Raw genomic sequence first — 115,343 nt, forward strand, 5'->3', positions numbered from 1 at the left:
CCGATCTCGACGTTGTGATCGTCGATGATGCGGTGCGCGGTGTCCTTAGCCTCGATGGACGCATTGTCCCCATCGAGTGCTCCCCAGACAACCCAGGAGCCCAGTACCACGGCAAACGCGGCGGCGGCGATCACGAGGATGCGGCGATCCCGCTTCGTGGTGCGCCGAGTGCGACCGTATCTTTCGTCCAGAGCGTCGGTCGACGTCTTGGTTGCGCCGCCAGTGGAAAGACTCATCAACTCACACCCGTTCAAAGCATTAGTACACTTGATTCTAGGCTAATTGCTTCGCTCCCCGCACACGCGCGCTCGGATCGAGGCCCGCGGCCGTTCAGCGGAGGAGACAACAGTAACCGTGGCACCCAGACTTCTAGCCGTACACGCCCATCCCGATGATGAGTCCAGCAAGGGCTCGGCCACCCTCGCCGCCTACCGCCACCGCGGATACGGCGTGATGGTGGTCTCCTGCACCGGAGGCGAACGCGGAGACATCCAGAACGAAAACCTCACCCGGCTCGCCCTCGCGCAGCGCGACCTCCCGGGTCTACGCCGCCGGGAGATGGCCGAGGCCGCCGCGATCCTCGACATCGAGCACCGCTGGCTGGGCTACTACGACTCGGGCATGGCCAACGAGGACGGCACCGTGCCGCCCGGCAGCTTCGCTTCGATTCCGCTGGAGATTTCCGCGGCACCGCTCGTGAAGATCATCCGCGAGTACCGCCCGCACGTGATCACCACCTATGACGAAAACGGCGGTTATCCGCACCCGGACCACATCCGCACGCACCAGATCGCGATGTACGCGTTCGAGGCCGCGGCCGACCCCACCAGGTACCCCGAGGCAGGCCCCGCCTGGCAGATCTCCAAGGTCTACTACGACCAGATCTTCAACCCCGCCCGCGTGCGCGCGAACCTCGCGGAGCTGAAGGCCGGATCGCCGGACCCCGAGGAACTCGCGGCCCTCGAGGAGCGCATGTCCTGGATCAGTGAGCGACCCGACCGCGCCACCACCCACGTCGAGGTGGGCGACTTCTTCGAACGCCGCGATGCCGCACTGCGCGCCCACGCCTGCCAGGTGCCGCCCGACTCGGGCTTTTTCTTCTGGGATAATGATCTACAGCGGCGTGCATGGCCCTACGAGGACTTTGAACTCGCACGGAGCACTGTGCCCACCACCATCCCCGAAAGCGACCTGTTCGCCGGAATTGAGGATCTCTCTTGAGCCTGACATCACTCATCGTGCTGAGCGTAACCTCGCCCACGCCGAATCCGAGCCCCACCCGCATCGTCACCCCGGATGCCAACCTCGTGACCCCCGGCCCCGGCGGTTTCCTCGCGATGATCGCGATCGTGCTCGTGGTGTTCTTCCTCATCTGGGACATGGTGCGCCGCGTGCGCCGGGTCAACTACCGTGCCGAAATCGTTGAACGTCTGGAGGCCGAGAAGGCCGAGCTGGATGCCGCCGAGGAGGCCAAGCGTTCGGGTGCGGTACGCACCCTGCCGGATACCGACACCGACACCGATCCGGCCGATCCGGAACGCCCCACAAAATAGCGGTTAACCGAACAAAAGCCCGGCCCGCGGTTCCTCAGAACCACGGGCCGGGCTTTTGTGTGTGCGATTTACATCGGGGGCATGAGCACCGAGTCCACCAGGTAGACGGTGGCGTTGGCGGTCTTGACGCCACCGCAGATGACGGAGGCTCCGCCAACCTTGATGTCGTTGCCCGAACCGGTGACGGTCAGGTCCTGGCCCTCAACGGTCTTGTGGGTGCCGTCGATCTGGTCGGGCAGGATCTGGCCGGGAACCACGTGGTAGGTCAGGATCTTGGTGAGCAGGGCGTCATCGGTCTTCAGGGTGTCGATGGTTCCGGCATCGATCTTCGCGAAGGCGTCATCCACCGGGGCAAAGACCGTGAACTCGGAGCCGTTCAGGGTGTCCACCAGGTTGACCTTGGGGTTGAGCTTGCCCGAAACGGCGGCTACGAGGGTCTTCAGCAGCGGGTTGTTCGAGGCGGCGACGGCCACCGGATCCTGAGCCATACCCACGATCGAACCGGCACCGGAGGGCACGGCCTCGGCGTAGGCGGCGCAGCCGGGGCCCACGAGGTTCTTGGTGAGGGCGGCATCCGGAGTGGCCGACGGGGTAGCGGAGGGCTTCTCACTCGACGCCGAGTTTGAAGCCGACGGGCTGGCCGACGGCGCGGACGATGCGGAACAGCCGGTGAGGGCAAAGATGGAAAGCGCGGCCAGGGTGGTGGCGGTGAACAGCGCGTTGCGAGTCTTCATGATCTTCTCCTGATGGTTGTTGATGCTGAGGATGGTGCGTGTGAGTCTGTGTGGTGCGAGGGTCTCCGTCGCTGTTGCGGCGGGGATGTCAGGGATTCGGAGCCCGTCCGGAAACGGATGGGAAAAAAGTTGAAAAACTTTTTGAGCCGTGTAATTTCGGCTCTTTTCGGGGGTTTGGTCCCCGCCTGATCGCTCGCTGACACCGCTCCAATCCGTTTGGGGCCCCGCACCGAACCATTCCCAGACGCTGCCCCATCCCCGGGGCACAGAAGGGGTGGGTGACATGCTCACATTGGCTTTGATCGGGGTCGTCGGTGGCCTCATCACCGGTATCTCACCGTGCATACTTCCCGTACTCCCGGTTATCTTCTTTTCCGGCGGAGCGGAGAGCGCCCGGGGCGGCACCGCGGCCGCCTCTGCCGCTTCCTCCGCATCTTCCACACCCGGTGGCACCGCGACGTCGACGCCAGCCGTCCGGGTGGCTTCGCGCTGGCGGCCGTATCAGGTGGTCGCCGGGCTCGTGGTGAGCTTCAGCATCTTCACGCTGCTGGGTTCGCTCATCCTGAGCCTCCTCGGGCTCCCGCAGGACGTTCTGCGCTGGGCTGCCCTCATTGTCCTCGTCCTGATCGGTCTCGGGCTCATCTTTGAGCCGCTTCAGCACCTGCTTGAGCGCCCCTTTGCCCGCTTCCCGCAGCGCGCGGTCAAGCCGACCCGGCGCGGGTTCGGTCTCGGCCTCGCCCTCGGCGCCGTGTATGTGCCGTGCGCCGGTCCCATCCTGGCCGCGATCACCGTGGCGGGCTCCACCGGCAAGATCGGCTGGGAGACGGTGGTGCTCACCGTTTCCTTTGCGCTCGGAACCTCGATTCCGCTGCTGTTCTTCGCCCTCGCCGGTCGCCGCGTCGCCGAGCGCGTCAAGGCATTCCGTACCCGTCAGAAGGGCATCCGCATCACCGGCGGCATCCTGATGATCGCCCTCGCCATCGGACTCGTCTTCAACGTGCCCCAGGCCCTCCAGCGCCTCATCCCCGACTACACCGCGGGCCTGCAGGACGGCTTCAACAATTCCGAGCAGGTCAAGGCTCTCGATCTCGGCGGCCTCGTGACCGACGAAAACAAGGAGCTCTCCAACTGCTCCAACGGCTCGGCCGAACTGCAGAATTGTGGCCCAGCGCCCGCCCTGCGCGGCATCTCCCAGTGGTTTAACACCAAGGATGGTGCCCCCATCGCACTGAGCGATCTGAAGGGCAAGGTTGTCCTGGTCGACTTCTGGGCCTACTCGTGCATCAACTGCCTGCGCTCGGTCCCGCACGTCTCCGCCTGGGCCAAGGCCTATCAGGATGCCGGACTCACCGTGATCGGCGTGCACTCGCCCGAGTATGCCTTCGAAAAGGTGCCGGAGAACGTCGCCGCCGCGATCAAGGAGCAGGGCGTGACCTACCCGGTGGCCCTCGACAACCAGCTGTCCACCTGGACCGCCTACCGCAACCGTTACTGGCCCGCCCACTACCTGATCGATGCCTCGGGAACCGTGCGCCAGATCCAGTTTGGCGAGGGCGGCTACGCCACGACCGAGAAGCTCATCCGTCAGCTCCTGACCGATGCCCAGCCGGGCGTGAAGCTGCCGGGTACCACCGAGACCACGGATGACACCCCGCAGGCCGGATCCACGACCCCGGAAACCTACCTGAGCCCCACCAAGATGGTGAACTTCGGTGGTACCGAGCCCTACACGCTGGGGGATGCGACGTTTACATTCCCGCAGAAGCTCGCCAAGGACACCTTCGCCCTGGACGGCGACTGGAACCTCACCAGCCAGGGCATCACGTCCTCATCGGGGAGTATCAAACTCGCCTACACCGCGCGTGAGATCCGCATGGTACTCGGTGGCAGCGGCTCGGTCACGGTGACCGATTCCAGCGGAACGCGCACCGTGGACGTCTCGGGCCCTCCCGGATCGTACCGGATCTTCGAGTCCGCGAAATCGAGCACCGGAGAGCTCACCGTGCACGTGAATGGGGGAGTGGATGCGTACTCGTTTACGTTCGGATAGCCCGCAATCGCCGCCCACCCGTACCCTCGGGTGGGGGAATGTGACGCCGATTCGGCCGCGTGGTGACACGGAAGTGACGGAAGTTTGCCAAACTAGCGTCATGTCCGATGAATTTCACGCCGACGACCACGGGTCGCCACGGCTTTCCACAGCGCCGCTCGCGTCGCCGGAATCCACAGATCTGGCCGCGGCCGCTCGCGGGTTCCTCCTGCGGGTGCAGAGTGGAGATCGGGACGCATTCGCGGCCCTCTACGATCTCTTCGTCGGCCGCGTCCTGGGGCTCGTACGGCACGTGCTCGTCGATCACGCGCAGTCGGAGGAGGTGACCCAGGAGGTATTTCTCGAAGTGTGGCAGCGAGCCTCAACGTTCGACCCCGAACGCGGCAGCGTCAGTGGCTGGCTGATGACGCTGGCCCACCGGCGAGCGGTCGATCGAGTCCGTTCGGCGCAGGCCGGCCGCAACCGAGACGAACGCATCGGCATCCGAGACTTCCCGGAGCCCGTTGACGAGGTCTCCGAGACCGTCGAGATCCGGGTCGAATACGCCCGGGTTGAGGTGGCACTTCGCGAACTCACGGTCCCCCAGCGGGAGGCGGTGACGCTCGCCTACTACGAGGGCTTCACCCAGACCCAGATCGCCGAGAGGCTGAAGATACCCCTCGGCACGGTAAAAACACGAATACGCGATGGCATGATCAAACTACGACAGATTTTAGGCGAGGAGGTGACCCCATGAACTACACGGAACTGACACCGGAGGAGCGCGAAAGCCTCGCGGCCGGTTATGCCCTGAACGCCCTGGATACCGACGAGATCCGTACCGCCGAAGAACTGCTGACCCGTGATCCCTCGTTCGTGGCTCTGGTTCGCTCGTTTGGCGCGGTTACCACCGCGCTCGCCGAAGCACCCGCTCCCGTGGTGCCCTCGGCGGGGCTGCGCGCGGGGCTGCTGGATGCGATTGCGCAGACACCGCAGGAGGCCGTAGCACCGGCACCGGCACCGGCACCGGCACCGGCACCTGCGCCGGCTTCGGCACCGGCCGCAGCGCCTCCCGCAGGCCCGGCACTCAGCGAGCCCGCGGTGCACTCCACCCGAGCGGTTTCCTCCACGGGAGCCACCCGGGCCCGTGGGCGTCGATTCCGCATCACCTGGGCGCTGGCGGGTCTTGTCGCGGCCGCCGCACTGGTGTTCGGCGGAGTCTCCCTGGGGCGTGGGGTATTTGCACCCACCACCGGGCCTGAGGCGGGCGCACAGGCGCTCAACTCACTGCTCGCGGCCGGAGACCTCCAGCGAGCCTCCACGCCCGTCTCCGGGGGTGGCAACGCCACCGTGGTCTGGTCTCCCGAGCACGGCCGGGCAGCCATCGCCACGAGTGACCTGCCCACGCTCGCCTCGGATCGCGTCCTGGAGCTCTGGCTGATCGATGGCTCCGGGGCACGCGCCGCGGGCACGTTCACTCCCGGAGCCAGTGGTACCACCTGGACGCTGCTCGAGGGCGACCTCAAACCGGGCGACTCCGTCGGAATGACGGTCGAACCCCGTGGCGGCTCCCAGCAGCCCACAACCGACCCCATCCTGGTGGTGGCCACCGCCTAATACAGGGTCGACCCCGAGCCGGGTGCGCACACGATTGTGTGAGTACCCGGCTCGGGAGTCTCCGTGTCGGAAATACCGGCCCGACGGGGCTACCGTAGAGGGGTGACACGTGCCCAACCCTCCAGCCCCTCCGCACCCCGTCCGTCCGCACCCCGTCCGTCCGCACCCCGACCGTCCGCAAAGTTCGTCGGACGTGGCCCGCGCAGGGCACGGCCCTGGGTGATGCTCGGCGTCGGGGTCTACGCACAGGCCGCCGGCACCGTCGTGGCCGCGGCACCGGCCTTCTTCATCCCCTTCCTGCACACCCAGCACGGCCTCAGCCTCGCCGAGGCTGGCGCGCTCGCCGCGGCACCCAACATCGGGCTCGTCCTGACGCTCGTGCTGTGGGGCTGGTTCGCCGACCGCACCGGGGAACGCGGAGTGCTCGTTGCCGGGCTCCTCCTCACCTCCGCGGCGGTTGCCGGAGCCCTCCTCGTCGTGAGCGCGGGGTCTGCGGGCACCGCGGGTTCCGCGGGCATCGGAAACATCTGGGCGCTCGGGCTGCTCCTCGGCTTCGCCGGGGCCGGCACCGGCTCCGTCAACGTTGCCAGCGGCCGGGTCGTGGTCGGCTGGTTCCCCGCCCACCGCAGGGGCCTCGCCATGGGCATTCGGCAAACCTGCCAGCCGCTCGGAATCGCCGCCGCCGCACTCGCCATCCCCGCCCTCGTCGCCGGAGGATCGCTCGCGCCCGCGCTCATCCTGTGCATCGTCCTGACCCTCGTCGCGGCCCTCGCCTGTGCGATCCTCATCATCGATCCGCCGCGCACGCCCCTGCCCGTCGGGCATAAACCCGCCGATAGCAACCCCTACGTTCGCTCACGCACGCTGGTGCGCATCCACGCGGTCTCGGCACTCCTCGTCATTCCCCAAACCGCGCTCAGCACATTCGGCCTGGTCTGGCTGATTGTCGATCAGGGATGGAGCGCCCTCGCCGCCGGAGCCCTGGTTGCCGCCGCTCAGTTCCTCGGCGCGCTCGGCCGCATCCTCGTCGGGATCATCTCCGACCGCGTGGGAAGTCGCCTCCGCCCGCTGCGCTGGGTCGCGCTCCTCGGTGTGCCCACCCTGCTCCTGACCGCGGCCAGCGGTGCCGTGCACTGGCCCTGGGCGGTAGCCCTCAGCTACATCCTCGCCAGCTGCATTGCCGTGGCTGACAACGGTCTTGCCTTCACCTCGGTGGCCGAAATCGCCGGAGGCCGCTGGGCCGGGCGCGCACTCGGCATCCAAAACACCGGGCAGTTCGCGGCCACCGCCATCGTCGGTCCCGCCGTGGGCGCGCTCATCACCGTGATTGGATACAGCGGAGCGTTTGCACTCCTCGCCCTCGCCCCGATCATCGCGCTACCGATTCTGCCGCGGCCCGAAGCCGAACCACGGCATGAAAAGCCCGCTGATGCGCCGATCGGCACCACCGGCGGCGAGGCTAGCCGAGCGGATTGAGCGCGAGCAGCAGGATGCCGGCCCAGTGGCACAGGAACGCGAGCACCGTGCACACGTGGAAGATCTCGTGGAAACCGAAGTGTCCGGGCACGGGGTTGGGGCGCTTGAGCGCGTAGACAACGGCACCACCGGAGTACAGCAGGCCGCCCACAACCACGAGAATCATGGTGGCCATGTTCACCGCGACGATATCTCCGATGTACATGACCGCTACCCAGCCGAGCGCCAGGTAGAGCAGCACATAGAGCCAGCGCGGGGCCCCGATCCAGAACACCCGGAAGGCAATACCGAGTATCGCACCCGCCCATACCGACACCAGCAGGATCACTCCCTGAGGATTCGGCAGCGCAAGCAGCGCGATTGGGGTGTACGTTCCGGCAATTAACAGGAAAATGTTTGCGTGGTCGATTCGCTTGAAAATCAGCTTCGTCCGCGGCTTCCAATTGATGCGGTGATACAGCGCCGAATTACCAAACAGCAGCATCGAGGTGAGCGTGAAAACGGCCGATGCCCACTTCGCTTCCGCCCCGTGCGCGAGCGTGATCAGCACGATGCCAGCCGCGATAGTTACCGGAAAAGTGCCCGCGTGGATCCATCCTCGCCAGGAGGGCTTGACCTCCTCCGGCACGGCCGCGGCGGCCTCGATCAGGGGCAGGCCGTGGTGTTCGGAGTCGGCAGTTTCTGCCGCGTCCGAGACACCATCCTCCGCCGAAGTGGAGTGCCGGGTGGGATCGAGTTCGGCTGCCATAACTCCAGACTACGCCAGCCAATATGCGCGCGGGCGTAAATGTGGACTAGCGTAGGTCTGTGACGAACAGCGAACCTCGACCCGGCCGCGGCATCCTCTACGCGCTCTACCAGAAGATGCTGCGTCGCAACCTCACGCCCGAGGCTATGCCGCATCACGTCGCCATGATCATCGACGGAAACCGTCGCTGGGCAAAGCAGCTCGGCCTCGAGACCGCCGCCCACGGACACCGTGCCGGTGCCGCGAAGATGCAGGAGTTTCTCGAGTGGTGCGATGACCTCGGGATTCGCACGGTCACCCTCTACCTGCTCTCGAGCGACAACCTGACGCAGCGCTCCTCGGAGGAGTTGACCGCGCTGGTCGAAATCATCGCCGATCTCGCCGGAGACCTCGCCGGATATCGCGACTGGCGCGTCCAGCACGTCGGTTCCAGCGAAAACCTTCCGGAATCCCTGAGCACCGCACTGGTTGACGCGGCCGAAAAGACCCGTGAGCGAAGCGGACTGCACATTAATCTCGCGGTCGGCTATGGTGGCCGGACCGAAATCGTCGACGCGATGCGCACAATCGTCCGTGAGTTTGAGGGCACCAACGGTGGCACCATCAGCGGCCTGGCCGAGATGCTTACCCCGGATCTTATCGGCGCACACCTCTACACCGGAGGTCAGCCCGACCCTGACCTGGTGATCCGCACCTCCGGTGAACAGCGCCTCAGCGACTTCATGCTCTGGCAGAGCGCACACAGCGAGTTCTACTTCGTGGAGGCGCTAGGGCCGGATCTGCGCGAGGTCGACTTCCTGCGTGCCCTCCGCGATTTCTCTCGACGTCAGCGCCGCTACGGCGGCTAGAGTCGGGCGTATTGACCCACGCTGACCGAATAGCCCACGCTCGGTCTCGGGGAACGCTCGGTTTCTGGGAACGCTCACCTGCCCATGGCGTAGTCCGCGCACGCTTTCGGCGTATCTCACGGACTCTGTGGGCTCAACCCGCGCACGCTTTGACGGCCACCCGCGCACGCTCTGAGCGCAACCCGCGATCGAGGGGTGTTCTTCGCTAATGCCCGCGTAGTAGTCTCCGTGCACGGGCGTATTCCGACCCGAACCGGACCGGAGGGGACACAGTGTCGAGTGTTGTTGTCGTAGTGAGTGGTTTTGCCCAGCGTGAGTACCCGGCGACGCGAGCCGAGGTGAGCGCCCGAGTCGAGGTTGAGGGAGCGGACCGCCGCGAGGTCGTCGAACGCGCCTCACTCCTGCACGCGGAGCTCTCCGCGCGGGCTCAGGAACTCTCGGATCGGGGAGCCACCACGCGCTGGCACGCAGACTCGGTATCGGTGGGAACATCGCCGTTCTGGGGCCCCGATGGCGTACGCGGAGCCGATGTGCAGCGCGCGAGCGCCGGGCTTTTCCTGCGCTTTTCAGACTTTGCCGCCCTGACCGAATGGGTGACCGTGCTCGCCTCCGAGCCCCTCGTTCGACTGGGTGGAGTGAACTGGGACATCGCGGAAGCGGACCGCGGGGAGCGGGTGGCCGAGGTGCGTGCTGAGGCCGTTCGCGATGCCGTCTCGCGCGCCGAGGTATACGCGCACGCGGCGGGTGCCGGTACGCCGGCGCTCGAGGCCATCTTCGAGAGCGGTCTGCGTCCCTCCGGCGGAGGAAACGGCGGCGGAGGCACCGTATTTGCGAAGGGTCGATCCTTCGCCGCGGCTTCCGCCGATATGGCCCAGCAGGACAACGGCTTTGACCTGACGCCGAGACCATACGTGGTCTCGGCCGAAATCACCGCGGACTTCCGGTCAAACTAATCCACAGCTGAGCGCCGCGGCGACGTTTTCCACCGATCTCGTCGCCGCGGTGTGCGGGTGCGTCCCACTCCCTAGCGTGGGATCATGCTCCCCGCATCCACACTCCCCGGTTTATCCAGCCCCTCACCACTTTCAGGCTGCCTGAGCGTCATTTCCCCGGCACTCTGGCCGGTAGTCGCCTGGCTCGCGCTCTGCACGCCGCTGCTGATCCGCACCGACCTTCGCGAACGCCGCCTACCCAATGCGCTGGTCCTCCCGGCAGCCCTGCTGCTCGGTCTGGGCATGGTCGGCTGGGTGCTCTTGGGCCCCACGGCCCTCCCGCTCCTTCTCCCCGCGATCGAGTCCGTCGTGGGCACGGAGTTGTGCGCGGTGGAACCGAGCGTCCCGCGGGTGCTCGTGGTACTCACCCTTGCCCTGTGCGCGCTCGCGCTCACCACAGCGGGGATGTGGGGCGGGGGAGATGGGAAGCTGTCCGCCGTGCTCCTCGCCCTCCTGATGCTCGGGCCAGACCCCTCGGCCGCGCTCCTCGTCTTTGGGCTGTTGCTCGCCTGTGGGACGCTCGCCGCTGCAGGGATGCGCAGTGCACCGGCGGTGCTGAGATCGCCACGGTACCCTCACGAGCGTCGGCGTGCTCGCGGGCCACCACGCTCTGGTGCGCCAACGAGGGCCGCGCGGTCGAACGGAGTGGCATCCGTCGGCGCGCTGGGCGCATTGTCGAGCCCGCCTTTGGGCGTGCCGTCGAGCTTGGCATTGGGGCCACCTCTGCTCGTGGCATTTTGGGGCACGCTGGCAATCTTGCCGGTGCTGCCAACGCTTCTTACAACACAGATTGTCGCGGCGGGAACGCCGTGAGGAATTCAAAACCGCGGTCGGGGCAAACGCCGTGCGCTCGCCCCGACCGCGGTCGAGAGTGGGGTGGCTAGCCCGCGTGAGTCATCGAGAGGAGGTCCAGAGCCGAGTCCAGCTGCGCCTCGGTTACCTCGCCGCGCTCAACGAATCCGAGGTCAACCACGGCCTCACGCACGGTGATGCCCGCGGCCACCGCGTGCTTCGCGATCTTTGCGGCGGCCTCGTATCCGATGATCTTGTTCAGCGGCGTCACGATCGACGGCGACATACCCGCGAGAGCGGCCGCACGCTCAACATTGGCCTCCAGACCGTCAACGGTCTTATCCGCCAGCACGGTGGCGGCATTGGCCAGCAGACGAATCGACTCCAGAAGGGCGGTACCCATGATCGGAATCTGAACGTTGAGCTCGAAGCTCCCCGAGGCACCGCTGATCGCGATCGCCGCATCGTTTCCGATAACGCGCGAGCACACCATGAGCACGGCCTCCGGGATCACCGGGTTCACCTTCCCCGGCATGATCGAGGAACCCGGCTGCAGATCGGGAATGTGGAGCTCGCCAAGGCCGGTGTTCGGGCCAGAGCCCATCCAGCGCAGGTCGTTGCAAATCTTCGTGAGGCTCACGGCGATGGTGCGCAGCGCACCCGAGGCATCAACCAGACCATCACGGTTAGCCTGAGCCTCGAAGTGATCGGCAGCCTCGGTGATCGGCAGACCTGTCTCGGCTGCGAGCAGTCGAATAACCTCCTGCGGGAAGCCCAGCGGGGTATTGATCCCGGTGCCCACCGCGGTGCCACCCAGGGGCACCTCGGCCACGCGCGGCAGCGCCGACGTGACCCGCTCGATACCCAGACGGATCTGGCGGGCGTAGCCACCAAACTCCTGTCCCAGGGTTACCGGAGTGGCGTCCATCAGGTGGGTGCGGCCCGGCTTGACCGCGTCCTTCCACAGCACGGCCTTCTTCTCCAGCGAAACCGCCAGGTGCTCAAGGGCCGGAACGAGAGACGAAATCAGCGCACCGGTCACGGCCACGTGCACCGAGGTCGGGAACACATCGTTCGAAGACTGCGAGCAGTTCACGTGATCGTTGGGGTGCACGGTCGAGCCCAGAGCACGGGTCGCGAGGGTCGCGAGCACCTCGTTCATGTTCATGTTCGAGGAGGTACCCGAACCGGTCTGGTACACATCAATCGGGAACTGATCCGCGAACTCACCGGCAATAATCTGATCCGCGGCACCGCTGATCGCCTCGGCGATCGACGAGTCAAGAACACCCAGCGTGGCGTTAGCCAGCGCCGCAGACTTCTTGATCCGGGCCAGAGCTACCACCTGAGCGGCCTCCAGACGAGAACCGGAAATCGGGAAGTTCTCAACCGCGCGCTGCGTCTGCGCCCCATACAGGGCGGAAATCGGCACTCGAACCTCACCCATGGTGTCGTGTTCGATGCGGTAATCGGCGGATGCGTTTTCAGACACGGTGTTCTGCTCTCCTCGAAGTGTGAACGCTACTCTGCGTTCGGGGTTGCGGTGCTCGTGGCACCCGTGGGATCAAGGTTACCCAAAGTCACGTCAGGAATCGCCGTGCCCTCCGTCAAACGGTAGTTCGCACCGACAACAGCCAGTGAACCATCAGCCACCGCGCGGTTAATCATCTCCGAACGCGTCAGCAGCTCAGCCACGGTGCCGCGCAGGTGGTTCTTACCCACCTCGGCTGGGTCCGCATCCGAAATCGCGGTGCCCGAAACCCCGGCCACCTTCACAACCGACGGCACGATCTGACGGATCAGGCCGGCAATGTTCGGCGGCAGCTGCTCGGCATCCGGTGCACAGGAGGAAATCGCGGCCTGAACGGCACCACAGGCGTCGTGACCGAGGACCACGATCAGCGGCACCTTGAGTACGCCCACCGCATACTCGAGTGAACCCAGCACCGAATCCGAAATAACCTGGCCGGCGTTACGCACGACAAACAGGTCGCCCAGACCCTTATCAAAGATAATCTCGGCGGACAGACGCGAATCCGAACATCCGAACAGCGCGGCATCCGGCGTCTGCAGCTCGGCCAGCTGATGGCGGCGCTCGACATCCTGACGGGGGTGCAGCGGCTCTCCCGAAACAAAACGAGCGTTACCGGCGACCATTTCGGCCCAGGCCTGGCCCGGAGTCATGGTGGACATTAGCGGTTTGCCTCCTTCTCGATGGCGGCACTCAGCGCGGTAGCGAGGGTCACAAACTCCTCGTCAGGCGCGGTACCAAACAGAACAAAAAATGAACTACCGGCCTGCGTGGACAGCCCGTAGTGAACGTTGCCGATCTTGTCGTCTCGCGAATCGCGGTTGTCATAGACCGTCCAGGTCACGCCGTCGATCGTGCGCGACTCCGAGGGAACCGTGCTCTTCATCATGAGTGAAACCCAGGACTCATTGGCGTCGAGACCCTGCGCGAAACCGATGAACTTTTCGCTGGGGGTCAGGAACCCGATCTCCCAGGAGCGCACGGAAGACTTCTGCCGCATCTCGGCATAGTTCGCTTTCCACGACTTCGGCAGCGTCGGGTTTGCGAGATTCGCATCGACCGCCTCCTGCGCCTGAGTCGCGACCGCGGTGTAGTCCACCGAACGATCGGTGGGCTGATCGCTGCGGGGCACGATGATGATCATCACCGCAACCAGCGCAACGGTCGCCAGGAGCGAATACACCAGGTTATTGACCGTCTTGCGCATGCGATAGTTGCGCGACTGAGTGGCCTTACGGGCGGCGGTTTCCTCGGGCGTCTCGGGGCGCCCGAGCTCGGCGACAACGCGGGGTTCGTTGGTCTTCGCCACGGTTAGAAGATCTCCTCTTCGGCGGCCGAACCCGCATCACTCGACGATGCGGCGGGCGTGACCGCGGCCGCTCGGGCCGCATCGAGGCGGGCCTTGGCACCGATCAGCCATTCCTCGCAGCGCGCCGCGAGGGCCTCGCCGCGCTCCCACAGTTCGAGCGAGTGCTCGAGGGTTGCCGCTCCCTGCTCAAGTTCGGATACCACCCGAACGAGCTCGTCGCGGGCTTCTTCATAGCTCAGTGAGTCGATTGTGGGGTTCGAAGACATAGGGTCATCCTATCGCGTCTTGTATGCCCGATTTGCGCCGCGAGAGCCGCGCAATCACCCGTGAAAACGGCGACAGGCGGGCTCTACCGTTCGGTGTCGCCAGCGGTCGCGTGCAGCACGCCCTCGGCCAGGGTGATGCGCAGATCCGTGCCGGGAGCAGCCTGGGCGGTCTCGCGCAGTGCGGCCCCGTCCGGGGTCTGCACGATCGCGTACCCGCGGCGTAGTGTCTGCTGCGGGGAGAGCGTACGCAGCCGGGCGGTGAGCTCCGCCAAACCGGATCCGGCTCGCTCAATCTGGCGATCAATCATCTCGGCCCCGCGGGCGACATAACGAGTGACCTCTTCACTGCGTGAGGTGATGATCCACGCGCCGTCGGCGAGCGCCGGACGCGATCGAATCTGCTCGATTCGAGAAATCTCGGTGTTGATCTGGTGGGCGAGGCGGCCGGTGAGCCGGGCGCGAGCATCCGCAACGCCGGCGAGCTCCTCTCCCACATCCGGAACCACGCGCTTCGCAGCATCGGTGGGGGTGGAGGCGCGCAGATCCGCGACATCGTCGAGCAGCGGGCGGTCGGCCTCGTGGCCGATCGCCGACACGATCGGGGTGGTGGCGGCGGCCGCGGCACGCACCACACGCTCGTCGCTGAATCCCAGCAGATTCTGGAAGTCACCGCCGCCGCGCGCCACGATGATGACGTCCACCTCGGGGTCGGCATCCAGCGCCTCGATGGCCGCCACGACCTCACCAACCGTGCGATCGCCCTGAACCGCGGCGTGACGCACCCGGAACTGCACCGCGGGCCAACGCAGTTGAGCGTTTCGGAGGACGTCCTTTTCGGCGTCCGAATCCTTACCCGTCACCAGGCCGATGACACCCGGCAGGAAGGGCAGCTTCTTTTTGCGCTCGGGGGCGAACAGGCCCTCGGCCGCGAGTGTCGCGCGGAGCCGTTCCAGCCGTTCCAGAAGGTCGCCGAGGCCCACGTGACGCATCTGCATCACCTGCATCGTCAGGCTGCCGCCCTTGACCCAGAAGTTCGCCTTGATCAGCGCAACAACTCGATCACCCTGCTTCAGGTTTTCGGGCAGCTTGGCCCGAACAGAGGACCAAATGGTGAAGGAAATGGTGGCGTCGGCGTTGAGATCCTTGAGCTTGCCGTAGACGTTGCCGCCCGACTGCCCCCACTGGGTAATCTCGCCCTCAACCCAGACGGTTCCGAGCCTGTCGATGTAGTCGCGGATCTTGTTCCCCAAGAGCGCAATCGGCCACGGATCCTCTGCGGTAGCGGGCTGTGCGGGCATAGAAACGGCCATCCGGCAATCCTCTCACTCGGAGTCCAGCGACTCGGCTTACAATTGGTGACGTGAGTAACACGACGATTAGCCTGCCGATGCCGAGGATCCCCGGTGCTTCAAGCCGACTCCAGGATAACCCGGTCGCCGGACCCAAACGTGTGCTGCTGGCCGCCCCGCGCGGCTACTGCGCCGGTGTTGACCGCGCCGTCATTGCGGTTGAGAAGGCGCTGAACCTTTATGGCGCACCCGTTTACGTGCGCAAACAGATCGTGCACAACGTGCACGTGGTCTCCGAACTCGAGGCGCAGGGCGCGATCTTTGTCGAGGAAGTAGACGAGGTCCCCGAGGGCTCGCACATCGTGTTTTCCGCGCACGGCGTTTCGCCGGCCGTGGTGAATGCGGCCGCCGATCGCGGCCTCCAGGCCATCGACGCCACCTGCCCGCTGGTCACCAAGGTGCACCGCGAGGCCGTGCGCTTCGCTCGCGCGGATCAGGAGATCCTGCTGATCGGCCACGAGGGCCACGAAGAGGTTGAGGGCACCGCGGGTCACGCTCCCGAGCGCACCACCATCGTGAACGGCCCCGAGGACGTCGACAAGATCACCGTCAAGGATCCCGATAACGTGGTGTGGCTCTCGCAGACCACCCTCAGCGTGGACGAGACCATGGAGACCGTGCGCCTGCTGCGCGAGCGCTTCCCGAACCTCAAGAACCCGCCGTCGGATGACATCTGCTATGCCACCCAGAACCGTCAGGTCGCGATCAAGAAGGTCGCCGTTGGTGCAGACCTCGTGATCGTCGTGGGTTCGGCCAACTCGTCGAACTCGGTCCGTCTCGTCGAGGTGGCTCTGGAGTACGGCGCGAAGGCCGCCTACCGGGTCGACTACTCGAGCGAGATCAAGCAGGAGTGGCTTGACGGCGTCCAGACCGTCGGTGTCACCAGCGGTGCCTCGGTGCCGGAGGTCCTGGTTGATGAGGTTCTGCGCGACCTGGCCGGTGCCGGTTACGGCGACGTCCAGGAGGTCAAGACCGCCGAGGAAGACCTCATGTTCTCCCTGCCCAAGGAGCTCCGCAAGGACCTCGAGGGCAACCGCGACGAGCGCGCCCTGGGTGGCCGTCGCTCGTCCTAGATTCACTTCCACGCTTTTCGAGAGGTAACGATGACCCCCCAACCCCGCTTTGGTGAATTCGCGACTCCCGAGGAGCAGCGATCCCAGATGGACGGAACCGGAGCGGCCGAGGACTCCTCGGAGACCACCCCGGCCGTAGCGCCCGCGCAGCCCGCTCGTCCGCAGTTTGGCGAGCGGGTTGAGGGTGCACAGCTGGCCGCAGCCACGCCCGCGGATGGCGATTCGGAGAAGGAGCCGGCAGCGCCGGTGCCGACCCCGGTGCCTGCGCCTGCGCCGGCTCCCCAATATGGTGAGCGGCGTCCGGCCTCGCAGCTTCCGCCGCCCGAGTACGGTGAGCGCGTGGAGGAAGCTCCGCTGCCCGCCCCCGAGTATGGCGAGCGTTCCACGGATGCCCCGGTCTTCGCGCCGGTGTCCACTCAGAATGCCGCCTCGAAGCCGTCGACTCAGAACGGCGTCCCGCGCTACTCGGCGGGTTCGTTTAGCCACGTTAACGTGGGTGGGCGACCAGGGGCCCCGGCCGGTACCGAACAGCCGGGCCCGTCTGCGGTGCGTGCTCAGGCTCCCCGTCCCGGTGGAAAGCGTCCGGCAACCTCCGCGCGCGGATTTGACGGGCTGGACACCCCGCCGCCCGCGGACCGGTTTATCTCGTTTCTGCTTCTGGCATTCGGAGCCTTCTCGGTTTTGACCAGCGTGCCCGCACTCCTGAACCTTCGGGAGGCGTTTGCCGAGTATTACAAGCAGCTGGGCATTTCGAGTGATGGCCTGGGGCAGGCCATCACGGTGTCGGGCTGGATCATGCTCGCGGCCATGGTGATTATCTGGGCGCTCTCGGCCTGGTGGACCCTGCGCCGCATCCGGGCCGGACGCTCCTCCTGGTGGATTCCCGTTCTGGCGGCCGTCGTGGCGCTGCTCGTGATGACCATGATTATTGCGCCCACCATGGCGAATGATCCGGCCTTCCAAGACTACGTCAAGACGCTGCAGCCGTAGCGTTTACGCGGCAACACAAAACCCCGGCGGTGCAGATGCACCGCCGGGGTTTTGTTTGTCCCGTCTTGCGGACGAGTGGTGAGGCTGAACTAGATGGTCAGCGACTTTCCGTGCGAACCGAGCTGACGGGTCGACTCGATGACGCGTGCGGCCATGGCGGTTTCGGCGATCTTGCCCCAGGCGCGGGGGTCGTAAACCTTCTTGTTGCCGACCTCGCCGTCTACCTTGAGGAAGCTGTCGTAGTTGCGCAGTACGTTGTCGGCGATGGCACGGCTGAAGGCGTACTGGGTGTCGGTGTCGATGTTCATCTTGATGACACCGTTGGCGACGGCCTCGCTGATTTCGGCGTCGGTCGAGCCGGAGCCACCGTGGAAGACGAGGTCGAGCGGCTTGGCGGCGGTACCGTACTTGGCGGCGAGACCCTCCTGGATTTCCTTCAGGAGTGCCGGCTGCAGCTGCACGTTACCGGGCTTGTAGACGCCGTGGACGTTACCGAAGGTGAGCGCTGCCATGTAGCGGCCTTGCTCGCCGAGGCCGAGGGCCTCGACGGTCTGGATGGCGTCTTCGAGGGTGGTGTAGAGGTGCTCGTTGATGTCGTGGCTGACGCCGTCTTCCTCGCCACCGACAACACCGATCTCGACCTCGAGGATGGCGTTGATGTTCTTGGTCTTCTTGATGATCTCCTTGGCGATCTCCAGGTTTTCACCCAGGGGTACGGCCGAGCCATCCCACATGTGGGACTGGAAGATCGGGTTGCGACCGGCCTTGACCTCTTCTTCGGAGGCGGCGATCAGCGGGTACACGAAGTCGTCGAGGGCGTTCTTCGGGCAGTGGTCGGTGTGCAGGGCCACGGTGATCGGGTAGTTATCGGCGATCGCGTGCACGAACTTGGCGAATGCCAGGGCGCCCGATGCGCGGTTCTTCACGGTGTGACCGGCGAAGTAGTCGGCGCCACCGGTGGTGACCTGGATGATGCCGTCGGAGCCAGCCTCGGTCAGCCCCTGGAGCACGGCGTGAATGGTCTGCGAGGACGACACGTTGAACGCCGGGAACGCGAAGGCGTTTTCCTTGGCGGTGTCGAGCATCCGTGCGTACTGCTCGGGGGTTGCGATAGGCATTACTTCTCCTTAAGCGATGTCTGTATGGAACACCTTGAGTCTATCGAGACGCGCGGCTGCGCGCCCGAAAAATATGTACGTATGGAGTGCCATATGCCGGATGATGCCCGGCCGCGGGCGGGTGCTCGGGGTGGTGCACATCCGTGCGGATCGGTTGTGCACGGCAGAATCGGGCACAATTGATGACATGAGTGAGTCGTCGACCGGGCCGCGCCCGGGGTCAGCCTTTTTCCGTCCCGCGGGTTCTGCCGCCGCCCGTCCGGCGGCCGCGCGACGTCCGGCGGCCCCCGTGGGCTGGCCGGGTGCCGAGGCCCTGCGCGGGTTGCGGCTGGCCACGGTTGCCGCTGCCACCGCGGCGGCCGATCACGTGGGGTCGGGGGATCCGCTGGCCGTGGATGGCGCGGCGGTAAGCGCGTTGCGGAGTGAGCTGGACACCCTGAATCTTTCGGGCGTTGTGATTGCGGGCGAGGGGGAGAAGGATGAGGCCCCGATGCTCGCGGCCGGTGAGACCTTTGGGCTGGGCGGTACCGCGGTGGAGATTGCCGTGGATCCGGTGGATGGCACGCGTTTGGCGGCGGCGGGGGAGCCTGGCGCGATGGTGGTCCTGGGTGTGGCTGAGCCGGGATCGTTTGCCGATATTGGGCCGGCGTACTACCTGCAGAAGATCGTGGCGGGTCCGCGTGCCCCGAGGGTTTCCGTTGATGCGCCATTTGGGGAGACGCTTGCGGCCATTGCCGCTCACCGCGGGGTTTTGGTTTCCGAATTGCACGTGGCGATTCAGGATCGTCCGCGTAACGCGGAGCTGATGCGCATCGCAAGTGAGGTGGGCGCGCACTGTGATTTCTTTGAGCACGGCGAGGTGGAGCGGTCGCTTCGGGTGCTGCAGCCGGATGCCGAGCTCGATGTGGTGGCCGGTATTGGTGGTGCACCCGAGGGGCTCGTGGTGGCGGCCGCGGTGCGGGCGCTGGGCGGTTCGATGGAGGCACGGTTTGCCCCGCAGTCGCGGTCGGAGCGTTCGCGGATTGAGGCGCACGGGCTGAGTGTGGATGCCCTGCTGGGTATGGATGAGCTGTGTGGGGGCCGTGCGGCCATTCTGGTGAGCGCCGTTACCGAGTGCCTGATTGTGCCGGGTTCGCCGCTGCAGGCGGTGCAGGGCAAGGGTCAGGATGCGCGAATCTGGTCATGGTCGGCAACCGAAACCTCGGCATAAACATCGCTTTTTGTTAAGATCTCAACTTCTTAAGCGTGGTTTTGGGCCACACGCCGGTACTCGTCTTTGCGCGCGGGGTTAGTGTGGATTGGTTCGCTAGGTTCACGTTTTGAGGAGCGTTTTTCATGAGTCAGCCCAATACCGAGTCGCTTTATCTGCAGCCGGGTCGAAATCTTGCACTTGAGCTCGTTCGGGCGACGGAGGCGGCGGCGATTCGTGCCGAGCCGTACATTGGTCGTGGTGACAAGCTGGCGGCCGATGGTGCGGCGGTGGATGCGATGCGTGCGTTCCTGGGTACCGTCAATTTTGATGGCACGGTGGTGATTGGCGAGGGCGAGAAGGATGAGGCCCCGATGCTGTTCAATGGCGAGCGGGTGGGCAATGGCCAGGGGCCGGCCGTGGATATCGCGGTTGATCCGATCGATGGGACGAGTCTGACTGCCGCGGGTCGGCAGAACGCGCTGTCGGTTATTGCGGTTGCTGATCGTGGGTCGATGTTGGATGCCTCGACGGTGTTCTACATGGACAAGATCGTGACCGGGCCGGAGGGTATCGGGGTTGTGGATATTCGTCAGTCGGTGGGGGAGAACATTCGTGCCCTGGCGGCGGCGAAGAAGGTTCCGGTTTCAGATATTACGGTGGCGGTGCTGGATCGTCCGCGTCACGAGGGTCTGATTGAGGAGATTCGCGCGGCGGGTGCGGGTACGCGTCTGATGCTTGACGGCGATGTGGCGGGCGGTATTAACGCGGCTCGGTATGGGACGCGCATTGACATGTGCCTGGGTACGGGTGGTAGCCCGGAGGGTATTGTGACGGCGTGTGCGATCAAGGCTCTGGGCGGTCATATTCAGGGTCGTCTGCACCCGCGTGATGAGGCCGAGCGTGCGCGCGGTCTGGCCGCGGGGTTGAAGATGGATTACGTGTATGGCGCGGATGAGCTGGTGCGCAGCGATAACACGTTCTTTGTGGCGACGGGTGTGACCGATGGTGGTCTGGTGGCGGGTGTGCAGCACCGCGGCCCGATCATTCGTACCGAGAGCATTGTGTTGCGTTCGAAGTCGGGCACGATTCGTCGGATCGTGGCGGATCACCTCGTGGAGAAGTGGCGCTAGCCTCTCTCGTAGCTCAGTTGCGCCGGGTGTCTCCTTCGGGAGACACCCGGTTTTTCGTGTACCGGGTACGGGGTTGGCGCGGGCCTAATCGTGTGTGTGGTCGGCTTCGTTGCTTGCAGTGTGGTCGAGGCTGGCGGCGCGGTCGAGGCCGGCAACCAGGTCGACGTCGGTGATTTCGCGGAGGGGTTCTTCGACGGGGGTGAGGCCCGCGATGACGCGGTCTTTGTCGATGCGGCCGAGTTTGCGGGCACTGGGTAGGACCTGGTGTTCGAGTGAGCCGATGACGACGTTGTAGTCCTTGACGGAGCGTTCGATGGAGCGACCGAGTTTTTGGAGCCGGGTGGCGGTGCCCGCGAGGCGGGAGTGGAGTTCGCGGCTGAGGTCGAAGAGTTCGGTGGCTTCCTTGGTGAGGACGTCCTGTTGCCAGCTGAATGCGACGGTTTTGAGGACGGACCAGAGCGTGACGGGGGAGGCGAGGGCGACGCGCTTGGAAAATGCGAAGTCGAGGAGGGTGCGGTCTGCTTCGAGGGCGGAGGAGACGAGGGATTCGCTGGGGATGAAGGCGATCACGAGTTCGGGGGAGGCGGGTAGGCCCTCCCAGTAGGTCTTGTTGCCGAGGGCGACGACGTGTTCGCGTACGGCCTTGACGTGGTCGCGGAGGAGGCTTTCTCGCCGGGCGGCTTCGGCTCCGGTGGCGGTAGCGGGGATCGCGCTGGCTTCGAGGTAGGCGTTGAAGGGAACCTTGGCGTCTACGGCGATGTTCTTGCCGCCGGGGAGGTGCACCACCATGTCGGGCCGTCCGGCGCCGGCATCGGTGGTTACGGAGGACTGCACGCTAAAGTCGACGCGTTCGATCAGGCCGGCGGCTTCGACCACGTTGCGCAGCTGGGTTTCTCCCCAGACGCCGCGCACGTTGTTTGATCGCAGCGCTCCGGCGAGGGTGTCGGTGGTGCGCCGGAGCCGTTCCTCGGCTTCGGTTGCGGCGCGCAGCTGAGCACTCAGCTCGCCGTGCTGGAGGCTGCGCTGGTTTTCGATGGCGCTTACGGCCGTCTGCATGGTGCGCAGGGTCTCGGCGACCGGGGCGAGGGCCTCCAGAACCCGGGCGTCCTGTGATTCTCGAGAGCGCAGCTGCGCGGCCTCCTCGGCGCGGCGGCGCTCCTGATCGGCAGCCTGGCGGCGCTGAGCTTCGAGCTGATCGCGGAGCTCGCCCGTGGTGGCCTCGAGCGCGGCAAGCTCGGCGCGCAGCGCACCTCGGATCTCGGACTCATTGGCGCTCTGTGCCAGGAGATCGGCCGAGTGCCGGGCGTTCAGAATGTCTACCTCGGTGCGGGCAGCACTCGCCCGCTGATCGGCACTGCGCAGTGCCGACGCCGCTCTGCGCTGGGCAACGAGCCCGCCGAGGACCGCGCCGAGGAGCAGCCCGAGCGCGAGACCGAGGAGGAGGGGGAGTAGTGAGTCCATGTCCTCAGTGTGCCCGAGGCCACCGACACCTGGGGTGAGGCGACCAGACGGGTGGAAAACTCAATTGCCGGGGTGGGCTGTGCAATGTTACGGCTCCGTGGTGGTGCCGGTCTCGGAACGAATCGCGATGAGGTCGCCGCGATACGCCTGGCGCGCGGCATCCACCACCCGCCCCTCGGCGGAGCGTGTGATGCGGTGACGCTCGAGAATCGGGCCGTCGAGCGCAGCGCCCAACAGAATGCTCTCCTCGAGGGTGGAGGCGCGCGCCGTGAGCTGCTCGGCCACCGTGGAGGTGCGCCGGATGATCGAACGCAGCAGGGTATGGAGGTCTCCGCTATCGAGTGCGTCCGCCGCGAGGGTGCCCCGTGCGGCGGGGAGGAAGTTTTCAAGGATCGCGAGTGGCGAGCGATTCGCACTCAGCAGTCGGCGGACATAGAGGACAGGTTCGCCGACCGGGATTTCCAGCTGTTCGGCGATGTCACCGATCGCGGGTTCGATGGTGCTCTCGAGCACGGAGGTGGTGGGGCGGTGGCCTTCCTGAGCGAGTGTCTTCACGGTGTCGATGCGGTCGAGTCGGGTGTGGATTCGGATGTGAGCCACCCGGGTGCCGATGCCGCGTCGCCGCGAGATGAGGCCGTCTGCGACGAGCTCCTGTATGGCGCGTCGCACGGTGGGGCGCGAGATTCCGAGGCGCCCGGCGAGCGTGATCTCGTTTTCGAGGCGGCTTCCGGGTGGCAGTCTGCCGAGGGAGATAGCCGAGCGGAGCTGGATGGACAGTTGCCGGTAGAGCGGGGCCTTGTCGTTGCGATCGATTGTGAGGGTGAGTGGCGTAATGGGGTGGCCGGTTGTTCGCATCGGTGCTCCTCGAGATGCCGTGTGTAGATCGAGTGTTTGTGCGGACGCTAGCAACGCACCGTGGGAGTTTCTGGGGTGCCCGGAACCAACGCTCCGGCGCTCGGCTGGCTGTGAGACACCGGGCCGGGTACGATAGACCTTTGTGGCCCTCACTATCGGAATTGTCGGACTGCCCAACGTTGGCAAGTCAACCCTGTTTAACGCCCTGACCAAGAACCAGGTGCTCGCGGCGAACTACCCGTTCGCGACGATCGAGCCCAACATCGGGGTGGTGAACCTTCCTGACGCGCGCCTGACGAAGCTCGCCGAGATCTTCGGCAGCGAGCGCATCCTGCCCGCCGCCGTGTCCTTCGTAGACATCGCGGGCATCGTGCGTGGCGCGAGTGAGGGTGAGGGTCTGGGTAACCAGTTCCTCGCAAACATTCGTGAGGCTGATGCTATTGCTCAGGTTGTGCGTGGCTTCGCCGATTCGGACGTCATTCACGTTGACGGCAAGGTCAACCCCGCGGGTGACATGGAGACCATCAACACCGAGCTGATCCTCGCGGACCTGCAGACGGTAGAGAAGGCGATTCCGCGTCTGGAGAAGGAGGTCAAGGGCAAGCGCATTGACCCGGCCGCCCTGGACACCGCCAACGAGGTGCTTGCCGCGCTGAACGCCGGCACCCCGCTGTCCGCCACCAAGATCGACCTGGAGCCCGTTCGCGAGCTCGGTCTGCTCACCGGCAAGCCCTTCATCTACGTGTTCAACGTGGATGAGGAGGTGCTGCAGAGCGACGAGAAGCGTGCCGAGCTGGCCGCCCTCGTTGCCCCCGCCCAGGCCATCTTCCTCGATGCCAAGCTGGAGTCCGAGCTGATCGACCTGGACGACGCCGACGCCGCTGAGCTGCTGTCCTCCACGGGCCAGACCGAGTCTGGTCTCGACCAGCTCGCCCGCATCGGTTTCGACACCCTGGGCCTGCAGACCTACCTGACCGCCGGCCCCAAGGAGTCGCGCGCCTGGACGATCCCCAAGGGTGCCAAGGCTCCGCAGGCCGCCGGCGTGATCCACACCGACTTCGAGCGCGGCTTCATCAAGGCCGAGATCATCTCGTTTGCCGACCTGGTGGAGACCGGTTCGGTCGCCGAGGCCCGCTCCAAGGGCAAAGCCCGCATGGAGGGCAAGGAATACACGATGCAGGACGGCGACGTGGTGGAGTTCCGCTTCAACGTCTAACGCGCCCCGCTCACACGGTCCGCTTCCTTCGGGAGGCGGGCCGGTTGTGCAACGTAGCCTCGTAAATCTCCGGTCTAGCAGGATTCTGACAGGGATACGCATCAGTCGGAGCGCCCGGGAAGCACGAGTACTCGATCGCGAACTTGCATTAGGTTGACGATTCTTTTCCCTCCCGGTGGGACTTCGTCGGGCGCGTGGGCGGTGTGAAGTTTTTCAGGGTCTTCGTTGAGTTCAATTTATTGACGAGCCGCACACTATCTATTTAACGCGCCGCGTTATGCTGTTGAGGAATCATCACGCCGTTCGCGGATCGAGACACGGAGCGGCTTTTTGCGCGCATTCCGACGAGACGTCTAGATTCGCGAGTGCAACGTGCGGCCCTCATGAAGCCCCTCATTCTTGATGCAGCTGTTTCTCTGGAGGACCTACGTTCTCCGCCGAGGAACCGGCTAGAAGCATTGAAGGGTAATCGCGCCGGACAGCACAGCATCCGAGTCAATGGGCAGTGGCGCATCTGTTTCGTCTGGACCGACGGCGGAGCTTCCCACGTCGAAATCGTTGACTATCACTAGGAGGATGTCATGACGCTCAAATTGATACCGGTGCACCCCGGAGAAATTCTGCTCGACGAGTTCATTGTGCCGCTCGGGATCACTCAGAATCGACTCGTGGTGGCCGTTGGTGTGCCGGCCCGGCGGATCAACGAGATTGTGCACGGCAAACGGCGGATTACGGCCGACACCGCACTGCGGCTTGGGCGCTATCTGGGAAACAGTGCGCAGTTTTGGATAAACCTGCAGACCCACTACGACCTTGAACTCGAACGGGACGCGCTCGCCGAAACCCTGGAGGCAATTCAGCCTCTGCAGCGCGCGTAGCCTCTCATGCGTGCATTGCGGAAGCGCGGGTGTGGTTCATTGAAAGAGGACCGACATGCCCGGAGGGGTCATTCGCCGCACGGCTACCGATAGCATGTCAGTTTGCGGCGGAATGAGCCTTCCGCCGAGACCAAACGGGTTGGAGAAGTCGATGGTGGGCGCGATTCCGGACATTTCAGGACTCTCGGTGCGAGATCTGCTCCGGTTGGAGGCGCGCATCCTCTTCGAGCTTCGGAGCCGCGATCTCGTGCGAACCAACAATAAGCCCATCGGTGATATTGCCGAGCAGGTCGTGTTTCTGGCGCGTGGTGGGGTGCTTGAGCCCAACTCCACGAAGTCGCACGACATCACAACCGAGGCGGGACAGCGCATCCAGGTAAAGGCCATGGCCTCCCGTGCTGCGGGGGATTCGGCACGTTTCAGTCCGTTTCGAAGCACGGACTTTCACACGGCCGTCTTTCTCGTGTTTAACGAGGATTTCGAGATTGTCGAGGCCGTAGAGGTCGAGGCGAAGCAGATCGAGGACAACATTAGGCTCATTCCGCACACCAACGGCCGCCAACCCAGCCTTCGACAGATGCGGACGATGGGATGGGACGTCACCGCGGAGATGCAGACTGCGTACGCCCGTATCGAGTAGCCCGTCATTCGCGGGGTTCACCTCGTCTGGTAGGTACACCTCAGCCCTCTAAGCGTGAACCCCTAACGCACCATTCGCACCTCGTCGCCGCCGGACTCATAGCCCGTCGGCTGGCGTGCGCCGTCCGGAGCAAAGCCGTTTCGCGTGTAGAAGGCGCGTGCGCGCGGATTGTCCTCCAGGACCCAGAGGCTCGCGGGGTCCTCACCAAGGACGTGATCCAGGACTGCCTGCCCGGCACCGGAACCGTGCTCTGCGGCGAGGAGGTAGAGGAAAAAGAGCGCGCGATCGCGCACGGGTGCGTTTTCGGTGGGCACACCCGAGCCGGCAAACCCGATCAGCCTGCCCCGACGCTCGGCCACCGCGAACCTGTCGGTGGGGCGAGGCTGGGAGCAGATGGCCTCCCAGAGTCGGAGTCGATTAGCGCGCGCCTCATCGCCCCAGGCCGAGGCGGGAAAGCGGCCGGCGTAGGTTTCCCGGCAGGTTTCGAGGTGCAGCTCGGCAAGCTCCACCGCCTCATGGGCTCGCGGCTCGCGAATGATGAAGTCCGTCATGACCTCAACCCTTGCGCGGTGAGAGGTGCCGGTGGCCACTGTTACGCAGAGAGGCGCGCCCGCCCCAAAATCTCGGCAATCACGTCGGTCTTCGCATCGGCGTAGTCGTTCATATCCGACCACGTCCGCTCGGCGAGTGCGCGCTTGGTTTGGGCGTAGAGCTCGCGATCGGCCGCATCGGAGCGCAGGTGATTGCGCAGTGCAATATAGTCGCTGACCTGCGAGTGTTCGGGTTGATAGACGTGAATGTGCACGTCCTTCTCCGGCGTGCGGAACATTCGGTGATGGTCCTCGCGCACGCGCAGCACAAAGCCCGCGGCCTCCATCGCGGGCACGTAGGCGCCCTCGTTTTCCACATCGGTGACGGTGAGCAGAATGTCCACGAGGGGTTTGGCCGCGAGGCCGGGAACGGAGGTGGAACCGATATGCTCCACGGAGAGCGCGACCGGGCCAAGTGCCGCCAGAATCTGCTCGGAAAGCGACGCGAAGCGCACCGGCCAGGCCTCGTCATAGGGAACCACCACGATGGTGGGGGTCTCCCGCCCGCCGATCAGTACCGAATCCAAATACGCGTCTCGCTCGTCACTCATACGGCAATTCTTTCAGATGCGCGGAGCGCTGAGTGTTGAGACGGATGTGAAGATCATTGAACCCGTGAGATACAAAAGTATATTTTCATATACTTTTGTAGATTAAATGCGGGTTCTATGTCAGGCTGGAATGAATACTGGAGGGACATCATGCGACTGCAAAATCCGTTCGCCGCGATGAGTACAACGGGCCTTGACTCGCAGGTTCTCACCGTGCTGTGCCGCAGCGATCAGTTCCTCACAGTTGATCAGATTCATCGGCTCCTGCCCGAGGACGGCTCTGCCCCCGGCGTGCGCAAGTCGGTGGTTCGGCTCACGAATCAGGGTGTTGTCGCGGAGCGATCGGTCGGCCGCAACCTGGCCTTCGCGTTCAACCGTGAACACTTACTGGCCGATGCAATCCTGCAGATTGCCGACGCCCGAAACACGCTCATTGCACGCCTTCAACGGGTGATTGCCACATGGGAGGTACAGCCCCTGACCGTGAAGATATTCGGTTCGGCCGCTCGTCAACAAATGCGCGATGACAGCGATATCGACGTCCTCATGGTTTTCCCCGATGGCATCTCGGAGGACGCTTTGGACGATGCCGTGGGCGAACTGTCTGCGAAGCTCCATGTTTGGACTGGAAACGACGTGCGACCGCTGCTCTATCGGGCATCCGAGGTGCGGTCGGCGAGTATTTTCGACTCAATTCTCGCCGAAGGAATCGATGTGGCGGGCGACCCCACCTGGCTGCGCAGGCACCTCCGGCATCAGCGTGAAGTCGCATGAATCCCCGGGGTCGTGGAAGCAAGACCGTCCCTGCCGATGACGTTGTCCGCCGCGGGCGACTCGCCAAGGCCGAGCAGTTCCTCCATGTTGCGGACGATGCCCTCGAACTGGCGCTGACCGATACGCTCGGCGTGGGTGATGCTGCCGTGACCCTGTACGTTCATGCGGGCATAGCCGCGGCCGATGCTCTGTGTGCGGGGGCGCTGGGGCACCACGCGCAGGGCCAGGACCATCAGGACGCGATCTCGCTGCTGGGCACCGTGAACACGGCTGCGGCTCGTGAATTGAGCGCGCTGTTGGCTATGAAAACCCGCGCAGGTTACGGTCATGATCCGATTAGCGCATCGAACCTGAGACGAGCCTCCCGTGCTGCCCGAGCCCTGGTGGAACGCGCCGCCCGGTAGGGGAACGTCAGCCAATGCGGCGACCCCGTCAGAACCCGATATGTTCGACGATTGTCCTCTCCTCACCGACGTCTCAACCGTCTGGGTGGGTGCCCCCATCGGAGGTTCCTCGGAAATCAACGCCCTCGAAAAAGTGCTGGCCGAGGCGGGTTTTGAGTCACGAGAAACGATCCGACTACACCGCAACGAAGTCACGGAGTACGCGCGGTAGCGATAGCGGAACGTGGCGTTACCGCGACGCTGTGGAGAGGTGCCCCATCGCCTCGATTAGTGGCTCGCAGCCAAACAGGGACGGAACGTCCTCGGATTCACCGGAGCCCCCGTTGGGACCTTCTTTCCCTGTACGATGAACCGTTCGTATCGTTGTGCAGGGTTGGGGATGAATGTCGGAGCAAGAACCCGGGCCGGGATCCGGGGCAAAGACTCGGGAGCAAAAACAGAAACGCGCCTGGCTCGGAACCGCTGCACGTGTCGGTCAGATCGCCGGGCACTCGATCTTTTTCCTGGTGATGGGTGTTGTCACCCTGGTAGCGGTGGTGCTGGGAATCGGCGGAATTGTCTCTGCACAAGAACCACAACTGTGGGGCACCTTCACGCAGACGTCTCAGGAGTGTATGAAGGCCGTGCCCGAGAGTCGATGCTCAAACTTTGGTAACTGGGTGAGCGATGATGGCAGCACAACCCTGACCGATGTCCGCCTCGATGGAACGGTCAACGAGGGCGGAACGGCCAGAACGAGCTACCGCCCCGGTGGATTCAATAACGACGAAGACAACAACATCGTTCACGTGGAGTGGACCAGCTCCGGGTTTATCTGGTTCCCCTGGATTCTCGTGATCCTCAGTGTGGGTTCGTGTCTCTACTATGCCAAAAAATGGAAGCGGCGCACCCGTCCCACGGGGAAGATCGGAAGGCACGCGGCGCAATCCTGAGCTGCAGATCTGTGTGCGAGCGGAAGCTTCGGTTGCAGCTTCACACCGTCGTGGGTGTAACCTGACCCCGATGCCCCCGAGTGGGCGTCCCATTCCCCGCGGCTCCCTCAGCGAGCCCCATTTTTCCGACTGGAGAATCCCATGATTCAGGCCAATATTGCCGTAGACAACAGCGCCGTCGAGGGCGAGCGCGTTGACGTTTCGCTCAACAACGTGGTGTTCGAAATGGTCACGTCCACCACCAGCGTGGTGGCCGCCGAGCCCACCCTGTTCCGCTACTTCGAAAACGAGGGCGTGGTGTGGGGTGACTACACCGGCGACACCGTGATCGAGGGTCGTTTCTCGGGCATTCGCGAGGGTGACACCCTGCACATGTCGTACAACCACCGCTCGAAGAACGGCAACCTCGTGCACGGAAACGACACCACCATCGTGTCCCGTCAGGCCGACGGCCTGCTGCGCCTGACCGAGTTCTACGTCGGCGCAAACGGCGAGCCGCAGCTCAGCGTCTGCCGCGAGGTCGCCGCCAAGTAGGACGGCCCCTCAGGCACCACCAACACGCACCACCCACGAGGAGGATGAGGCTAGCGCAGCGGCGCTCCCTCATCCTCCTCGCCCGGTTCTGCGATCCGCAGGTGCCGGGTTGACCCGAGCGGAGACTCACCCGCCCACTCCCCGGGGGAGCGCAGCGCGCGGCCGGCAAATCCGGCCCCCAGGCTCACCCGGTCCCACTGCTCATCCATCACAAACACCGTCTCGGTGGACTTGATCGAGGGCCACTGCGCGAGGTTCATCGCCACCAGCTCGTGAATCGCCGCCACATCCGCCGCACGCACCAGCAGCATGCCGTCGTGCGCGCCCGCGGTTACCGCAAAATACTCCAGTTCCGGCACCGTGGGGAGGCGCTCGCGGAACGCGCCCCACTGGTTCTGCTCGAGCGAGACAAACACCAGCGCGGCCACCCCAAAGCCTGCCGCCCGGAAGTCCAGGGTCGCGGTAAAGCCGGTGATAACGCCGGTCTCAATGAGCCAGTCATAGCGCTGATAGGCGTTCGATCTGGAGATCCCCAGCTGCTCTGCCAGGGCGGCGATCGAGAGCCTGCCGTTGCGTCGCAGCAGATCGACCATGCCGATGTGAATATCGTCGAGTTGCATTCTGTCTCCGTTGAGCTGATGAAATTACGCGGGAATTGGACGAAACGCCAAGAATATTGAAAATAGGTGCACATTATGCGCACTTTTGTTTCCTATTTGACACAATAATCGCTTATCGCATAATTTCTGTAAAGAGTTATCCATTTCGGGTAACGAACAGGAGGCCCCACACATGAAGTTCTCAAGAAAGAGCGCCGCCGCCACCGGCCTGGCAATCGCCGCCGCTCTCGCCCTGTCCGGTTGTGCCGGCGGAGCGAACAACGGATCGACCGACGGAGGCGCCGCGGGCAAGTCCCTCGTTGTCGACGCATCCTTCGACCTGAAGACCGCAGACCCCAACCGCCAGTACGAGACCACCGGCTCGATCGTGGCCAAGGCTCTGTACCAGACGCTGCTGACCTTCGAGGGCAACGACGTCACCAAGCCCATCGATGGCCTCGCCAGCTATGAGATGAACCCCGAGAACACCGTTCTCACCCTGACCCTGAAGCCCGGAGCGAAGTTCTCCGATGGCTCCCCGGTTACCATAGACGACGCCGTGTTCTCGCTCACCCGCGTGCAGGGCGTCAAGGGAAACCCGTCGTTCCTGCTGGACGGCGTGACCGTCGCCAAGACCGGCGACAACACCCTCACCCTGACCTCGGCCGAGCCCAACCCCGCTCTGCCGTTCATCCTGCCTAACCCGGCACTCTCCGTTGTGAACAAGAAGGTTGTGGAAGCCAACGGCGGCTCCGACACCGAATCCGACAAGGCCGAGGCATTCCTCAACAAGACCTCCGCCGGTTCCGGCCCGTACAAGCTCGAGTCGTTCGATGCCGCCAAGCAGGTTGTGCTGACCGCCAACCCCGAGTACAACGGCCCCAAGCCCGCCTACTCGCGCGTAGTTCTGCGTAACGTTGCCGGCCCGACCCAGAAGCTGAACGTGGAGAAGGGCGAGTCGCAGGTTGCCCTCGACCTCAACCCCGACCAGGTCGCCGAGCTCGCCGGTTCCAAGGTGAAGATCACCTCGGACCCCTCGCGCTACATGATCTTCCTGCTGCTGAACCAGAACAAGGACGTCAGCAAGATCACCAGCAACCCGGACTTCCTGAAGGCCGTCAAGCTGGGTATCGACTACGACAAGATCGTCAAGATGGCCGGCGACGGCTCGGTTCGCCCCGGCGGCCCGATCCCCTCGCTGTTCGTCGGCGCGGTTGACGCCAAGCAGGGAAACCAGCGCGACGTTGAGGCGGCCAAGACCGCCCTCAAGGCCGCGGGTTACAACGGCGAGAAGGTCACCCTGAACTTCCCGAACGACATCACCGTGCAGGGACTCTCGCTGCAGAACGTGGCCGAGGCCGTACAGGCTCAGCTCAAGGAGGTCGGCATCGACATCGCGCTGGCCCCCGCCCCGGTGGCCACCGAGCTCGACGCCTACCGCAACGGCACCGAGACCGTGGGCCTCTGGTACTGGGGTCCGGACTTCCCGGACGCCTCGAACTACCTGGTGTTCTCGCCCGGTGAGCTCGTCGGTCTGCGTGCCGGCTGGGCCGCGGGTGCCGACGCCGCGGTGACCGAGCTGGCTAACGCCGCCAAGGCCGCCACCGGTGAGTCTCGCGCCGCCGCCTACGAGGCCTGGCAGAAGGCTCTCAACGAGAGCGGACCGTTCGTGCCGCTGCTGCAGCCGGCTCAGAGCATCGTGACCGCTCCGAGCATCACCTCGGTGATCACCAACCCGGTCTGGACCGTGGACCTTGCCCTCATCAAGTAACACCGCCGTCACCACTGAGACGGCAGACCGTAGCGCACGGAGGGGTGTTCCCCCCTTCGTGCGCTACGTCGCGGTTCGCCTCGGACTCAGCGTTCTGCTGATGTTCGGGGTGACCGTGGTCACCTTTGTTCTCACCAACCTGGTGCCCGCCGACCCCGTGCAGGCAGCCCTCGGTGAGCAGGCGGCCGCCGATCCCGCGATTGTCGCAAAGTTCCGAGCGGACAACGGCCTGGACCAGCCGCTCGTGGCGCAGTACTTCACCTACCTGAACAACGTGCTGCACGGAAACTTTGGTGTTTCCACCCAGACCCGGATGCCGGTGGCCGATGAACTCGCCTCCGCCGTACCCGCCACCATCGAGCTCGCGCTGGCCGCGATCATCTTCTCCACCCTGATCGGTATTGGCCTCGGCCTCTGGGCCGCGCTCAAGCAGCGCACCATCGTCGACCAGATCATCCGCGTGGTGAGCCTGATCGGGCTGTCCTGGCCCACGTTCTGGCTGGCACTCGTGGTCTACTACGTCTTCTTCTTCGTGCTGGGTATCTTCCCCGGTTCGGGTCGCCTCGACCCGGTGTCCATCGCCCCGCCCCAGGTCACCGGTCTGTACACCGTTGACTCGCTGATCGCCGGACAATGGGGCACCTTCTGGGATGCCCTCTACCACCTGGTGCTTCCGGCTTCCGTGCTCGCGCTGTACACCATCGGTCTACTGACCCGGTTCGCACGCTCGGCCGTGCTCGAGGTTCTCGACCTCGACTACGTCAAGGCCGCCACCGCCAAGGGTTTGCCCCGCCGCACCGTGGTCTTTGGCTACGTGCTGCGCGGTGCCCTGGTGCCGATCATCACCGTGCTGGGCCTCGCGTTTGGATCCCTGCTGTCGGGAACCGTGCTGGTGGAAAAGGTGTACTCCTGGCACGGCCTCGGTGAGTACTCGTTTGCCGCCGCCACCAAGCTCGACCTGCCCGCCATCATGGGCGTGGGTCTGATCGTGGGCTTTGTCTACATCGGCCTGAACTTCCTGGTGGACGTCTTGTACGGGGTCATTGACCCGAGAGTGAGGCTCGCATGAGCGCCGATATCCTGACCCAGCGCGCCAAGCGGCGCCGCTGGCTGAAGATCTCACCGGCGTTTCGCACGCCGCTGGCGATCACCGGAATCACGATCGCCGCACTGTGGGTGCTGATCGCGATTTTTGCGCCGATCATCGCCCCGTTTGATCCGCTGGCCCAGGACTTTGATCGCCTGCAGCCCCCGAGCGGTGCCCACCTCTTCGGGACCGACGCCGTGGGCCGAGACGTGCTCAGCCGGGTGATCAGCGGTGCCCGCATCTCGATGCCGCTGGCGCTCGCGCTCGTGGTGGCCTCGATGGTCGTGGGCGGCACCCTCGGTGCCATCGCCGGCTACTTCGGCCGCGCGGTGGACGAGATCATCATGCGTATCGCCGACCTCGTGTTCGCGTTCCCGACCATCATCCTCGCGATGGTGATCACCGCGGCGCTCGGCCCGAGCCTCACCAATGCCGTGATCGCGATGTTGATCGTGTCTTGGCCCGCCTACGCCCGCGTGACCCGCTCACTCGTGCTCTCGGCGCGACGCCAGGAGTACGTGATCGCCGGTCGCCTGCTGGGCAACAGCCCGTTCACCACGCTGCGACGGGACATTCTGCCCAACGTCATCTCGCCGGTCTTTGTGCTTGCGATGCTCGACGTGGGTACCGCCATCCTGCTGCTCGCGGGTCTGAGCTTCCTGGGCCTCGGGGCCACCCCTCCGCTGCCTGACTGGGGCGCGATGGTGTCCGATGGCGTGCAGCAGTTCTCCTCCTGGTGGATCGCGGCCTTCCCCGGTCTCGCGATCTTCACCGTGGTGATGGCGTTCAACTTTATTGGGGACTCGCTGCGCGACTCCCTCGACCCGCGCGCACAGGACGCGGTGCAGGGGAGGGCAATGTGAGCCACGCAAAAGAGTTTGAGTTTGACGGGGCCCGGCACGCGAGTGCCGAGGACGGCCTCGCCATTCGCGACCTGAAAATACGTATCGGCGAGAGGGAGATCCTGCACGGGATCAACCTCGACCTGATTCCCGGACAGATCACCGGCCTCGCCGGAGAATCCGGTTCGGGAAAATCGATCACCGGACTCGCGATGCTTCGGCTCCTGCCGAAGAACGCGAAGACGGAGGGCTCAATCACGTTCGAGGGACGGGACCTCCTGGCCCTCCCCGAACGTGATATGGGCCGCATTCGGGGCCAGCACGTGGGCATGGTCTTCCAAGACCCGACCGCGAGCCTGCACCCGATGCTCACCATCGAGCGCCAGCTGACCGACCACCTGCGCGCCCACACCGGCGTCTCCAAGAAGGAGGCGCGGGAGCGTGCGCTGGACGTGCTGCGGAAGGTGCGGGTGCCGCTGCCGGAAACCGCGCTGAAGAAGTATCCGCACCAGTTCTCCGGTGGTCAGCTGCAGCGCATCGCGATCGCCGTGGCGATCATCTGCGAGCCGCGCATCCTCATCGCCGATGAGCCCACCACCGCGCTCGACGTGACCGTGCAGGCCGGCGTGCTGCGCCTGCTTCGTCAGCTCTGCGATGACCTCGGCCTGGCCGTGCTTCTCATCACCCACGACCTGGGTGTGATGAGCAGCCTCGCCGATCGTATCGCCGTGCTCCGTCAGGGCGAGATTGTGGAGGAGGGCACGCGCTATGACGTGCTGCGAAACCCCCAGCACGAGTACACCCGTGCGCTGATCGACGCACTGCCGAGCCACGAGCGTGCGGGTGCCGATCTGGAGTCCGCCGAATCCGCGGCGCCGGTTGAAGAAATCTCGAAGGAGGTCGGCAATGAGTGAGTCCCTGCTAAGCCTGGATGACCTGCGCGTGCAGTACAAGCTGCCGGGCCGGGGCATCCTGACCGCGGTTGACGGCGTGAGCTTCGACCTCAAGCCGAAGCAGGTGCTGGGCCTGGTCGGAGAATCCGGCTGCGGAAAGTCCACGCTCGCGCGGGCCGTCTGCGGTTTGGAGCCCATCCACTCCGGCGGCATTACGTTCAACGGCACCCCGATCCGAACCCTCGGAATGCGGACCCGTCCGGCCGAGCTGCTGCGCATCCAGATGGTGTTCCAGAACCCGTACGCCTCGCTCAACCCGCGGCGCACCGTGGGAAAGCAGATCGAGGATGGACTGCGCATCCACCCGCAGCGTGACAGCTGGAGTGTTGCCGGTCTGCTGGAGGAGGTGGAGTTGCCTGCGGAGGCGGCAAACCGATTCCCTCACCAGTTCTCCGGTGGTCAGCGCCAGCGCATCGCGATCGCACGAGCCATTGCGTCCGGACCCGACCTGCTGATCGGTGATGAGCCCATCGCCTCGCTCGACGCGAGCCTGCAGGCAAAGGTCGCCGGCCTCATGCGCCGCCTGGCTCTGGAATCGGGTGCGTCGATGCTGTTCATCAGCCACGACCTCGCGGTGGTGCGCACCATCGCCGACGAGATCGCCGTGATGAGCAAGGGTAAGGTCGTCGAACTCGGCACCGTGGAGCAGGTGTGGCGTTCCCCGCGGGACCCCTACACCCAGCGCCTCCTCGCCGCGATCCCCGCGGTCGACGGCCTGGGCACGCTTCCGGGCTTGCCCGAGGACTAGTCCACGCAACACAGAGGGAGGGTGCCCGAGTTTTCGGGGCACCCTCCCTCTACGTTGTGGGATGCATGGCTGTGGACCGAGAGCTAGGGCTGAGGCGGGCACCTACTCCTGCGTCGGTGCGGTGGATGCCGCCGGCGTCGCGAAGCGATAGAGCCGGGCGGGGCGATGGCGGCCGCCGGTCTGTACCTGGTCAGTGGCGCGGACCAGCCCGCTGGTCTCGACCTGCCGGCGGAAGTTTGCCGGGTCAATGCGACGATCAAGCACGGCTTCGTACACCTCACGCAGTGTCGAGAGTGTGAAGAGCTCGCCGAGGAACGCGTGGCCCAGGTTGGAATACTCGAGCTTGCCGCGCAGCCGCCCCAGCGCGTAGCTTACGATTTCGGCGTGGTCGAAGGCGAGCTCGGGCAGATCGTCCGCGGGGAACCAGCGCACGTTTTCGGTGACCACGGCCTCGGCCGCCTCCTCCTCGCGCACGAGTGCCCAATAGATAATGGACACCACGCGGTTACCGGGGGAGCGATCCACATTTCCAAACGCGAAGAGCTGCTCGAGATAGCTGGGGGAGAGACCCGTGGTTTCGTTCAGCGTAAACGCCGCCGACTCCGAGAGCTCCTGATCCGGTTCCAACGGCCCGCCGGGCAACGCCCACTTTCCCTGCTCGGGTTCGCGAATGCGCCGCACCAGCGGAAGCCACACGGTGCGCCGGGAAGAGTCTGCCGCTGGGCGCAGCGCGAAGATTACCGTGGAGACGGCAAGCTCAATGGGAGCGGACGTAATCACGGGGCCTCCGGGATCGGCTGACGGGTTGACGCAAGCTTAGTGTCGGTAGCACCCTAACGCCTACTTACCCGTCACCCCGAAGATGCCCGGCCACCAGGCCAGTGCGAGCGGGTAACCCACAAACGAGATGATGTCGATGATGGTGTGGGCGATGACGAGCGGCATCACGCGGCCCCAGCGGCGATAGCACCAGCCGAAGACGAGACCCATCACGACGTTGCCGATGAACGGGCCGATGCCCTGATAGAGGTGGTAGCTGCCGCGCAGCAGGGCGCTGGCGATCAGGACCTTCCACTTCCCCCAGCCGAGCTGATCCAACCTCTTATAGAGGTATCCCACCACGATGATCTCCTCGGTGAGCCCGGCCTTCAGTGCGGCCAGCACCAGCATGGGGATCGTCCACCAGTACTGATCGGTGGGTGCAGCCTGCACCGCGACCGTGATGCCGAGCAGCCGCCCGACCGCGTAGAGCGCGATTCCGGGGATCCCGATGACGGCCACGAGGAACAGCGCGCGCCGGGTGTCCCGGGCGAGCAGCCGCGGGCGCACGTCGAGACCCAGCTGAGTAAAGGGGCTGAGCCCCGGACGCCACAGCAGGAACAGCACCAGTGCTACCGGCGCGAGCCCCAGGGCAAACCCGAGGAACTGGTTGGTGAAGTCAAGCCATTCGCGAGTGGAGGTGGCCTGGTTGATGCCGGTGCTCTGATTACCCAGCGGGGTTTCGGCGGTGAGCCGCGCGATCAGGCTGAGGATCGAGTACAGCGCCGAGGCCCCCAAAGAGAGGGCCAGTACGATCCCAATTTCGGTGCCGATCCGGCGGCGCGGGTGTTCAAAGGCGGCATCCCGCTCGGGAAGTAACGACATGGCGGGGTTCCCTTCAGGCAGACCCTTATCGTAACGCGCAGAAACCCGAGTGTTGGGACCCACAGCGAATGCTCGGTGAACGTGACGGTTCTTGTTCACTTATTACAACGGAATGCCAACTGTGTATCCGCTCGGTAACAATCCGTGCGTCTGTTTTGTGAAACGAGCGAAACCTATCTACGCTGGTGTCATCCAAGAGAACCCGCACGGGGTACATCTCTGTGCGCGTTCTGACACATTCCAGGAGGAATAATGAAGCTGAATCGCTTTGGCGTAGGTGCCATTGCCCTGGCTGCCTCGGGCGCTCTCGTGCTCTCGGGCTGCTCCACCAACGGCGGCGACAACGCCGGCTCGGGTGACAACAGTGGCAAGGCCATCATCACCGCAAACGGCTCGGAGCCCGAAAACGGCCTCGTTCCCACCAACACCAACGAAACCGGTGGCGGTCGCATCATCAACTCGCTGTTCACCGGTCTCGTCAGCTATGACGCCAAGGGTGCACCGCAGCTGGACGTCGCCAAGTCGATCACGACCGAGGACTCGCAGCACTTCACCGTCGTTCTGAACGACGACCGCGAATTCTCCAACGGCGAGAAGGTCACCGCCAAGTCGTTCGTGGATGCATGGAACTGGGCTGCCCAGGTCTCCAGCAAGCAGAACAACCAGTCCTTCTTCGAGGACATCGAGGGCTTCAACGCTGAAGCTGACTCGGAGCTGACCGGCCTCAAGGTCGTTTCGGACACCGAGTTCACCATCACCCTGAACCAGCCGGTTTCGGACTTCGAGCTGCGTCTCGGCTACTCGGCATACGTGCCGCTGCCCGAGGGAGCAATCAAGGACGCTGCGGCGTTCGGTGAGCACCCGATCGGTAACGGCCCCTACAAGCTGGCCGGCGACAAGGCGTGGACCCACAAGGAAAACATCAAGCTCGTCAAGAACGAGAAGTACAAGGGCCCGCGTGAGGCGAAGAACGACGGCCTGACCATCGTCTTCTACTCTGACCCGACCGCTGCTTACGCAGACCTGCGTTCGAACAACCTCGACGTTCTGGACCAGATCCCGTCCTCCGACCTGGCTAAGTTCCAGGACGACCTGGGCAAGCGCGCCATCAACCAGCCGGCCGCTATCTTCCAGTCCTTCACCATTCCGGAGCGCCTCGAGCACTTCTCCGGTGAAGAGGGCAAGCTGCGTCGCGCGGCGATCTCGCAGGCCATCAACCGCCCGCAGATCACCAAGACCATCTTCTCGGAGACCCGCACCCCCGCTCACGACTTCACCTCGCCGGTTATCCCCGGTTACTCGGCTGATGTCGAGGGCAGCGATGTTGTGAACTTCAACGCTGACAAGGCCAAGGAGCTGTGGGCTCAGGCCGACGCTATCAAGCCGTGGTCGGGTACCTTCCAGATTGCGTACAACGCAGATGGTGGACACCAGAGCTGGGTTGACGCAGTCACCAACCAGCTGAAGAACGTTCTCGGCATTGACGCCTCGGGCGCACCGGTGCCGGTGTTCTCGGCCTTCCGTCAGGAAGTCACCAGCGGCAACATCCAGACCGCTTTCCGTACCGGATGGCAGGGTGACTACCCGGGTCTGTACAACTTCCTCGCACCGCTGTACGCCACCGGCGCCAGCTCCAACGACGGTAAGTACAGCAACCCCGAGGTCGACGCCCTCCTGAAGGATGGTCTGGCCGCTACCAACATCGATGACGCCAACAAGAAGTTCCAGGCTGCTCAGACGATCCTCTTCACCGACCTGCCGGCAATCCCGCTGTGGTACTCCACCGTCAACGGTGGATTCAGCGACAAGGTCGACAACGTCGTCTTCTCCTGGAACAGCCAGCCGATCTACGAGGGAATCACCAAGAAGTAGTTTCGACTCACGGATGTAACAAAAATCGTTGTAGAGTGAGAACTCTGTAATTATTTCCTGTTACTCGAGGGGGGCGAGTGTGTACCGGTTACGACCGGAAATCATTCGCCCCCCTCAACCTGTTGCCCCCACGGAGGCAGTGTTTTTCCTCATCAGAGAGGCTCCATCATTCATCATGCGTAACCCCGCAACCGGGGCGGTATAAACGATATGGCAAGGTATATCTTTTTCCGCCTCCTTCAGGCTATCCCGGTACTCCTGGGAACCACTCTCCTTATCTACTACATGGTTTTCGCCATGCCGGGCGACCCCATCCTGGCTCTGTTCGGAGATAAGACCCCCACTGCGGCTCAGATCGAGGCGCTGCGCGAGCAGTACCACCTGAACGAGCCGTTCATCATGCAGTACCTCCGATTCCTCGGCGGCATCTTCGTCGGAGACCTGGGTACCACCTACTCCGGCCAGCCCGTGATCTCGGTCCTGCAGTCCACCTTCCCCGTGACCCTGCGCCTCGCGCTGCTCGCCCTGATCATCGAGACCGTTTTCGGTATCGGTCTGGGTCTGCTCTCGGGTCTGCGCAAGGGTGGCGCGAGCGACAACATCATCCTGGCGTTCAGCCTGCTGCTGATCTCGCTGCCGATCTTCGTGATCGCGTTCGTGCTGCAGTATCTGCTCAGCTTCCAGCTCGGTATCTTCCGAGCCACGGTGGGAGAGGGAGCGCCCTGGAGCGATCTCATGCTCCCGGCAATCGTGCTGGCGACGGCTTCGGTCGCGCAGATTATCCGGCTCGCACGCACCTCGGTCATCGAGACCGCCGGACAGGACTTCGTGCGCACCGCGTACGGTAAGGGTCTTTCCCGCGGACGGGTGATCCCGGTTCACATTCTGCGTAACTCGTTGATTCCGGTGGTTACCTACATTGGTACCGACCTCGGTGTGATGATGGTTGGTGCCACCGTGACCGAGGGTATCTTCAACGTCCCCGGCGTGGGACGCACCCTGTTCCAGGCGATTAGGCAGAGCGAAGGCCCCACCGTTGTGTCCTTCGTGACGGTGATGGTGCTGCTGTACCTGATCCTGAACCTGCTGATCGACCTGCTGTACGCCGTGCTCGACCCAAGGATCCGTTATGTCAAATAGCAACTACACGCCCGGTCCCGGGCACTATGTGGCCCCGCTGGAGGATACCCCTCTGGCAGCGGTCGACGCTGTTTCGGTAGACGAGAAGCCCAGCAACCTCTGGACGGACGCCTGGCAGGATCTGCGCGGTCGTGTTTCGTTCTGGATCTCGCTGGCCCTGATTCTGCTGGTCGCGGTTGTCGCAATCTTCCCGCAGCTGTTCACCTCGGTGGCCCCGGATGCCTGTGACCTCGACAACTCCAACGGCGGCAGCGAGCCCGGGCACCTGCTCGGATTCACCATGCAGGGCTGTGACGTCTACTCGCGCATCATTCACGGAACCAGCACCTCGGTGTCCGTGGGTCTGATCGTGACCGTACTCGTCTTCACCCTCGGCCTGGTCTTTGGTGCGATCTCCGGTTTCTACGGTGGATGGGTCGACTCGGTGCTCTCGCGCGCCGGCGACATCTTCTTCTCGATTCCCTACATCCTCGCCGCCATCGTCATCATGTCGCAGTTCAAGGCTGAGGACCGCAACGTCTGGGTGATCTCGCTCGCGATTGGTTTGTTCGCGTGGCCCTCAACGGCCCGTGTGCTTCGAGCGGAGATTATCCGCGTGAAGCAGGCCGACTTCATCACCAGTGCAAAGTCGATCGGACTCTCGAACTTCAAGATTCTGATCCGGCACGTGCTGCCCAACTCGATCGCTCCGGTGATCGTGATCACGACCCTGTCGCTCGCCGGCGCGATCGTGGCCGAGGCAACGCTGAGCTACCTGGGTGTGGGTCTGCCCACCACCATCATGTCGTGGGGTAACGACATCGGTGCGGCACAGGACAACCTGCGCAACTCGCCGATGACCCTGATCTACCCGTCCATCGCGCTGTCGGTTACCGTCCTGGCATTCATCATGCTTGGTGAGGCAGTTCGTGACGCGCTCGACCCGAAGGCGAGGGCACGTCGATGACCGAACCACTGCTGAAGATTCGCGATCTGGAGATCGCGTTCAAGACCCAGAACGGCCTCGTGCAGGCCGTGCGCGGTGTCAACCTCGACCTCAACGCGGGCGAGACCCTGGCCATCGTGGGTGAGTCCGGTTCGGGCAAGTCCACGACCGCGACGTCGATCATCAACCTGCTGCCGGGCACCGGTCACATCACGAACGGTTCGATTGAGTTCGACGGCCGTGACCTGACCAAGCTCAGCCGCAAGGAGATGGAGCACCTGCGCGGTCGCGAGATCGGTTTTGTTCCGCAGGACCCGATGTCGAACCTCAACCCGGTGTGGTCGATTGGTTTCCAGGTGGAGGAGGCGGTCCGTGCAAACGGCATCGCCACCGGCCGCAAGGCGGTCAAGAAGCGCGCCATCGAGGTTCTGAAGGAGGCCGGCCTCGCAGACGCCGACCGCCGGATGAAGCAGTACCCGCACCAGTTCTCCGGTGGTATGCGTCAGCGCGTGCTCATCGGTATGGGCCTCTCGGCAAACCCCAAGCTGCTGATCGCGGATGAGCCCACCTCGGCGCTCGACGTGACCGTGCAGCGCGTGATCCTCGATCACCTGGAGTCGCTGACCAAGGAGCTCGGCACCGCCGTGATCTTCATCACCCACGACCTCGGCCTCGCCGCCGAGCGTGCCAAGCAGCTCGTGGTGATGTACAAGGGTCGCATCGTGGAGGCCGGCCCCTCGGTCGAGATCCTGCAGAACCCGCAGCACCCGTACACCAAGCGGCTCGTGGCCGCGGCACCGAGCCTCGCCTCGCGCCGCATCCAGGCCGCGGACGCGCAGCTCTCCGAGCTCGAGGTCAGCACCCAGACCGGGACCGTGGACTTCGACCTCGTCGCCGCCGCGGCCGGTCGCGCCGAGCTCAAGGCAAAGCAGGGCCCCCGCCCCAACGCCATCGAGGTCGACGACGTCACCAAGGTGTTCAAGATCCGTCAGGGCAACGGTCGCTCCGTTGACTTCACCGCGGTGGAAAAGATGTCCTTCGCCGTGGAGAAGGGCACCACCACGGCCATCGTGGGCGAGTCCGGCTCGGGTAAGTCAACCATCGCGCGCATGCTGCTCGGCCTGGAGACCATCACCTCGGGTGATATCCGGGTCGATGGCGAGTCGCTCGCTGGTCTCGACAACCAGGGCCTGTTCAAGCTGCGTCGCAAGATGCAGCCCGTCTTCCAGGACCCGTATGGTTCGCTGAACCCGCTGCAGTCGATCGGTAACATCATCGGCGAGCCGCTGTCCGTACACAAGGTGGGCGATGCCAAGTCGCGTCGTAACCGCGTGAACGAGCTGCTCGACCAGGTGTCGCTGCCCAAGGCAATGTTCGGCCGCTACCCGAACGAGCTCTCCGGTGGACAGCGTCAGCGCGTGGCAATTGCCCGTGCGCTGGCTCTGAAGCCCGAGATCATCGTGCTGGATGAGGCCGTGTCCGCCCTGGACGTGCTGGTGCAGGCCCAGGTTCTGCAGCTCCTCGCGGAGCTGCAGGAGGAGCTGGAGCTCACCTACCTGTTCATCACCCACGACCTCGCGGTTGTGCGTGTAATCGCGGACAACGTCTGCGTGATGGAGCAGGGCAAGCTGGTTGAGGCTGCCAGCACCGATGAGGTGTTTGGTAACCCCAAGCAGGACTACACCCGTCGACTGCTGGACGCCATTCCCGGCGCCGGCATCTCGCTCGGACTCTAACGGTTTTTCCGTACGCCGCCCGGTACCTCCCCTCGGAGGTGCCGGGCGGTTTTGTGTGCGCCGCGGCCGGTATGTTCGGCCGGGTCGCCGCCGCCGCGCGGGCCTGTAGACTGGGCGGGTGAACCGCTTCTTCCCTCCGCGCCCCGAAAACCTCTTCATCATGCGGGCACGCAGCGGCGTCGTCGCGTTCTACGCCTTCGCCATCATCGGTGCCCTGCTGCTGGGGGAGTCGGCGTTCCGCGGCCGCTGGGATGTCGTGTTCTCCGCCCTGCCCTGGACGCTCCTCGTGCTGTGGGTGCTCTACATGACCGCCCTGCAGCCGTACATCGGCTACACCGACCGCGTGGTCGTGGTCTACAACATTCTGCGCCGCCACGAGTTTCCGTGGTCCGCCGTCTCGAAGATGACGGATCACCACCAGTTTGTTTTCATGCTGCGTGAGGGTGCCCCGATCAAGGCCTGGGGCGGTCCCGTGGGCGGGCGCCCGCGTGGCAACGGCTTCGGCTCGATGAAGCCGGTGGACCGCACCAAGGCCACCCCGCTGGATCACCTCAGCGAGGTGTGGCAGGAGGGCCGCGGAAAGTCGATGGGGAAGGGTGCCACCACCACCTGGAACACCCCGGCGCTGCTGCTCGGCCTCGTGCTCGTGATCTGGGCGCTGCTCACGATCGCCTAACCCGGACCCGTACAGACGGTTTAGACCGTTTCTTTCACGCCCCAGAGCGAGAAAAAACACCCGCACATACGGGCAAAACTCCACCCGAGTTTCCCAGTCGGCCAGGAACCGGTTAGGCTGAATACTCCGTGGTGCGGTAAAATATAACGTTGGGCCGAGCCGCGCCCCACCGTTCACCTCGCCGCAAGGGCCCTTCCGCCGCGGCGTCAACACCTGCGAAGGACCTCTTTCATGGCGCTTGCCTCGCGCGCGAATCTCCGAAACGTGGCTATTGTTGCCCACGTTGACCACGGCAAGACCACCCTGGTCGACGCCATGCTCCAGCAGACCAACTCGTTCACCGCCCACGAGCACGTTGAAGAGCGTGCCATGGACTCCAACGAGCTGGAGCGCGAGAAGGGTATTACCATTCTCGCCAAGAACACCGCGATCAAGTATGAGGGTGAGCACGCCGTTGACGGCGCGATGACCATCAACGTGATCGACACCCCCGGCCACGCCGACTTCGGTGGCGAGGTGGAGCGTGGTCTGTCGATGGTGGACGGCGTGTGCCTCCTCGTTGACGCCTCCGAGGGCCCGCTGCCGCAGACCCGCTTTGTGCTGCGTAAGGCCCTCGAGGCCAACAAGCCGGTTATTCTGCTGGTCAACAAGACCGACCGTCCCGATGCTCGCATCGATGAGGTCGTCGCCGAGAGCCAGGACCTCCTCCTGGGTCTGGCCTCCGACATGGCCGACGAGCACCCCGATCTGGACCTCGACGCCATCCTGAACGTTCCCGTGGTGTACGCCTCGGGTAAGGCCGGCCGCGCCTCCAGCGTCAAGCCGGAAAACGGCACCCTGCCGGACAGCGAAAACCTTGAGCCGCTGTTCGCCGCAATCATCGAGCACATCCCCGCTCCCCAGTACGACGACGAGGCCCCGCTGCAGGCCTGGGTCACCAACCTGGACTCCTCGCCGTTCCTCGGCCGTCTCGCGCTGCTGCGCGTGATCAACGGAACCATCCGCAAGGGTGAGACCGTGGCCTGGGTCAAGGGCGATGGCACGCACTCCAACGTGCGTATCACCGAGCTCTTCATGACCCGTGCGCTGGACCGCTACCCGGCCGAGTCCGGTGGCCCCGGTGACATCGTCGTGGTTGCCGGTATCCCGGAGATCACCATCGGTGACACCCTGGCCGACCCCGAGGACATCCGCCCGATGCCGGCCATCGAAATCGATGACCCCGCCATCTCGATGACCATCGGTGCCAACACCTCGCCGCTGGTTGGCCGCGTCAAGGGTCACAAGCTGACCGCCCGCATGATCAAGGACCGTCTGGACCGTGAGCTCGTGGGTAACGTGTCGCTGAAGGTTCTCGACATCGGTCAGCCCGACGCGTGGGAGGTGCAGGGTCGAGGCGAGCTCGCCCTGTCGATCCTCGTCGAGCAGATGCGTCGTGAGGGCTTCGAGCTCACCGTCGGTAAGCCGCAGGTTGTGACCAAGCGCGTAGACGGCAAGGTTCACGAGCCCTACGAGCACCTCACCATCGACGCTCCGGAAGAGTACCTGGGTGCGATCACCCAGCTCCTCGCCACCCGTAAGGGCCGCATGGAGGGTATGTCGAACCACGGCACCGGCTGGGTCCGCATGGAGTTCGTTGTTCCGGCACGTGGCCTCATCGGCTTCCGTACCGAGTTCATGACCCAGACCCGCGGTACCGGTATCGCCAACTCGCTGTCCGCCGGATACGAGCCCTGGGCCGGTCAGATCATCACCCGTAACAACGGTTCGATCGTCTCCGACCGCGCCGGTGTGGTTACCCCCTTCGCGATCATCGCCCTGCAGGAGCGCATGAGCTTCTTCGTACAGCCCACCGAGGACGTGTACGAGGGTATGGTCATCGGTGAGAACTCTCGCGCCGACGACATGGACGTCAACATCACCAAGGAAAAGAAGCTCACCAACATGCGTGCCGCCTCGTCTGACTCCTTCGAGTCGATGACCCCCTCGCGCGTGCTGTCGCTCGAGGAGAGCCTTGAGTTCGCCCGTGAAGACGAGTGTGTTGAGGTTACCCCCGAGGCGATCCGTATTCGCAAGCTGTCCCTGAACGCCGGCGACCGTCAGCGCGAGTACTCGCGTCTGAAGAAGCAGGCCGAGCAGAAGGGCTAAACCCCTCGGCTCAACACCGCGCCCCGCGGCTCCTGATGGAGTCGCGGGGCGCGGTGTTTAGCACCCGTAGCCGCCGCCGAGGATGAATGTTGGAGCGGTGTAGGTGAATGTGCGTTCTACGCTCGGCGGCGAAGTCCATCCAACGCTCCCATCTGGCTTGAGGAGTACCACCTGTACCGTGAGCTTTAGGGTGCCCGAGGTTCCAAGCAGAAGCCCCAGGGGGTCGCCGAGGAGCCCTAGCTTAATATTGATAGTACTTTCGGTGATCGGATCCATCGGGGCTACCCCGGTCACCCCCACTCGCGATGCGGTGACCTGGTAGTAGGCACCTGCCGGCATGCCAGCCGGAGCCGCCCACGAAATATCAACCATCGTGCTCAACAGTCCGCCTCCGAGCACCGGGGTGTTGCTCTTAACACACGTGATGGGGGCCTGCACCGTGGGGAGTGTGAGGGCACCAAGGGTTCCTGCGACAGCCTCCTCATCAGACCAGGATGCTTCGGTTGCTTCCATCGGGGTGAAGAGAAGAACGGCGCAGAACATCGCGAGGGCACCCAGCAGTACACGGCGAAGACCCGCAAACAAATGCGGTGTCGTGTGAGATCTTTGCTTGAGTGCCAACATCACATTGCCCTGCCACGGAGCGTGCGTGCGATTCCGGCGAATAGGACGCCGGCGCCGATAGCCAGCAAAGCGAGCAGCATGCGGCCGAGATCGACCGTGCCACCGGTGTGTGGAAGGCCGCCGGCCTCGCCCGGCACGGGCGGGGGAGTGACGCCGGGAGAGACGCCGGGCTCGCTGGGAACCTCAATGGTGGTGCCATCTGGATCGGTGATCCGGAGAACTACCTGGCTGGCTGCCTCCGCCGGAACCGTCGGATCGGGCGCGGTGGGCAGCGTCACGGTCATGCGGTACCAGCGGGTGTCGCCGGAGGCGACGTTGGACACGGTGCGCTGCACACCGTCCAGGCGCAGCCGATCCGGAGCGGAGACGCTGGTGGCACCGGGCACACAGGCGTCCCCCTGCCAGCGATCCGCGCAGGCGCTAAAACCGGCCACGAGCCCCAGCCGTTCCTCCCCGGAGGCCGCGATGGACACCGTCAGCGGGCCGGTGGAGCGCGAGCGCACCCCGAGATCCCAGTTGACGGACTCGCCCGGCGTCATATTTGCCATGCGATAGGTATCGGTGACCGAGACCAGGGAGAACGTACGCGCGGTCAGGGTTTTTTCGGTGGGCCCCTCGGGCACCGCGGTGGCCTGGGCGGGAGACGGTGCGGCGAGGGACGCCGCGGCCACCCCGATGGCTACTGCGAGCGTTGCGACACCGGTCGCGTGACGCCCGCGGCGTCGCGGTTCCGGAGCGGGGCGAGCGCCGCGCGGCCAGAACGCCCAGGTCACGAGTGCCGAGAGTGCGAGGGTGAGTGAGCCCAGGACCCACGGGTTCCCAAACCACACCACGACGTAGGCGAGGCCGGGCAGCGAGCCGATCACGAGCCGTGCCTGTGAGATCACGTAGGGGGCGGGGTCTTCGATGGCGTTGGCATCGCCGCGCATCGTGATGGATCGAGAGTCGGGGCCGCTGCCCTCGGACACCGATGTGACGCGGTGGGTGATCGGCAACTGGCCGGGGCGATCCACCGTGACTACATCGCCCACCCGGAGTTCGCTCGCGGGCACCTCGCGTACGAGGGCCACCGATCCGGCGGGAATGGTCGGGGCCATCGAACCCGTCTTGAACATGATCAGGGTGATGTTGAACACAAATGCCAGAATCACGAGCACGATGCAGAGCGCGCCCGCCACCGCCGCCAGATTGAGGAGCAGGTTGCCCAGCCGAGCGCCGACCCGGGTGGGGGATCGCGGGGTCACCGTGTGGACTGCCACGGCTAGCCCACCGTTCCGTTGAACGTCCATCGCGCCGAGAGTGTTTGCCCCTGTGCGGCGTTCGTCGCCGTCGAGGGGAGGGTGATCGCGAAGCAGTAGTGCACGACGGCCCCCGCACCGGCCAGCGCGAGGTTTTCCGTAATCGGGGCGGAGAGCGTACTGCCCGGTGCAGCCAAGCTGACGCTTCCCGTTCCAAACCCGGCCACGCAGTTTGCCCGGCTCGTGACTCGACGAAGCTCGTAGGTCAGAAACGGGCCGAGGGTGCCGGTCGCGGTGTTTGCGGCATCCGCATTGATCGCGATGTTGCCACCCACGCTGGTTGCCGTGGTGCGCAGGCTGAAGGCCGAGTACACGGTGGTGCCGGGGAGCATCGCGGTAGCCCCCGCGGTAAAGGTGAGGGCAGCGGGACTCGCGTACGGGTGCGAGGAAAAGTTTGTCCCATCGGTGCTGCCCTGGATATCAAAGACGCCCGATGTGAAGGTTCCCTGAACGGCCTCCGGATCGGTCCAGGCGGCGAGCGTCAGGCTCCCGCCCACCCCGAGTACCAGGCCTCCCGCGAGCAGCGCTCGCAGCCGGATCCACGAGGATCCGGCTGCGGCGCGCGAGTGCCGAGTGTGTCGGCCCATGAGAATGGCCCGTTACTGAGAGACGGCGGTCAGCTGCCAGGTTGCCGTGGTTTCCCCGGCCTGGGCGAGCCCGGCACCGGCGGTGACCACGAAGCACAGCTGCTGGGTGGCACCCGGAGCGGTGCCGTCGGTGCTCTTTGCGAGGCTCACCGGGGTCGTGCCGGTCAGCGTGGCCGCCGAGGTCAGGGTCGTTCCCGACGCGATGGCGGTGAGCGAGCCCACGGTGGCCGCGTTGCAGGTCGCAGCGGGGGCGATGCCGTACACGCTGTAGCTGAGGTTCGCGGCGTTAGCGGGAGCGCCCGCCTTCTCGGAGCTCGCCAGCGAGGTGACCGAGAGGGCCGCGTTCGTCGTGGTGTCATTCGTAAGCTGCACAAAGTACGGGGCGTAGACCACGCTGCTCGGTGCCAGGTTGGTGCTCAGCGGCAGGGTAAACGCCAGGGTTGCGGGTGCACCGGCGGTGTCGTGGTCGCTAAAGGTACCCGCGGTACCGGAAACCGAACCCTGCACGTTGAACTTGCCGGCGCCGAAAACTCCGCGCACAAACTCGGAATCGTTCCAGGCGGCCAGGGTCACGGCGGCGCCGATCCCCAGGACGAGTCCACCGGCCAGGACCGCACGAACGGCCTTTCCTCGGGACGTACGGGTGACCTCGGTCGGGGTGAGAACCGGGGCCGAAGTTGACTCTGTCATGGTGAGTTCCTTCGCTGAGGTGAGTGACATAACCGCAGACGCGGATGCGCCTGACCTCAGGCTAGAAACTGTAACGACTGTTGCACTAGACCCGTCCGGGGGGAATCGAACGGAAATACGTACCCAATTGGCGGGGCGGCCTTTTGGGCGAGATTCCGGCAAAAACCGCTAGAACAGGCCGCGTTCCTCGGCGACGAGCTGCGCGATGGTGTGGCGTGCAATGCCCACCAGATCGGGGTTGTCCGGTGCGGCGCTTAGAATGGCGACGGACATCAGCAGGGCCCAGCCCTGGGCGCGCTCGAGAAGCGGTTCGTCCAGGTCGTAGCTCGGCTCGATGGCCTCGAAGAACAGGTCGCGATCCTCGCGGTTGAGGGTCAACCAGGCGGTGGCGATATCCGTCGCGGGATCGCCGGCGGTGAGATCACCAAAGTCAATAACACCGGTGAGAACACCGTCACGGGCGATCAGGTTTCCCGGGTGAAGGTCGCCGTGCAGCCAGAGCGCGGGGCCGTTCCACACGGGGGCACGGAGTGCCTGCTCCCAAATCTCCAACAGCTCGTCAGACTGAGAAATACCCGCGGTCTGCAGGTATCCGCGCACATCATGGTCGCGGTTCTGGAGCGGAACCCCGCGATAGGCATTGGCCGGAGCGCTCGCCGGTGCCGCACGCTGGAAGTCTCCCACAAAACGAGCCAGGCCAACGGCGAGCCCGGATCGTTCGGCTACCGGCATCGAGGCCACCGTCTCGCCCTCGATCCACGGCACGATCGACCAGGGGCGGGGGAACTCTGCACAGGCCTTCCCGGCGAGCAGAGCCACCGGGGTCTGCGTGGCGATGCCTTCGCTGAGGACCGGCAGCCAGCGCTGTTCGATCTCGATCAGGTCGGCCGCGTGCGCCCGCCGAGGCAACCGCACCGCGTGCTCCGGACCAACCCGATACATCACCGCGTCAAACCCCTCGCCCGAAGCCACCGGCGCGTGATGCGCGAGGGCGGGTGCGCCGGATCGCAGCAGTTCCGAGACCAGGGCCTCGTCGATGCGAATGTCGGCGGCGGGAAGGTGGGTCATGAGAGGCGCGAGGGCTGTCCTTTGTGGGTCGGGAAAGAATGGCGGAGTATTTCAGAATACGCCAGTGAACGGCAACACGCCTCATCGAGACGGGGTTTCGCCTAACCGAAAATGCCCGCCCCGATGTGCTCGCCAGGCTTCGCCCCCGGTGGCACGGCAAAAATTGCCGAACCCACGTGGCGAATGTACTCGTTGAGGAGATCCGAATGGGCCAGCTGCTTCTGCATCGGGATGAACGCGGTGCGGGGGTCGGCCTGGAACGCCAGGAAGAACAGTCCGGCGTTCAGCCGCCCCAGCTGGTCGTTGCCGTCAACGTAGTTGTAGCCGCGGCGTAGGATTCGGGCCCCGTGATTCTGATCCGGGTGGGCGAGGGCCACGTGGGAGTTCACCGCGAGCTTTCGGCCATCCGGGCCCGCGTGATGAAACTTCACCGGGGTGAACTCATCGCCTCCGGAGAGGGGCGCGCCCGCGCCCTTGGTGCGGCCGATCACCCGCTCCTGCTCGTCGAGGCTGGTGCGATCCCAGGTCTCGATGATCATGCGAATCTTGCGCGCCACCAGGATGCTGCCTCCGGAAAGCCAGGAGTTTCCGCCCACCCACACGTCCTTTTCCACCGCGGCGGTGTCCTCGGAGGTGATGTTTGCGGTGCCGTCCTTGAACCCGAAGAGGTTGCGCTCGGTCACCTGCGCACGCGAGGTCGAGGAGGTACGTCCGAACCCCAGCTGCGACCAGCGGATCGAGGCGCGACCGAAGGCAATACGGGAGAGGTTTCGAATCGCGTGGACGGCGACCTGCGGGTCGTCGGCGCAGGCCTGGATGCAGAGATCGCCGCCGCTCGAGGCGTGCTCGAGTGCGTCGCCGGGGAAGCTCGGAATGTCGACCAGCTCGGGCGGGCGCCGGGAGGCCAGCCCGAAGCGATCCCGCCCCTGGGCGTCGGTGAAGACGCCGGGGCCAAAACCGAAGGTGAGCGTGAGCCCGCTCGCGGGCAGGCCCTGTGCCTCACCGGTGTCATCCGGCGGGGCGAGTGCCGGGCCGCCCACCGCACCGGTTTCGGAGACGTCGAGGCCGCGGGTCAGGCGTTCCGCGGCGGCCGTCCAGTCCTCCAGGAGGGCGATGAGGTCGGCCCGCGAGGTCCCCGGGCTGATGTCATAGGCGGCGAAGTGCAGGCGATCCTGCGTGGGCGTGACGATGCCGGACTGGTGCTCGCCAAAGAAGGGGTAGCTGGTGTTGGTTGCCGCGGCGGCCACGGCGGTGGCCGTGACGGCCCCGCCGGTGGCACCCAGTGCGAGGCCACCGATTGCCGCACCGGCCAGGCCGAGCAGGCCGCGCCGGCTCACCCCGGGGCGCTCGGCAGCGTCCTGGCCGCTCACCGCGAGGTGCTCGGCAGTGTCCTGGCCGCTCACCCCGGCGGCCCCGCCGACTCCGGGGACGGAGTCGGCGGGATTGTGCGTGGGAGTGCTCACTTGGTGGAGACCCCGAGGACGGTGTGGGTGAGCTTCGACAGCGGCTCGGACAGCGCGTTGATCTCGTCCGAGAGCTCCTTGACCTGGTCGGTGGTCAGGGTGTTGTAGGCGACGAAGCCGGCATCGATCGAACCGTAGGTTGCGAGCAGCGTGTTGAGTGAGGTGAGTTTCGCATCGATCGACTCGACGAGTTTTGCGCCCTCGGCGTCCGCGGCCTTCGCGATATCGCGCACGTTGCCGTAGGCGACGGCGGCACCCTCGACGTTGGCCTGGAAATCATAGAGGTCGGTGTGCGAGAACTCGTCCTCCTCGCCGGTGATCTTCGAGGTGGCGACCTCATCGAGCAGACCGATCGCGCCGTTGGAGATGTCGTCCAGGCTCACGGTGAAGTCCTTCTCGTGCACCAGGTCGTAGAGCTTCTGAATGTCCTGCACCAGGCCGTCGGCAAGAACCGCACGGCCGGCGGCATCGCTCGGCGTAAACCCGGCGGGTGCCCAGAGATCCTTCTCGATGCGGTGGAATCCGATGAAGGGCACGCCGTCCTCGCTCGCGTCGCCCTCGCGGACGTCGATCTTCGGGTCGAGATCGCCGAAGGCCTCGGCGGTGGGCTCGATCCGCTCGTAGTTCACCCGGGCGAGCGCGTAGAGCTCGCGGGCCTTTGCATCATCGCCACCGCGGTAGGCATCGGTGAACTCCTTGACCGCGGGCACGAGCGCCGCGGTGCGGTCCTTGATGTAGCCGATGTAGTTGGTTACCGCGGTGTCGATCTGCTGCTGCTTCGAGGCGTCGATCTTGGCGGACGTGCCGGTCACCGTGAACTTCGTGGTGCCCACACCCTCACCCACCATGCCGGTCTTGCACTCGGTGTAGTAGGTACCCGGCTCCAGATGGGTGACAAAGTCGATGCTCTGTCCGGGCGTGATGTTCTCCTTCTCGCCCACGATGCGCAGCTTATCCGCGGCCAGAATCTCGAACTCGTTGACCTGCTTGCCGGTGTTCTTCGCGGTGAACTTCACCGTGCCGGCCTGAGCGGTGTTTGCCGAGACCACACAGGTGGTGTCGGTGATGTCCACCGTGAGGGCGGTGCCCGAGGTGGGATTATTGGGCACGCAGCCGGCCAGGGCCAGGGTGAGCAGCGCCGCACCGGAGACAATGCTCGCGATGCGGGCGGGACGGATGGGGGACGCACTCATGCGGTTACTCCAAGCAGAATCAGCGAATGTATGGGGTGACGGGGGAACGGGGGAGGGCGCGCGCACTAGGCGGTCTCGGGCACGGTGGCCGGTGCGGATGCCGAGGCTGTGGCCGGGCTCTTTTTTGAGCGCACCAGGCGGGTAAAGAGGATGAGGCAGGTCACGAGGTACAGCACCCAGGCGACCACCTGCAGGGGAGTGGGGATCGGGGTGAACCCGAAGAGCCCGCCCAGCAGGGAACCGAGTACGCCCGTGGGCGGGATCACGCCGCTGATGTCGTAGAGCGGAGCGCCCCAGCTGGGCAGGGCGCCGGCCTCCTGCAGATCACCCACGCCGTAGGCGAGGACGCCGGCGGCCACCACGATGAGGGCGTAGCCGGTCCAGGTGAAGAACTTCGAGAGGTTGATGCGCAGCAGGCCGCGGTAGATGAGTAGTTCGAGGACCACCGCGGTCAGGATGCCGAGGAGCACCCCGGTGAAAGCACCCCAGGCCGCTCCCGAGGAGGTGTCCGAGCTGGGGCCCACGGTAGACCACACAAACAGTGCGGTTTCCACGCCCTCGCGGCCCACGCTGAGGAATGCGAGGAGCACGATGCCCCAGCCCGCGCCCTGGGCGGCGCGATCGATGCCGGAGCGCAGGTTGGTCGCGAGGTCCTTGGCGGTGCGACCCATCCAGAACACCATCCAGGTCACAAAGCCCACGGCAACGATGGAGAGCCCGCCACCGAGGATTTCCTGCGCCTGGAAGCTCAGCCCATACGGGCCCCAGGTGAGGATGGCCCCCACACCGAGCGCTACGGCGATGGCGATGGCGACACCGGCCCAGACTCGGCCGAGGAGGTCGCGCCGATCAATCTTGACCAGGTAGGCGATGAGGATGCCCACGATGAGGGCGGCTTCGAGGCCCTCGCGAAGGCCGATGAGATAGTTAGCGAACACTGTACCGATTCACAGGATGGGGCGATCGGGCGCGCACGGGGCGAGCCGGAGGGCCGGAACGAGTAGGAAGAACGGTCGCTCGTGGCGTCAACGGGTGCCGTGAGATGTAGGCTAGCATGCCCTAAATAGACACGGAAGAGTGCGTGTCAAGATCGACCTCGGTCACGGCCCCGCACCGGCGTCGGAGTACACTGGACACGTGACCAACCCCGCCGATTTCCCCGCGACCCCTCGGACAACTCCGAGCGGAACCGCAGAGACGGCCTTCGGCGTCGGTTTTCCCGCGGCCGGATCCGCTGCGGAGAGCACCGAGAAGCCCCGCGTGGCAAGCCGCATTCCCAGCCTGATTCTGGCGTTTCTGGCCGGTGCCCTGATGGGAATGGTGGGAACGGTCGCGCATCCCAACACCGTGACGGTGGCGGGCATTGACGTGCCCTATGGTCTGCTCCTCGGGTTGGCCGCGAGCCTCGCGCTCATGCTCGGTGTGCGTCTCGTCTCGCCGGGTCGCGCCGCCGTCATCGCCACCGGCATCGGCCTGATCGGCGTGATCGCGCTGTTCACCGTGCCCGGCACGGGCGGCACCATCCTGATCGATAACTCCACAAACTCCCTGGTCTGGACGCTGGGTCCCGTGCTGATCGCGACCATCGTGATCGCCTGGCCGCGCTTTTCCAAACCCGTGCGCCCGGTATCGGGCGCCGCTCCCGGCCACCCTGGCCAACCCGGCTAGCCGGCCGTCGCGCACCATCGCGACCCCCACACTTCTCTATTCACCTGTTTTGAAGGGACCGTTTTTACCGTGACCTACGTCATTGCCCTGCCCTGCGTGGACGTCAAAGACCGCGCCTGCATCGATGAGTGCCCCGTGGACTGCATCTACGAGGGTGAACGGTCGCTGTACATTCACCCCGACGAGTGCGTGGACTGCGGTGCCTGCGAGCCCGTATGCCCGGTTGAGGCCATCTACTACGAGGATGACCTCCCCGACGAGTGGGCCGACTATTACAAGGCCAACGTCGAGTTCTTCTCGGAGATCGGCTCCCCGGGCGGTGCCGCCAAGCTCGGCACCCTGGACTTCGATCACCCGGTGATCTCCGTCCTGCCCCCGCAGGCCGGATAACACGATGGCGCTGCAGCCGCTCCCGGACTACCCATGGGACACCCTCGCCCCGTTTATCGCGACGGCGAAGGCACACCCCGAGGGGATGATCGATCTCTCGATCGGGTCCCCGGTTGATCCGACCCCGGACCTCATCCGGGCGGCGCTCGCCGAAGCCACCGACGCCCACGCGTACCCCACCACGGTGGGCACCCCCGAGCTGCGGGCCGCGATCGGCGACTGGTATGCGCGGCGCCGCGGAGCGAGTGGTCTGGGCGTGGACGCCGTGCTGCCCACCATCGGGTCCAAGGAGCTGGTGGCGCTGCTGCCGTTCCTGCTGGGTCTCGGCGAGGGCGACACCGTGGTGGGCCCGCGCGTGGCCTACCCGACCTATGCGATCGGTGCAGCCATCGCCGGGGCGGAGTTCCTCGCCGCCGACGATCCCGCCGAGTGGCCGGAATCTACCCGCCTGATCTGGCTGAACAGCCCCGGAAACCCGGATGGCCGAGTGTGGTCCCTCGAGGATCTGCGTCTCCGGGTGGAGCGTGCCCGCGAGCTGGGAGCCGTCATCGTCAATGACGAGTGCTATGCCGAGCTGGGCTGGGAAGCGCCCTGGGACGACATCCCGATCCCGAGCATCCTCGATGACCGCCTGGGAGAGCGTACCGATCGCCTCGCGATCTACTCGCTGTCGAAGCAGTCAAACCTCGCCGGTTACCGTGCGGGCATCGTCGCCGGAGACCCGGCACTGATCGCCCGACTCGTGACCGTTCGCAAGCACGCGGGCCTGATCGTCCCGGCACCTCTGCAGCACGCGATGACCGTGGCGCTCGGCGATGACGCGCACGTGGCCGCGCAGCGCGAAACCTATCGTGCCCGCCGCGCGGTGCTCCTGCCCGCGCTCCTCGATGCTGGCTTCACCCTCGAGGGCAGCGAGGCGGGGCTCTACCTCTGGGTGACCGAGGGAAAGCCCGCGCTGGAATCACTGGAGCGCCTGGCGGAGCTCGGCATCATGGCCGGCCCCGGCCACTTCTACGGTGACCACTCACCCCACAACGTTCGTCTCTCGCTGACCGCGAGTGACGCCGATATCGCCCGTGCCGCTACCCGGCTGCGCGAGCGTGTGCACGAGGGCGAGGGAACCCCGGCGGCGTAGCCGGAAATCCTTTCGATTTTCCTGCCCGATCATCGTGATGGTGTGAACTTCACCACCAGACACGATTAGGATGGGAGCGAACCTTCCCCAAATGAGGCCTCTATCCGAGTGCCGCACCCCGGGCCGCCAGCGCAGACGACTGTGCGTGCGGCCACGAGCGAAAATCAACCAAGGAGGCACCGTGGGCGACAACGGAGCGCACAACGATCTTTCCGGGCAGAAAGCTACCCTGACCTTCCCCGGCGGCACCGCCGAGTTCCCGATTCTGGGAGCCAGCCAGGGCGCATCGAGCCTGGACGTGTCATCGCTGACGCGGCAGAGCGGCTTCACCGCCCTGGACTACGGCTTTGTGAACACCGCCGCAACCAAGTCGAGGATCACCTATATCGACGGCGATCAGGGCATCCTGCGCTATCGCGGCTACCCCATCGAGCAGCTGGCCGCCGGCTCGACCTATCTCGAGGTCGCCTGGCTGCTGATCTACGGCGAGCTTCCCACCGCCGACCAGCTCGGCGAGTTTGACGAGCGGATCCGCCGCCACACGCTGCTGCACGAAGACCTCAAGCGCTTCTTCTCGGCCCTGCCGCACACCGCACACCCCATGTCGGTGATCTCCAGCGCCCTGTCGGCCCTGTCGACCTACTACGAGTCCGGCGCCGACCCGCACGACCCCGAGCACGTCGAACTGACCACCATCCGTCTGCTCGCCAAGCTTCCGGTAATTGCCGCCTACGCGCACAAGAAGGCGCTCGGCCAGGCATTCCTCTACCCGGACAACAAGCTCAGCTTCGTTGACAACTTCCTCAAGCTGAACTTCGGCAACATGGCCGAGAACTACGAGATCAACCCGGTGCTCTCCACCGCGCTCGACCGTCTCCTCATCCTGCACGCCGACCACGAGCAGAACGCCTCCACCTCCACCGTGCGCCTCGTGGGCTCCACCGGCGCAAACCTCTACGCATCGATCTCCGCGGGCATCAACGCCCTGTCCGGACCGCTGCACGGTGGTGCAAATGAGGCCGTGCTCGAGATGCTCGGCCGCATTCAGGACTCCGGCGAGGGCGTCAAGCGCTTCGTCGAGCGGGTCAAGAACAAGGAAGACGGCGTCAAGCTCATGGGCTTCGGACACCGCGTCTACAAGAACTACGACCCGCGCGCCAAGCTCGTCAAGGAGAGCGCCACCGAGGTGCTGCAGGCCCTCGGCGTCAAGGATCCGATGCTCGACCTCGCGATGGAACTCGAGCAGCTCGCCCTCGAAGACGACTACTTCAAGGAGCGTCGCCTGTACCCCAACGTCGACTTCTACACCGGCGTGATCTACAAGGCCATGGGCTTCCCCACCCGCATGTTCACCGTACTGTTCGCCATCGGCCGCCTCCCCGGCTGGATCGCCCACTGGCGCGAGATGAACCTCGACCCGCAGAACAAGATCGGGCGGCCGCAGCAGCTTTACATCGGCGAGCCGGAGCGCGATCTGCCGCAGCGCTAAGCCGTTGCAACGCTAGGCCGCAGCAGCACCTCATACAACGCCATCCTCTTCGGAGGGTGGCGTTGTGTATTGGGAAGACGCCTAAGCTGGGGCCATGACTTCCCTCCCTCTCGGCACCGGTAGTGAGCCTTCCGCCAAGCGGAAACCGCTCATTTCGGCGCAGGAAGCCGCCTGGCTCAACATGGTGGGTGGCCTCGCGGCGCTCATCATTCTGATCCTGCCCCTAATCTTCGTCCCGATTTCCGGGTCACCCTACTTCGACCCCCAGATCATCTACTTCGGGGCGCCGTGGGTTGTGCTCGGATCAATGCTGGTTACCCGCTTCATCGCTCGCATTCGCATTCTCTCGGGCGGAAACGCCACCCTCGTGGTCGCCGCCGCGCTGGGGCTCGGCGGCGCGTGGGGGATGCCGGCTCTCACCTTCGGTCTGATCCAGTCCCTGATCGAGGGCGTGGGCACGAGCGTGCGCTACCCCATCCTGATCCCGGTGCTGGGAGCGTGCCTCGTTCTCGTGTGGGTCGCGGTGGCCGTGGTCGTCCTGCGCTCCTCCCCGTGGGCTCCCGAGCGCAGCGCCGCCACGCTCCACCGAATCGTGAGCCGGGTGATCTTCGCGATCGGCTTGGCCATCCCGGTTTTCATGGGAATGAGCCTAGGCGGATGGGACATTGTCAGCGCGCTGGGTTCCGGGGTAGCCATCCCGATGCTGGCCCTGTGGTCCTACCTGCCCGGTTGTCTGCTCGGGATGCTCCTCGCGAGCGGGTTTATCGCTATTGCCCGCAGTGTCCGGTCGCGTGCGGAGACAGCCGTCGATGGCCCCGAAGAGGCGCGGTCTCGGCGAGTATTGACGGCCCTCATCACGGTGTCGCTGTCGACGGCGACGCTGGGCTGGCTGCTCGCCCTGGATCGCGTTTCCAACCTGATTTTCTCCACCCACCCGGGCGAAAGCATTGACTCGGCCACCCCGAGCGTCGCCATCACGATCCTCATGCTGCTGGCGCTGACCTCCGCCGTCGCTGCCTTCACCGTGCGCGCGATGTCGGCCACGGTCTGGCTCGTCTCGACCGCCGCGCTGCTGACGGCCATCGCGCTGATTTCCACGTGGATTTAATCGGTCCGTTTCAGTTCCGGTAGGGGTTTACACGTGCGGCTGCCCCCAGTTCGAGGACACTCGATGTCCGCCACGCTGCGTGAGCGTGGAGCATCCGGGGCCGAGACAGTAGCCTCTGGTCATGAGCATCCCCACCGCCACGGTCGACGACCCCTCAAGCGCAATGCGCGTCACCCCGTCCGCCGCGGTGACCCGGCTGTTTTCGGGCACGAGCGTTCGAGGTGCACTCGCCGGTGTCCTGATCGTCGCGATTGCCGCGTTCACCCCGCCGCTGATCGGCACCTACGAGAGCCTGCTGTTTGTGGTGATGGGCAATGCGCCGGCCGTGGTCATCGGCGCGATCATCGTGGCTCACGGGCTGGAACGAATCCGACTACTGAGCAACTCAACCGGCCCGCTGGTCATTGTGAGCGCCGTGGTGCTGGGATCCGCCATCGGGACGCCCATGATCACGCTGACGGTCATCCAGGAAATCGGGCGAGTGCGGCCGCCCTCCGAGATCGTCGCGAGTGCGGTGCTGCTGATCGCCGGGGGATTGTTCTGCCTCATCTGGGTGGCGCTCGGCCGGGCGATTCTGACCGCCCCCACCCGCGGTGCCGAGATCCTCACGCTCCGCGCTCGCCGCATCATCGTGGTGGCCGCGGTCGTCGCGGCATTCATCGCGATCCCGACCATCTACGTGATCATCAACGTCATCGAAGGCGGCACCGCCCCCATCTCCCACGCCTCCGTGTTCATCCCGATGCTGATGCTCGGCCCGTTTTACTGCATCCCCGGATACGTGATCGGTGCCCTCCTCCTCTGGGGGCTGATCGTCGTGGCCCGCATCGGAACCGGCCGCGATGAACCGGAGATCCGTTCCCGCCCGGAGTCCTCCACGCGCGCAGCGGGGGCGGGCCTGACCCTCGCCACGCTCGCCCTGATCACCACCGGCTGGATGCTGAGCCTCGACCGCATCGCCGAGGCCGCCTTCAACCAGTACCCGGGAAACACCGACTACCTCACCGCCGCAGGCATCCCGCGGGTGGGCATCACCGTGGTGTTCGCGCTGGGAATCCTTGCCGCCGTCGCCGCCTGGATGGTGCGCCGATCGAGGCGCGGGCTCGGACTCATTCTCGCGGCCGCGGTGCTCGCTACCTTCGCCCTGACCGCCGCCTGGACCACCTTTGACGCGGCATCGGCCGCGCCCACACTCATCCCGTACTCGGAACTCACCGACGTACTAGAAAGCACCGGCGCATGACTCGGATCCCCGTGATCGCTCAGGGCTCCGACCCTGTCGTGCCCCGGCAGCGTCCGCCACTGCGTCGCTGGCGGGCAACCCGGCTCAACCTCATCGCGGTATGCCATGCGCTCGTTATTCTCGCGCTGGGCACCATTATCCCGCTGCTCTTCGGCGGCGGATACTACGGTCAGCAGGTGGTGCTGACGGCCGCCCCGCTGATCATCGCCGGATCGATGCTCGTGGCCCACCACGTGGACCGCATCCGTCGCCTCAGCAACAACAGTCCGCTCCTGGTCGTGGTCAGCGGCATTCTGCTGGGTGCCTCGATCGGCACGCCATTTCTCACCCTGGCCACGATCGAAGCGATCGCGGGTGCCCCGGTGATCGGGGAGAACCCCGTGCAGGATCGTGCCTCCGTGGTGGTCCTCGGATTCGCGATCAGCGCGGTGTGGGCGGCTCAGGCGGTGTTCCTGATGCGGCCGGAAACCCCTCCCTCGGCCCAGGCGCAGCGGATCCGGCGCATCAGCGTGCCGGTGGCCGTGGTGCTCGGCATCGCCCTCGCCGCGCTGCTCTCCCAGTTCCTGCACGGGGTACACCCGGCGCAGGCCACGGCCAGCGTGGTGCAGTTCGGAATCTCGTATGTCCTGGTCATGGCCTGGTCGGGTGGTGCCGGCTACGTGCTCGGGGGCTACCTGATCGGTGCACTCACCCTGATCGCGCGCATCCACAGCAACCGCGACGGCGACAACCTGCGGCCCCTCCCCGGCCGCGGCCGGGGAGGCACCGCGCTGCGGCTCACCATCGCCGCCGCCGCGAGCCTCACCCTGGGCTGGATGCTCACCCTGGACCGCTTCGCCGCCGCGGGATTCGGCGTCCGGATTCCCGAAAACGCTGCGCTCGACTGGGCCGGCGTGCCACACATCGCCATCACCGTATTCATGGTGCTCGCGGTGGTGTTCGCGCTCCTCGCCCGCGGGGTGCGCCGCACCTCGACGGCGAGCTACTTCGCATTCTCCACGTGTGTGCTCGGAGCCATCGCGATCATCGCCGCCTGGCTCCCTATGCACCTCTAGCGGCGGAGCGTACGGCCGAGCTTCGACCCAAACGCCGCGGGTACAGCCCCCGCGGCGCGCAGGTGAATCTCGACCACGTTGAGGAGCGAGGTGGCCTCGGCCTCGGCGGCCGCACCGTTGCCATCGGTGCCGGGCAGTGGAAGAAACTCGGCCTCCCACTCCCGCCAGGTGCTCGTGATACCCGCCGCCACGTCGAGGGCGACCACGGTATCGTCGGCGATCTCGACCCGGTCACGGCCCTCGGCATCGCGCAGGATGACCGTGGTGCGGGTCGTGCGCAGCACCGCGATGGGAGCGAAGCTCGCATCGGCCAGGCCAAAGCGGGAGGCCAGCTCGGCACGCACCACATCGGGAATTTCAGCGTCCGAGGGGGCCACGGAGGTCGCGGAGGCAGAGACCGGTGAATCCAGGGGCCACTGCGTCTCGAAACGCCCCTCCTGCGTGCTCACCTTGATATGCCAGCCGGCATCGTGTCCGCCCTCGCGGCGACGCAGAGCCGTACGTGCGGTCGAGAGGGCGTGATCCGCGGTATCCAGATAGGTTGCGCTCATCTCGAAGGTGTGCGGCTCCCCGGCGGTAAAGCCCGGCAGCACGCCGGTGAGGCTCGGCAGGGCCGCGCCCTCGGGGACGTCATACTTACGTTCAATCTCGCGCGCACCGGTCATGACTCCAGTGTGCCGGGAAAACAGCCGCCGCACCAACCCACCGCTACACGCGGCTACGTAAAGCGCGCCAGGAAACACAAAGCGCGCCAGGAAACACAAACCGGCCGGGGCACATAGCCCCGGCCGGTCTGAAAGTCACCTACGCGTGCAGCGCGGCGTTCAGCACGATGCCCACGCCCGAGCGCGGCAGCACCTCGACGCCACCGGTCAGCGAGTTGCGGCGGAACAGCAGGTTGGCGACGCCCGAGAGCTCGGCGGCCTTGACCCGGCGGGGCTCTGCACGGTCGCCATCCAGCAGGGTGACCTTGGTACCCGCGGTCACGTACAGGCCTGCCTCGACCACGCAGTCATCTCCGATCGAGATGCCGATGCCCGAGTTGGCGCCGAGCAGCGAGCGCTCGCCGATGGTGATGCGCTGGGTGCCGCCGCCGGAGAGGGTGCCCATGATCGAGGCACCGCCGCCGATGTCCGACCCGTTGCCCACGATCACGCCCTGCGAGATACGGCCCTCGACCATCGAGGTACCCACAGTACCGGCGTTGAAGTTCACAAAACCCTCGTGCATCACGGTGGTGCCCGGGGCGAGGTGTGCGCCGAGACGCACGCGCGAGGCGTCGGCAATGCGCACGCCGGCGGGGCTCACATAGTCGAGCAGACGGGGGAACTTATCGAGACCCACCGGGCTGATCCCGGCGCGGGTCAGACGTGGGCGGTTGGCGTCGAAGAACTCCGGGTCAACGGGGCCCGCGGTGGTCCACATCACGTTCGGCAGGAAGGCGAAGATGCCATCCAGGTTGATGGTGTTCGGGGCAACCTTCAGGTGGCTCAGCAGGTGCAGGCGCAGGTAGGCATCCGAGGTGCTGGCGGGGGCCGCGGCAAGGGTGATCTCCACGGTCACCGACTCCAGGCGCACACCACGGCGCTCATCCGGACCGGTGAGGTCTTCGATCTCGGCCGGGGTGATCCACGGCTCGCGGCCCGCGGGCAGCGTGCCCAGCTCGGGTGCCGGATACCAGGTGTCCAGCACGGTGCCGGCATCGGTAATGGTTGCGAGGCCGTAGCCCCAGGCGTGGTCGGGGGTCGCGGCGGCGTCAGTAGCACTCATAGGGTAAGGCTAGCGAATTCGGGGCCTCCACGCGGAAACGTTGTGGTGCACACGCGTGCGAATACGGGGAATTCACGGCTGGGTGGGTGCTCGGCCGAGGTCGCCGGAGAGAAGGCGACACCCTAGAATCGGGGTATGTCCACCACTGCCGCGCTGCCCTTTGACCTCACCGCCGGATCCATCCAGCTCACCCAAGACCTCTGCGACGAGGCCTCGGTATCGGGTGGCGAGGCCCACCTCGTGGATCGTCTCGTCGCGACCCTGGAGGGCTTCGAACACCTCGAGCTCATCCGCCACGGCAACACCCTGACCGCGCGCACCAATCTGGGTCGCGCCCAGCGCGTCATCATCGCCGGGCACGTGGACACCGTCCCGATCAACAACAATCTTCCCGTTCAGCGCGTGGAAATCGACGGGATTGACCACCTCGTGGGCCGCGGCACCGTGGACATGAAGGCGGGCGTCGCGGTGCAGGTTCTGCTGGCCGCAGAGCTCATCGAACCCGCCGTGGACATCACCTGGATGTGGTACGACAACGAGGAGGTTTCGAGCGACCTCAACGGCCTCCGCCTGCTCGCCGAAGCCCGACCCGACCTGTTCGTTGGGGACTTTGCGATTCTCGGTGAACCGACCCGCTCCGAGGTCGAGGGCGGCTGTAACGGCACCGTCCGCATCGAGGTTCGCACCCGCGGGAAGCGGGCGCACTCGGCCCGCGCCTGGGTGGGGGAGAACGCCATTCACGCGGCCGCGCCCATCCTGGCGGCACTCGCCGCTTATGAGCCGCAGCAGATCGAGGTCGAGGGCCTGGTCTACCGCGAGGGACTGAATGCCGTGGGTATCACGGGTGGAATTGCGGGCAACGTCATCCCGGATGAGTGCATGGTGCACATCAACTATCGCTTCGCACCGAACAAGAGCGCCGATGAGGCCATCGCCCACCTGGAGGAGCTCTTCGGGCAGTGGGACATCACCGTGGTAGACCGCGCCGAGGGTGCCCGTCCGGGCCTCGATGCGCCCCTCGCGAAGCGCTTCCTGGAGGCGCTGAACGTGCCCGCGCTGCCCAAATACGGCTGGACGGACGTCGCCCGATTCTCGGCACTGGGGATCCCCGCGGTCAACTACGGGCCGGGAGATCCGCTGCGTGCCCACGCCGATGACGAGCGCGTGGACGTGGCCGAAATCACCGCCTGCGAGCGGGGTCTGCGTGCCTGGCTCGGTGGCAAAACACGCTAGACGGGAGGGGTATTGCGGCCAGACGCGGCCCAAATTACCCATCGTGTCGCGAGATCTCATACGCCCAGTTTTGGGTATTGCCTGACGCTTTCTGAATGCTCAATTGCCCACGCCGCTTCCCGGGTCAAAATAAATAACCCCAGATGTGGGCCTATTTATCTCCCGGGTCGCGCGAGGCTCATCTCGGTGTGGCCCGGTGGTTGCGGACGCATGCTGTCGGGTGAGTGGGGGCGTCATTGATCGCCATGGATTTCCACCGGCCCCACGAATGGCTGATAATGGGAACAGGAAACCACGGAAGGGGAACCGAATGGCAGCGATGAAGCCCAGGACTGGGGACGGACCAATGGAGGCCGTAAAGGAAGGGCGCCTGATCATCGTGCGTGTCCCGCTCGAGGGCGGCGGACGGCTCGTGGTCTCGGTGAACGACGAAGAGGCAAAGGAACTCCACAGGGTCCTCTCGGGAGTCGTGGAGCCCGCCTAAACGCACACTGGTTTGACCTTGCCCCGGAGTTTCCTCGGAAACTCCGGGGCAGTGTCGTCCTCGGGATCGAACCGATTCGACGTACTTCTGACAACTTTCTCCGAGTGTTCGATGACGTGTTGTATCGTGTGGAGAGTGGTTGCGAAGACGCAGATGCGTCGCGCATTCCGGGAAGGCCGCATCCTGCCTTGTGAGCACCGGGCCCCATCTCCGAGGGCGACATCGCAGTTGTCCCGTTCTGCTCTGAGGAGTGAAAGTGAACGCACGACCCATCGGTCGGGCACCCAATATTCGCGACGTCGCGGCCGCGGCGGGGGTGTCTCACCAAACCGTTTCGCGAGTACTCAATAACTCGCCAAAAATTCGGGATAAGACCCGGGAGGCCGTTCTCGCGGCCATCGAGGAGATCGGCTACCGGCCCAATCAGGCCGCGCGGGTGCTCGCCTCCCAGCGCACAAAAATGATCGGCGTGCTCTCGACGCACTCCACCGCGCTCTACGGCCCGCAGGCCATGATGATCGCGATGGAGCAGGAGGCCAACGCAAACGGCTACCGTCTCGCGCTGGTGACCGCAATGGGCATCGGAGACGGTGTCGACGCCGATATCGAACGCCTGCTCGCCCAGGGCGTGGAGGCCATCGTGGTGATCGCCCCGCAGGCCAAACTGGTGTCAACCGTCGCGGCAAACGCGCCGGGGGTGCCGCTGTTTGTGGCCGATTCACTCAGCCGGCCCGGGGCCTTCAATGTCGCCGTGAACCAGTATCAGGGCTCCTATCAGGCCGTTCAGCACCTCATCTCGCTGGGGCACACCGAGATCCTGCACGTCGGTGGCCCGCAGAACTGGATCGAGGCCGATGAGCGCATGCAGGGCTTCCTCGCGGCGATCGGGGAGGCCGAACTGCGCCTGCATCCGCCGATCCTCGGGGAGCACACCGCGAGCTTTGGATACCAGGCGGGCAAGGAGCTGCTGCGCGGCGATCCATTCACCGCGGTGTTTGCCCTCAATGACCAGGTGGCACTCGGGCTCATTCACGCATTCCGGGAGGCCGGCCTGCGCGTGCCCGAGGACATCAGCGTGGTCGGGTTCGACGATGTGCCCGATGCCGGGCACTTCTTCCCGCCGCTGACCACCGTGCGGCAGGACTTCGTGATGGTCGGTCGACGGATGATCCAGGAGGTCATCGCCCAGATCGAGGGTGAGGGTGCCCAGTCGGTGGTGCTGCACGCGCCGCTGCTCGTGCGGGAGTCCACCGCCCCGGTTTCGACACGCCCGAACTGGCCGGGTCGAACCCCCGCAATATCAGCCTAAAACGGCCCCTTGGCGAATCGTTACCTCTCCGAGATTGACATCGTCGCCAGGATGGGCCTACTTTATTGATACGAAATGTGAACGGTCACATTTTGGCCACAGCACCGCTTTCGAGCGGGAGTGACAACGTTGTCCAGCGAAAGGGAGCCCATGCTCACCCTGATCATCGCGCCGACCGCTCTGCGGGAGGTGTTCCCCGATGGCCGCTAAGCCCAACATCCTCGAGATGGTAAACATCACCAAGGAGTTCCCGGGCGTTCTCGCCCTCTCCGAGGTCAACCTGGCGGTTCGTGCCGGAGAGGTTCACGCCATCTGCGGCGAGAACGGTGCCGGCAAGTCGACCCTCATGAAGGTTCTCTCCGGGGTCTACCCGTTCGGAACCTACAGCGGAGACATCGTCTACCAGAACGAGGTGCAGCGCTTCCGCGACATTCGCGCCAGCGAGGCCGCGGGAATCGTCATCATCCACCAGGAGCTCGCCCTCATCCCCGAGCTCTCCATCGCCGAGAACATCTTCCTCGGCAACGAGGTCACCAAGCGCGGTGCGATCGACTGGGAGGCCACCCGCCTCGCCGCCGTTGAACTCCTCGCCCGGGTGGGTCTGAGCGAAGACCCGGACACCCAGATCAAGGACATCGGTGTGGGCAAGCAGCAGCTGGTCGAGATCGCCAAGGCGCTCGCCAAGCAGGTCAAGCTGCTCATCCTGGATGAGCCCACCGCGGCCCTCAACGAGACCGACTCGCAGCACCTGCTCGACCTGATCAAGGGCCTGCAGGGGCGCGGGATCTCCTCGATCATCATCTCCCACAAGCTCAACGAGATCGCCCAGATCGCCGACTCGATCACCATCATTCGTGACGGCCACGCCATCGAAACCCTCCGGGTGGACGAGGGTGCGGTGGACGAGGACCGCATCATCCGCGGCATGGTGGGACGCAGCCTGCAGTCCCGCTTTCCGGACCGCCTCGCCACCGTGGGGGAGTCCTTCTTCGAGGTGCACGACTGGACCGTTCAGCACCCCACCTCGAGTGAGCGCCTGGTGTGCAAGGGCGAAACCCTGCACGTGCGCCGCGGCGAGGTCGTGGGCCTCGCCGGGCTCGTCGGTGCCGGACGCACCGAACTGGCGATGAGTATCTTCGGCCGCTCCTACGGCAACTTCGTCAGCGGCACGCTGGTCAAGGACGGCCAGGAAATCCAGATCCGCAACGTGGCCGAGGCCATCAAACACGGCATCGCCTACGTGAGCGAGGACCGCAAGGCCCTCGGGCTCAACCTGCTCGACGACATCAAGCGCTCCGTCGTCTCGGCCAAGCTCACCAAGATCTCCTCCGCCGGTGTCGTCAACGAGCGCGCCGAACACGAGGTCGCCGAGGACTACCGCGGAAAGCTTCGCATCAAGACCTCGAGCGTCGAGAGCGGCGTGGACACCCTCTCCGGTGGAAACCAGCAGAAGGTGGTGCTCGCCAAGTGGATGTTCACCGACCCGGACATCCTGATCCTCGATGAGCCCACCCGCGGCATCGACGTCGGCGCGAAGTTTGAGATCTACACGATCATTCAGCAGCTCGCCGCCCAGGGTAAGGGAATCATCCTGATCTCCTCCGAACTCCCCGAACTCCTCGGCCTCTCGGATCGCATCTACACGATCTTCGAGGGTGCCATCACCAACGAGTTCACGGCCGAAACGGCCGACCCAGAACTGCTCATGAAGAGCATGACCGCCACCCAAAAGAAAGCGAATGCAGCATGAGCGGCATCAAAGACCTGAAGAAGATCTTCGGTAACGGCAACACCTCGAGCCTGCGTCAGCTGGGCATCCTGGTCAGCCTGGTAGTGATCATCCTGCTCTTCAACGGTCTCACCGACGGCGCGACCCTGCTGCCCACCAACCTGAGCAACGTCGTCTCGCAGAACTCCTACATCCTGATCCTCGCGATCGGTATGGTCATGGTGATCATCGCCGGCCACATCGACCTCTCGGTCGGTTCGGTCGCGGCCCTCACCGGCGTGATCGTGGCGAAGATGATGAACGACTTCAACGTGCCCTGGCCGCTGGCGATCATCGCCGGCCTGGTGGTTGGTCTGATCATCGGTGCCTGGCAGGGCTTCTGGGTGGCGTACGTGGGCATCCCCGCATTCATCGTGACCCTCGCCGGCATGATGCTCTTCCGCGGTCTGCAGCTCATGATCGGTAACTCCACCGCCGTGCCGGTTCCGAACGACTACCAGTCGCTCCTCGCCGGCGTGCTGCCCGAGGTGGGCCCCAACACCGGGTTCAACAACCTGACCCTGCTGCTCGGCCTGATCGCCGTGGTCGCCGTGATCTGGCGCGATATTCGTGCCCGTCGTGCCGCACAGCGCACCGGTGCCGACGCCGTTCCGACCTGGGTTGTGGTGGTGCGCCTCGCGCTGCTGACCGCGATCATCGCCTTCGCCACCTTCCTGTTCGCCGGGGCCGACGTGGGCAAGAGCTTCCCGAACTCGGGTATCGTGCTCATCATCCTGATCCTGCTCTACTCGTTCCTGACCCGCCGCACCATCATCGGCCGCCACATCTACGCCGTGGGTGGCAACAAGCGGGCCGCCGAGCTCTCCGGTGTGAACACCAAGCGCATCAACTTCCTCGTCATGATGAACATGTCGATGCTCGCCGCCCTCGCCGGAATGCTCTACATCGCCCGGGCCGGTGCCGCCGGCGCAATGGACGGTACCAACTGGGAGCTCGACGCGATCGCCGCCGTCTTCATCGGTGGTGCCGCGGTGGCCGGTGGTATCGGAACCGTTCCGGGTTCGATCATCGGTGGTCTGGTCATGGCCTTCCTGAACAACGGTCTGCAGCTGATCGGTGTGGGCTCTGACAAGGTGCTCATCATCAAGGGCCTCGTGCTCCTCGCCGCCGTTGCCATCGACGTGATCAACAAGAACAGCGGCCGATTCTCCGTGATCGGGGCCCTCACCGCCCGTCGCAACCGCAACGGCGACGAGCTGGGCGTTCCCGTCAACAAGTCCTAAATTTTTCCACTCGCAATACCTCAATCACAAAACAGAAAGAGAAAGCTATGTTCCGCAAGACTGCACTTGCCACCGTCGCCATCGCGGCTGCTGCGGCACTCACCCTCGCCGGCTGCTCCAGCCGTGACGCAGGCACCCCCTCCTCCTCCTCGAGCGGCGACGCTGCCGGATTCGCGAAGGACTCCCTGATCGGTGTGGCACTGCCCGCAAAGACCAGTGAGAACTGGGTTCTCGCCGGTGACCTGTTCACCGACGGCCTGAAGGAAGCCGGATTCAAGGGCGACGTTCAGTACGCCGGTGCCTCGTCGCCGGTTCAGGACCAGCAGAACCAGATCCAGTCGATGGTCACCAAGGGTGCGAAGGTCATCATCATCGGTGCCGCTGATGGTAGCCAGCTCGGCCCGCAGGTGAAGGCCGCGAAGGAGGCCGGTGCCACCGTTATCGCCTACGACCGCCTGATCCTCAACACCGAGGACGTGGACTACTACGTGGCCTACGACAACTTCAAGGTCGGCGAGCTGCAGGGTCAGGCCCTGCTCGACGGCATGAAGGCCAAGAAGGCCGACGGCCCGTACAACATCGAGCTGTTCTCGGGTTCCTCCGATGACGCCAACTCGGCCGTGTTCTTCGACGGCGCGATGAAGGTGCTGCAGCCGAAGATCGACGATGGCACCCTGAAGGTTGTGTCGGGTCAGACCGACATCAAGCAGACCGCCACCGCCGGTTGGAAGGCCGAGAACGCCCAGAACCGCATGGACACCCTGCTCGCCGCGAACTACTCCGGCACCGAGCTGGACGGCGTACTCTCCCCGAACGACACCCTGGCCCGCGCCATCATCGCGTCGGTCAAGTCGGCCGGTAAGACCCTCCCGATCATCACCGGTCAGGACTCCGAGGCGGAGTCGGTCAAGTCGATCATGGCCGGCGAGCAGTACTCCACCATCAACAAGGACACCCGCAACCTGGTGAAGCAGGCCATCGAGATGGCCAAGGAGCTGCAGGCCGGCAAGCCGGTGACCACCAACAACGACACCGACTACAACAACGGCAAGAAGATCGTTCCTGCCTACCTGCTGCCGCCGGTAATCGTGACCAAGGCCAACGCCGCCGAGGCGTACGCTAACGACCCGACCCTGGCGCCGCTCACCAAGTAGTAGCGTTCGGTTCACCCGGCGGGTGGGATCCTCGGATCCCGCCCGCCGTTCCGTTTACGGGCAGAACAAAAGGGCCGATATCCGGGTGGATATCGGCCCTTTTGGTGCGCGTGGGTTCTACGCGCGGATGGTCAGCTGAAGGAGGCCGTCACCCGCGGGGGACAGCGCACTCACCACGGCGCTGGAGGCGGCGATCTCCTCCACCAGCGTGCGGAACGCGGTGGTGATGTCATCGCGCTTGGCCGGGTCTGCCACGTGGCCCTGCCAGAGCGCGTGCGGCACCAGCACGGTGCCGCCCGGGCGCACCAGGCGCAGGGCGTGCTCAACGGTTTCGATGACCTGCGCGGGGTCGGCATCCACGAGCACGATGTCGTAGCTGTTCTCGTTCATGCGGGTGAGCACGTCGAGAGCCGGGCCGCCGATCAGGCGCAGCCGGGAAGACGGAATACCGGCATCGGCAAAGGCCTGCTTGGCGGCGGCCAGGTGCTCGGGTTCGTGATCGATCGTGGTCAGCACCGAGGAGGTCGACCCCTGCAGCAGCCACAGACCCGACACACCGGCACCGGTGCCGATTTCGATGATGTTCGCAGCTCGGCTCGCGGCGGCAAAAACGGCCAACTGGGCACCGAGCGCGGGGGAGACGGGGTCAAGGCCAAACTCAAGCGATTGCGAGCGGGCACGACGAATCGCCTCGGACTCGATGACGATGTCGTCGGCGTATTTCCAGTTTGAATCCTGCTCGGACATAGTGTGCCCTTCCGTCTGAACGATCCCCTCTACATTACAGGTGTCTCCGGGTACACCGAGCGCGACGCGGCGCGGTAGGCTGAAGGGGTGTTTGACCTCGGGTTCTCGTTCAACAAGCTGCTGATCATCGGCGTGCTTGCGGCGTTCCTGCTGGGCCCGGATCGGCTCCCGCAGCTGGCCTCTCAGCTCGCTCGCCTCGTCCGCTCGCTGCGGGAGATGGCCAGCGGTGCGAAGGACCGCCTCAAGGACGACATGGGCGAGGAGTACAACGAGGTCGACTGGAAAAAGCTCGACCCTCGGCAGTACGATCCGCGCCGAATTATTCGTGAGGCGCTCTCGGATGACGCCGAGGTGCCCGCCGCGAGCGCGGGCGCCGGGGCCGGCACGGGTATGGGCACCGCGGCCGCTGCCGCCGGTACAGCGGCCGGTGCGGCAGCTGCCACCGGTTCGGCCGGTTCCTGGCCGGGGGCCTCGGGCCCGGCAGCTTCAGGTCCGCGCATTGATGAGTCCGCGACCGTGCGACTGCGCGCCATCATGGCGGGCGAGCCGGTGGAGCACGCACCCTTCGACCCCGACGCAACCTAGGCAGGCACTGCACCTAGGGCGGGCACTGCCCACGCCAACGGGTGTGAATGTTAGCGCGGGCTGAGGCCCAGCTTTACCCCGGCGAGGCTGCGGCCACCCGCGAGCAGGGCGTCGGCAGCCGAGAGGATCGCGCGGCTCGCCGAGCTTTCGGGATCGGCGATCACTACGGGTACCCCGGCATCGCCGCCGGTGCGCAGCTCGACGCTCAGCGGTACGGATGCGAGTACCGGCACCGGACGCTTGGCGATGGTCGAGAGCCGTTCGGCCACGAGGGCACCGCCGCCGCTGCCGAACAGGTCGAGCACGCTGCCATCGGGCTGTACGAGCCCGGCCATGTTTTCGATGACCCCGGCGATGCGCTGCCCGGTCTGGACCGCGAGGGTACCCGAGCGCTCGGCCACCTCGGCGGCCGCGGGCTGCGGGGTCGTCACCACCACAACCTCGGCATTGGGCAGCAGCTGCCCGATCGAGATCGCGATGTCTCCGGTGCCGGGCGGCAGATCGAGAAGGAGAACGTCGAGGTCGCCGAAGTAGACGTCGGTGAGGAACTGGTTGATGGTACGGTGCAGCATCGGCCCGCGCCAGGCCACGGCCGCCCGCGGATCATCCAGGAACATGCCGATCGAGATGAGCTTGATGCCGTGGGCCACCGGGGGCAGGATCATGTTGTCCAGCCGGGTGGGCCGCACCGCCTCCGGGGCGTTTTCGCCGACCCCGAGCAGGCCCGGAATCGAGAACCCGTGAACATCCGCATCCACGATGCCCACGCGCAGTCCGCGCGCGGCAAAGGCCGCGGCGAGGTTCGCTGTGATGGTGGACTTGCCCACCCCTCCCTTACCGCTGGTCACGGCAAAGACCCGGGTCAGCGTGCCCGGCCCAAACGGCATCTCGCGGGTGCCGCGGTCGCCGCGCAGACGCTCGGTCAGGGCCTGCCGCTGCGCCGGGGTCATCACGCCCACGGTCAGCTCCACGGCACCAACCCCCTCGACGCCGGAAGCGGCAGCGCGCACGGCGGCCTCGATCGCGTTCGCCGCCGGGCAGCCCACGATGGTTAGCAGAATGCCAACGTGTGCGACGCCGGCGTCATCCACCCGGGCGGACTCGACCATGTCGAGCTCGGTGATCGGGCGCCGGATCTCGGGATCCTGCACGGTGCCGAGCGCGCGCCACAGGGCCTCGTGCTCGCGGGGGTCCGAAGGCACGGTGGCGGTGTCTGTCACGAGCGGTGCTCCTCCTCGGTGGCGGCCGGTTCGCGATCGCGTTCCAGCTCCTCCAGTAGAGCACGCAGTTCGTGACGGATGAAGTCCTTCGACGCGAGATCCTTCATCGCGAGTCGCAACGCCACGACCTCGCGGGCGAGGTACTCGGTGTCGGCGAGGTTGCGTTCGGCGCGCTGACGGTCCTGCTCGATCTGCACGCGGTCGCGGTCATCCTGACGGTTCTGCGCGAGCAGGATCAGCGGTGCCGCATAGGAGGCTTGCAGGGAGAGGATCAGGGTCAGCGCGGTGAAACCAAACGCGGCCGAGTCAAAGCGGATGTTTTCCGGGCCCCAGGAGTTGTAGACGATCCAGGCCACACAGAACAGCGTGAGCCCCACGAGAAACCCGGGGGTTCCCATGGCACGCGCTACCCACTCGGTGAATCGGCCAAACCGGTCGCGGTCGGTCTTGTCTCGGGAGGCGAGAACCGCGCCGCGCAGCCCCTTGGGGGCGTCGAGGCCCGCGTCAGTTCGTCGCTGCTTTGCCATTATCGTCCCTCCCGAGGCGTGCCGTTCGTGTTGCGTGGGGTGTGATGAAACCGCGACGTACTTCGGCGCACGGGGATATCGGATTCCTGGGTGCGCCAGTCATCGGGCAGCAGGAAGTCGAGCACGTCATCGATAGTGACCATGCCCACCAGGCGGTGATTATCGTCCACCACCGGGACGGACACCAGGTCGTAGCTCGCGAGCGTGCGGGCCACGCGGGCCGCCGAGGAATCGGTGGTCAGTGGTTCGAGGCTCTGATCCATGATGGTGCCGAGGCGCTCGTGCGGGGGATAGCGCAGCATCTTCTGGAAGTGCACGATGCCGAGGTATCGCCCCGTGGGCGGCTCATACGGCGGCAGGGTGATGCACACCGCGGCACCCAGCGCGGGGGCCAGCTCGGCCTTGCGCACCAGCGCCAGCGCTTCGGCGACGGTGGAGTCGGCCGAGAGGATGATGGGTTCGGTGGTCATCAGACCACCCGCGGTATCCGGGGCGAAGGACAGCAGCAGACGGACGTCCTCCGCCTCCTCGGGCTCCATCAGGTCGAGCAGCTGCTCACCGCGCTCCTCGGACATCTGGCCGATGAGGTCGGCCGCGTCATCCGGCTGCATGTGGTCGAGCACATCGGCCGCGCGCTTATCACTGAGGCTCGCCAGGATCTGAATCTGGCTGGTCTCGGGCATCTCCTCGAGGGCGTCCGCGAGGCGGTCATCGGAGAGCTCGCCGGCCACCTCGAGCAGTCGCTCGCCGGGCAGATCAAGCATGGTGTTGGCGAGGTCGGCGGGCTTGAGATCGGTGTAGGTCGCGATCAGTCGCTCGGCCGACTGAGCTTCGCCGTCGTCGTCCTTCTCGCGGATCTCGCGCCAGCTCGCAAACGTGGTGATGCCGCGCGCAAACGGCGATGCGGAGGTCTTCGGGCGGCGCACAAAGTACTGGTTGACCGACCAGTCACCGGGGCCCTGCGACTCGATCGCGACGTCCTCGATGGTGGCCTCGCCCGAGCCATCGTGGAAGATGACCTTGCGGCCGAGCATCTCGGCGATCACGCGCACCTCGCCGCCGCGCTGCTGGAAGCGGCGCACGTTGATCAGGCCGGTCGTGATGACCTGGCCCGCGGAGATCGAGGTGACCCGGCCGATCGACACAAAAACGCGTCGCTTACCGGGAATTTCAACAACGAGACCCACCACGCGGGGCGGATCGTTTTTTCGGTACACCACAAGGACGTCACGCACCTTGCCCACGCGGTCGCCCGCGGGGTCAAATACGGTGCACCCAGCAAGTCGGGCGACAAAAACTCGTGTAGTACTCACCTCTCTAATGTAGTCGTGGATCGGGGTGGAACCTACCCGGGCGCACGCCCCCGGTCGAAACCGAGGGGCGGGCGGTGCGCTGTGGGCGAAAACGGCGGCGTAATCGTTTCGAATTGCCGGGCAAGTGCGAGAATGGAACCGTGAGTATTCCGCAGAGCGGCCCCGGCCGAAACCCGTTTGACGCCCAGCTTCCCGCCGGGGAGACCGTGGCGGTTTTTGAGAGCTATCTGGACGCCCAGAAGGCCGTAGCGGTGCTCGGCCAGGGCGATTTCCCGGTTCGCGCCGTCTCCATCGTGGGCGATGACCTCCGCAGCGTCGAGCGCGTGACCGGCAAGATGACCTACGGCCGCGCCGCCGGATCCGGTGCGCTGAGCGGTGGCTGGATGGGTATCTTCCTCGGGCTCATCCTCGTGATCATGAACCCCACGCTCAACCTCGGCATCGTCGCGGCCGCCGTGCTGCTGGGTGCCGGGTTCGGCATGCTGTTCTCGATCTTCACCTACTCGGTGCGCCGCCGCCGCAAGGACTTCACCTCGGTCATGCAAATCGTCGCGGGCTCCTACTCGCTGATCGTGCCGGCCGAGCTAGTGGGTGGCGCTCGCCGTCTGCTCAGCGAGGCGCTCGAAAACCGCGAGGGCTAGGCCCTCTCACTACCGTGACGGCCGCCCGTTTGGCGGCCCGGTTTTGCGAGGTCTGTGTCGCCGGATGACCATACATAACGTGTGCGTTTCGTCGTGAGTGGCGGCGGGCGTAGGGTGACCCTATTCGCCCCCGAAGGAGAGAACGTGACCTCATCCACCGCCCCGCGGCAGCTCGGTTTTATTCACCTGGTGCCAATCGATCCCGAAGACCCCACGCGCGGTCTCGCCGACACGATCGAGCTGTTCCGCTTTGCCGAGGAACTCGGGCTCGATAGCGGATGGCTGCGTAGCCGCCACCTGCAGCGCGGGCTGGGTTCTCCCGCGGTGCTCTTTGGGGCGCTCGCCCAGCACACCACGCGCATCGGGCTCGGGACCGCGGTCATCCCCGTGGGCAACGAGAATCCGTTCCGACTGGCCGAGGATCTCGGCACCGCCGACCTCCTCTCGAACGGTCGCGTCCTGGCTGGAGTAAGCGTGCACGCGCCGGGTTTCAGCGACGAGGTCAACGACATCGTGTTTGATGCCGGCTGGCGCAGCGAGGACTACGGCTACGGCCGCATTGAGCGCCTGCGCGACCTGATCGCAGGCGAGACGGTTCGTGAGGTGGCCCCGTACAACGGCATCGGCGGCGACCTCGATACCGCCCGGGTCGAGCCGCACAGCCCCGGTCTGGCGCAGCGCATCTGGTACGGCGGCGGATCCCTGCGCTCGGCCGAGTGGGCGGGCCAGGCCGGCCTCGGCTGGCTCATGAGCAACATCAGCAGCACCGAAAATGGCGTGCTCGATTTTGGTCTCGTGCAGAAGGCACAGATCGACACCTACCGTGCAGCCCACCCGCACCCCGAAAACTCCCGTGCGATCGTCGCCCGCGTGCTGGTCCCGACCGAGGACACCACGCCCGCCCAGCGCGAGCTCTACACCGCACACGTTGCCGGGCGCACCCCGCGCACGCTGAAGGTGCACGGCGAGCGCACCATTATCGCCCCGGATCTCCTCGGCGCCACCGACGAGATCGTCGAGCGCATCGTGGCCGACCCCGGATACCTCGCCGCGGATGACTTCCTGGTTGAGCTGCCCTTTGAATTTGGCCTGGATGAGTGGAAGCACATCCTGCACCAGGTCGCCACGAAGATCGGCCCGGCACTCGGCTGGACCCCGGGCGGTGCCGCGTGAGCGTGCAGCAGGCCGTCACCGTTATCCGGCTGGCTCGTCCCGGCGAGTACGAGGCGATCGACGCGCTGATCCGCGCCGCCTACGCCCACGACTACGGTGAGAAGGGGCACGCCACCGACCCCATGCAGTTCGCGGCCACCCGCGCCGAAAACTACGACGTGTGGGTCGCCGAGGGGGCCGAGGGCGCGCTACTGGGCAGCATCACGACCCGCCGCGCGGGGGTGCCGCCCCTGCACGAGGACGTCCTCGATAGCGAGTTGGACCTGCGCATCCTGGGCGTCTCGCCGGACGCGCGCCGCCAGGGAATCGCCGCCGCGCTGATGACCCACGTCATCGGTCACGCCCGCGAGACGGGCTTTCAGGGTGTGTTTCTCAAGACCGGACCGAACATGACCGGGGCGCACGCACTCTACGAACACCTGGGGTTTGTGCGCGCGCCCAAACGCGACGGCCTCTGGATCGGCGGGAAGAAGATCCTCGACCTGTTCACGTTCGTCTATCCGCTGGGAACGCCCTAACGCGCAACTCCCAGCAGCGCCGGAACCTCGGTGACCGACGCCAGGATGTGCACGCGGGAATCACGGCCGGCGGCGTAGCCCGCGGCGTCAAAATCGGCGGCGCTCAGCTCGCCGGTCAGGACCCCAACCGTGTGCGCGACGCCGGCGTTGAGGCCCGCCTGCACGTCGACCACGGTGTCCCCGGCGGTGAGGACTCGTGAGACATCAACGATGCCCGTGTGCTCCATCGCCCGGTGAATCAGGTACGGTGCCGGGCGGCCCTGGGCCACCTCATCGCCGCAGACCAGGGCATCGATCGTGACGCCCTCATCGTCTCCGGGCACCCCGATTCGCCAGCCGAGCCCCGCGAGAATCCCGGTCGCGACCGGGCGCGTGAACCCGGTGGTCAGGGCGATGCGAATACCGGCCGCACGCAGCTCGCGCAGCGTCTCGGGGATGCCGGGTAGCGGGCGCGGAGGCGTGGTGGTGTAGTACTGGTCGAGCAGGGTGGCGAAGCGATCGTAGGCGCTCGCGATACTCGCGGCCGTCACGGTACCTCCGCCGAGTTCAAGCAGTGCCGCGAGGGCAGCGTGCTTTTCGGTGCCCATCCAGGCCTGGAGATCGTGCGGGTCCACCGTGGCACCGGTCTCTGTCACGGCGTCTTCCAGGGCGCGATACACCGCGCCGCCATCGTCGATGGTGGTGCCGGCCATGTCAAAAACTGCGAGCTGAATCATGATTCCTCCGGTGGGTATTTGGGGGTTGTGAGTGATGGAGTGGACTAGGGCAGCGCCGAGAGGCCCTCGGGGGCGGCCCCCACCACCGCACGGGTGAGCGGGGTGCGGTGCTCGGAGGAGTTCTCGACCACGAAGGTTGCCATGCTGGGCAGGTAGCGGTCATCCGAGGATTCCAGGACGTCGCCGTTCTGATCGAACGAGACGCGGCGCACCCGCAGCAGCGGACCGCCCACCGGCACCCGCAGCCACTCGGCATCCAGCTGGTGGGCGGCCACGGCGTCGATCACGTGCCGCGCGCGCACCGGCGAGATGTTGAGGGCGCGCATGTTTTGGTAGATGCTGCCGTTGTCGAGATCGGCGCTGATGAGGTGGCGGCCAATCCGGAATGGAAAGAGAGAGCGCTCCAGCATCGCCGGTTCGCCATCGAGCAGGCGCAGGCGAATGATCTCGACCACCTGCTCATCCATGTCGATCTCCAGCTCGCGAGCGACCTCCTCCGTGGCCGGGCGGCGGGCGGCCTCGATCACGCGCTGACCGGGGGTGTACCCCAGGTCGCGCGCCCACTCGGTGAAGGACATGAAGGTGTCAAACGACTGCAGCGGGACCGCTCGGTTGACCCGCGGTGGGGCCCCGCGTCCACCCACGATCATGCCCTCGGCGCGCAGCGCTGCGAGGGCCTGGCGTACCGGGCCGCGCGAGGTGCCGAACTCCTCGGCGAGCTCCTTTTCGCTGGGTACGCGTTCGCCCTGACGCCACTCACCGGAGCGAATGCGCTGGATCATCGTGTCGTAGAGCCGCGTGTGCAGCGGCGTTGATTCGGTCATGAGCACAAGCATACGAGTTGTCTGTACTAGGTGTGTACAACTCACTAGAGAAATACATGAACGACTCGTGACCGAATGTCTACGAGATGTGTTTTTCGGTTAACTCCCGCGGAATTGAGCTGAAAAAAGTTGTCATGATTAGTTTCAAAACAGCATGCTCGAAACATGACAACAACACCAACCCCGCCGCAGATCGTGATCGTCGGTGCCGGCATTATCGGGCTCTCCCACGCGGTAGCCGCGCTGGATGCCGGCTATCGGGTGACGGTGCTGGAGCAGGATGCCCGGGCCGTGAGTGCGAGCATCCGAAACTTTGGCCACCTGGGGTTCGGTGCCCACGGCGGCGAGCACGGCGTCCTCGCCGATGAGGCCCGCCCGCTGTGGCTGAGCATCGCCGAGCGTGCCGGGGTCGCGGCCCACCGCACCGGCACCCTGGTGCTGGCCCGAGACGCCGCCGAGCGCGAGGCGCTTGATGAGGCGCGCACCCAGGAGCGCTTTGCGAACGCCGCCGCGCTGGACGCGGACCGAACCGCCGCGCTGCTGGGCCGCGCCTCGGCATCGCCCGAACTGGCCGGCCTCCTCCTGCCGGGCGACCTGACGGTTGATCCTCGCACCGCGGTGGCCACGATCGCCGCCTGGGTCAACGCCCACGAACGCGGCCGGGTGCGCTTCGGCACCGCGGTCTTCGCGGCTGAGGACGGCCGGGTCGTGACCGCCCGCGGCGACGTCTTCGCCGATCACGTGATCGTCACCGCCGGACACCTGATCGGCCGCCTGTACCCCGAGATCGCCGAGGATCACGGGATCGGCGAGTGCGCACTGCAGATGCTGCGCGTCCGGGCCCGCGCAATCGATGGGCCGGGTGCCGCCGTCCTGACCGGCACCTCGATGCTGCGCTACTCGGCCTTCTCCGGCCCCGCGATCGAGCGACTGCGGGCGCACCTCACCGAAACGCGCCCCGAGCTCCTCGCGATCCAGGCAAACATCATGCTCACCCGGCACACGGACGGCACGATTCTGATCGGTGACACCCATGCGGCGCACCGCAGCGCGCCGCCGTTCCTCTCCGAAACCTGGTCGCAGATTGTGCTCGCCGAGATCACCGACGTGCTCGGTGCCGGCCCGCTCGAGGTGCTCGAGCGCTGGCAGGGCGTCTACGCCCAGAGCGCCACCCACGGCATCGTGACCACGCACCCTCGCCCCGGCGTCACGGCCGTTACCGTGACCACCGGTATCGGCATGACCCTCGGTCCGGCACTCGGTGCCCGCACCGTGGGTGCCCTCACCCTTTCCCTCCCCGCAACACACAGCTAGCCCCACCCACCACCCAACCCTCCCCAAGGAGAATCGTGAAAAAGAACCCCGTCCTCATCGCCTCCGCCGCCGCGCTGATCGCCCTCGGGCTCTCGGCCTGCTCGAGCCCCGCCTCCGGTGGTGACGCCGCCGCCAAGCCCTCGGAGAAATCGACCGAGTGCCCCGGAGGCAAGATCCGCATGGGCATCCTGCCCTATGAGGACCCGGAGAAGCTTGAGCCCGCCTACAAGGTGCTGGCCGAGGCCCTCTCGAAGAAGCTGGACTGCCCGGTCGAGGTGAGCATCACCGAGGACTACGCCGCCGAGGTCCTCGCCATGGAGAATGACCAGCTGGAGATCGCCCAGTTCGGTCCGCTCGGTTTTGTGTTCGCCAGCCAGCGTGCCGACGCCATCCCGATGGTGTCCTTCGGCGACGCCCAGGGTAAGCCCACCACCTACACCGGTGGCATCTGGGTGCCCAACGACTCCCCGATCAAGAGCCTCGAAGACCTCAAGGGTCACACCCTGGCCCTCGGTAGCCCCGGCTCGACCTCGGGCGACGCCCTGCCGATGTCGGCCCTGACCGATGCCGGCATCGTGGACGAGGTCACCGCGGACTACGCCGGTGGACACCCGGAGGCCCTGCTCGCCCTGGTCAACGGTACCGTGGACGCCGCGCAGATCAACTCGCAGACCCTCGCTACCGCGACCGCCAAGGGCACCTTCGACCAGACCAAGTTCCGTCAGGTCTGGAAGTCGCGCGACATCCCGAACGACCCGGTAACCGTCCGCGGAAACCTGCCCAAGGAGTTCCAGAAGGCCGTGACCGACGCCCTGCTGAGCCTCGACACCGCAGACGTCGAGAAGGTCAGCGCGTTCCTCGGTGTGAAGGAGGCCGGACCCCTGATTCCGGTCACCAAGGAGACCTACCAGCCGCTGTTCGACCTGGCCAAGACCATGGGCCTCACCGAGAAGGACGTCTAGTCCAATGAACACCCTCACCGCGCGCGGCACCACCGCATCGGATACCACCGCCGAGGTTCTCCTGGATGTACACGCGCTGTCCAAACGTTTCGGCGACCGGACCGTGCTGCGAGAACTCAGCATGCGGGTCCATGCGGGGGAGGTGGTGGCCTTCCTCGGGGCAAACGGATCGGGGAAGTCCACCACGCTGCGCGCGGTGAACGGGCTGATCGAAGCGGATGCCGGCGACATTACGATCGCCGGGGTCAACCTCAATGAGGCCAGCCCGCAGCGCCGGGCCGAGGCCCGCCGCACCGCCGCCACCGTGTTTCAGAAGATCCACCTGGTGGGCCGCCGCACCGCGCTTCAAAACGTGTGTGCGGGCGGATTCTCGCGCCTGCCCACCTGGCGTTCGATCCCGCCGCTGTTTGGCCGGGAACTCCGTGAGGAGGCCATGGCCTGCCTCGATCGGGTGGGCCTGGCCGACCGCGCCCACGACCGCGCGGGTAGCCTCTCCGGCGGCCAGCAGCAGCGGGTCGCGATCGCCCGGGCGCTGTGCCAGCGCCCCCGCATCATCCTCGCCGATGAGCCGGTGTCGGCGCTTGACCCGCGAGCGGCCGATGACGTCATGGCGCTTCTTCACACCCTCGCGGTGGAGGAGGGCCTCGGGGTGGCGGCTGTGTTGCACCAGCCCGAGCTTGCCCAGCGCTACGCCCACCGCATCATCGGGCTCCGCGATGGTGCCCTGACCTTTGACGCGCCGACCGGCGAGGTCACCCCCGAACAGATCCAGGCGCTCTACCGATGAGCGCCCACGGAACCCAATCCCCGAGGACCCCCGTGACCGACACCCCCACCCGCCGCCGCACGTCCGTCCGCACGCTCCCGGTGCCACCCGATTCGCGGGCTCCCTGGCGGGCGGGCTCGTGGACGGCCATCATCGCGATCCTCGTGATCCTGCACCTGTTTGCGTTCGAGGCCACCGACTTCCGGCCCGATGCCCTGGTGACGGGGGCTCGTGGCATGGCGAACTTCCTGGCCGAGGCGATCCCGCCGGATTTCAGCCCGAAGGTCATTACCGCCGGTATTTCCGGGGCCCTGACCACACTCTGGATCGGGCTGCTCGGCACCACGATCTCGATTCCGTTCGCGCTGCTGCTCGCGGTGCTCGGCGCGCGCACCACCTCGCCGAACACCGTGGTCTACCAGATCGCTCGCGCGATCCTCTCGTTCTTCCGCGCCGTTCCGGACATCGTCTTTGCGCTGATCTTCGTGACCGCGGTGGGCCTCGGCCCCTTCGCCGGTGTGCTCGCGCTCATCTGCCACAACACCGGGGTGATGGGCAAGCTGTGGTCCGAGGCGATGGAGGACGTGGATCCCGGCCCTGAGCAGGCGCTGCGTACCGCCGGTGCCAACCGCTTCCAGATCGTGGCGAATGCCACCGTGCCCTCGGTCCTGCCTCAGCTCACCGGCCTGCTGCTCTACCGCTTCGACGTCAACGTGCGCTCCTCGCTGGTGCTCGGCCTCGTGGGGGCCGGTGGCATCGGGCTGCTCATCAACAAGTCGATCAAGACCTTCCAGTTCGACACCATGCTCACCTATCTGATCATCGTGCTGGTGCTCATCATCGTGGTGGACCTGGCCTCCGCCTGGATCAGAAAGAAGCTCGCATAATGGTGATGCTGAACGAAACGAGTGTCGGCGTGCGTGCCGACGACCTGGTCTTCGCCCTCGAACTGGCCGCGCTCGCCGATGCCGAGAGCCTGCCGCGCTATGCGGCGGCAAACCTGAAGCACGGGGTGAAGGCCGATGGCTCGGTCGTGACCGAGGCCGATACCGCGACCGAGCGGGTGTTGCGGGCCGCCATCGAGCACGGACGCCCGGAGGACGGCTTCTTTGGCGAGGAAACCGGCGAGCACGCGGGCCGTAGCACCCGACGCTGGATTATCGACCCGATCGACGGCACCGCAAACTTCCTGCGCGGGGTTCCCAACTGGGGCACGCTGATCGCGCTCGAGATCGATGGCGTGCCGGTGCTCGGCGTGGTCTCCGCCCCCGCGCTGGGCCTGCGCTGGTGGGCCCAGACCGGCCACGGTGCCTGGCGGCAGCAGGGTACTCGGGAGCCCACCCGACTGCGCGTTAGCGCGGTGGATCGCGTGGATCAGGCATCGCTGAGCTTCCAGTCCGTCGAGTCCTGGTCCGATGCCGGCCACCTCGACGCGCTGCTCGAGCTCTGCGCCGACGTGTGGCGGGATCGCGCCTACGGCGACCTCTGGGCATACATGCTGTTGGCCGAGGGCGCGCTGGATGCGGTGTGCGAGTTCAACGTGTTTGCCTACGACCTGGCCGCGGTGATCCCGATCGTGCGCGAGGCCGGCGGCACCTGCACCGATGTGAACGGCCGCTCCTCGCACACCTCCGGTAACCTCCTGGCCACGAACGGCCCGCTGCACGAGCAGATCCGCGCGCGGATCACCGGCTAGCCCCACAACTTTCTCCCTCCCCATACCCCACCCCTCTCTAGGAGAACACCCCATGAAATCGCATTCCTCAGGCGTGCGTCGAGACTCAGCGGAACCATCCCCGTTCCGCCCGGGTCAGAGCGCCCCGAATCGCACCACATCCCGCGGCCGTCGGCGTATTGCCGGTGCGGTTGCGTTCCTCGTCTTTCTCAGCGGGGCGGCCGCCGTTCCGGCGTTCGCCGCGAGCCCGGTGGCCGAGGGTTTCGAGAACGGTCAGGATGCCGTCACCCCGCCGGAGGGCTGGAGTATCGACAGCACCAACACCGTGGGAATGAAGGCGGGCTGGCAGGGCTGGACCTTCCACCCCGTTTCCGAGGTCACCGCGGCGTTCCCCGGGTCGGGAAAGCAGGGCGAGTTTGCGCGCGGTACCGGCCGGGTTGCGATCGTGCAATCGGATTCAAACCGGCCTACGAGCGGAACCTTCTCGTCAACCCTGTGGTCGAGCCCGCTGAGTATCGCCGAGAAGACGGGCGCGGTTCAGGTGTCGTTCGATAGCCACTATCGCCAGGGGCAGGCCCCGCAGAACGCGCAGCTCGTGGCACGCTTTGACGGCGGGGAACCCGTTGTGGTGGAGCGATTCACTGCCGACCGACTCAACCAGAGCGTTTCGCGCTCCGTGGACGCTCCCGCGAATGCCGCGCGCGTGCAGTTCGGGTGGCAGTACCTGCAGAGCACCAACAACTGGTACTGGATGATCGACAACGTGAGAATGCAGGAGGCTCCGCCGGCGGACACCCAGCCGGTACTGAAGGGAAACCAGAAGCCACTGATCGCTCCGGGAGAGCGTGGCACCGTCACGATCGGCGGCCTGCGACCGGGTCAGCAGCCGGTCGTGGCCCTGGGCGCCGGTGCCCCGATCGCGGGCATTCCCGCGGCGGATGGCGAGGGGGCCGTGACACTGGACGTCGCGATTCCCGCCGACGCTCCGAACGGAATACAGCAGCTGCGCATCTCGGGTGAGGACATCGTCACCACGTCGCTGCCGATCACCGTCTACCGGAGCACCGGATCGGCGTTGGCCACGACCGAAAAGAAGGTCTGGTTTGACGGGTTCGAATCGGCGCAGTCCTGGGCAATTCCCGCGGGTAGCCCGTGGAGCATATCCACCGTGGACGATGTTGTGGCGCAGCTGGGGACGGACCGCCGTCAGGCGTTTACCCTGGCCGACGGTCGAATCGCCGTCATCGATGCGTCGCGCGGTGCAGCGTCCGGATCGCTCGCCTCCGCGGAGATCGCCGTTCGCACCGGAGACACCCTCGAACTGCGCGTAGACAGCCACTTCCGCAAGCGCGGCACTGGTGCCCAAACGGGGTCGGTAACGGCCGTTTACTCCTCGGGGGAGCGAGAGACGCTGCGCACCCTCGGCGAAACGCAGGAATCCGCTCAGCTGAGGCTTCCGCTGACCGTGCCCGCTGCGGCAACCGGCGTGCGCTTCGAGTTCTCGTTCGCCGGAGACCTCGGAACGGGGTCCTGGATGCTGGATAACGCTCAGGTTGTGCGTGGTCTTGGCGATCTGCCCGAGGGCGAGCCTTCGAGCGCGCGGGTCGACGTGTTTAGCGACATTCAGGGCGCAAACGCCCGCATGCAGAACCAGGTACTGCCCGGGTTCCGTGCCCTAACCGAGCGTGCGAACACGGTTGTTGCAAACGGTGACCTGGTCTCAAACGGCACCCCCGACCTCTACACCGCGTTCTACAACGCGTACAACGCCGGTGGAGGAAATCAGTATCCGCTTCAGATCGCGACCATTGGAAACCACGAGTACTACGGCTCCGGCACCGTGGACGGATTCCGGAACCGATTCCTCGACACCACGGGCATGCGAAGCGTGGGTGACCAGGGCGGCCTCTGGGGCGAACAGCTCGTGGACGGGCAGCTTCCGCTCATCTGGCTCGGCAGTGAGGCTCACGACTACAGCCAGGCCAAGGGCTCGGGGCCGTTCGTGAAGATGTCCGACCGCCAGTACGAGTGGCTGCGTGACCGCCTGGCCTACTGGAAGTCGCAGAACAAGCCGGTGCTGCTGATGACCCACCACGTGTTTGCCGGGTCGGTCTCCGGTACCTACATCAACTTCTACCGCAACGACTACGACAGCGACACCGCACGACTGACCGCGCTCCTCGCGGACAACCCGAATGTGACGGTTCTGACGAGCCACACTCACTGGGCAGCCACCCTCAATGACTGGAGCGCCGAGAAGCGGTTCGATGCTACCCGGGCTCAGGCCCCGACCGTCGTGAACACGGTTGCGGTCACGACCCAGTACGGCCCGAGTGGCGACTGGGGTGAGGCCGGAAACAGCAATGCGGACCCGGTGGGCCTGCGTGTAGCGCTCTACAAGGACCGTCTGCGAGTGACGGCCTACTCGTTCAATGCACAGGCAACTCCGCGCGAGATCAAGCACATCGATATCGCCATTCCTGGAAACGAGCCCACCGGTCCGGCTCTCCCGACCCCCGGGGCCGAGATTGAAACCGACGCTCCGGTGGCGGGGCAGAGCATCACCGTGGCCGGGCAGGGATTCACCGCGGGGGAGAGTCTCTCGGTTGAGCTTCGCCAGGTGCAGGCAGCGAGCCTCTTCCGTGCAGCAGCCACTCCGATTTCCCTCGGTACCGTCACCGCCGATGAGCGCGGTTCGTTCCGCGTAGAGCTGGCAATTCCCGCCACCGTCCCCGCAGGTGCCTACACCCTGGCTCTCGTTCGTGCCGGAGGCGAGGCAATCGAGAAGCCGGTGACCATCAGGCCGGCGGTGGAGCCGACCGTGGAGCCGACCGTTGAGCCCACGAAGGAGCCGACGAAGGAGCCGACGAAGGAGCCGACTGTGGAGCCGACCGTTGTGCCCACGAAGGAGCCCACCGTGGAGCCGACCGTTGTGCCCACGAAGGAGCCGACGAAGGAGCCGACCGTGGAGCCGACCGTTGAGCCCACGAAGGAGCCGACGAAGGAGCCGACCGTGGAGCCCACCGTGGAGCCGACCGTTGAGCCCACCACCGGCCCGACGACGGTGCCCACCACCGGCCCGACCATCGCGCCGACGGATCCCTCCGCCGATCCGACGCACTCGCCCACTTCGCCAACGGGTAAGCCGAGTGCTACCTCGACGGTGCCCGGCGAGGATGGTTCGGGATCGCTCCCCGGAACCGGTGCCAACACGAACGGCCTCGCGCTGTTCGCCGGTGGCCTCGGCCTGATTGCGCTGCTGTTGTTTGGCCTGCGTCGCCGAGCGCGAGGCTAGTTACCCTCCGATTCGGCACCGACGCATAGCGCGTCGAGGAAGTGCTCGTGACCCACCCTGGGTCACGGGCACTTTTGCGTGGGGAAGGGCTCCGTTCCCAAAACCATCACATTCATGATGGTTTCTCTGGGCTGTCGTGAATTGCCTCGTCGAGACCTATTTACTCTGAGGATTTCATTCGTTATACTTCGACCCTCGCACGGGGGGTGCGGCGCGGATGCGTGGATTTCTCCTCCGGCGGCACATATTTTTCGCCCAGTCGATCGTGTTACCCCCTCAAAAGGAGCCAAATCTCAATGAATTCGCAGCCCAGCGACCTACGCACACCCGGTTCGGGTAGACCCGGCAGCGGGTCGCTCGTTCGCGCCCTAGTGCCCTCTTCCCGTCGCCGCGGGCGGAAGGTTTTGGCCGCTATCGTATCCCTCGCTGTCGCATTGACGGCCATTGGCATTGGTACCGCACCCGCATTTGCGGCCGGCCCCCTCAGCCAGTCTTTTGAGTCCGCACCGAATGCGCAGACGGCCCCCGAGGGGTGGTCTGTCGACAGCACTAACACCGATGGGATGAAGGCGGGGTGGCAGGGCTGGACGTTCCACACCGTCAAGCAGGTCACCGATGCGTTCCCGGGGTCGGGCAAGCAGAACGAGTTCAGTCGCGGGCAGGGTAAGGTCGCCGTTGTTCAGTCGGACGCCAACCGTCCGGCCCAGGACCGGTTTGACTCCACCCTGTGGTCCGACTCCATGGACATAACTAACTCGACCGGTGGCGTGCGGGTGAACTTTGACAGCCACTATCGTCAGGGCCTCGCACCACAGACCGCACAGCTCGTCGCACGGTTCGACGATGCCGAGCCGGTGGTTGTTGAGCGATTCTCTCAGGACCGTCTCAACCAGGAGGTGAGCTCGATCATTCAGGCACCGATCGGTGCGCAGAAGGTCCGCATCGGTTGGCAGTATCTCCAGAGCTCCAACAACTGGTACTGGATGATCGATAACGTCTCCATTTTTGAGGTGAACGCACCCGAGAACGTACCGTTCCTGGTGGGTTCGCAGAAGCCCCTGGTTGGTGCAGGGAAGAACACCATGCTGACCATCGCTGGGCTCCGTCCCGGTCAGCAGCTCATGGCTACTCTCGGCCAGGGCGGTTCGGTGCCCGACATTGCGCCGGCGGGTGTGGACGGTACCGTCTCCATTCGCGTCTTCGCACCGGAGGGGCTTGAGAACGGAATTCACTTCCTGAGCCTGGGCGGTCCCGGAATTGCACCCACGCGCATTCCGCTGACCGTTTATAACTCGACCGGTTCGGATCTGGCCAGCACCGAGAAGAAGGTGTGGTTTGACGGCTTCGAGAACGACGGAGTCTGGACGATCCCGGCCGAGAGCGACTGGAGCGTGTCCACCCTTCCCGAGATCGTCGCGAACTGGGGTGCCGACCGTCGTCAGGCCTTCACCATCGCCGATGGAAACATCGCCGTGATCGATGCTGCCCGCGGTGCCGTCTCGGGCACCCTGACTTCTCCGGCTATTGCGGTGGTTGAGGGCGATGCCCTGGAGCTTCGCGTTGACAGCCACTTCCGTGCACGCGCCAACGGTGGCCAGCGTGCCACGATCACCGCCGTTTACAACAACGGGGAGAGCCAGGTGCTGCGCGCCCTGGAGAATTCGAGTGAGGAGGCCCTGCAGAACCGTCTTCCGATGAGCATTCCCGTGGGCACGACCTCGGTTCACTTCGAGTTCGACTTTACCGGTGCCGATAAGGCCGGCTCCTGGATGGTTGATAATGCTCAGCTCGTGCGCGGTCTGGGTGAGCTCCCCGAGGGCGAGAAGGCCCTGGCACTCGTTGACGTCTATAGCGACGTCCAGAAGGCCAATGACCGCCTGCGCTACCAGGTGCTGCCGGGATTCCGGAACCTGAGCGAGCGTGCGGATACCCTGGTGGCCAACGGTGACCTCGTCAACAACGGTGTTTCCGCCGAATACTCCGCCTACAACGCCGCATATCGCGCCGGTGGCGGTACCGCATACCCCACGCAGATTGCCACGATCGGTAACCACGAGTACTACGGTCTCGGCTCGGATACCTCGGATCAGTATCGCGAGCGCTTCCTGGATGCCACCAACATGCGAAACGTTGGTGACCAGGGTGGTCTCTGGGGTGAGCAGCTTGTTGGCGGCGAGCTGCCGCTGATCTGGCTCGGTAGCGAGGGATACGACTTCATCAAGCAGACGGGCTCGGGTCCGTTCGTGAAGTTCTCGGATCTTCAGTACGAGTGGCTGCGTGATCGCCTCGCCCACTGGAAGTCGCAGAACAAGCCGGTGCTGCTGATGACTCACCACGTGTTTGCCGACTCCATTTCGGGTACCTACATTAACTTCAGCCGCAACGACTATGCCGATGACACCGCGCGTATCGCCGCTCTGCTCGAGGACAACCCGAACGTCACGGCGCTCACCAGCCACACCCACTGGGGTGCACAGCTGAACGACTGGAGTGCCGAGAAGCGGTTTGACCCGACCCGGGTCCAGGCACCCACCCTCGTGAACACCGTCGCGCTGACGACCCAGTATGGGCCGAGTGGCGACTGGAACGAGACCGGCGATCCGAAGGCTGACCCGGTGGGTCTGCAGGTTGGCCTCTATGAGGACCGTCTGCGCGTGACCGCGTACTCGTTCAATAGCCGGGCCGTGCCGAACAAGATTAAGCACATTGACATCGCGATTCCGGGCGCAGAGCCCACCGCGCCGATTATCTCCACCCCCGAGCTTGCGGTGGAGGACAGCGCGGTTGTTGCCGGTGAGGCCCTTGCCGCATCCGGTACCGGTTTTGCCGCGGATGAGGCCCTGCGGGCCGAGTTGCGTGCGGCCGAGGGTTCGGTGGAGCCGATCTCCCTGGGTGCCGTTACCGCGGATGCCGAGGGTGCCTTCACCCAGGCGCTGACGGTCCCCGAAGCGGTGCCGGCGGGGGAGTACCTCCTGACGATCGTTCGGGCGGATGGTTCGACGGTGGAAACCGCGGTGACCATTTCCGAACCCGTCGTGTTGGTCCCCGAGATGACGCTCGATGTTGAGAGCGTTGTTGCCGGCGAGAGCGTGACCGTGACCGGCCACGACTTTGCTGCGGGCGAGGTACTGACGGTCGAGCTGCGTGAGAGCGCCGTTGTCGAATTCCCGACGGCCCGCACGGGCCCGTCATTTGCGCGTGCCCCCGCGGCGGTATCGCTGGGATCCATCACGGCCGATGCTGATGGTGCGATTCTGGATACCCTGACCGTGCCGGAAACCGTGCCCGCTGGGCGCTATGGTTTCACCCTGGTGCGCCCCGATGGGGCGACCCTGGAGCAGCCGCTCGAGGTGGTCGCACCCGCGATTCCCGCCGAGATGTCCCTGGATTCCGAGACCGTTGTTGCCGGTGAGGCCGTGACGGTGTCTGGTCTGGGCTTCGCCGCGCACGAGGTTATTACCGCCGAGCTGCGCTCGCCGCAGGGCGGTGCCACGGTATCCCTTGGTACCGTAACCGCGGGTGTTGACGGTGCGTTCTCGCAGCTCGTCTCCGTGCCGGAGAACACTCCGGCCGGCAGCTTTGTCTTCACCCTGGTGCGCACCGATGGGGCTACCCTGGAGGCGTCCCTCGCCGTGACGGCACCGGTTATTCCGGCCGAGATTTCGGTGGATGTTGCCTCGGTTGTTGCGGGTGAGAGTGTGAGCGTTTCGGGTGCGCACTTCTCTGCGGAGGAGCGTGTGCGAGTTGAGCTGCGCTCGACGAACGGCGCCGATACTGTTTCGCTGGGTACCGCGACCGCTTCCGCTGATGGTTCGTTCGAGAAGGCATTTACCGTTCCGGCGGATGCCGCGGCTGGCGCGTATAGCCTCGCGGTGGTGCGTGAAGATGGCACCGTCCTGGATGCCGGTCTCACGGTTACCGCCCCGGTGGTTCCCGCTGAGATGTCCGTCGACGTGGACTCGGTTGTTGCCGGCGAGAGCGTGACCGTTTCGGGATCGCACTTCACCGAGGGTGAGAGCGTGACCGTTGAGCTGCGCTCCACCAGCGGTGGCGACACCGTTCCCCTCGGCTCGGCGAAGGCCGACGCTGACGGTTCGTTCGAGAAGAACTTCACGGTCCCGGCTGATGCCGCTGCCGGTGAGTATTCCCTTTCTGTTGTTCGTGCCGATGGTGCGGTGCTCGAGGCTGCGCTGACCGTGACCGCGCCCGCCGAAATCTCGGTGGACGTCACCTCGGTTGTTGCGGGTGAGAGCGTTTCGGTTTCGGGTGTTCGTTTCTCCTCGGAGGAGAGCCTGAAGATCGAGCTGCGTTCGAAGAACGGTGGCGACACCGTTTCTCTCGGCACCGCAAAGGCTGATAAGGACGGGTCGTTCGAGAAGACGTTCACCGTTCCGGCTTCTGCCGCTGCGGGGGAGTATGCACTTGCCGTGGTTCGCGCCAACGAGGCCGTTCTTGAATCAGCCCTGACCGTGACCGCGGTGGTAATCCCTGCCGAAATCTCGGTTGATGTGGCCACGGTTGTTGCGGGTGAGATCGTTTCGGTTTCGGGTGCACACTTCACCGCCGCTGAAGAGCTGGCCGTGGAGCTGCGTTCAAAGAACGGTGACGAGACCGTCTCGCTCGGTACCGTGACCGCAGCCGCTGATGGTTCATTTGTGAACAACTTCACCGTTCCGGCTGATGCCGCTGCCGGTGACTATGCACTCTCCGTGGTGCGTGCCAACGGTGCGGTGCTCGACGCTGCGCTGACCGTGACCGCGCCCGCCGAGATCTCGGTGGATGTGACCTCGGTTGTTGCCGGGGAGAGCGTGACCGTTTCGGGTGCGCGCTTCACCGATGGTGAGAGCGTGAGCGTTGAGCTGCGATCGAAGAGCGGTGGAGACACCGTTTCCCTGGGCACTGTGAAGGCCGATAAGAACGGTTCGTTTGAGAAGAAGTTCACCGTTCCGGCTTCTGCTACCGCTGGTGAGTATGCACTCTCGGTAGTTCGTTCCAACGGTGCGGTTCTGGATGCTGGCCTGACCGTGACCGCGCCTGCCGTGATTTCGGTGGATGTGACCTCGGTTGTTGCCGGGGAGAGCGTGGCCGTTTCGGGTGCGAACTTCTCTTCGGAGGAGAGCTTGAAGGTCGAGCTGCGTTCGAAGAACGGTGGCGACACCGTTTCGCTGGGTACCGTGACCGCATCCGCGGATGGTTCGTTCGAGAAGACCTTCACCGTTCCGACTGATGCCGCGGCTGGAGAGTACGCACTCTCCGTGGTTCGTTCCAACGGTGCGGTGCTCGATGCTGCCCTGACCGTGACCGCGCCGGCTGAGATTTCGGTGGATGTGGCCACAGTTGTTGCGGGTGAGAGCGTGAGCGTAACGGGATCGCACTTCACCGGTGGTGAGAGCGTGAGCGTTGAGCTGCGCTCCAAGAATGGCGGAGACACTATTTCTCTCGGCACTGTGAAGGCTGACAAGGACGGATCGTTCGAGAAGAAGTTCACCGTTCCGGCTTCTGCTATCGCTGGTGAGTATGCACTCTCGGTTGTTCGTTCTAACGGTGCTGTGCTCGACGCTGTACTGACCGTGACTGCACCAGCCGAAATCTCGGTTGACGTAACCTCGGTTGTTGCCGGTGAGAATGTGTCCGTTTCAGGATCGCACTTCACCGATGGCGAGAACCTCACCGTTGAGCTGCGTTCGAAGAATGGTGGAGACACCGTTTCGCTGGGTACCGTGAAGGCCGATAAGAACGGTTCGTTCGAGAAGACGTTCACCGTTCCGACTGATGCCGCCGCCGGTGAGTATGCACTCTCGGTTGTTCGTTCTAACGGTGCTGTGCTCGACGCTGTACTGACCGTGACTGCACCAGCCGAAATCTCGGTTGACGTAACCTCGGTTGTTGCCGGTGAGAACGTGTCCGTTTTGGGATCGCACTTCACCGATGGTGAAGAGCTGACCGTCGAGCTGCGCTCCAAGAATGGTGGCGACACCGTTTCGCTGGGTACCGTGAAGGCCGATAAGAACGGTTCGTTTGAGAACGCATTCACCGTTCCTGCTGATGCCGCTGCCGGTGAGTATGTCCTCTCCGTGGTGCGTGCCAACGGCGCGGTCCTTGATGCCGCGCTGACCGTGACCGCTCCGGTGATTCCGGCTGAGATCTCAGTGGATGTGACCACCGTCATTGCTGGCGAGAATGTATCTGTTGCGGGTGCGCACTTCACCGATGGCGAGAGCGTGGGCGTTGAGCTGCGTTCGAAGAACGGTGGAGACACTGTTTCGCTGGGCGATGTGAAGGCTGATAAGAACGGTTCGTTTGACAGGGCGTTCACGATTCCGGCTTCGGTGACGGCCGGTGAGTACACGCTCGCGGTTGTCCGTGCCGATGGCGCCGTGCTCGATGCTGCCCTGACCGTGACCGCGCCGGCTGAGATTTCGGTTGACGTAACTTCGGTTGTTGCCGGTGAGAGCGTGAGCGTAACGGGATCGCACTTTACCGATGGTGAAGAGCTGACCGTTGAGCTGCGCTCCAAGAACGGTGGCGACTCTGTTTCGCTGGGTACCGTGAAGGCCGATAAGTACGGTTCGTTTGACAAGGTGTTCGACGTTCCCGCTTCGGTGACGGCCGGTGAATATGCGCTCTCCGTGGTGCGTGCCAACGGCGCGGTTCTGGATGCTGCCCTGACCGTGACCGCTCCGGTGATTCCGGCTGAGGTCTCGGTTGATGTGACCACCGTCGTTGCCGGTGAGAAGGTATCTGTTACGGGATCGCACTTCACCGAGGGTGAAGAGGTCACGATTGAGCTGCGTTCGAAGAACGGTGGAGACACTGTTTCGCTGGGCGATGTGAAGGCTGACAAGAATGGTTCGTTTGACAAGGCGTTTACCGTTCCGGCTTCGGTGACGGCCGGTGAGTACACGCTCGCGGTTGTCCGTGTCGATGGTGCTGTGCTTGATGCTGCTCTGACTGTAACCGCACCTGCGGAAATCTCGGTAGATGCCAACTCGGTAATCGCCGGTGAAGACGTAACCGTTTCGGGTGCTCACTTCACCGAGGGTGAAGCGCTGACTGTTGAGCTGCGCTCGAAGAACGGTGCAGACACCGTTTCCCTGGGTACTGTGAAGGCCGATAAGAACGGTTCGTTCGAGAAGAACTTCACCGTTCCTGCTGATGCCGCTGCCGGTGAGTTTGCGCTCTCGGTGGTACGTGCCAACGGTGCGGTGCTCGATGCTGCACTGACCGTGACTGCGCCTGCTGAGATATTGGTTGACGTAACCTCGGTTGTTGCGGGTGAGAACGTTTCGGTTTCAGGTGTTCGTTTCTCCTCGGAGGAGAGCCTGAAGATCGAGCTGCGCTCGAAGAACGGTGCAGACACCGTTTCCCTGGGTACTGTGAAGGCCGATAAGAACGGTTCGTTCGAGAAGAACTTCACCGTTCCTGCTGATGCCGCTGCCGGTGAGTTTGCGCTCTCGGTGGTTCGTACCAACGGCGCGGTCCTTGATGCCGCGCTGACCGTGACCGCTCCGGTGATTCCGGCTGAGATCTCGGTTGATGTGGCTTCGGCTGTTGCTGGCGAGAAGGTATCCGTTACGGGTGCTCACTTCACCGATGGCGAGAATGTCACCGTTGAGCTCCGTTCGAAGACCGGTGGCGACACCGTTTCGCTGGGTACCGTGAAGGCCGATAAGAACGGTTCGTTTGACAAGGCGTTCACCGTTCCGGCTGATGCCGCTGCCGGTGACTACGCACTCTCCGTGGTGCGTGCCAACGGCGCGGTCCTCGACGCTGCTCTGACCGTAACCGCTCCGGTGATCCCGGCACAGATTTCGGTTGATTCGGGCTCCGTTGTGGCAGGCGAAAAGGTGACCGTTTCGGGTGCTCACTTCACCGATGGCGAGAGCGTCACCGTTGAGCTGCGTCCGAAGAACGGTGGCGACACCGTTTCGCTGGGTACCGTGAAGGCCGATAAGAACGGTTCGTTCGAGCAGGCGTTCAGCATTCCCGAGAACGTCACCGAGGGCGAGTACACGATCGTCGTGATGCGTGCCGACGGCACCGAGGTTGAGACCGGCGTTCAGATCACCGAACCCGAGAAGCCCGTGCTCCCGACCCCGGTGTTCAGCATCGATAACGACACCGTTGTGGCAGGAGAGGACGTGACCATCATCGGACACGACTTCGCCGCGAACGAGGCCCTGACCGTGGAACTGCGCGGAAACGCATACGTGCGGTTCCCGACCGAACCGCGAGGAATCTCGTTCCAGCGTTCGGCCGACTCGATCAGCCTCGGCACCGTAACCGCGAACGCCGACGGTGCGATCCGGAGCGTCCTGACGGTACCCGAAACCGCACCCGAGGGCACCTACGCGCTGACCCTCGTCCGCGCCGACGGTACCACACTGGACACCCCGCTCGCCGTGACCGCGGCCGAGCTCCCCGTTGAGCCCACCCCCGAGCCGACCCCGACGGTTGACCCGACTCCGACGGTCGATCCGACTCCGACGGTCGATCCGACCCCCACGGTTGACCCGACCCCCACGGTTGACCCGACCCCCACGGTTGACCCGACCCCCACGGTTGACCCGACCCCCACGGTCGATCCGACCCCCACGGTTGACCCGACCCCCACGGTTGACCCGACTCCGACGGTCGATCCGACTCCGACGGTTGACCCGACTCCGACGGTTGACCCGACTCCGACGGTTGACCCGACTCCGACGGTTGACCCGACCCCCACGGTTGACCCGACCGAGCCCACCAGCCCCACCGCAATCCCGACCGACGGGCCCATCTCACCCACCGGCACCGCAACCGCGGGCCCCGGTGCCGGTCAGATCGACGGTACTGACGGGGCCGCCGGCGCGGACAAGCTGCCGGCCTCCGGTAGCGATGGTGGTGGCCGAATGGCCGTCCTCGCCGGCGGATTCCTGCTGCTCGGGCTGCTGTTCCTCGGCCTGCGCCGCCGCCGGGTATCGCGTGAGGCATAACCCCCGCGCCCGAATCTCCGGGCACCGCGGATAACACGAACGCCCACGACCAATCGGTCGTGGGCGTTCGTGCGTGGCGGTGGCGAGGGGCTAGCCCTTCACCGCTCCGCCCATGCCGGCGGACTTCAGGAACAGGCCCTGGAAGATGATGAACAGCACGATCGGCACCAGCGTCGAGATCGCCAGGGCAGCCAGGTAGGTGCCCAGATCGATGGTCTGCTGCAGCTGCGGCAGACGCACCGACAGCGGCTGAACCTCGGGGAGCGCCAGCACGAGCTTGGGCCAGAGGAAGTCCTTCCAGGCGGCGATCACCGCGAAGACCGACACCACACCGATGATGGGCTTCGAGAGCGGCAGCACTATCTGCCAGAAGATGCGGAACGACCCGGCACCCTCGGTCCGTGCGGCCTCAAAGATCTCCGGCGGGAGGTTTTCGAAGAAGCGCTTGACCAGCAGGATGTTGAACGCGTTCGCCCCGGCCGGCAGCCACACCGCCCAGAACGTATTCTGCAGCGAGATCCCGAGGAAGGGCACGTCCAGAATGGTCAGGTACAGCGGCACGAGCAGCACCACCGAGGGAACAAACAGCGTGGCCAGCACGAGGGCGTTCAGCACCTTCGCGTAGGCGGGCTTCAGGATGGCCAGCACATAGCCGGCGGTCATCGTCACGATCAGCTGCATTACCAGCACACCGAGGGCCACCCAGACGGTGTTCATGAACTGCACATCGAGGCCGATGGTGGTCCAGGCCTTGCTGACGTTATCCCAGGCGAAACCGTTCGGGAACAGCGCCATCGGCGTGCGCAGGGTGTCCTGCGTGGGGGTGATCGCGGCCTTCGCAAGCCACAGGATCGGGCCGAGGCCGCCGATCGCGAGCAGCACGAGCAGGGTGATCTGGATACCGTTCGCCGAGCGACGGATACCGCGGCGGCTCCACTCGTTCGAGGAAATAATCCCGCGATCCAGGCCCTCCGAGGAGGCGGCCTTCTTCGCCTTTTTGCCGCGGCGGGGGCGCAGCGGGGAATTCGGTTCGGTGAGGATCGCAGCCTCAGCTTCGGCGGTGACAACGCCGCCCAGGGTCGGTGAGGTGGTCAATTCTTGCTCCAACCAGAGGTGAGACGGAAGTACACGAAGGACAGCAGGGCGAGGAAGAGCGCCAGCATCACGCTGAGGGCCGTCGCGGAGCCGTAGTTACCACCGAGGCTGTTCTGGAAGCCGTAGCGGTAGATGAGTTGGAGGAGGGTCACCGTGGAGTTGGCCGGGCCTCCATCCGTAAAGAGGAATGGTTCGAGGAAGACCTGGGCGGTACCGATGATCTGCAGAATCAGTGTGATCAGCAGCACACCGCGCAGCTGCGGCAGGGTCACGTGCCAAATCTTGCGCCAGATACCCGCGCCGTCGATCTCGGCGGCGTCATACAGCTCGGGGGCCACACCGGTGAGGGCTGCGAGGTAGATGATGATGGTTCCACCGGCGGCGGCCCAGGTGGCCTCCAGCACGATCGAGGGCATCGCCATGGTGGCATCCTGAATCCAGGGGAAGGGCCCAAGACCCACCCAGCCGAGGATGGTGTTGAACACACCGTTGGGGCCCGCATCGTAGAAGAACTTCCACAGCAGCACCGCGACAACCGGCGGGATGACCACGGGCAAATAGGCGAGGACCGAGTACAGGCCGCGAGCCCGACGCACCTCGCTCATGAGCACGGCCGCGATCAGCGGGATCGGGTAACCGAAAATCAGCGCGAGCAGCGCAAACCAACCGGTGTTCTGCAGGGCGGTCCAAAATACCGGGTCCTCCAGCACGCGCTGGAAGTTCAGCAGACCCACGAACTGCGGTTCGGTGATCAGGTTGGTCTTCTGGAAGCTCATCACGAACGCGCGGATGATCGGGTAGAACGAGAACAGCCCAAAGATGATGATCATCGGGGCGGCGAAGAGGAGATTGGAGAGCCCACCGCCACGCAACCAGGTGCGTGGATTCCGGGCGCGCCGACGCTTGGTCGGTGCGGGTTTGGTGAGGGTGGTCATGGTGGCGGTGGTGCCTTCCTGCACGGGGGAAAAACGTGGTGTGACCGCGGGGATGGGAGCCCCCATCCCCGCGGCCGGTGTGGTGTCGAAACACTCACGGATGATACTTACGCGGCGTGAACCGCGGACCGCTCGCCAACGCTGGCGGGCGAGTGATGCCTACTTCTGGTTCAGGATGGCCTGAGCGTCGGAGTTTGCCTGCTTCAGCAGGGCGTCGATGTCCGCGTTCTTATCCGTGAGTACTGCCTGGACCACCGGCGACAGGATGCCGTAGATGTCCTGGGTGCTCTTGGTGGGCTCGATCTCCAGCGGCTGGTCGAAGATCCGCGAGGTGAACGGTGCCACGGCCTCCTGGGGTACGTTGATGTACTCCTTGATCCACTCACGCGACTGATCCAGGGTGGCCTTGTCGAAGATCGGCAGGGCCGGGGTACCGACGGCCTGGTTGGCGGCGGCGAGGGTCTTCGCGTCGGTGACGGCGGCATCCTTGTCGAGGTACTTCTGCAGGTAGTAGAAGTTGATCCACTTGATCGCGGCCTTCTTCTGCTCCTCGGTAGCCTTACCGTTCACGACCGAGAGGGTACCTCCACCGAGTACGGCGGCGTTGCTGCCCTCGAGGGGCAGGGTGGTGATGCCGTAGTGCGAGGGGTCCATCTGGTTCTCGCGGATGAGGGCGGTGTAGAGGTCGCTACCACCGGTGAACATACCGATCTGGCCGGAGGCGAACGCCTTGTTGATGGTGCCCCAGTCATACAGGAAGTTCGACCCCATGGAGTTGTCTTCCCAGCGCAGCTCCTTGAGGAACTCCAGCGACTTCTTGGTCGCCGGGTTGTCGAGGGTTGCGGTGACCTTGTCGCCGTCGATGGTCTGCATGCGGCCGCCGTGGGCGTAGGTCGCCACGGTGGTCTGCCATCCACCGGTGGCACCCTGGGTCATCTGCATGTAGCCGGCCTGGCCGGTCTTCTCCGAGATGGTCTTGGCCGCGGCGCGGACCTCATCCCAGGTTGTCGGCGGCTTGTCCGGGTCGAGTCCGGCCTGCTTGAACAGGTCGCGGTTGTACTGCAGACCGTTTCCGTATGCCTCGCGGGGAACGGCGAAGATGTGGCCCTTATCGTCGGTACCGGCCTGGAACACGTTCTGGTTGAACTTGTCGTAGAACGGCAGCGCCTTGACCTCTTCGGTGATGTCGGCGAGCTGGCCGTTCTCGATCAGGGTCTGACCGTCGGTGAACGGGATGGTGTAGACGATCGGCAGGGTGCCACCGGCGAGCAGCGCGGGGAAGGTGTCGGCCTTCCACTCGTACTCGACCGGCTTGATCTTGATGTCCTTGTTCGCGGCCTCGAACTGCTTGACCTGTTCGTTGAACGCGTCAAATGCTGCCTGCTCGGTACCGGGAATGAGGCTGACAACCGAGAGCTCGACCTGTCCGCCTTCGGACCCGCCGTCTCCGGGCTTTGCTCCGTTAGAACAACCGGCCAGCAGGCCGAGTGTTGCAATGGCGGAGACCGTAACGATCAACGCCTTCTTGGGTGACTTCATTGTCATTACCTTTCGTTGTGATTAGTGGTTGGTGGTGCGGGAGTGGTGCTGTGCGAGCCGAAGCCACACGGTGGTGTCACTGGCCAGCAGGCCATCGACGAGGGGAGAACTGGCGAGCAGCAGCTGTGCTCCGGCCGGAAGCGCGAACGGGGTCGCGGAGAAGTTGGTGACGCTGATGAAGCCGTCGGCCCGGGCAAAGGCGATCACCTCGGGGCCGAAGCCCGGGTGGTCCTCCTCGGTGAGCCAGCGGAACGGGCCGTCACCCAGGGCGGCATCACGGCCGCGGAACTCGAGCATCCGTCGGTAGAGCGACAGCATGGACTCGGGATCCTTTAGCTGAGCTTCGACCGTGTAGGTGTTCCAGTCTGCGGGCTGCGAGAGCCAGGTAGGGGTGGCGGAACCCTCGGGCTCAAAGCCGAACGGGGCTTCCTGACCGGACCACGGCAGCGGCACGCGGCAGCCATCGCGGCCGGGGTCGATGCCGTTGGACCGGAAGAACATTGGGTCCTGACGCTCCTCATCGGGGAGGTCCTCCACCTCGGGCAGGCCGAGTTCGTCGCCCTGGTAGATGTAGAGCGATCCGGGCAGGGCCGCGGTGAGCAGGGCCGCCGCACGGGCCCGACGGGTGCCGAGAGCGAGGTCGGTGGGGGTGCCGCGGCGCTTCTTCAGGAACTCGAAGGAGGAGTCCTCGCGGCCGTAGCGGGTAACCACGCGGGTCACGTCGTGGTTCGAGAGCACCCAGGTGCACGGTGCACCCACGGGGGCGTGGGCGTCGCGCATCAGGTTGATCGAGGCTCGCAGCTCGCTGGCCTTCCACTGCCGAGCCATGAAGTCGAAGTTGAATGCGGTGTGCATCTCGTCCGGGCGCAGGTAGGCGGCGAAGCGTTCTGCATCGGGCAGCCAGATCTCACCGATCAGGGCGCGGCCGCCGAGGGGGGCGCGGTCGCGGAACTCCTCGGCCACGCGGCGCCAGCCGCGGTAGATGGTGTGCAGCTCATCGCGGTCGGTGTTGGGGTGCTCACCGGGGCCTGGGTTTTCCGGAACCTCGGGCAGCGCCGGGTCCTTCACCAGCAGTGCGGCGGAGTCGATGCGGATACCCGCGACGCCGCGTTCGAACCAGAAGCGCAGTATATCCTCGTGCTCCTGGACCACCTCGGGGTGGGACCAGTTGAGGTCGGGCTGGCGCGGGTCGAACAGGTGCAGGAACCATTCCCCGGGGGTGCCGTCATCATTGGTGAGGCGGGTCCAGGTGGGACCGGAGAAGTTGTTGGGCCAGTGCGTGGGCGGCTCATCGCCGTTTTCACCGAGGCCCGGGTGGAACCAGAAGCGAGCGCGCTCGGGGGAGCCGGGCTCGGCCGCGAGGGCCTGCTGGAACCAGCGGTGGGCCGCGGAAACGTGGTTCGGAACCACATCCACGATGGTGCGGATCCCGAGCTCGAGTGCCTCGCTGATCAGCGCCTCAGCCTCGGCGAGATCGCCGAACGCCGGGTCAATCGCGCGGTAGTCGGCCACGTCGTAGCCGCCATCGGCCAGCGGGGACTCGTACCACGGGGTGTACCAGATGGCGTTGATGCCGAGTTCCTTCAGGTACGGCAGGCGCTGGCGAACTCCACGGAGGTCGCCGGTGCCATCGCCGTTTCCGTCGGCAAAGGACCGGGGGTAAATCTGATAGATCGTGTCACCGCGCCACCACGAGTTGGGGGAGGGGGTGAGTACGGTGCCGAAGGCGTCCGAGGACGCGACGGAGGTGTCCGCGCCGACGGTGTCGGGGGAGTCGACCTGAGCGGTCGGAGAGTGTTCAACGGTTCTGGACAACCCAGCGCCTCTGTTTCCTGTGCGTATTCCGTGGCGTCACTCGTTTTCCGAAAGGGCAGGAACCCGACCAACGCCGTTGTTGAAACCTAAATGTAGGGGAACTGACAGATTCACGCAAGAACAACACAGAACGTAAGAAATTTACGTATTTTTACTCTCGCTTGCGTGCAATCCGCGCTCGGACGGGCGCCGTAGAGCCGCGAACCACGAGTTCCGGCTCAAACAGGAACTCATCCCGGGTCGCGGAATCCTCGCCAATCTGGCGTAGCAGGAGCTCCACCACCATGCGTCCCATGGTCTCGATGGGCTGGCGGATCGTGGTCAGCGGCGGTTCGACGGCGTTCATCAGTGCCGAGTCGTCGTAGCCCACGACCGAGACGTCGGCGGGCACGCTGAGCCCGGCCCGACGCACCGCCCGGATCGCCCCGAGTGCCAGCAGATCGCTCGCACACACAAACGCGGTGGCCTCGGTGTCCTGTAGCAGGCGCGTAGCCGCGACCTGGCCGGCCTCGAGAGAGTAGAGCGAGTGGATCACGCGGTTGCCGGTAAAGTCCACCCCGTTTGTTGCACCCCAGCGCAGCGCCGTCTGGTATTTACGCTGAGACGGGACGTGATCACGCGGGCCGAGAATCAGGCCGATCTTGGTGTGGCCAAGCTGGTGCAGGTGCACGAGCGCCTGCTCCATCGCGACCGAATCGTCGCAGGAAACCGTGGCCACGTCGAGGCCGTCGGCCAGGGCGTTCACAAAGACGAACGGCAACCCGAGCTCGGTGAGGCGGCCGTAGTGTTCGTGACTCGCCTCGGTTTCGGCATACGCGCCGCCCGAAAAAACGACGCCCGAGACCCGCTGTGAGAGGAGCAGATCCACGTAGTCGGCCTCGGAAATACCGCCGGTGGTCTGCGTGCAGAGCACCGGGGTGTAGCCGTTTTGGGCGAGTGCGCCGGAGACCACCTCGGCAAATGCGGGAAAGATCGGGTTCTGGAGTTCGGGAAGGACGAGCCCCACCAGCCGGGCGCGCTCACCACGCAGACTGGACGGTCGCTCGTAACCGAGCACGTCGAGGGCGGTCAGTACGGCATTGCGCGTGGCCTCCGACACCCCCGGCTTTCCATTGAGGACGCGACTGACCGTCGCCTCACTCACGCCAACCTTGCGGGCTACCTCTGCGAGTCTTCGTGACATGCCGCAACACTAGCAATTTCTTGCATAAAAAAGTAAGTGTTTTGCGTCGATTTCTGAGTTTTGGGTGAATCGGGTGCCGATAGCGCCCCGAACCGGGGTGGAAACCCGGTGAAAAGAGGGCCGTGGTGCTGCTCGGGATCGGCGTGGCGCGATGCCTACGCAATGCTCTTTGGCGCGCAGGTTGTCAGAAACTCGATCAGCTCGGTGGCGCTATCGGTGGTGAAGAGGGTGTCGAGGGCGACATTGAACTCCTCGCTGCGTGCGTAGGGAACACTCACCGGCTCGTAGCCCGCGTGTAGGAGCGCGCCCGTCATCATGATTCGCGCCGTGCGCTTATTGCCATCGAAGTAGAACTGCGACCGGGTGGCCGAGGCAAAGTAGACCAGTGCCGCCGCGCGAGGGTCCGGCAGGGCGCCGACCGCGGCGAGCAGGTTCTGGTGGTCGGTGATCAGTCGTTCGCCCGCGGCACCCGCGGGGTCGCCGCCGATGGTTCCGCCGCCGGCAAGGCGCACGGAACCCCCGCCCACAACCGTTCCCTCGCCGCGAAAAGCTCCCGCCTCGATGGCCTCGTGCCGCGCGATTGCGGCGTGCACCCGATCGGAGAGCTCCTTGGTCAGGGCAAAGGTGCCTGCTCGCACCTCGCCGACCATGATGTCCATCCCCTCGCTGAGGGCGAGAATCTGATCGGCCTCCGCCTGGCGCTTACCGCCGACGGTGACTCCCTCAAGGAGGGTGCGCACCTGGGGAAGCGTGAAGGTGTTGCCCTCGAGGGCCGCTGCGTTCCAGATCAGCGTCGGCAGTGACTTCTGTAGCCGGAAGAGCGCGCGCCCGGGGTCGGAGGCGGGAATGAGATCGAAGGAGATTGCGTCGGGTTCCCAGGTGATGCGCCCGGTGCTGATCGGTGCCGACGGATGAGGCGTTGGGTGCGGCGCCGGATGGGGCCTCCACAGCGCGCGCTCGGAACCACTCGGAGAGCTGCCCCCGTGGTGTGAGCCGTGAGCGCGACGGCGGAGAAACTCGCTCGAATCGTACCCCCAAGCGGGTGCAGAGAGCGCGGCGACGTATCGATCACCCGTGGCGTCCCCCGGGGGAAGCGGTGTGTCCACCGGGCTCACCACCCCTCCGTGATGAGTGCTGCACGCTCGGTAAAGCCGAGCCCATGGAGGTCCAGTGCCGCCTGGATCGGGGAGACGATTCGGAGCCCCGGGAGCTCTGCCGAAACCGAATCGATGAGGTAGTCGGGCGGTGTCGGGGCGATGATCACGCCGGCCGGTTGAAAGTGAGCGTCCTCGTGCAGGGTCTCTCCGATGCGCGCGGCGACGCCCTCGGCATCCGTCGTCCAGAGAACCGTGGGGCCGAGCGTGTGGCCGCCCAGGTAGAGGTCGGCTACCGGAACGCCGGACAGCGCGTAGTCGCCGTGGCCCGAGGACGCCGCCAACCCCAGCAGCTTGAGGAAGCGCTCATGGGTGAAACCGGGTCGCGGGCGAAAATAGCGCGCACCGGCTCGATGCTGGGGGGCAGAGGCCCGTCCCGCGACCGCCAGGATCTCATCGGGCGTGTGTGCATTCCAGCGGTCGAACCGCGCGATCCATGCGCGAACCTCCGGGTGGGCCAGAAGCAGCGTCGCGGTATCGGCTGATCGCGAGTCTGTTGCATGCGCAGAATCTGCCAAGCTTACCGAGCCTACGGCCACGTCCGGCGCGGCCGGCAGGTGCGCGCGAAATGCCGGATCGAGAAGCGCCCGGGCGGCCAGCGCAGCGAGGGGATCGCTCGTGGGCACGAGGCTCACACTGATGTCATAGCCGGCGGCGAGGGCAAACTCCCGCAGCGTCGCGATACCGGGGGAGGATGCGCCGTCTCGCACGCGCTGCACGGTCATACGCGAGAGCCCGGTGGCGCGCGCCGTTTCGCTCGGGGTTTTGCCGAGTTCGCGAATGAGCGCATCGATGTCCATGCCCTACGGTAACACCCCTGTGGCAGGTGTAACAAGAATGTTGCAGCGAGCGGTGTGGGCTCCGGAACGCACCGCGATTCGTCCCGATTAGGCGGGGTGCGGGCCGCCGGCGAGGATCGGGTCGCGGTCAAAGACCGGGAGGGCCTCGGTGCGCACGACGGACTCCGGTGCCTGAGCGTAGACGGCCGCGGCCGCGAGGGTGCGCAGCAGGGCGTCCTCATTTTCGGCAAGGGCGAGGCCAACGAGCACTCGAATCGCCGAGTCGGGCAGGTCGCAGCGGGAGAGGTCTCTCAGGGCCCACACGCGCACGTCGTCATCGGGGTCGCGATTGGCGATGCCGGCGAGGATCTCACCGATGAGGTTGCGGGCGGCGTCCAGCTCCTCATCAAAGAGACGGCCGGGTTCCTCGCCATCGATAGCGGCGATAAGGCCGAGCGAGCGAATGGCCTCGGCGCGCACCATGGGATCCTGAGCGGTGTCTTCGAGTACCTCAATCAGGAAGTCAACCCGCGCGCGGTCTGCCCCCGCCTCGCAGCCGCGCAGGAGCCTGGCACGGCGTTCGGGGTCGGCGTTGCGGAAGGCATCGATCAGATCCACGGTGGCGGTCATGCCTCCATTCTGCGCCCTTCACCACGGAGATGCCAGGGTTACGGACAAACCGGACCGATATGGTGTGCCGAGTCCGAGGGGCGTAAACGGCGATCGCCGCCCCCACCAACCGGTGGAAGCGGCGATACGGGCCGTGAGGCGTTTGGATTTAGCCATTCGGCTTCTTAGCCATTCAGCTTCTTAACCATTCAGGCGCGCGATCCAGGCCTCAACCTCATCCGCGGTGCGCGGGATGTGGGCCGAGAGGTTTTCGGCACCGTCGGCGGTGACCAGGATGTCATCCTCGATGCGGACACCGATTCCGCGGAACTCCTCGGGAACGGTGAGGTCATCCTTCTGGAAGTAGAGGCCGGGCTCGATGGTGAAGACCATGCCCTCCTCAACGATGCCCTCGTGGTAGAAGTCGCGGCGAGCCTGGGCGCAGTCGTGCACGTCGATGCCGAGGTGGTGGCTCGTGCCGTGCACCATGTAGCGGCGGTGGAACTGGTTCTCCGGCAGCAGGGATTCCGCGGCCGAGACCGGCAGGAAGCCCCACTCGGCGGTGCGGGCGGCGATGACCTCCATTGCGGCGGCGTGCAGCTCCTTGAAGACGATGCCCGGGCGGGCGATGGCGAGCGCGGCGTCGGCGGCCTCACGCACGGCCTCGTAGACCTTGCGCTGCACGTCGGTGAAGGTACCGTTGATCGGCAGCGTGCGGGTGATGTCGGCGGTGTAGAGGCTCTCGACCTCGACGCCGGCGTCTACCAGGATCAGGTCGCCCGGCACAACCGCACCGTCGTTGCGGGTCCAGTGCAGGATGCAGGCGTGCGAGCCGGAGGCCGCGATGGTGTCGTAACCGACGGTGTTGCCGTGCTCGCGTGCGTGGGCGTTGAACACGCCCTCCACCACGCGCTCGCCACGCGGGGAGGCGATGATGCGGGGCAGCTCGGCGAGGAAGGCGTCAAAACCACCGGCGGTGGCGTTCACGGCCTTGCGCATTTCCTCGATCTCGAAGGCGTCCTTGACCAGGCGCAGCTCGGAGACGAAGCGGGTGAGCTCCTCATCGTGGTCGATGCGGAGGTCGGAATCGGTGGCGACGAACTCGTCGAGGTGCGCGGTGTCGAGTGCGAGGTCGGCGGCGACCTGCACCAGCGAGGGGCGCGGGCCGATCCAGAACTCGCCGATGGCGTGGTTCGCGTAGAACTCATCGGAGTCGCGGCCGGCACGCTCGCGGAAGTAGAGGGTGGTTTCGTGGCCATCGCCTGCGGGTTCGAAAACGAGTACGGCACCGGGCTCGGAGTCGGCACCCCAGCCGGTGAGGTGGGCAAACGCCGAGTGGGCGCGGTACGGGTAGTCGGTGTCGTTCGAGCGCTGCTTCGGCTCGCCCGCCTCGATCACCACGCGGCGGCCCGGGAATGCGGCACTCACCGCGGCGCGACGCTCAAACGCGAACGCGGCCTGGGCGCGCGTTTCGGGGAGCTCATCCCGGCGATCGGCCCACTGGGTCCCGATGTAATCCTGGAAGCGGTCCGATGCGGGGGTGGTGGATCGGGCGTCCGTGGTCTCTTCGCTGCTCGTGTTCATGCCTACCATTCTGCCACCAGCCGGGCCCCTTCGGGACAGCCCGTCCCAGCCAAACGGGTGACACGCTGGCGGATGTCGCGTATACCGACTCGAATGGGGCCCGTGGAGCGTCGGTTGTTAGTCGGCGGTGGCGGGAACCATACGCACGGTAATGGGGCGGTGGTCACTGCCCGCCTCGTCAAACTCGGAGTGTACGGTCATCCCGGTGAAGTTCCACACCGGGGTCGCAAACACGTGGTCGATTGGGGCACCGAGGAACGCGGGAAGCTTGGTGGGCCAGGTGCCGAGGGCAGCGGAGCGTGTGGCGAGGCCGGCATCCAGGCAGCGGCCGAGGGTGGCACCGGGGCCGATGCCCATTCCGGCGATGCTGTCCAGCGTCGCATTGAAATCGCCGGCGATGATGACGTTTTCAGCGTCGCACTGGGCGGCAAGCCAGGCGAGGTCATCCCGCCAGTTGTGCATCTGCGGTTTCGAGGGGGAGACCGCGTGACTTGCGATGATGGTTGGGCCGGTACCGTTGGCGGGGTAGAGGACGACGCTGGGCACCACCAGGGTGTTCTGATCGCCCAGGCCATTGCTTGCGGCCTGGGTGTACTTCCCGAGGCGGGTCGAGACCAACACCGTCGTTGCGCTGATCGCTCCGCCAGAATTGAATGTTTGGGTGTACACGCCCATGGGCTTCCCGGCGGCCTTCATCGCACCCGCGACCGCGTCACCGTGGGTACGGGGTGCCTCCGGCAGAGCCACGATGTCCGCGTTGGAATCCAGCGCGAGCTTCGCGATGGTCTCGGGGTTTACCGCCGTGCCGAGGGTGTTCCAGCTCAGGACGGTGACCGACTGATCCGTCGGCTCTGGCAGCGAGGTCTGGTCGAATCCGCGGTACAGCAGAATGCCACCGTTTGCCAGGGCTGCCAGGAACATGACGATGGCCATTCCTCCGGCAAAACCGCGCAGCGGACGGATGATTCCAATGAACAGGAGCAACACCAGGGCCGCGATGCAGCATGCGGTGAGGAGCCCGCGCATGGCGGTGACCTGCGCCACCCACATCGTAGTCTGGAGCCCGAAGAGCGGGGGCCAGGTCACGATGAGAAGGACCAGTGCTACCGCGAGGGTGAGGAGTGCGCCGAGGAACTTGAACATGACCGAGTCAGGATATCTGTCGAAAACTGTGAGTTCCCGAGAGGAACCTGAGCGTGCGGCCTAGACTTGTGCGTATGCCCCTTGATTTGCCCCTTCGTGGCCCCGCCGATCTCCACACCCACTCTCGGGTTTCCGACGGCACCGAAAGCCCCGCGGAGCTGGTGAGGGCGGCGGCCGCCGCGGGTTTGGGTACGGTCGCACTGACCGATCACGACACCACCGCGGGCTGGCCCGAGGCAATGGTCGCGGCCCCTGAAGTGGGGGTGAACCTGATTCCGGGTATGGAGCTGAGCACCCGCCACCACGGCATGAGCGTGCACATGCTCGCCTACCTGTTCGACCCGACCAATCCCGAGATCATGGCCGAGACCGAGCGCATCCGTGTGGCTCGCAAAACCCGTGCCGCCGAGATCGTGCAGAATATCGGGGTGGACTATGCGATTACCTGGGAGGACGTCCTCGAGCAGACCACTCCGGGTGCCTCGATCGGCCGCCCACACATCGCCGATGCGCTGGTTGCCCGGGGCTTCTCCACCGATCGCAGCGCGGCGTTCGCCACCATTCTGCACCCGCGCAGCGGCTACATCATTCCGCTGTACGCCCCGGATCCCCTCGTCGCGATCCGCATGATTCGTGCGGCCGGAGGCGTGCCGGTGATCGCACACCCCGCAACCGGCACCCGCGGTCGGCTGATGCCGGAGTCCGTGGTCGCGGAGATGGCCGAGGCCGGTCTGTTCGGGATGGAGATCGATCACCGCGAAAACACCCCCGAGGGCAAGGAGTGGCTGCGCGAGCTGGCGTCCCGCTATGATCTCGCGCTCACCGGATCGAGCGACTATCACGGGGCGGGCAAGCCCAACCGGCTGGGGGAGAACACCACCGCGCCCGACGTGGTCGAGGCCATCGTTGCCGAAGCGACCGGGTTCGCCCCGATTCGCGCCACCCGGTAGTGCAATAAAAACGCCCGCTCACCTCCGAGGAGGTGAGCGGGCGTTTTTCGTGAGCTATTCGGCTACGGGAGCGGCCTCGGCGGGTGCGCCCTCGCCGCGTCCACGGCCACCGCGCGAGCGGCGGCGACGACGCGGTGCGCCCTCACCATCCTGCGGGGCGGATGCCGAGACGGGTGCGCCCTCGACGGCGGTCACGCCGGCCGCGGGGCCTGCGGCGGCACCGCCACCGCGGGTGCGGCGACGCGGACGCGAGGAGCGCTCGCCCTCGTCTCCGCTGCGTGCGGCGCGATCGCCAGCCGGACGCTCGCCGGAGCGACCGCCGCCCTGACGCTCGCCACCGGCTCGGCCGTTGCCACGGGCGGCACCGCCCGAACGGGCAGATCCCTCACGGGGTGCGGCCGGTGCGGCGGGCTTCAAGCGGCCCTTGGTGCCCGCGGGAATGTTGAGGTCCTCAAACAGGTGCGGGGAGGACGAGTAGGTCTCGGTGGGCTCGGGCTGGCCGAACTCCAGCGCCCTGTTGATCAGGGCCCACTTGTGCAGGTCTTCCCAGTCCACGAAGGTGACGGCGATACCGGTCTTGCCGGCGCGGCCGGTGCGACCCACGCGGTGCAGGTAGGTCTTCTCGTCATCCGGGATGGTGTGGTTGATGACGTGGGTCACGTCGTCCACATCGATGCCGCGGGCGGCCACGTCGGTGGCGATCAGGACGTCCTTCTTACCGGCCTTGAACGAGGCCATGCCGCGCTCGCGCTGCTCCTGGCCGAGGTCGCCGTGGACGGCGGTGGCGTTGAAGCCGCGGTCGTTGAGCTCGTCCATCAGGCGGGCTGCGGCACGCTTCGTGCGGGTGAAGATCACGGTCTTGCCGCGACCCTCGGCCTGCAGGATGCGGGCGATGACCTCGTCCTTGTCGAGCGAGTGCGCGCGGTAGATGACGTGCTTGATGTTTGCCTGGGTCAGGCCCTCATCCGGGTCGCTCGCGCGAATGTGGATGGGCTTGGTCATGAAGCGGCGCGACAGCGCCACGATCGGTCCGGGCATGGTGGCCGAGAACAGCATGGTGTGGCGCTCGGCCGGGGTCTTGGAGAAGAGGCGCTCGATGTCGGCGAGGAAGCCGAGGTCAAGCATCTTGTCGGCCTCGTCGAGCACCATCTCCTGGATCTTGGAGAAGTCCAGCAGGCGCTGGTTGTTGAGGTCGATCAGGCGGCCGGGGGTTCCGACGATCACCTGGGCGCCGGCCTTGATCTCCTCGATCTGGCCCTCATAGGCCTTACCGCCGTAGATGGCGGCGATCTTGGTGGAGCGGTTGCTTGCGGCGAGCACGAGGTCTTCGTACACCTGAACCGCAAGCTCGCGGGTCGGGACGACGATCAGGGCCTTGACGCCCGGCTCGGGGTTGTCGCCGAGACGCTGCAGCACGGGCAGACCAAAACCGAAGGTCTTTCCGGTGCCGGTCTTTGCCTGGCCGATGATGTCCTGGCCGGCGATGGCCAGCGGGATGGTCTGTTCCTGGATGGGGAACGGCGCGGTAATTCCCTTACCGGCGAGGGCGTCCACCATGTCCTGGGCGACGCCGAGTTCAAGAAAAGTCACGATATTTATTGCCTGTCATGCAGTGATATTGGTCTACGCCGAGTGATTCTGCGTGCGGGCGTAGGGTCTCATTCCGATGATGAGACACACCCAGCTTACCGGGACGCGTAGACTGAGCACGTGATTTCCTGGTTTCGGCGGCGTGGCCCCTCCTCCAATGAGCCCACGGTGGTACTGCGCGCGAGCACCGTTCCCACCACTCGGGTGGACTTTGCCGAGCTTGCGTCGGACACCTCGGACTTCCTCGGGCAGGCCGCATACCTTCAGCTCGCGGTGTTCCAGCAGTACTCGGCGATCAGCCGAGATAGCGGCCGTTTGCTGACCACCGAGCTGATCGCGGGCCCGGCCGGGCTGGCGCTGCGGAAGCACCACGAACTCGTGCGCGAGATTCGACGCCGCGGGGAGGACCCGCAGGTTCTGATGTCGCCGTACGTTGTGGCTATTGATCGCCTGCTGGGCATCGCCCGCGGTGACTCGATCAACGAGGGTCTGCTCGGCCTGTACATTACCCAGGGTTTCCTGGATGACTTCTTCCGTGGTCTCGCGGCCCAGCTTCCCGCCGATCTCGCGGGCCGGATGGAGGCGCTGCTGAGCACCGACAACGGCTCGACCGTGGTTGTCGACATCCTGCGTGACGCCATCATCGAGGATCCCCGCCGCGCGCACCGCCTCGCGCTCAGCGGTCGCCGCCTCGTGGGGGACATCATCCTGGTGTGCCACGCGGCCCTGCGCCTCGAAACCGTGACCGCGGGAGCCGGTGCCGGCGACCATGCGGTCGCGAACACCGCCGAGCGGGTCGAGCCGGTCTTCACCGAGCTGATCGGCCGCCACACCCAGCGCATGGATGGGCTGGGTCTGACGGCCTAGCTCTGAGGTGTACGCTTCTAGAGTTTCACTGCCCCGATCTGCAACAGCATGCCGAGGATGTCCTCGCCAAACCAACCCTCGCTGATCTTTCCGTCTTTCACCGTATAGATTGCGATACCGAGCCACTCCGCGTGCACTCCGCTCGGTGCCGCTCCCATAAAGGTGCCGGTCTGGGTTCCGCTGTTGGTGAAGCGTACAACCACGCGGTTTCCCACGGTGAGGAGTTCACCGATTTCCAGGTGCATTCCGGTAAACGCATCGGAGGCGTTGGCCGCGGCAAACTCCTGGTACGCCGGGAGACCCTGAATGTCGCCCAGGCTTCCGCCGTGCCACTTCAGATCCTCTGCCCAGATTTCTGCGATGGCCGCGCTGTTACCGCCGTTGATCACCTCGGTGATGAACCGGCGAACGACGGACTCGGGGGAGGTGCTCAGTGAACCCAGGGGGTCTCGGTCGGCGTCGGTGGCGTCTTCGCGATCGGTCGATCGGCTGAGCTCCCGCCAGGATTCATCCCCCGCAGCAAGCTGTTCGGCGTAGCCGCGTGCGTTGGCGAGGGCATCAGAGCCGAGGAGAAGCCGCGTCGGAGGATTCTCGAGGTCTGCGACGCTCAAAACCGCGTCCGCGACCTTTCCGAGATCTGCCAGTGGGGTCAGCGCCCCGCTGGCGAGGACATCCCGGATGATGCCCACAGTGCCGGTATAGGGGGCTGAGACGCTGGGGACGCTCATTGAACTACCGGCCCAGTCGGTGGGCATGCCGCCGGGCTCAAGCGCGGTGACCGAGATTCCCAGCGGGGCCACTTCGGACGCGAGCACCTCCGTGAAGCCACTCACCGCCCACTTTGCCGTCTGGTAAGCGCCTAAGCCGGGAGTGGCAATACGCGACCCGACGGAGGAGACGTTGATGATTCGCCCCGTACCCTGGGCGCGCATGGCGGGCAGGACCGCCTGGGAGACCGAGACGGTGCCCATCAGGTTGGTGTCGATTTGGGCGCGGAAGGCACTCGGGGTTGTGTCTTCGATGGCCGCGAGATCCGCATAGCCGGCGTTGTTCACGACGACGTCCAGGTGCCCGAAACGGGCGAGTGCTCCCGCGACTGCGTCTGCAACCTGGGAGTCATTCGTCACATCCAGTGTGAGGGCGAGCGCTCGCTCGGGGTAGGCCGCAATAAGGTCCGCGAGGGTGTCCGTGTTGCGTGCAGTTGCAGCGACCGAGTCACCGCGGCTCAGCGCGGCCTCGGCGATCCGACGGCCAAGGCCGCGGGAGGTACCGGTGATGAACCAAACTTTTTCAGTCATGAGCTGTGTCCTTTGATGCGTAATTGATGGTTTCCACGCGTGGGGGCCTCAGATAGCGCGCGCGTAGGCTTTTTTGAGATGATCGCCAATCATCGTGATGGCTTCGCGGGCGACCTCGACGGGCTTCGCATGCGTGAAGGCGTGGTCCACCCCGGCAAATTCCCGGTGCGTCACCTCGGCTCCGAGGCGGGTGAGCTTCGCGGCGAGCGCATTTGACTCGTGTTTCAGGGTGTCAAGCTCCGCCGTTTCAATCAGCGTCGGTGGTAGCTCTGCGAGCCGGGGATGCAGGGCCGGTGAGGCGAGCGGCGTGGTCAGGTCGGCACCAACAAAGTAGGTCTTCCTGATGAGGGTCATGAGGCCATTACCTACGATCGGGTTCTTCTTCGCCGAGGTGCGTGCCTCATCCGGCATGCTCATGTCCGCAGCACCGTACTCGCTGGAGACCGCGAGCGGGACGTAATAGCCGTCATCGATTGCCATGAGCGCAACGTTGAGAGCAAGCTTTCCTCCGGCGCTGGCACCGCCCACCGTGACCCGGTCCTGATCCCATCCCTGTTCGTTGCCGTGTTCGTGAATCCAGCGAAATGCGTCGTAGCTCTCCTCCTCCTCAACCGGGAAACGTACCGCGGGTGCCGCGTCGTAGTCGGGAATGACGACGTAGCATCCAACCTCGGAGGCGAGATACTCGGCGACGTTGTCCTCCTGTTTTGGCGTCTTTAGGATGAAGCCTCCGCCGTGGGTAATGAGGTGTACGGGCGGGCGGTGCCCTGCCGCCAGCTGTGCCTGAATGTCGGCGGGGGTAGGTGAATACACCAGCGCGGAGATAGCGCCGTGACGAGTGGGGATCGTGATCGTTGTCGGTTTTGCGATTTTCTTCGTGGCAAACCGCAGGCGCGGAGAATTTACAAACAGCAGGCGCATGAGGGGGAACATGACCTGCATCCTGCGCGCCTGTCGGGCTGCCGACCGCTCAATCAGGGGATCGTACTTCACCATTTTTCACACGCTTTCTAACTAGTTGGTTGATTACAAAAACGATAACCCTGCGCATTGAATCTGTCAACTGGTTAGTTAGTTGGTATGCTGATGGCATGCAGAGAGACGCTGAAGCTACCCAGGCACGACTGCTCGCCGCTGCCCGAGCGGAGTTTGCTGAGCACGGCATTGCCGGGGCCAGAATTGACCGTATTGCGGCTCAGGCGAAAAGCAACAAGGCGCAGATCTACCACTACTTCGGAAGCAAGGATCAGCTGTTCGAGGCCGTGTTTGCTCAGATTGGGCGCGAGGTTGTCGAGGGCGTTCCGATCAACGTCGACGACCTCCCTGCGTATGCTGCGGCGCTCGCCCTGGGGAACGACGCGCACCCAGAAATCATGCGACTTGCTACCTGGCAGCGTCTCGAGCGAGGGGGGCAACCCCTACTGGGTGTTGCCTTGGAGAGTAATCGGGCAAAGATTGCCGCCATTGCGAAGGCTCAGGCCGACGGTCTCATCAGTACCCGCCACTCGGCGGAGGTTACGCTCGCGCTGGTTATTCACATGTCGGGTTTCTGGGCAACGATGCAGCCCGAGTTGAATTCAATTGTCGGTCCGCAGAGTCCTGAGGAGCGGGGAGAGGTCGTGCGCCAGGCGGTCGCGGATCTGCTCCGGCCCTAGCGTCATTCTCGCCCTTGACCTGGGTGTCAGTAATGCACCCTTTACTGACTCTTGATGCGTCTAGGTGTCAGTAAAATAACTATTACTGACATTTTTCTCCCTAAGCGTCGGTAATCGGGGATAGTGTGAGCCCATGAGTCGATACGCCCACACGCAGGTTTGGCCGCCACACGGGGTCGAGACGCTCCCATGGCGCCAGCAGTCGCGCGGCGGAACGCGGGCGGATCGAATGCTCAGCGAGGTTGACGCGAGCATTCCGCCGTTTATTCGCGAGTTGGACTATCTGCCGCCGTTGTCGGTGCTCATGGCGATGGAGCGCGCGCTCCTGGTCGTTGCACAGGCCGACACGGATGCCGAAGGGCATTCCGACGTGCTCAGCCACTTTATGGTGCGCTCGGAGTCGGTTGCATCATCAAAGATTGAACGCCTTGCGGCTTCGGCCGAGGACTACGCTCGAGCGCTCGGCGGGCAGAAGTCGAACTCCTCCGCGGTGAGCATGGTTGCGGCGTCAGCGGCGCTTCACGAACTCATTACCGATGTGGGTAATCGTGGTTCGTTTGTGGTCGATGATCTCCTTCGTGCTCACCACGCACTCATGGCACACGATTTGGCCGAGTCGGCAAATGCGGGCAGGTTTCGAGACATGCAGAACTGGATCGGCGGAAGCGATTTCGCCCCTCGGGATGCCCTCCACGTGCCCCCGGTGCCGGGGCGGGTGGAGGGTCTCATGGAAGACCTCATTCACTACCTGAACCGAGACGACATCCCCGTGATGGTGCAGGCCGCGATTGGCCACGCACAGTTCGAATCAATCCACGCGTTTACCGACGGAAATGGTCGAATTGGGCGCGCACTGGTCTCGGCGATTCTGCACCGCCGGGGTGTGACGCGCAACGCGGTGATTCCGCTCGCCAGTGGTTTGCTCGCCCGTCGAGATGACTACTTCACCGCACTCGGTGTCTATCGCCTCGGTGACCCCGCGCCACTGATCGATCTGTTTGCCCGCTCCGCTCAGGCCGCGGCCGAGTGTGCGCGAGAGACTATTTCGCGAATCACCTCGATGCCGCACGAATGGCAGGCGGAGCTGCGGCCCCGACTCGGATCGACGATGGAACTGCTGATTGACGCATTCTTCGACCACCCCGTGCTGAACACGGCCGAGATCGAGCACCTCACCGGCGCGTCCGAGAGGCAAGCATTTCGTGCGGTTGATCAGCTGGAGGCAGCCGGGTTCTTGCGGGAGGTCACCGGAAGAAAACGGAACCGAGTGTGGGTCGCATCCGAGGTGCTCGCCGAGCTCGACGATCTCGAACGGCGCATTCTGCGCCGAATGGCCGCGCTGGGTGCGGACGGCTGATCCGAGTTGTCTCGGTTGGGAGTTAGTCGCCCGAGACGCCCCTGAGGGCGCCGTTGATGGCCTCAATCTGGCGATGAAAGATCCGCTCCGAATTTCGCCAGTCGAGATGGTGGTTGACCTCCAGGGCAATGAGTCCGTGGAAGGAGCCCCACCACCCCAGGAACTCATCCAGTACATCGTCTCGCGAGAGGAGATCGGCGGGTTCGTATCCGTGAAGTTCGGCAAACGGCCGCGCGAGAACGTGCAGCATCTCGGACTGAGCGGAAACGGTCTCGCCGCTCTCGGGGGCGGAGTATCCGATGATCTGGTCGAAAAAAATGAGGTTGAACTCTCTCCGATGAGCGAGCGCCCACTGCCGGTAGGCCTGGGGGGCATCGCGCAATTGGCGTTCCACCGAGCTGTCGGGCGAATCGGGAAGGGCGTGCCGGAGGGCATCGGCGAGGGAGAGGGTGCAGCGCACGATGAGCTCGGTGATCAGATCGGTGAGGCTGGGGAAATAGGTGTAGATGGCGGGGGCGCTCATGCCGAGTGAGCGCCCAATGCCGCGCAGGCTGATTGCGGAAACCCCGCCCTCCCTAAGCTGGTGCAGCGCCTCGTCGACGATGCTGCCGTGCAGTTCGCGTCGATGCCTGATCCGTCGTGATTCCACTGCCTCTTCCATGGAAAAATCTTACACGTTAAAAATAATTAACGGTGTAAGGTTTATCTCATGACCGTGAAAACCATTGGTGTCACACTGGACTGCGTGGACGTAAAAACGGCCGCGGCTTTTTGGAAGGACGCCCTCGGCTATGACGAGCCAGCGCCCTATATAGAGGGCGCTCAGTTTCACGGGCTCCTGTCGCC

The 115,343-nt window shown here is 65.2% G+C and carries 106 protein-coding genes (2 of these 106 only partly in view); 60 read left to right on the top strand and 46 right to left on the bottom strand.

Annotated elements, in window-relative coordinates:
* A protein-coding gene (locus tag D9V32_RS05715) for a DUF4307 domain-containing protein (protein ID WP_121647950.1) crosses the window boundary here: on the bottom strand, positions 1-236 show its 5' portion. Its footprint begins 205 nt before the window's first position; 236 of the gene's 441 nt are visible here — the first part of the coding sequence; the start codon lies at positions 234-236; its stop codon lies beyond the left edge, outside the window.
* Positions 237-354: 118 nt separating this feature from the next.
* Between D9V32_RS05715 and mca the strand changes: the two genes are divergently transcribed.
* Positions 355-1,221 carry a mycothiol conjugate amidase Mca gene (gene mca, locus D9V32_RS05720; protein ID WP_121647951.1) on the top strand — a complete coding sequence of 289 codons (867 nt, stop codon included), beginning with the start codon at positions 355-357 and terminating at the stop codon, positions 1,219-1,221.
* Positions 1,218-1,553, top strand: coding sequence for a hypothetical protein (locus D9V32_RS05725; protein WP_121647952.1), 336 nt, complete (start codon positions 1,218-1,220; stop codon positions 1,551-1,553). The genes mca and D9V32_RS05725 overlap by 4 nt, the downstream gene beginning before the upstream one ends.
* A gap of 68 nt (positions 1,554-1,621) precedes the next feature.
* Here D9V32_RS05725 and D9V32_RS05730 read toward each other — a convergent pair whose 3' ends face one another.
* On the bottom strand, positions 1,622-2,287 hold the full coding sequence (locus D9V32_RS05730) for a fasciclin domain-containing protein (protein WP_121647953.1): 666 nt from the start codon (positions 2,285-2,287) through the stop codon (positions 1,622-1,624).
* Positions 2,288-2,570: 283 nt separating this feature from the next.
* Between D9V32_RS05730 and D9V32_RS05735 the strand changes: the two genes are divergently transcribed.
* The 4 genes from D9V32_RS05735 to D9V32_RS05750 all read left to right on the top strand — a co-directional run bounded on the left by D9V32_RS05735 (position 2,571) and on the right by D9V32_RS05750 (position 7,409).
* Positions 2,571-4,337 (top strand): cytochrome c biogenesis protein DipZ, encoded by a 1,767-nt coding sequence (locus D9V32_RS05735; protein ID WP_121647954.1) that lies wholly within the window; start codon positions 2,571-2,573, stop codon positions 4,335-4,337.
* A 100-nt stretch (positions 4,338-4,437) separates the two neighbouring features.
* A complete protein-coding gene (sigK, locus tag D9V32_RS05740; protein ID WP_121647955.1) occupies positions 4,438-5,073 on the top strand; it encodes an ECF RNA polymerase sigma factor SigK in 636 nt (211 codons plus the stop codon).
* Positions 5,070-5,933, top strand: coding sequence for an anti-sigma factor (locus tag D9V32_RS05745; RefSeq protein ID WP_121647956.1), 864 nt, complete (start codon positions 5,070-5,072; stop codon positions 5,931-5,933). Before sigK ends, D9V32_RS05745 begins: the two co-directional genes overlap by 4 nt.
* 222 nt (positions 5,934-6,155) lie before the next feature.
* On the top strand, positions 6,156-7,409 hold the full coding sequence (locus D9V32_RS05750; protein ID WP_121647957.1) for an MFS transporter: 1,254 nt from the start codon (positions 6,156-6,158) through the stop codon (positions 7,407-7,409).
* On the opposite strand, the gene trhA is transcribed toward D9V32_RS05750, so the two are convergent.
* Positions 7,393-8,157 carry a PAQR family membrane homeostasis protein TrhA gene (trhA, locus tag D9V32_RS05755; protein ID WP_121647958.1) on the bottom strand — a complete coding sequence of 255 codons (765 nt, stop codon included), beginning with the start codon at positions 8,155-8,157 and terminating at the stop codon, positions 7,393-7,395. The two genes, D9V32_RS05750 and trhA, sit on opposite strands and share 17 nt — an antisense overlap.
* Before the next feature lie 59 nt (positions 8,158-8,216).
* Here trhA and D9V32_RS05760 point away from each other — a divergent pair, with 59 nt between their 5' ends.
* On the top strand, positions 8,217-9,005 hold the full coding sequence (locus D9V32_RS05760; protein WP_281272125.1) for an isoprenyl transferase: 789 nt from the start codon (positions 8,217-8,219) through the stop codon (positions 9,003-9,005).
* 272 nt (positions 9,006-9,277) lie between these two features.
* The gene (locus D9V32_RS05765; protein ID WP_121647959.1) at positions 9,278-9,958 is read left to right on the top strand and encodes an SIMPL domain-containing protein; all 681 of its coding nucleotides are present in this window, start codon (positions 9,278-9,280) and stop codon (positions 9,956-9,958) included.
* 919 nt (positions 9,959-10,877) lie between these two features.
* Here D9V32_RS05765 and D9V32_RS05775 read toward each other — a convergent pair.
* The 5 genes from D9V32_RS05775 to xseA all read right to left on the bottom strand — a co-directional run bounded on the left by D9V32_RS05775 (position 10,878) and on the right by xseA (position 15,205).
* Positions 10,878-12,281: a class II fumarate hydratase gene (locus tag D9V32_RS05775; RefSeq protein WP_121647961.1), complete on the bottom strand. Its 1,404-nt coding sequence runs from the start codon at positions 12,279-12,281 to the stop codon at positions 10,878-10,880.
* Between the two features lie 29 nt (positions 12,282-12,310).
* Entirely contained in the window at positions 12,311-12,982 is a 672-nt protein-coding gene (locus tag D9V32_RS05780; protein WP_121647962.1) for a carbonic anhydrase, read from the bottom strand.
* Positions 12,982-13,629: a DUF4245 domain-containing protein gene (locus D9V32_RS05785; RefSeq protein ID WP_245982090.1), complete on the bottom strand. Its 648-nt coding sequence runs from the start codon at positions 13,627-13,629 to the stop codon at positions 12,982-12,984. The genes D9V32_RS05780 and D9V32_RS05785 overlap by 1 nt, the downstream gene beginning before the upstream one ends.
* A 2-nt stretch (positions 13,630-13,631) precedes the next feature.
* Positions 13,632-13,895, bottom strand: coding sequence for an exodeoxyribonuclease VII small subunit (locus D9V32_RS05790; RefSeq protein WP_121647963.1), 264 nt, complete (start codon positions 13,893-13,895; stop codon positions 13,632-13,634).
* Between the two features lie 83 nt (positions 13,896-13,978).
* On the bottom strand, positions 13,979-15,205 hold the full coding sequence (gene xseA / locus D9V32_RS05795) for an exodeoxyribonuclease VII large subunit (RefSeq protein ID WP_121647964.1): 1,227 nt from the start codon (positions 15,203-15,205) through the stop codon (positions 13,979-13,981).
* A 77-nt stretch (positions 15,206-15,282) separates the two neighbouring features.
* Here xseA and D9V32_RS05800 point away from each other — a divergent pair, with 77 nt between their 5' ends.
* Together D9V32_RS05800 and D9V32_RS05805 are read left to right on the top strand one after the other, a co-directional pair.
* Positions 15,283-16,317, top strand: a complete 1,035-nt coding sequence (locus D9V32_RS05800) for a 4-hydroxy-3-methylbut-2-enyl diphosphate reductase (protein ID WP_121647965.1) — start codon at positions 15,283-15,285, stop codon at positions 16,315-16,317.
* Between the two features lie 30 nt (positions 16,318-16,347).
* A complete protein-coding gene (locus D9V32_RS05805) occupies positions 16,348-17,307 on the top strand; it encodes a DUF6264 family protein (RefSeq protein WP_121647966.1) in 960 nt (319 codons plus the stop codon).
* An 89-nt stretch (positions 17,308-17,396) separates the two neighbouring features.
* Here D9V32_RS05805 and fbaA read toward each other — a convergent pair whose 3' ends face one another.
* Positions 17,397-18,425, bottom strand: a complete 1,029-nt coding sequence (gene fbaA, locus D9V32_RS05810; RefSeq protein WP_121647967.1) for a class II fructose-bisphosphate aldolase — start codon at positions 18,423-18,425, stop codon at positions 17,397-17,399.
* 187 nt (positions 18,426-18,612) lie between these two features.
* On the opposite strand from fbaA, the gene D9V32_RS05815 reads away from it, so the two are divergent.
* Together D9V32_RS05815 and glpX are read left to right on the top strand one after the other, a co-directional pair.
* On the top strand, positions 18,613-19,635 hold the full coding sequence (locus D9V32_RS05815; protein ID WP_183086196.1) for a fructose-bisphosphatase class II: 1,023 nt from the start codon (positions 18,613-18,615) through the stop codon (positions 19,633-19,635).
* Between the two features lie 125 nt (positions 19,636-19,760).
* A complete protein-coding gene (gene glpX, locus D9V32_RS05820; protein WP_121647969.1) occupies positions 19,761-20,747 on the top strand; it encodes a class II fructose-bisphosphatase in 987 nt (328 codons plus the stop codon).
* 84 nt (positions 20,748-20,831) lie between these two features.
* Here glpX and D9V32_RS05825 read toward each other — a convergent pair whose 3' ends face one another.
* Positions 20,832-22,208, bottom strand: coding sequence for a DNA recombination protein RmuC (locus tag D9V32_RS05825; protein WP_121647970.1), 1,377 nt, complete (start codon positions 22,206-22,208; stop codon positions 20,832-20,834).
* Between the two features lie 87 nt (positions 22,209-22,295).
* Entirely contained in the window at positions 22,296-23,063 is a 768-nt protein-coding gene (locus tag D9V32_RS05830; protein WP_121647971.1) for a GntR family transcriptional regulator, read from the bottom strand.
* 142 nt (positions 23,064-23,205) lie between these two features.
* Here D9V32_RS05830 and ychF point away from each other — a divergent pair, with 142 nt between their 5' ends.
* The 4 genes from ychF to D9V32_RS05850 all read left to right on the top strand — a co-directional run bounded on the left by ychF (position 23,206) and on the right by D9V32_RS05850 (position 25,797).
* A complete protein-coding gene (gene ychF / locus D9V32_RS05835; RefSeq protein WP_121647972.1) occupies positions 23,206-24,279 on the top strand; it encodes a redox-regulated ATPase YchF in 1,074 nt (357 codons plus the stop codon).
* Positions 24,280-24,572: 293 nt separating this feature from the next.
* Positions 24,573-24,851: a type II toxin-antitoxin system RelE/ParE family toxin gene (locus D9V32_RS05840; protein WP_281272130.1), complete on the top strand. Its 279-nt coding sequence runs from the start codon at positions 24,573-24,575 to the stop codon at positions 24,849-24,851.
* Between the two features lie 9 nt (positions 24,852-24,860).
* Entirely contained in the window at positions 24,861-25,157 is a 297-nt protein-coding gene (locus D9V32_RS05845; RefSeq protein ID WP_121647974.1) for a HigA family addiction module antitoxin, read from the top strand.
* A gap of 151 nt (positions 25,158-25,308) precedes the next feature.
* Entirely contained in the window at positions 25,309-25,797 is a 489-nt protein-coding gene (locus D9V32_RS05850) for a DUF6998 domain-containing protein (protein ID WP_183086197.1), read from the top strand.
* Positions 25,798-25,859: 62 nt separating this feature from the next.
* Here D9V32_RS05850 and D9V32_RS05855 read toward each other — a convergent pair whose 3' ends face one another.
* Both D9V32_RS05855 and D9V32_RS05860 read right to left on the bottom strand, forming a co-directional pair.
* Positions 25,860-26,348 carry a GNAT family N-acetyltransferase gene (locus D9V32_RS05855; RefSeq protein ID WP_121648169.1) on the bottom strand — a complete coding sequence of 163 codons (489 nt, stop codon included), beginning with the start codon at positions 26,346-26,348 and terminating at the stop codon, positions 25,860-25,862.
* Between the two features lie 41 nt (positions 26,349-26,389).
* Positions 26,390-26,938, bottom strand: coding sequence for a GrpB family protein (locus D9V32_RS05860; protein WP_121647975.1), 549 nt, complete (start codon positions 26,936-26,938; stop codon positions 26,390-26,392).
* Positions 26,939-27,055: 117 nt separating this feature from the next.
* Here D9V32_RS05860 and D9V32_RS05865 point away from each other — a divergent pair, with 117 nt between their 5' ends.
* The 4 genes from D9V32_RS05865 to D9V32_RS05880 all read left to right on the top strand — a co-directional run bounded on the left by D9V32_RS05865 (position 27,056) and on the right by D9V32_RS05880 (position 29,582).
* Positions 27,056-27,712: a nucleotidyltransferase domain-containing protein gene (locus D9V32_RS05865; RefSeq protein ID WP_245982095.1), complete on the top strand. Its 657-nt coding sequence runs from the start codon at positions 27,056-27,058 to the stop codon at positions 27,710-27,712.
* Positions 27,709-28,116 (top strand): hypothetical protein, encoded by a 408-nt coding sequence (locus D9V32_RS05870; RefSeq protein WP_121647977.1) that lies wholly within the window; start codon positions 27,709-27,711, stop codon positions 28,114-28,116. Before D9V32_RS05865 ends, D9V32_RS05870 begins: the two co-directional genes overlap by 4 nt.
* A 383-nt stretch (positions 28,117-28,499) precedes the next feature.
* Positions 28,500-29,048, top strand: a complete 549-nt coding sequence (locus D9V32_RS05875) for a hypothetical protein (RefSeq protein WP_121647978.1) — start codon at positions 28,500-28,502, stop codon at positions 29,046-29,048.
* A 141-nt stretch (positions 29,049-29,189) separates the two neighbouring features.
* Positions 29,190-29,582, top strand: a complete 393-nt coding sequence (locus D9V32_RS05880; RefSeq protein WP_121647979.1) for an avidin-fold protein — start codon at positions 29,190-29,192, stop codon at positions 29,580-29,582.
* Between the two features lie 50 nt (positions 29,583-29,632).
* Here D9V32_RS05880 and D9V32_RS05885 read toward each other — a convergent pair whose 3' ends face one another.
* On the bottom strand, positions 29,633-30,202 hold the full coding sequence (locus D9V32_RS05885; RefSeq protein ID WP_121647980.1) for an Lrp/AsnC family transcriptional regulator: 570 nt from the start codon (positions 30,200-30,202) through the stop codon (positions 29,633-29,635).
* A gap of 172 nt (positions 30,203-30,374) precedes the next feature.
* On the opposite strand from D9V32_RS05885, the gene D9V32_RS05890 reads away from it, so the two are divergent.
* Genes D9V32_RS05890 through D9V32_RS05910 form a run of 5 tightly spaced genes read left to right on the top strand, consistent with a single transcriptional unit; the run spans position 30,375 to position 35,582 of the window.
* Positions 30,375-31,952, top strand: a complete 1,578-nt coding sequence (locus tag D9V32_RS05890; RefSeq protein ID WP_121647981.1) for an ABC transporter substrate-binding protein — start codon at positions 30,375-30,377, stop codon at positions 31,950-31,952.
* Between the two features lie 58 nt (positions 31,953-32,010).
* The gene (locus D9V32_RS05895; RefSeq protein WP_245982099.1) at positions 32,011-33,021 is read left to right on the top strand and encodes an ABC transporter permease; all 1,011 of its coding nucleotides are present in this window, start codon (positions 32,011-32,013) and stop codon (positions 33,019-33,021) included.
* Positions 33,018-33,902 carry an ABC transporter permease gene (locus tag D9V32_RS05900; RefSeq protein ID WP_121647982.1) on the top strand — a complete coding sequence of 295 codons (885 nt, stop codon included), beginning with the start codon at positions 33,018-33,020 and terminating at the stop codon, positions 33,900-33,902. The genes D9V32_RS05895 and D9V32_RS05900 overlap by 4 nt, the downstream gene beginning before the upstream one ends.
* The gene (locus tag D9V32_RS05905) at positions 33,899-34,795 is read left to right on the top strand and encodes an ABC transporter ATP-binding protein (RefSeq protein ID WP_220700661.1); all 897 of its coding nucleotides are present in this window, start codon (positions 33,899-33,901) and stop codon (positions 34,793-34,795) included. The genes D9V32_RS05900 and D9V32_RS05905 overlap by 4 nt, the downstream gene beginning before the upstream one ends.
* A complete protein-coding gene (locus D9V32_RS05910) occupies positions 34,788-35,582 on the top strand; it encodes an ABC transporter ATP-binding protein (RefSeq protein WP_121647983.1) in 795 nt (264 codons plus the stop codon). The genes D9V32_RS05905 and D9V32_RS05910 overlap by 8 nt, the downstream gene beginning before the upstream one ends.
* Positions 35,583-35,684: 102 nt before the next feature.
* On the opposite strand, the gene D9V32_RS05915 is transcribed toward D9V32_RS05910, so the two are convergent.
* Positions 35,685-36,359, bottom strand: a complete 675-nt coding sequence (locus D9V32_RS05915; protein WP_121648172.1) for an NUDIX hydrolase — start codon at positions 36,357-36,359, stop codon at positions 35,685-35,687.
* A 63-nt stretch (positions 36,360-36,422) separates the two neighbouring features.
* Positions 36,423-37,226, bottom strand: coding sequence for a CPBP family intramembrane glutamic endopeptidase (locus D9V32_RS05920; RefSeq protein WP_121647984.1), 804 nt, complete (start codon positions 37,224-37,226; stop codon positions 36,423-36,425).
* Positions 37,227-37,478: 252 nt separating this feature from the next.
* Here D9V32_RS05920 and D9V32_RS05925 point away from each other — a divergent pair, with 252 nt between their 5' ends.
* The 6 genes from D9V32_RS05925 (at position 37,479) to typA (ending at position 45,723) form a co-directional block, all read left to right on the top strand.
* Positions 37,479-39,098 (top strand): peptide ABC transporter substrate-binding protein, encoded by a 1,620-nt coding sequence (locus D9V32_RS05925; RefSeq protein WP_121647985.1) that lies wholly within the window; start codon positions 37,479-37,481, stop codon positions 39,096-39,098.
* Between the two features lie 210 nt (positions 39,099-39,308).
* Complete coding sequence (locus tag D9V32_RS05930) at positions 39,309-40,238, top strand: ABC transporter permease (RefSeq protein WP_121647986.1); 930 nt, start codon at positions 39,309-39,311, stop codon at positions 40,236-40,238.
* Positions 40,228-41,184 (top strand): ABC transporter permease, encoded by a 957-nt coding sequence (locus D9V32_RS05935; RefSeq protein ID WP_121647987.1) that lies wholly within the window; start codon positions 40,228-40,230, stop codon positions 41,182-41,184. Before D9V32_RS05930 ends, D9V32_RS05935 begins: the two co-directional genes overlap by 11 nt.
* A complete protein-coding gene (locus tag D9V32_RS05940; RefSeq protein WP_121647988.1) occupies positions 41,181-42,899 on the top strand; it encodes a dipeptide ABC transporter ATP-binding protein in 1,719 nt (572 codons plus the stop codon). Before D9V32_RS05935 ends, D9V32_RS05940 begins: the two co-directional genes overlap by 4 nt.
* Positions 42,900-43,017: 118 nt before the next feature.
* Positions 43,018-43,575 (top strand): hypothetical protein, encoded by a 558-nt coding sequence (locus D9V32_RS05945; RefSeq protein WP_121647989.1) that lies wholly within the window; start codon positions 43,018-43,020, stop codon positions 43,573-43,575.
* 231 nt (positions 43,576-43,806) lie between these two features.
* Positions 43,807-45,723 (top strand): translational GTPase TypA, encoded by a 1,917-nt coding sequence (gene typA, locus D9V32_RS05950; protein ID WP_121647990.1) that lies wholly within the window; start codon positions 43,807-43,809, stop codon positions 45,721-45,723.
* 57 nt (positions 45,724-45,780) lie between these two features.
* On the opposite strand, the gene D9V32_RS05955 is transcribed toward typA, so the two are convergent.
* The 8 genes from D9V32_RS05955 to efeU all read right to left on the bottom strand — a co-directional run bounded on the left by D9V32_RS05955 (position 45,781) and on the right by efeU (position 53,584).
* Entirely contained in the window at positions 45,781-46,266 is a 486-nt protein-coding gene (locus D9V32_RS05955; RefSeq protein ID WP_147440410.1) for a hypothetical protein, read from the bottom strand.
* An 80-nt stretch (positions 46,267-46,346) separates the two neighbouring features.
* Positions 46,347-47,606: a signal peptidase I gene (locus D9V32_RS05960; RefSeq protein WP_245982102.1), complete on the bottom strand. Its 1,260-nt coding sequence runs from the start codon at positions 47,604-47,606 to the stop codon at positions 46,347-46,349.
* A gap of 2 nt (positions 47,607-47,608) precedes the next feature.
* Complete coding sequence (locus tag D9V32_RS05965) at positions 47,609-48,232, bottom strand: SipW-dependent-type signal peptide-containing protein (RefSeq protein WP_121647993.1); 624 nt, start codon at positions 48,230-48,232, stop codon at positions 47,609-47,611.
* Between the two features lie 12 nt (positions 48,233-48,244).
* Positions 48,245-48,922, bottom strand: coding sequence for a SipW-dependent-type signal peptide-containing protein (locus D9V32_RS05970; protein ID WP_121647994.1), 678 nt, complete (start codon positions 48,920-48,922; stop codon positions 48,245-48,247).
* A 168-nt stretch (positions 48,923-49,090) separates the two neighbouring features.
* On the bottom strand, positions 49,091-49,990 hold the full coding sequence (locus tag D9V32_RS05975; RefSeq protein WP_121647995.1) for an aminoglycoside phosphotransferase family protein: 900 nt from the start codon (positions 49,988-49,990) through the stop codon (positions 49,091-49,093).
* Between the two features lie 101 nt (positions 49,991-50,091).
* Positions 50,092-51,393 carry an iron uptake transporter deferrochelatase/peroxidase subunit gene (gene efeB / locus D9V32_RS05980; protein WP_183086210.1) on the bottom strand — a complete coding sequence of 434 codons (1,302 nt, stop codon included), beginning with the start codon at positions 51,391-51,393 and terminating at the stop codon, positions 50,092-50,094.
* Between the two features lie 56 nt (positions 51,394-51,449).
* Entirely contained in the window at positions 51,450-52,646 is a 1,197-nt protein-coding gene (gene efeO, locus D9V32_RS05985; RefSeq protein WP_121647996.1) for an iron uptake system protein EfeO, read from the bottom strand.
* A 65-nt stretch (positions 52,647-52,711) separates the two neighbouring features.
* Complete coding sequence (gene efeU, locus D9V32_RS05990; protein ID WP_121647997.1) at positions 52,712-53,584, bottom strand: iron uptake transporter permease EfeU; 873 nt, start codon at positions 53,582-53,584, stop codon at positions 52,712-52,714.
* 199 nt (positions 53,585-53,783) lie between these two features.
* Between efeU and D9V32_RS05995 the strand changes: the two genes are divergently transcribed.
* The 7 genes from D9V32_RS05995 to D9V32_RS06025 all read left to right on the top strand — a co-directional run bounded on the left by D9V32_RS05995 (position 53,784) and on the right by D9V32_RS06025 (position 60,734).
* Complete coding sequence (locus D9V32_RS05995) at positions 53,784-54,314, top strand: DUF6113 family protein (protein ID WP_147440411.1); 531 nt, start codon at positions 53,784-53,786, stop codon at positions 54,312-54,314.
* Between the two features lie 69 nt (positions 54,315-54,383).
* Positions 54,384-54,704, top strand: a complete 321-nt coding sequence (gene fdxA / locus D9V32_RS06000) for a ferredoxin (RefSeq protein ID WP_121647999.1) — start codon at positions 54,384-54,386, stop codon at positions 54,702-54,704.
* Between the two features lie 4 nt (positions 54,705-54,708).
* Positions 54,709-55,839 carry a succinyldiaminopimelate transaminase gene (gene dapC, locus D9V32_RS06005; RefSeq protein WP_121648000.1) on the top strand — a complete coding sequence of 377 codons (1,131 nt, stop codon included), beginning with the start codon at positions 54,709-54,711 and terminating at the stop codon, positions 55,837-55,839.
* Between the two features lie 181 nt (positions 55,840-56,020).
* Positions 56,021-57,328 (top strand): citrate synthase, encoded by a 1,308-nt coding sequence (locus tag D9V32_RS06010; protein ID WP_245982106.1) that lies wholly within the window; start codon positions 56,021-56,023, stop codon positions 57,326-57,328.
* A gap of 94 nt (positions 57,329-57,422) precedes the next feature.
* Positions 57,423-58,436, top strand: coding sequence for a hypothetical protein (locus D9V32_RS06015; protein WP_121648002.1), 1,014 nt, complete (start codon positions 57,423-57,425; stop codon positions 58,434-58,436).
* A gap of 121 nt (positions 58,437-58,557) precedes the next feature.
* Complete coding sequence (locus tag D9V32_RS06020) at positions 58,558-59,679, top strand: hypothetical protein (protein ID WP_121648003.1); 1,122 nt, start codon at positions 58,558-58,560, stop codon at positions 59,677-59,679.
* Positions 59,676-60,734 (top strand): hypothetical protein, encoded by a 1,059-nt coding sequence (locus D9V32_RS06025; protein ID WP_121648004.1) that lies wholly within the window; start codon positions 59,676-59,678, stop codon positions 60,732-60,734. Before D9V32_RS06020 ends, D9V32_RS06025 begins: the two co-directional genes overlap by 4 nt.
* Here D9V32_RS06025 and D9V32_RS06030 read toward each other — a convergent pair.
* Positions 60,731-61,399: a CYTH domain-containing protein gene (locus tag D9V32_RS06030; protein ID WP_121648005.1), complete on the bottom strand. Its 669-nt coding sequence runs from the start codon at positions 61,397-61,399 to the stop codon at positions 60,731-60,733. The two genes, D9V32_RS06025 and D9V32_RS06030, sit on opposite strands and share 4 nt — an antisense overlap.
* 139 nt (positions 61,400-61,538) lie before the next feature.
* Entirely contained in the window at positions 61,539-62,504 is a 966-nt protein-coding gene (dapD, locus tag D9V32_RS06035) for a 2,3,4,5-tetrahydropyridine-2,6-dicarboxylate N-succinyltransferase (RefSeq protein WP_121648006.1), read from the bottom strand.
* Positions 62,505-62,639: 135 nt separating this feature from the next.
* Between dapD and dapE the strand changes: the two genes are divergently transcribed.
* The 6 genes from dapE to D9V32_RS06065 all read left to right on the top strand — a co-directional run bounded on the left by dapE (position 62,640) and on the right by D9V32_RS06065 (position 69,696).
* Positions 62,640-63,737 carry a succinyl-diaminopimelate desuccinylase gene (gene dapE, locus D9V32_RS06040; RefSeq protein WP_121648007.1) on the top strand — a complete coding sequence of 366 codons (1,098 nt, stop codon included), beginning with the start codon at positions 62,640-62,642 and terminating at the stop codon, positions 63,735-63,737.
* A 310-nt stretch (positions 63,738-64,047) separates the two neighbouring features.
* Positions 64,048-64,221: a DUF3117 domain-containing protein gene (locus D9V32_RS06045; protein ID WP_121648008.1), complete on the top strand. Its 174-nt coding sequence runs from the start codon at positions 64,048-64,050 to the stop codon at positions 64,219-64,221.
* 256 nt (positions 64,222-64,477) lie between these two features.
* Positions 64,478-65,530 (top strand): LacI family DNA-binding transcriptional regulator, encoded by a 1,053-nt coding sequence (locus tag D9V32_RS06050; RefSeq protein ID WP_183086198.1) that lies wholly within the window; start codon positions 64,478-64,480, stop codon positions 65,528-65,530.
* Positions 65,531-65,729: 199 nt separating this feature from the next.
* Positions 65,730-67,280 carry a multiple monosaccharide ABC transporter ATP-binding protein gene (mmsA, locus tag D9V32_RS06055; protein WP_121648010.1) on the top strand — a complete coding sequence of 517 codons (1,551 nt, stop codon included), beginning with the start codon at positions 65,730-65,732 and terminating at the stop codon, positions 67,278-67,280.
* A 5-nt stretch (positions 67,281-67,285) separates the two neighbouring features.
* A complete protein-coding gene (gene mmsB, locus D9V32_RS06060; protein ID WP_121648174.1) occupies positions 67,286-68,542 on the top strand; it encodes a multiple monosaccharide ABC transporter permease in 1,257 nt (418 codons plus the stop codon).
* A gap of 47 nt (positions 68,543-68,589) precedes the next feature.
* Positions 68,590-69,696, top strand: coding sequence for a substrate-binding domain-containing protein (locus D9V32_RS06065; RefSeq protein ID WP_121648011.1), 1,107 nt, complete (start codon positions 68,590-68,592; stop codon positions 69,694-69,696).
* A gap of 117 nt (positions 69,697-69,813) precedes the next feature.
* On the opposite strand, the gene D9V32_RS06070 is transcribed toward D9V32_RS06065, so the two are convergent.
* Positions 69,814-70,443, bottom strand: coding sequence for an O-methyltransferase (locus D9V32_RS06070; protein ID WP_121648012.1), 630 nt, complete (start codon positions 70,441-70,443; stop codon positions 69,814-69,816).
* An 87-nt stretch (positions 70,444-70,530) separates the two neighbouring features.
* Between D9V32_RS06070 and D9V32_RS16650 the strand changes: the two genes are divergently transcribed.
* Complete coding sequence (locus D9V32_RS16650) at positions 70,531-71,028, top strand: twin-arginine translocase TatA/TatE family subunit (RefSeq protein WP_220700662.1); 498 nt, start codon at positions 70,531-70,533, stop codon at positions 71,026-71,028.
* A 50-nt stretch (positions 71,029-71,078) separates the two neighbouring features.
* Here the strand turns inward: D9V32_RS16650 and D9V32_RS06080 are convergent, their stop codons facing one another.
* Genes D9V32_RS06080 through D9V32_RS06090 form a run of 3 tightly spaced genes read right to left on the bottom strand, consistent with a single transcriptional unit; the run spans position 71,079 to position 74,088 of the window.
* A complete protein-coding gene (locus tag D9V32_RS06080; RefSeq protein ID WP_245982110.1) occupies positions 71,079-72,248 on the bottom strand; it encodes a P-loop NTPase in 1,170 nt (389 codons plus the stop codon).
* A complete protein-coding gene (locus D9V32_RS06085; protein ID WP_121648013.1) occupies positions 72,245-72,775 on the bottom strand; it encodes a DUF1003 domain-containing protein in 531 nt (176 codons plus the stop codon). The genes D9V32_RS06080 and D9V32_RS06085 overlap by 4 nt, the downstream gene beginning before the upstream one ends.
* A complete protein-coding gene (locus tag D9V32_RS06090; protein WP_121648014.1) occupies positions 72,775-74,088 on the bottom strand; it encodes a magnesium transporter MgtE N-terminal domain-containing protein in 1,314 nt (437 codons plus the stop codon). The genes D9V32_RS06085 and D9V32_RS06090 overlap by 1 nt, the downstream gene beginning before the upstream one ends.
* A 140-nt stretch (positions 74,089-74,228) precedes the next feature.
* On the opposite strand from D9V32_RS06090, the gene D9V32_RS06095 reads away from it, so the two are divergent.
* The 3 genes from D9V32_RS06095 to D9V32_RS06105 all read left to right on the top strand — a co-directional run bounded on the left by D9V32_RS06095 (position 74,229) and on the right by D9V32_RS06105 (position 76,420).
* Entirely contained in the window at positions 74,229-74,729 is a 501-nt protein-coding gene (locus tag D9V32_RS06095; protein ID WP_245982112.1) for a YflT domain-containing protein, read from the top strand.
* Positions 74,730-74,873: 144 nt separating this feature from the next.
* On the top strand, positions 74,874-75,902 hold the full coding sequence (locus D9V32_RS06100; RefSeq protein WP_183086200.1) for an LLM class flavin-dependent oxidoreductase: 1,029 nt from the start codon (positions 74,874-74,876) through the stop codon (positions 75,900-75,902).
* A complete protein-coding gene (locus D9V32_RS06105) occupies positions 75,899-76,420 on the top strand; it encodes a GNAT family N-acetyltransferase (protein ID WP_147440412.1) in 522 nt (173 codons plus the stop codon). The genes D9V32_RS06100 and D9V32_RS06105 overlap by 4 nt, the downstream gene beginning before the upstream one ends.
* Here D9V32_RS06105 and D9V32_RS06110 read toward each other — a convergent pair.
* Both D9V32_RS06110 and D9V32_RS06115 read right to left on the bottom strand, forming a co-directional pair.
* On the bottom strand, positions 76,417-77,136 hold the full coding sequence (locus tag D9V32_RS06110) for a phosphonatase-like hydrolase (RefSeq protein ID WP_121648017.1): 720 nt from the start codon (positions 77,134-77,136) through the stop codon (positions 76,417-76,419). The two genes, D9V32_RS06105 and D9V32_RS06110, sit on opposite strands and share 4 nt — an antisense overlap.
* A 44-nt stretch (positions 77,137-77,180) precedes the next feature.
* Positions 77,181-77,960, bottom strand: a complete 780-nt coding sequence (locus tag D9V32_RS06115) for a GntR family transcriptional regulator (protein WP_183086201.1) — start codon at positions 77,958-77,960, stop codon at positions 77,181-77,183.
* A 165-nt stretch (positions 77,961-78,125) separates the two neighbouring features.
* On the opposite strand from D9V32_RS06115, the gene D9V32_RS06120 reads away from it, so the two are divergent.
* From D9V32_RS06120 to D9V32_RS06150, 7 genes are all read left to right on the top strand, one after another.
* Positions 78,126-79,274, top strand: coding sequence for a TIGR03364 family FAD-dependent oxidoreductase (locus D9V32_RS06120; protein WP_121648018.1), 1,149 nt, complete (start codon positions 78,126-78,128; stop codon positions 79,272-79,274).
* Between the two features lie 35 nt (positions 79,275-79,309).
* On the top strand, positions 79,310-80,236 hold the full coding sequence (locus D9V32_RS06125) for a phosphate/phosphite/phosphonate ABC transporter substrate-binding protein (protein WP_121648019.1): 927 nt from the start codon (positions 79,310-79,312) through the stop codon (positions 80,234-80,236).
* 4 nt (positions 80,237-80,240) lie between these two features.
* Positions 80,241-81,023, top strand: coding sequence for a phosphonate ABC transporter ATP-binding protein (locus tag D9V32_RS06130; protein ID WP_121648020.1), 783 nt, complete (start codon positions 80,241-80,243; stop codon positions 81,021-81,023).
* A 32-nt stretch (positions 81,024-81,055) separates the two neighbouring features.
* The gene (phnE, locus tag D9V32_RS06135; protein ID WP_245982113.1) at positions 81,056-81,889 is read left to right on the top strand and encodes a phosphonate ABC transporter, permease protein PhnE; all 834 of its coding nucleotides are present in this window, start codon (positions 81,056-81,058) and stop codon (positions 81,887-81,889) included.
* Positions 81,889-82,698, top strand: a complete 810-nt coding sequence (locus D9V32_RS06140) for an inositol monophosphatase family protein (RefSeq protein ID WP_245982114.1) — start codon at positions 81,889-81,891, stop codon at positions 82,696-82,698. Before phnE ends, D9V32_RS06140 begins: the two co-directional genes overlap by 1 nt.
* Before the next feature lie 52 nt (positions 82,699-82,750).
* A complete protein-coding gene (locus tag D9V32_RS16455; protein WP_121648022.1) occupies positions 82,751-85,972 on the top strand; it encodes a metallophosphoesterase in 3,222 nt (1,073 codons plus the stop codon).
* Positions 85,973-86,376: 404 nt separating this feature from the next.
* Positions 86,377-94,944, top strand: a complete 8,568-nt coding sequence (locus D9V32_RS06150) for a metallophosphoesterase (RefSeq protein WP_147440413.1) — start codon at positions 86,377-86,379, stop codon at positions 94,942-94,944.
* A 90-nt stretch (positions 94,945-95,034) separates the two neighbouring features.
* On the opposite strand, the gene D9V32_RS06155 is transcribed toward D9V32_RS06150, so the two are convergent.
* The 10 genes from D9V32_RS06155 to D9V32_RS06200 all read right to left on the bottom strand — a co-directional run bounded on the left by D9V32_RS06155 (position 95,035) and on the right by D9V32_RS06200 (position 106,780).
* Entirely contained in the window at positions 95,035-96,039 is a 1,005-nt protein-coding gene (locus D9V32_RS06155) for a carbohydrate ABC transporter permease (RefSeq protein WP_220700663.1), read from the bottom strand.
* The gene (locus tag D9V32_RS06160; RefSeq protein ID WP_183086202.1) at positions 96,036-96,974 is read right to left on the bottom strand and encodes a carbohydrate ABC transporter permease; all 939 of its coding nucleotides are present in this window, start codon (positions 96,972-96,974) and stop codon (positions 96,036-96,038) included. The genes D9V32_RS06155 and D9V32_RS06160 overlap by 4 nt, the downstream gene beginning before the upstream one ends.
* A 159-nt stretch (positions 96,975-97,133) precedes the next feature.
* Positions 97,134-98,513 carry an ABC transporter substrate-binding protein gene (locus D9V32_RS06165; protein ID WP_121648024.1) on the bottom strand — a complete coding sequence of 460 codons (1,380 nt, stop codon included), beginning with the start codon at positions 98,511-98,513 and terminating at the stop codon, positions 97,134-97,136.
* A gap of 21 nt (positions 98,514-98,534) precedes the next feature.
* Positions 98,535-100,328 (bottom strand): glycoside hydrolase family 13 protein, encoded by a 1,794-nt coding sequence (locus D9V32_RS06170; protein ID WP_121648025.1) that lies wholly within the window; start codon positions 100,326-100,328, stop codon positions 98,535-98,537.
* A 151-nt stretch (positions 100,329-100,479) separates the two neighbouring features.
* Entirely contained in the window at positions 100,480-101,511 is a 1,032-nt protein-coding gene (locus D9V32_RS06175) for a LacI family DNA-binding transcriptional regulator (RefSeq protein WP_121648026.1), read from the bottom strand.
* A gap of 155 nt (positions 101,512-101,666) precedes the next feature.
* Positions 101,667-102,617, bottom strand: a complete 951-nt coding sequence (locus D9V32_RS06180) for a Fic family protein (RefSeq protein ID WP_220700664.1) — start codon at positions 102,615-102,617, stop codon at positions 101,667-101,669.
* Positions 102,618-102,622: 5 nt separating this feature from the next.
* Positions 102,623-103,465 carry a helix-turn-helix domain-containing protein gene (locus D9V32_RS06185; RefSeq protein ID WP_121648027.1) on the bottom strand — a complete coding sequence of 281 codons (843 nt, stop codon included), beginning with the start codon at positions 103,463-103,465 and terminating at the stop codon, positions 102,623-102,625.
* Positions 103,466-103,552: 87 nt separating this feature from the next.
* On the bottom strand, positions 103,553-104,074 hold the full coding sequence (locus D9V32_RS06190; protein WP_121648028.1) for a hypothetical protein: 522 nt from the start codon (positions 104,072-104,074) through the stop codon (positions 103,553-103,555).
* Between the two features lie 180 nt (positions 104,075-104,254).
* Positions 104,255-105,637, bottom strand: coding sequence for an aminopeptidase P family protein (locus D9V32_RS06195; RefSeq protein ID WP_121648029.1), 1,383 nt, complete (start codon positions 105,635-105,637; stop codon positions 104,255-104,257).
* A gap of 117 nt (positions 105,638-105,754) precedes the next feature.
* The gene (locus D9V32_RS06200; RefSeq protein ID WP_121648030.1) at positions 105,755-106,780 is read right to left on the bottom strand and encodes an endonuclease/exonuclease/phosphatase family protein; all 1,026 of its coding nucleotides are present in this window, start codon (positions 106,778-106,780) and stop codon (positions 105,755-105,757) included.
* Between the two features lie 74 nt (positions 106,781-106,854).
* Between D9V32_RS06200 and D9V32_RS06205 the strand changes: the two genes are divergently transcribed.
* Entirely contained in the window at positions 106,855-107,730 is an 876-nt protein-coding gene (locus D9V32_RS06205; protein WP_121648031.1) for a PHP domain-containing protein, read from the top strand.
* A 54-nt stretch (positions 107,731-107,784) separates the two neighbouring features.
* On the opposite strand, the gene D9V32_RS06210 is transcribed toward D9V32_RS06205, so the two are convergent.
* Positions 107,785-109,323, bottom strand: a complete 1,539-nt coding sequence (locus D9V32_RS06210) for a DEAD/DEAH box helicase (RefSeq protein ID WP_183086213.1) — start codon at positions 109,321-109,323, stop codon at positions 107,785-107,787.
* A 117-nt stretch (positions 109,324-109,440) separates the two neighbouring features.
* Between D9V32_RS06210 and D9V32_RS06215 the strand changes: the two genes are divergently transcribed.
* Entirely contained in the window at positions 109,441-110,187 is a 747-nt protein-coding gene (locus tag D9V32_RS06215) for a ferritin-like fold-containing protein (RefSeq protein ID WP_121648033.1), read from the top strand.
* 17 nt (positions 110,188-110,204) lie between these two features.
* Here the strand turns inward: D9V32_RS06215 and D9V32_RS06220 are convergent, their stop codons facing one another.
* Positions 110,205-111,485 carry an SDR family NAD(P)-dependent oxidoreductase gene (locus tag D9V32_RS06220; RefSeq protein ID WP_121648034.1) on the bottom strand — a complete coding sequence of 427 codons (1,281 nt, stop codon included), beginning with the start codon at positions 111,483-111,485 and terminating at the stop codon, positions 110,205-110,207.
* A gap of 48 nt (positions 111,486-111,533) precedes the next feature.
* Positions 111,534-112,481 (bottom strand): alpha/beta hydrolase, encoded by a 948-nt coding sequence (locus tag D9V32_RS06225; RefSeq protein WP_121648035.1) that lies wholly within the window; start codon positions 112,479-112,481, stop codon positions 111,534-111,536.
* A gap of 95 nt (positions 112,482-112,576) precedes the next feature.
* Between D9V32_RS06225 and D9V32_RS06230 the strand changes: the two genes are divergently transcribed.
* The gene (locus tag D9V32_RS06230; RefSeq protein ID WP_121648036.1) at positions 112,577-113,140 is read left to right on the top strand and encodes a TetR/AcrR family transcriptional regulator; all 564 of its coding nucleotides are present in this window, start codon (positions 112,577-112,579) and stop codon (positions 113,138-113,140) included.
* A gap of 133 nt (positions 113,141-113,273) precedes the next feature.
* Positions 113,274-114,497: a Fic family protein gene (locus D9V32_RS06235; protein ID WP_121648037.1), complete on the top strand. Its 1,224-nt coding sequence runs from the start codon at positions 113,274-113,276 to the stop codon at positions 114,495-114,497.
* Between the two features lie 22 nt (positions 114,498-114,519).
* On the opposite strand, the gene D9V32_RS06240 is transcribed toward D9V32_RS06235, so the two are convergent.
* Positions 114,520-115,158: a TetR/AcrR family transcriptional regulator gene (locus D9V32_RS06240; RefSeq protein ID WP_121648038.1), complete on the bottom strand. Its 639-nt coding sequence runs from the start codon at positions 115,156-115,158 to the stop codon at positions 114,520-114,522.
* A gap of 48 nt (positions 115,159-115,206) precedes the next feature.
* On the opposite strand from D9V32_RS06240, the gene D9V32_RS06245 reads away from it, so the two are divergent.
* Positions 115,207-115,343: the 5' end (the start) of a VOC family protein gene (locus D9V32_RS06245; protein WP_121648039.1), read on the top strand. It continues 223 nt past the right edge of the window; only the first 137 of its 360 coding nucleotides appear in the window; it begins with the start codon at positions 115,207-115,209; its stop codon lies beyond the right edge, outside the window.

This window comes from Mycetocola tolaasinivorans (assembly GCF_003667565.1).
GTDB lineage: Bacteria > Actinomycetota > Actinomycetes > Actinomycetales > Microbacteriaceae > Mycetocola > Mycetocola tolaasinivorans.

Excerpts from the sequence above, each read along its gene's own strand:
- D9V32_RS05730 (WP_121647953.1), bottom strand. The coding sequence starts at position 2,287 with ATGAAGACTCGCAACGCGCTGTTCACCGCCACCACCCTGGCCGCGCTT.
- D9V32_RS05735 (WP_121647954.1), top strand. The coding sequence starts at position 2,571 with ATGCTCACATTGGCTTTGATCGGGGTCGTCGGTGGCCTCATCACCGGT.
- sigK (WP_121647955.1), top strand. The coding sequence starts at position 4,438 with ATGTCCGATGAATTTCACGCCGACGACCACGGGTCGCCACGGCTTTCC.
- D9V32_RS05745 (WP_121647956.1), top strand. The coding sequence starts at position 5,070 with ATGAACTACACGGAACTGACACCGGAGGAGCGCGAAAGCCTCGCGGCC.
- D9V32_RS05750 (WP_121647957.1), top strand. The coding sequence starts at position 6,156 with ATGCTCGGCGTCGGGGTCTACGCACAGGCCGCCGGCACCGTCGTGGCC.
- trhA (WP_121647958.1), bottom strand. The coding sequence starts at position 8,157 with ATGGCAGCCGAACTCGATCCCACCCGGCACTCCACTTCGGCGGAGGAT.
- D9V32_RS05780 (WP_121647962.1), bottom strand. The coding sequence starts at position 12,982 with ATGTCCACCATGACTCCGGGCCAGGCCTGGGCCGAAATGGTCGCCGGT.
- D9V32_RS05790 (WP_121647963.1), bottom strand. The coding sequence starts at position 13,895 with ATGTCTTCGAACCCCACAATCGACTCACTGAGCTATGAAGAAGCCCGC.
- xseA (WP_121647964.1), bottom strand. The coding sequence starts at position 15,205 with ATGGCCGTTTCTATGCCCGCACAGCCCGCTACCGCAGAGGATCCGTGG.
- D9V32_RS05800 (WP_121647965.1), top strand. The coding sequence starts at position 15,283 with ATGCCGAGGATCCCCGGTGCTTCAAGCCGACTCCAGGATAACCCGGTC.
- D9V32_RS05805 (WP_121647966.1), top strand. The coding sequence starts at position 16,348 with ATGACCCCCCAACCCCGCTTTGGTGAATTCGCGACTCCCGAGGAGCAG.
- fbaA (WP_121647967.1), bottom strand. The coding sequence starts at position 18,425 with ATGCCTATCGCAACCCCCGAGCAGTACGCACGGATGCTCGACACCGCC.
- D9V32_RS05815 (WP_183086196.1), top strand. The coding sequence starts at position 18,613 with ATGAGTGAGTCGTCGACCGGGCCGCGCCCGGGGTCAGCCTTTTTCCGT.
- glpX (WP_121647969.1), top strand. The coding sequence starts at position 19,761 with ATGAGTCAGCCCAATACCGAGTCGCTTTATCTGCAGCCGGGTCGAAAT.
- D9V32_RS05825 (WP_121647970.1), bottom strand. The coding sequence starts at position 22,208 with ATGGACTCACTACTCCCCCTCCTCCTCGGTCTCGCGCTCGGGCTGCTC.
- D9V32_RS05830 (WP_121647971.1), bottom strand. The coding sequence starts at position 23,063 with ATGCGAACAACCGGCCACCCCATTACGCCACTCACCCTCACAATCGAT.
- D9V32_RS05845 (WP_121647974.1), top strand. The coding sequence starts at position 24,861 with ATGACGCTCAAATTGATACCGGTGCACCCCGGAGAAATTCTGCTCGAC.
- D9V32_RS05850 (WP_183086197.1), top strand. The coding sequence starts at position 25,309 with ATGGTGGGCGCGATTCCGGACATTTCAGGACTCTCGGTGCGAGATCTG.
- D9V32_RS05855 (WP_121648169.1), bottom strand. The coding sequence starts at position 26,348 with ATGACGGACTTCATCATTCGCGAGCCGCGAGCCCATGAGGCGGTGGAG.
- D9V32_RS05860 (WP_121647975.1), bottom strand. The coding sequence starts at position 26,938 with ATGAGTGACGAGCGAGACGCGTATTTGGATTCGGTACTGATCGGCGGG.
- D9V32_RS05865 (WP_245982095.1), top strand. The coding sequence starts at position 27,056 with ATGTCAGGCTGGAATGAATACTGGAGGGACATCATGCGACTGCAAAAT.
- D9V32_RS05870 (WP_121647977.1), top strand. The coding sequence starts at position 27,709 with ATGAATCCCCGGGGTCGTGGAAGCAAGACCGTCCCTGCCGATGACGTT.
- D9V32_RS05875 (WP_121647978.1), top strand. The coding sequence starts at position 28,500 with ATGTCGGAGCAAGAACCCGGGCCGGGATCCGGGGCAAAGACTCGGGAG.
- D9V32_RS05880 (WP_121647979.1), top strand. The coding sequence starts at position 29,190 with ATGATTCAGGCCAATATTGCCGTAGACAACAGCGCCGTCGAGGGCGAG.
- D9V32_RS05885 (WP_121647980.1), bottom strand. The coding sequence starts at position 30,202 with ATGCAACTCGACGATATTCACATCGGCATGGTCGATCTGCTGCGACGC.
- D9V32_RS05890 (WP_121647981.1), top strand. The coding sequence starts at position 30,375 with ATGAAGTTCTCAAGAAAGAGCGCCGCCGCCACCGGCCTGGCAATCGCC.
- D9V32_RS05900 (WP_121647982.1), top strand. The coding sequence starts at position 33,018 with ATGAGCGCCGATATCCTGACCCAGCGCGCCAAGCGGCGCCGCTGGCTG.
- D9V32_RS05910 (WP_121647983.1), top strand. The coding sequence starts at position 34,788 with ATGAGTGAGTCCCTGCTAAGCCTGGATGACCTGCGCGTGCAGTACAAG.
- D9V32_RS05920 (WP_121647984.1), bottom strand. The coding sequence starts at position 37,226 with ATGTCGTTACTTCCCGAGCGGGATGCCGCCTTTGAACACCCGCGCCGC.
- D9V32_RS05925 (WP_121647985.1), top strand. The coding sequence starts at position 37,479 with ATGAAGCTGAATCGCTTTGGCGTAGGTGCCATTGCCCTGGCTGCCTCG.
- D9V32_RS05930 (WP_121647986.1), top strand. The coding sequence starts at position 39,309 with ATGGCAAGGTATATCTTTTTCCGCCTCCTTCAGGCTATCCCGGTACTC.
- D9V32_RS05935 (WP_121647987.1), top strand. The coding sequence starts at position 40,228 with ATGTCAAATAGCAACTACACGCCCGGTCCCGGGCACTATGTGGCCCCG.
- D9V32_RS05940 (WP_121647988.1), top strand. The coding sequence starts at position 41,181 with ATGACCGAACCACTGCTGAAGATTCGCGATCTGGAGATCGCGTTCAAG.
- typA (WP_121647990.1), top strand. The coding sequence starts at position 43,807 with ATGGCGCTTGCCTCGCGCGCGAATCTCCGAAACGTGGCTATTGTTGCC.
- D9V32_RS05955 (WP_147440410.1), bottom strand. The coding sequence starts at position 46,266 with ATGTTCTGCGCCGTTCTTCTCTTCACCCCGATGGAAGCAACCGAAGCA.
- D9V32_RS05965 (WP_121647993.1), bottom strand. The coding sequence starts at position 48,232 with ATGGGCCGACACACTCGGCACTCGCGCGCCGCAGCCGGATCCTCGTGG.
- D9V32_RS05970 (WP_121647994.1), bottom strand. The coding sequence starts at position 48,922 with ATGACAGAGTCAACTTCGGCCCCGGTTCTCACCCCGACCGAGGTCACC.
- D9V32_RS05975 (WP_121647995.1), bottom strand. The coding sequence starts at position 49,990 with ATGACCCACCTTCCCGCCGCCGACATTCGCATCGACGAGGCCCTGGTC.
- efeO (WP_121647996.1), bottom strand. The coding sequence starts at position 52,646 with ATGAGTGCGTCCCCCATCCGTCCCGCCCGCATCGCGAGCATTGTCTCC.
- dapC (WP_121648000.1), top strand. The coding sequence starts at position 54,709 with ATGGCGCTGCAGCCGCTCCCGGACTACCCATGGGACACCCTCGCCCCG.
- D9V32_RS06015 (WP_121648002.1), top strand. The coding sequence starts at position 57,423 with ATGACTTCCCTCCCTCTCGGCACCGGTAGTGAGCCTTCCGCCAAGCGG.
- D9V32_RS06020 (WP_121648003.1), top strand. The coding sequence starts at position 58,558 with ATGAGCATCCCCACCGCCACGGTCGACGACCCCTCAAGCGCAATGCGC.
- D9V32_RS06025 (WP_121648004.1), top strand. The coding sequence starts at position 59,676 with ATGACTCGGATCCCCGTGATCGCTCAGGGCTCCGACCCTGTCGTGCCC.
- D9V32_RS06030 (WP_121648005.1), bottom strand. The coding sequence starts at position 61,399 with ATGACCGGTGCGCGCGAGATTGAACGTAAGTATGACGTCCCCGAGGGC.
- dapD (WP_121648006.1), bottom strand. The coding sequence starts at position 62,504 with ATGAGTGCTACTGACGCCGCCGCGACCCCCGACCACGCCTGGGGCTAC.
- dapE (WP_121648007.1), top strand. The coding sequence starts at position 62,640 with ATGTCCACCACTGCCGCGCTGCCCTTTGACCTCACCGCCGGATCCATC.
- D9V32_RS06045 (WP_121648008.1), top strand. The coding sequence starts at position 64,048 with ATGGCAGCGATGAAGCCCAGGACTGGGGACGGACCAATGGAGGCCGTA.
- mmsA (WP_121648010.1), top strand. The coding sequence starts at position 65,730 with ATGGCCGCTAAGCCCAACATCCTCGAGATGGTAAACATCACCAAGGAG.
- D9V32_RS06065 (WP_121648011.1), top strand. The coding sequence starts at position 68,590 with ATGTTCCGCAAGACTGCACTTGCCACCGTCGCCATCGCGGCTGCTGCG.
- D9V32_RS06070 (WP_121648012.1), bottom strand. The coding sequence starts at position 70,443 with ATGTCCGAGCAGGATTCAAACTGGAAATACGCCGACGACATCGTCATC.
- D9V32_RS06085 (WP_121648013.1), bottom strand. The coding sequence starts at position 72,775 with ATGGCAAAGCAGCGACGAACTGACGCGGGCCTCGACGCCCCCAAGGGG.
- D9V32_RS06110 (WP_121648017.1), bottom strand. The coding sequence starts at position 77,136 with ATGATTCAGCTCGCAGTTTTTGACATGGCCGGCACCACCATCGACGAT.
- D9V32_RS06115 (WP_183086201.1), bottom strand. The coding sequence starts at position 77,960 with ATGACCGAATCAACGCCGCTGCACACGCGGCTCTACGACACGATGATC.
- D9V32_RS06120 (WP_121648018.1), top strand. The coding sequence starts at position 78,126 with ATGACAACAACACCAACCCCGCCGCAGATCGTGATCGTCGGTGCCGGC.
- D9V32_RS06130 (WP_121648020.1), top strand. The coding sequence starts at position 80,241 with ATGAACACCCTCACCGCGCGCGGCACCACCGCATCGGATACCACCGCC.
- D9V32_RS06140 (WP_245982114.1), top strand. The coding sequence starts at position 81,889 with ATGGTGATGCTGAACGAAACGAGTGTCGGCGTGCGTGCCGACGACCTG.
- D9V32_RS16455 (WP_121648022.1), top strand. The coding sequence starts at position 82,751 with ATGAAATCGCATTCCTCAGGCGTGCGTCGAGACTCAGCGGAACCATCC.
- D9V32_RS06160 (WP_183086202.1), bottom strand. The coding sequence starts at position 96,974 with ATGACCACCCTCACCAAACCCGCACCGACCAAGCGTCGGCGCGCCCGG.
- D9V32_RS06165 (WP_121648024.1), bottom strand. The coding sequence starts at position 98,513 with ATGAAGTCACCCAAGAAGGCGTTGATCGTTACGGTCTCCGCCATTGCA.
- D9V32_RS06175 (WP_121648026.1), bottom strand. The coding sequence starts at position 101,511 with ATGTCACGAAGACTCGCAGAGGTAGCCCGCAAGGTTGGCGTGAGTGAG.
- D9V32_RS06185 (WP_121648027.1), bottom strand. The coding sequence starts at position 103,465 with ATGGACATCGATGCGCTCATTCGCGAACTCGGCAAAACCCCGAGCGAA.
- D9V32_RS06190 (WP_121648028.1), bottom strand. The coding sequence starts at position 104,074 with ATGACCGCCACCGTGGATCTGATCGATGCCTTCCGCAACGCCGACCCC.
- D9V32_RS06195 (WP_121648029.1), bottom strand. The coding sequence starts at position 105,637 with ATGAACACGAGCAGCGAAGAGACCACGGACGCCCGATCCACCACCCCC.
- D9V32_RS06200 (WP_121648030.1), bottom strand. The coding sequence starts at position 106,780 with ATGTTCAAGTTCCTCGGCGCACTCCTCACCCTCGCGGTAGCACTGGTC.
- D9V32_RS06205 (WP_121648031.1), top strand. The coding sequence starts at position 106,855 with ATGCCCCTTGATTTGCCCCTTCGTGGCCCCGCCGATCTCCACACCCAC.
- D9V32_RS06220 (WP_121648034.1), bottom strand. The coding sequence starts at position 111,485 with ATGACTGAAAAAGTTTGGTTCATCACCGGTACCTCCCGCGGCCTTGGC.
- D9V32_RS06225 (WP_121648035.1), bottom strand. The coding sequence starts at position 112,481 with ATGGTGAAGTACGATCCCCTGATTGAGCGGTCGGCAGCCCGACAGGCG.
- D9V32_RS06230 (WP_121648036.1), top strand. The coding sequence starts at position 112,577 with ATGCAGAGAGACGCTGAAGCTACCCAGGCACGACTGCTCGCCGCTGCC.
- D9V32_RS06235 (WP_121648037.1), top strand. The coding sequence starts at position 113,274 with ATGAGTCGATACGCCCACACGCAGGTTTGGCCGCCACACGGGGTCGAG.
- D9V32_RS06240 (WP_121648038.1), bottom strand. The coding sequence starts at position 115,158 with ATGGAAGAGGCAGTGGAATCACGACGGATCAGGCATCGACGCGAACTG.